Here is a 115343-nt window from a genome sequence, read left to right on the forward strand (position 1 = left end):
AGGACTTGCACCTCTGTCGTTTTCTAAAAGTGCCAATTCGTGCCAGAATTCTCTTCCAAAAACAACAGGATGCCCTGGGTTTCCTTGGTGTAGCGGCTGTACGATACTCTCTGGAGTGGCCATTTTTGTTAATACATTGCATGTTTCTTCGCTTACCCACGGGAGGTCGGCTAGCCATACTGCAGCAGCATGATAATGATGCAAGCTTTCATCGCTGCAGAGTTGTCTAAAAGCATCGCTAATACTGTAACCAAGCCCTAAATGACTGCGCTGACTAACAATAATTTGATTAGTTGGTGTAAGGCCGAGTGACTGGGCGTTATCTTCGGGTTTGATAACAACACGGTTATTAGAAAAAGTTTTCTGAATAGTTCGTAAAGTGGAGCTAAGCAGCGTTTCCCCATTGCCTAACTTGGCGACTCTTTTATCGCTGCCAAAGCGGCTTGATTGGCCTGCCGCCATCACAATGGCTATGATATCGCTACAAGGCATGGCGTTCTTTTCCGCGAGAGAGGCGAGCAATATCGGCCATCACGGCTAGCGCAATTTCAGCCGGTGTTTTGCTACCCAGATTAAGCCCAATGGGCATGGCAATTCTTGCTACTTGGCTTTCCGTCAGGCCGCCAGAACGTAGCAGTCGTTCGGCACGCTGCTGTGATGTCTGCTGAGAGCCCATAACGCCAATGTAAAAGGCTTCCGTTCGGACGGCTTCGATCATCGCTAAATCATCGATACGCGGGTCATGGGTCAAGGCCACAACGGCGGTATTGGCATGGCAACCGCCAGAGGCAATAAACACTGAGGGCAGTACCGCCTGCACCTCCACTCCGGCGACAGCAAAATTTTGCCTAGGCTCGTCTCTGGGGTCGCAGACAATCACTTCAAAACCAAGCGTTTGGGCAAACAGCGCACAGGGCGCAGAGACTGAAGAGATCCCCGCGATAATCAGCCGTAGCGCAGGGCCTATGCGAATATTGACGCTATCTGTATCGAAAGTAACGGTGGGCTCGGTGTTATTCGATGGGTTAAAGCGCTTGCCGCTGCCATCCAGTGTGATACAGCGGGTTAGCGGTTGGCGACCCAGTAGCGTGGCATGCATCACTTCTAGGTGAGTGAGGTTTTCGGTGTTGGGCGCTAGCCGTTCAACCAACACTTCAAGGCGACCACCGCAGGGTAAACGAATATTCGCTGAACCAGCGTCACCGCCATAGCGCACCCGTTGAACCGGTTCGTTAAACTCACCCTTTTGAAGCCTTGCGATAAAGTCTTCTTCGACACAGCCACCTGACAGTGACCCCAGATAGTCGCCTGTCGAACATGCGACCAGCATGGCACCCGGCTCCCGGGGGGCCGAGCCAAAAGTTTTCAGAACTGTGCATAGCCAAACGGTCAGCCCCTGGTTGGCCCATTTCAACGCACGTTCGATAACCTGTAGATCAAGATGGTGCATTAAATCGCCACCTCCATGGGGAGTCGAAGGGCGGCTTTCAGTGCATCGCGAATGGTGTCAGGGGTAAAAGGGGGATGGGTAAAGCGTACCCCCGTGGCATCAAAAAGCGCGTTGGCAATCGCGGGAGCGCCGGGCAGTGAGGCGGACTCCCCAACACCGAGTGGGGGCAGTTCAGGGCGATCAAGCAGCATGACGTCGATGGGAGGCAGCTCCGAGAAACGCAGAATAGGGTAGCCGCCCCACTCTCTGCTGGTTGGTAAACCATCCTCAAAGGTTACCCGCTCCTTTAAAGTGCGGCTGAGCATCTGGATCACATTACCATGCACCTGATGGCGAACGCCGGCGGGGTTCACCATCAGGCCCGCATCCTGACCTACATATAGGTTCTCGACGACAACCCGTCCACTCTTCACATTGACTTTAAGCTCAATCACCCAGGCGGCGAGCGCGGCACCAAAGCCGGGAAATTTACTATGTACGTACTGGGCGTAAGCGAATCCTCGGCCGTAGCGCCACTCGCCATCGCTACTCGGATTGGCGTTAGCGGTGCAGGGCTTCCAGTTCGCACGTTCGGCTAGCGCTTCGACAAGCTCGCAGGCGCGGTTATCTGCTAAGTAGCGTAACCGGTAGGCGACAGGATCTTCACCCGCCAAGTAGGCGAGTTCATCAATATAGCTTTCGTGGGCGAAGGTGCTGGGCAGCGCCGAGACACCACGCAGCCAGGAGGCGCGCATCAGGGTCGGGACGTCGTCGCACACTATTTGGCGATGAGGGTAGCGGTAGGGCGGCACCGACGTTCGATCTCCCATCTCAAAGGGGATATCAATCGGTGAGGCAGCGCCGGTCAGCAGCAGTGCCAAGGTGGGCGCACTGTTAGAGGGGTAGCGCGTATTAAAGCGATAGCCTGCCGGGCTGCCATCTGCGTTCAAGCCGCCCTGGATGGCCATATACTGAGCAGCCCCTTTAGGCTCCCAGGTGTGCTCCTGCTCACGGGTTAGTTGTACTCGGACAGGACGGCCAACCGCCTGAGAGAGCAGCACTGCATCCGCGCCAACGTCGTCGGCGCAGTTGCGACCATAGCAGCCCGAGGTTTCCATGCGGGTAATGGTGATAACGCCTTCATCCAAACCGGTAAGGCGGGCGAGGTCGGCGCGCAGGCTGTGTGGATTTTGGGTGCCCGACCATACGTGAAGGCCATCTTCATTGGCATCGGCGACAGAGCACGAAGGGCCGATGGAGCCATGCAGCTGGAAAGGCCACACATAGTGACGATTGAGCGGATGTTGTGCGGCGGCCAGAGCGTTATCGAGATCACCCTCTTCGAGGAGTATGCGCTGCTTGCTGGGCAGGTCGAGCAGTGCTTGCTCTATGTTGTCCAACTGAGGCAAGCCTTCGATTGGGCGCCACTGGATCTTTAGCTGCTTGGCTGCGGCAGCAGCCTGATCTTCACGCTCGGCCACCACGCCAACAAAGTCACCGACCACCACGACGCTTATCACACCTGGCAAATGCGCCACAGAGCTTTCATCTACCGCGATTAAACTGTTGCCAATAAAGTCGCCGCTATCATGGCCTACATAAGGCGGACGAATCACTCGCCCATGCAGCATGTTGGGCAGACGTAGGTCGTGGATAAAGGTCAATTGCCCGGTGGCCTTGGCGGGTATATCCACGCGGGAGGTCGATTGGCCGACCAGGGTATAATGGCTGACCGGCTTAAGCGGCACCTCATCGGCAAGCTTTAATGCATGACGGGTGCCCCGCAGCAACTCCCCAAAGCTAACGGATGAGCGGTTATTATCACTTGGCGTAATAGCGCCGTTCTGGCAGCTAAGTAGTGAGCGCTCAGTGTCAAAGTGCTTTGCTGCCAGGGTTAATAGGTACTCCCGCGCCTGTGCGGCAGCTCGGCGTAAAGGCTCGGCAGTGATCTGAATCGATGCACTGGCTATGGTGGGGCCTTGGTTGGGGGCTTCAACGGAGTTGCCCAGCACCATGGTGACGCTGTCGAACGCGACGTTGAGCTCTTCTGCAACAATTTGAGCAAGCGCCGTGCGTATGCCCGTGCCCAGGTCTACGTGGCCGTTGAAAGCCACGATATGACTATCGCTCAGTACGGCAATGAAGATCTCAGGCTCATGGGGGGTGAAGTTTGAGTGTGTACCTGGCTGTCCGGGCGCGGGCTTGGGGGGTGTAACCGGGTCGCGATAGATCACCAGAACATCAGACCCATACAGCAGTGACTCTCTTGTATAGTCTGATTTATCAGCCATGTCTGCCTCCCACGCTCGCGTTTACGATGATCAGTGCGGATGAATTTTAGGTGATGAAAGAGCGATAACTAAGGTAAAATTATAGCGTGTACGCCATAAAAGCATGATGAATTGATCCAGCGCAAGGAGTATTTCATACGTTGATGCATCATTTTGTTAACCAGTGCCATACTCGATACACGACGTCGCCAATAGATTAAGGATATGGAATGACAACGGATAGTGCGTTCAAACACTCGTCTTCCGGCGAGCACTCTACGCCTTCAGAGCAAGGGTATGATTTTTCTGAGCAAGTAGGGCATCTACTGCGTAAAGCCTACCAGCGGCATACGGCTATTTTTCAGCGCTACAGCAGCGATAAACAGCTCACGGCCATTCAATTTGTAACGCTGTGCACGGTGATGGAGCGCGGCCCCAGCTCGTTAACCGATATCGTCAACGCCACGGCGATTGATCCCGCCACTATCCGTGGCGTCATTAAACGTCTTAAAGCGCGGGGGTGGATCTCGCTAACCACCGACCCTAATGATCAACGCAAAGTCATGGTCGTGATCACTGAGGCCGGGGAGACATTAGTCGAGGCTATGGTGCCCAGTGCCAAGCAAATTAGCGATCAGACCATGAAAAATCTCAACCCGGCAGAGCGGGTTGCCTTAATGCATCTGCTGGAAAAAATGAACGCGGACTGATGACTCAACAGAGACGTCCGCTTCACCTGCGTTTTCGGATACTCCTAACGCTTCATTAAGTATCCCAGTGTTTCATCCAGTCCAATCACATCGCCATATTTGCTATCGATATCAAACAGGTTAGCTTCATGGGGCGCGGGGTGACGGTCACCCACGCAGTCACGCACGACCATCACCCGAAAGCCGTGCTGTACTCCATCAACGGCGGTGGCGCGAATGCAGCCACTGGTGGAACAGCCGGTAATGATGAGTGTATCGATACCCATGGCGACCAGTGTGGAGGCAAGCGAAGTTCCAAAGAACGCGCTGGCATACTGCTTGGTCATTACCAGCTCATCTTCACGGGGGGCCACCTCGGGGCAGAACTCGGCGTAAGGGTTGCCCGCCACCATCGCCCGCATGACCGGCGCCTTCTTGACCCAAATGCCACCATCGATTTGATCCGGGGCGTGATACAGGATGTTGGTGTGGATAACAGGCGTGCCAGTGCGCCGTGCGGTATTGAGTAGCGGCGGCATATTGGCCACCGCATCCACCACGCCCTGGGCAAATAGCGGCGAACCCGACGTGGTGTAGCCTTGCATAAAATCAACCACCAGCAGCGCAGGCGTTTTGCCAAAACCGATGCGCCCATCCCACACGCCTCGGTAGTTGTCCGTGGCAGTGTTATCGCTAACGCCATCGCTGTTATCAGTCGTGTGTGGCGACATGGTCGTCTCCTTAATCAGCACTCTATATCGTCAATAAGTACCTGATCTTGTTAGTAAGCCCCTGACAAGAGGGCGCCCGCGCCCGGTACGATGGGCTCAAGGTCGAGTGCCTTGAGCATGGCATAGGTGGTCGCGATAGCTGCGGTAACCACCGGCTTGCCGGTCAGGGCTTCGACCTTGGCGACGGCCGGTAGTGATGGCATTTGCACACAGGCTGACAAGACGATAGCGTCCACGTTACTTAAATCGAGACTGGCGACGATCTCGGGAAGATTAGCGGGGTCGTGGCGAGCGACATCCAGGTTATTGGGGATCTCAAGCGCTCGGTAGTCGAGCACGTCAATGCCTTCCTGACGTATGTAGTCGACCACCATTTCGGTCAGCGGCTTCATGTAGGGGGCCACTACCACCACGCGCTTGGCTTTCATCACACCCAGGGCATCAACCAGAGCACCGGCGCTGGTGACCACCGGCGTGTCGCAACCGTTCTCTTCGGTGCGGCTGCGCAAACGCTTTTGCGACTCTCGGTGGTAGCCGGGCCCCATCGCCATAATGGCAACCAGGCAGGCATACCCCATCACATCCACCGCTGCATCAGAAAGCTCCAGGGCGCAGCGATCCGACTCTGCATCCATGGCAGCCAGTTCGTCCTTGCTGACGTTCTTCATGCGCATGCGGCTGGAGTGAAAGGTAAAGCGTTCCGGGCGGATTAACTGCCGCGCCGTAAGCATGGCGGGTATTTCGGTCTCCATGGTGATATTGGAGCTGGGGACGATCTGGCCGATACGGTAGCTTTTGATCTCGTTCTTTATATAGTTGCTGGTCATGGTATTTGGCCTCTCTTAGAGTTCGCTGCCCAGGAAGTCTTCAAACGCGGCAAAAAAACCGTCGAAGTCATCCCAGGGAATCATGTGACCCGCTTTTTCCGCGGTAGAAATACGAACCGTCGGTAGAAGGGCGCGTATTTCGGCGCGATCTTCATCCTGGATAACCCCGCCCTTGCCTGCACACATCAGCAGCGTGGGCACTTTGATAGCGGGGAAATCCTGGTGGATATCGACGCTGTGGAACTCTTCAAACGCCTGAACGATGGCGGGCTCAAAGCAAGTGTGTAACCACTCGGCGCGTAATCGCAGTTGCTCGTCGCTCCAGGTGGGGCAGTAGTGGCGCATGGTCTCGATATCGGCACCACGTGTGCAGTCGCGAATCGAATCCACGTACCAGGGCAGCTTGCTGGGGTACTCACGGCGTCCTGGCCCTGAAACCGGTGGGTCGATAAGTACCAGTTTGTCGATTCCCTTGGCGCCGCGACTCATGGCGCGTAGCGCAAAGCGCGCACCCATGGAGTGGCCCGCCAGAATGACATTGCTCAGACCCAGCGCATCAATAAAGGCGATCACATCGTCGGCGCAAGTGTCGGTGTCATAATCGAGCTCGGGTCCGGTAGACGACAAGCCGCGTCCACGAACATCCAGCACATAAGTGTCGAAATGCTGGCCGAGCCGCTCGGCCACAAAACGCCAGGTGATGGCTGGGCTGGTAATGCCCGGTATCAGTACCAGCGGTTGGCGCGAAGTCTCGGCGCTGTCGGCAAAGCGCAGGTAGTGCTGACGAATACCATTGGCGTGCACGTTGGCGCCATAGAGATAGGTGCTGTTCATGCTGGGCTCCCTTGACTGGTTGGTTGCTTCAGCGGTACTTCAAAGGGGTCATAGGCGAATACCCAGGCCGGGTCTTCGTCTTCCCGTAACCAGGTATTGTCGTGGGAAACCTGCTGAACCCGCGAGGCGCGTTCAAAACGGTTGGTGCGGTAAAGTTCGAATGCCTGCTGGTAGTGCTCGGCGCCCACTTCCTCCAGGCAGCGTACCAGCATGGCGGCATCCTCGATGGCCATGGCAGCGCCCTGGGCCATATGAGGCTTCATCGGGTGGCAGGCATCGCCCAGCAGCACCAGTCGATTTTCATGCCACAGTGGCAGCGGGTTGCGCTCCAGCAAGGGCCATTTGGTGACGGTTTCAGTGCAGTCAATCAGCGCTTGTACGGTGGGGTGGTAACCCTCGAATGCTTTGCGCATCTCTTCCCGTGAGCTGTCGACGAAGGAAGTGCCGTGGTTCCAATCGGGTTCAGGCACGCCGGTAACGTAGTAATACTCCTTCTCGTCGCCGGTCACGAAGTACACCATCATGTGCCGGTCTTCCGACCACCACTTCACGCAGGCTTCGAAATCCAGGTCGTATGCCTTGAGTTTTTCGGCAGAGATAATTGCCCGGTGGGCAACCCAGCCGCTATAGATCGGAGCCTCTGGGCCCAGCAGCTTCTCGCGCAGGCGAGAATTGACCCCGTCTGCGCCGATCACCAGGTCAGCCTCTTCCGTCGAGCCGTCAGCGAAGGTCATGACGACCTTGCCGCCGCTGTCGTCTACATCGACCAGGCGCTTATCGAAATAGAGGTTGTCCTGGTCGAGCGTGCTGACCATCAATTCGTGCAGGTCACCACGGTGTACGGTGATGTAGGCCGCCCCATAGTTTTCGCGAGCAAACTCGCCTAGCGGGATGCGAGACTGATACTCGCCGGTCATGCCGTTGCGGCTGAACCAGTAATCGGGGTGTGAGCCCATGGCATTGAGCTTCTCTTCAATACCAATGCGGCGCATTACTTTCATCACGTTGGGGCCAAGGTGAATGCCTGCCCCAAGGCGCGCAAACGCTGGTGCCTGTTCGTACACCTTGGTGGGGTAGCCCGCTTTCTGCAGTAGTGCGCCTGCAGCGGCGCCGCCAAGGCCCGCGCCAATAACGGCTATGGTGGGTTTATTGTTCATATCCTGGTTTCCTCGCTGTTTTATTCGCCTATCACTCGTTTCTAAATGCGTTCGTGAATGCTATAAAACAACGTATACACCATTTATTTTTTGGTCAAGAATTAGTTTCGAAATTATTTTTTTACGAAAACAAGGCGGTATTTTTAAATAAATGTATGAATTTAATGGATTTATTGATGTTTTTTTGGTTTTATGCAAAAACTTGAACAACGTGTACATTGAGTGCTATACGTTTATTAGGCTTGTTTTTATAGCGTACGCACCTTTAATGCTCGATGGGTATTAGCTCTGCACTTAGCTGGTGCAAGTCGATTGGCCGTATGTGAAAGGTAGATGAAAATAGGCTGGTTTAAGGTGCTACGAAGCGCGTTTGGCAGGCAGTATTTATTAGTAATATCTAAGTCATATCCAAGCCCTATTCAGAGCAAGAGGGCGGGCTTAACAATAACGATGATGATCCCCTATGACGCTAAAGCTAACTATCAATGGGCAAGAACGCGAGCTGGCCGTGCCGCCGCAGACACCATTGCTCAATGTGTTGCGTAACGACCTGGCGCTCAATGGACCCAAGTATGGCTGTGGTTTGGGCGAGTGCGGGGCATGCAGCGTATTGATTGATGGCATGGCCGCACGCACCTGCGTGCTGCCCGTGTCCGCTGCCGTTGGCCATGAGGTAACCACCCTTGATGGTCTTTCCCAGGGCGGTGAGCTTGACCCTGTACAACAAGCCTTTATCGATGCTCAGGCAGCCCAGTGTGGCTACTGTTTGAACGGCATGATCATCACTATTCGTGCGCTGCTAAATCATAATACCCAACCCTCTACGCAGCAGATTCGCACCGCTTTAGAGCATAACCTCTGCCGATGTGGCACCCATGTTGAAATTCTCCAGGCAGCGGAGCGTGCCGTGGTCATTAACGCGGCCGCGTTGCAGGAGGCTTCTCATGAGTGAAGGGTCGATGCTCCATGGTCAGCAAGAACAGGCCGGCATCCCCGCGCTGCTAGCGCAGGCACGTTTTGGTGTCGTCGTGCGTCCACCTTACTACCGGTGGAATGGTGAGCGTTTTGAGAGTGATCGCTTAGTTGGCGTCGATAGCAGCCGCATTGCCTCACTATCTGGATCTATTGAAGTCGTGGTGGAAGGGAATTTTGTGGGGGTGGTTGCCGATAGTTTGGCCTTGGCGACCGATGCCGCTAAACAACTGAAGGTTGAGTGGCAGGCCGTTCACCAGACGCCCGAAAAAGCGCCTGAAAGCGATCAAGCGCCCTCTGATTCGCCTCTTGTAAAGCCTGGCCAGTCGTACATGCATTCGAACCATGGGTATGGCTGGCCGAGTCGCATGCGCTGGGGCAGTCACCCCAGCTGGGTAATTGCCGATTGTTGCGACCAACAATTGAGTGTGTGGGGGAAAACCGTCACCCCAGCGGCGCTTAAACAGGATCTAAGCCGGTTAACCGCGCTGAATATTAGCCAGATTGAGCTTTATAGCGCCGATGGTAAACACGCATCAAATCAGGCCTCAGGGCTGGGTCGCCATTGCGGTGACGATGCCGCCGTGGATGCGGCGTTGATGTCGCGGGCGGTGGGCGGCCCGGTAGCCGTCTGGCTTGATGCCCGCTACGCCAAAGATGTTCAGGCGTTGGGCCAAGCGCAGCGAATTACCTTAAACGCGGATATTGCCAGTAGTGGTGAGATAGCCCGTTATCACTATCAGCAGGCCAATCTCACTGGTGAGGTGGCTGCCGTAGGGTTGTTGTTAAGTGGTAGGGCCGCGATAACAACGTCTAGCGCTGAGGCCACCGCCGGCGAGCAAGACACAACGCCGTTCTCGCCCTATGTATTTCGCGACCAATACCTTGCCGCACGCTCCCAGTCAGACTCGCTCTCCACCAATTCCACCTTGATGGGTATACAGCAGACGTTCGCTCGAGAATCTTTTTTAGATGAGGTTGCCCGCGAGAGTGACCAAGACCCTGTCGCGCTGCGACTTCGACATCTTGACGATGCGCGTGGTATTGAGCTGATTGAGTCCGTTGCTAAACGGGCCGAGTGGCAAAGGGCGTTCAATCCATCAGCGGACTCTTTACCCCAGGATCTATTGCGCGGGCGGGGTTTTGCCTACTCCCAACTACCTGACCGCGAACAACGCGTGGAATCGGGAGTGCGCTCTGCCTGGATTGCCGATGTGGAGGTCAATCGCGTTACCGGCGATGTTCAGCTTACCCGTTTGGTCGTTGGTCAGGACGTCGGCTCTGATGTGGATACTGATCGCCTTCAGCAAACGCTACAGGCCCGGGTTTTGGGCGAGGCGCGCCCCCTTTTGGGGCAAGCGCCCAGTTTCGACGAGTGGGGTGACGGCAGTCGTGCGCTGACTAAAAGTGAATATTCAGCAGGATTACCAACCACCGCTTCTTCGCCAAGCCCTGTTGAGGGAGGTGTTAATCAAACCGTCGGTGAAGACGTATTAACCGGGGCGGAGCTATCGCCGGGTGTTGCGGTAATAGCCAATGCGCTTTTTGATGCCACCGGCCTGCGTTTTCGCCAACCACCGTTTACCGCCAAGCGCGTGCGCCAGGCACTCGAAGCTTCGTCCACCGAGGAGGCAGGGCGCCCATCTAAATTGAAACCGCCGCGGTCAACGAAACGGCGCTGGTTAGCCGCTGCAGCGTTCACCACCATTGCCGGCACTGCGGCCATGGCTTGGCCGTGGAAAGGAGCCATTGCACCTGTCTCACGGCCAGCCACCAACCTTTATTCTGCCGAGACCATTGAGCGCGGGCGACTCGTTGCGGCTGCAGGCGACTGCGCGGCGTGTCATACCACCGAAGGTGGCGTGACCAATGCAGGTGGGCGTGGGTTTGAGACACCTTTCGGGACGCTCTACAGCACGAACATTACGCCGGATGAGGCGACGGGGATTGGTCAGTGGTCTTACGCAGCCTTTGAGCGCGCCATGCGCCACGGCATTAGCCGCGATGGCAGCCACCTGTATCCCGCGTTCCCCTATACGGCGTTTGCCAAGACCAGTGATGCCGATTTACAGGCGCTTTACGCCTACTTAATGGCTCAGCCCCCCGTGTCGACTGAAAAAAAAGCCAATGCGCTCACTTTCCCCTTCAGTGTGCGTAGCTTAATGGCAGGCTGGAATACGCTTTATCACGACGCAACTCCTTTCCAGCCTGACCCCATGCAGAGCGAACTGTATAACCGGGGCGCCTACCTTGCCGAAGGATTAGGCCACTGCAGCGCTTGCCATAGTCCCCGCAATGCCATGGGCGCTGAGAAAAGCGGCGAGGCGTACTTTGCCGGTGCCTTTGTAGATGGTTGGGAAGCACCACCGCTTAATACGCTGTCGCGTGCGCCCATCCCGTGGAGTGAAACATCGCTTTACGACTATCTGCGCCACGGTGAATCTGAGCTTCACGGCGTTGCCTCTGGCCCTATGGCCCCGGTGGTAGCGGGGCTGGCTGAGCTGCCTGAATACGATGTGCGGGCTATTGCCCACTATGTGGCCGCCCAGATGCAGGCGCCCACAAGTAATAGCGATGCGGCCGTGGCAGACGCTACGCAGCGCGTGACCAGTGCAGCTGTTAGCTCAACAGAAATGGAGGCAGGGGAGCGGCTCTTCGAGGGCGCCTGTGCGGCGTGCCATGTCGATTCTGGCGTTCCTACCTTTTCGAGGGCGGGCACTAATCTGGCGCTGAATACCAATTTACACAGCGATCATCCCGATAACGTTATTCAGTCAATTTTGGGGGGTGTCCACGCCGAACATGTTCCCGGTATTGGTAGCATGCCAGGCTTTGCCGACAGCTTTAGTAATACCCAGGTCGCTGATTTGACGACCTATCTCCGAGCGCGTTTTGCCCCAGAGAAAGCGCCTTGGCAAAAAGTAAAACAACGTATCGCAGATATACGCCAGCCTCACCACAACAACACTCACTCTTCTCCCTGACGTAATAAAACGAGGTGGATTATGAAACGCAGTAAATGGATATGGCTAGTATGGGCAGTGGTCCTGCTGAGCTACCTGGTGCCTTATACCCTCTTGAGCGGTGTCGCGCTTTGGTACGGCAGTTTCCTGTTCTGGATGTTGGCAGGGTTGGCCATCATTGCGCTGAATGTGTTTATCACTAAAGATTTTGAGGAGCACAGCAATGACTGAGTCACTTATCTGGTGGTCCATTGCCATCTACTTATTAATCGCTATTGGCATTGCGATTATGTCTCGCCAAGGCCCTTCCGAAAGTATGTCGGGATACTTCCTGGGTAACCGACAAATGAACGGCTTTGTCTCGGCGCTGAGCTACAGTGCCACTACCTACAGTGCCTTTATGATGGTGGGCTTGGCAGGTCTTACCTATGCCGGCGGCGTTGGCGCGCTCGGTTTTGAAATCATCTATTTCGCCGGTGTCTCTCTGGTGGCTGTTTTCGGTCCCAAATTCTGGGCAGTCGGCAAGAAGTTCGGCTATGTGACGCCCAGCGAGATGCTGGGCCACCGCTACAACAGCAAACATGTGGCCATGGCTGTCTCGATTGCCAGTTGTATCTTCCTGATTCCCTACTCGGCCGTTCAGCTCGCGGGTGTCGGTTACCTGTTGCAGGGGATTACTGATGGCGCGATTACCTTTACTACCGGGGTGGTGCTGGCCACGGTGATCGCCATCTTCTTCTCCTATATCGCGGGGATTCGTTCGGTGATGTGGACCGACTCGCTCCAGGCCATCATGATGATTGTTGCCTCAACCCTGGTGGCCTTCCTGGTGATCCAGGGCTTGGGTGGTTTCGGCGCACTATTCGATACGCTGGCAACGGAACATCCGCAGTCACTCACGGTGCCTGGCCCTGGCCTGTTCAGCTTTGTCACTTTCCTGGGGCTCACCATTCCCTGGTTCTTCTTTAGTATCTCCAACCCACAGGTCAGTCAACGCCTGTTTATGCCCTCCTCGCTGCGCTCCATGCGCCACATGCTGATTGGCTTCCTGGTGTTTGGTTTTATCTACACCATGGTCTCTGTGCTTTGGGGTTTCTCTGCCTTAGCCGCTTTCCCAAGTCTTGCAAGTGCAGATTTAGCCACGCCCACGCTGTTGGCCTCGGAGTTTGTACCGCCAGTGCTTGGCGTCATCGTAATGATCGGCATCATGGCCGCCGCCGTCTCCACCATCGATTCGATCATGCTGACCCTGGCGTCCATGGTCTCCCGCGACGTCTATGCGAACGTTAAACCGAACGTCAGTGAAAAGCGCCAACTGCTGGTGGGCAAGTTCGTGGTGCCGGTGATCGCACTGATGGCGCTGGCCTTTGCCGAGCTGCAGCTTGACCTTATTGCGGTGCTGTCGGTGGCTGCTTCCTCTGGTCTGGTAGCCATGGTGCCCGCCCTTATCGGTGCCTTCTATTGGAAGCGCGGTACTGGCGTCGGTGCACTGGTAAGCGTGGTGGGCACCAGCGCCTTTGTACTGCTGATGTATGCCACTGGTAATTCACTGCTGGGCCTGCCCGCCGGTGTATGGGGCATTGTGGTCGCTAGTGTGCTGTTTGTTGGCGTTAGTTTAGCCACCAAGCCTCATCAAGCCACCACGGATGCTTTCTTTGCGGCTATCTCTGAAGAGCTGAGCAAAAAGCGCAGTACTACCACCGATCAAGCGACGAAAGAGGCGGCTGCCTAATTGACGTTCAGCTTTGACCCGATAACACCATAGAGCGCTTGGTGTGCCCAAAGGCGAGCACGAGCGCTCTCAGCTAACACTTCCCGGTACGTTACAGCTGTGCTTTCGCCTGGGGAGTTAGGAGACTTTATGGATCACGCAAGCTTTGCCGAAATTTGCCTCCATCAGCTAAAAATGTCCGGCGTACATGAAGGCGAAAAACTCGTCGTACTGACCCAGGGCAGCGAACGCCTTGATTATGCGGATGCCTTTATGGCGGCGGGGCAGCGTTTAGGCGCCAATATGTACCATATGCGGTTACCCGCGCCGTTACCTACCGGTGGCTGGGCCGTGGGAACAACGGGGCTTGCTAGCATGCCCGATGCGGTGGAAGCGCTTAAAAACTGCGACATGTTGATCGATTGTATTTTCCTGCTGTTCTCTCCCGAGCAAATGGCGATCCAAGCCGCGGGTACGCGTATATTGACGGCGGTTGAACCGCCAGAATTACTGGCCAGAATGTTGCCCACCAAGGAACTAAGGGAAAAGGTTGAACTGGCCGCCGCGCTGTTGGAAAAAGCCAAAGTGATGCGCATTACCTCGCGCCATGGCACTGATGTCACCTACCAACTGAATACTTATGAGACGGTTGCTGAATATGCCTGTACTGACGAACCGGGGCGTTGGGATCACTGGCCCTCTGGCTTTGTGTTCACCGGCGGTGATGACGATGGTGTTGATGGCACCATTGTGGTGGCGCCGGGCGATATTCTGCTTCCCCAAAACATGTATGTTCGAGAGCCTATTACCTACACCATTGAAAAGGGCTGGATTACCGATATACGTGGTGGGCTCGATGCGGAGCTAGTGAAATCCTATATGGATAGCTTTAACGACCCGCGCGGCATGGGCATGAGCCACGTGGGCTGGGGCATGAACCCGAACGCCAAATGGCACCGCATGGTGCCAGGGGAGTTCCCTGGCGGCATGGGGATGGAGCCGCGTAGCTTCTATGGCAACGTCATGTTCTCCACCGGCCCGAACAGCGAATTGGGCGGGTCTAACGATACTGCCTGCCATCTGGATATTCCCATGCGCAACTGCTCGCTTTTCCTGGACGATGAGCCCATCGTCATTGATGGCGATATCGTCGTTAAAGAGCTGCAGATGGCTAGGGGTTAATACGCTAATAAGTAGTGATACTGATAAAAAGCCAGCGTTAACTATTCACTGAGGTCGGAATCAACCCGTAGCGGGGGTCTTTCGCCATGGATGGCGAAAGTAGCGCCCATGGATGGGTTCACAGCGCCCCCGCGTAGGGTTGTGCAGACCGTTGGGTTGCTTTTGCGGCTACTTCTTCCAAACCATTAACTGCTGACGATAATCTTCCTGCGCCTGACTGGCACTAAAAGGGGTTAACCACACTTCAGTGCCGGGCAAACACTGGGCCAGCGTAGCGCAGGCGACGGGGGTGAGGGCGCCTAGGCGCGGGTAGCCGCCGATTGTCTGGCGGTCGTTCATCAGTACGATAGGCTGGCCGTCCGGTGGTACTTGAACTGCTCCCAGCGGAATGCCTTCGGAAATAATGCCCTTTAGTGAGCCGTGTAGGGCTGGGCCGGTGAGGCGTACGCCCATCCGGTCGGCGCGATTATCCACTGTCCAGGGTTGGTTGAACGCCTGGAAAAGTGCATGGCCACTGAAGGAGGCAATTTGCGAGCCGAGCACGATGGGTAAGCGGCAGCCAGACGCAGGCATGCGCGGGCCCTGGCTTTCAGGAATGCGCCGCACCGCTGGAGCGGTGCCTTTCCAGGTTAACCGGTCGCCCACTTTTAGCGGTTTGCCATCTTCCTGTAAGCCCCCCAATTGCTCGCGGGCAGTGCAGGAGCGGCTGCCCAGCACTTCTGGCGCATTTAGTCCGCCGGGAAAGGCGAGATAGGCGCGCAAACCCTGGCGCGGTTGGCGAAATACCAGGCGCTGGCCCGGCAGTAGCTTGAAACTGGTATTGGGTGCAAGCGGTTTGCCATCCAACTGGGCGTCTAGATCGGCGCCGGTCAACGCCAGGCGCACCTCGTGTTCGGTTTCAAAGCTCAAGCCGCCGCCCATGACGATTTCCAGCGCAGCGCTGTTTAAAGCGTTGCCCAGCAACCAATTGGCCCAGCGAAACGAGATCCAGTCGGCAGCGCCACCCTGAGTAACGCCTAAGTGGCCGACGCCAAACCGCCCGGTATCTTGGATAAGCGCCAGCGGTCCCGCCTGTTTAACCACTAGCCCCTTTTGTGTTTCATTCATGGCAGCGTGACTCATGGGCGCTCCTCCATGGGCGTGGTATCGCCACCATCTGCTTCAAACTCTTCCCGGGAGATCGCTCTAAAGCGCACCTTGTCGCCGGGGCGAAACAGTGGCTCGCCACGTTTGGCGTGCTCGAATAGCGGCACGTTGGTGCGGCCCAGAATATTCCAGCCGCCCGGCGAAAGCAGCGGATAAATCGCGGTTTGGCGATCAGCAATGCCCACGCTACCTGCGGCGACTTTGCGGCGCGGCGTTTTCAAGCGCGGCGTAGCGAGAGATTCGTCTACCAAGCCCATAAAGCCGTAACCGGGGGCAAACCCCAACGCAAATACGCAGTAATCGTGGTTGCAGTGCTGCTCGATAAGCTCGTCGACGCTCAAACCAGCGCGTTTGGCGACCAGTGGTAACTCGGGGCCCACGCTTTCGTCGTACCACACCGGGATATCGTGCAGCTCACCGGCTTGAGTATCCACAGGGGTAAGACCAGAAAGCGCCTTGTGAATAAGTTGAATCGCCTCGCTATGGGTTAACTGCTGGCAGTCGTAATGCAGCAGCAGCGTGGTGTAAGAGGGCACCAGGTCAATTAACATGCTTCCAAAGGCATTACGCAGCGCCTGATCGGCGGCGATTATCCAGGCCATATTGGTTTCGTCGATGGTGTCGAATAATCGCACCATCAGGGCATCCATGGCGGCGGTTTCAATGCGCATTTCAATATTGGGTTTCACACCGGCTCCAGCGCCTGAAAGGCCTCGCGAATAGCGCGTACGGCGGCCACTGACTCGGGGTTGTCGCCATGAACGCAGAGCGTATCGCAGGCTAACTGCAGCGTTGTGCCGTCGAGTGCGGTGAGCGGCTCGCCTTTGGCCAGCTTGATGGCTTGATTGACGATGGTGTTCTGGTCGTGGTGCACAGCGTTAGGCAGCCGTCGTGAGGCCAAGTGGCCGTTACCGTCATAAGCACGGTCGGCAAAGGTTTCGAACCAGAGGGTAATGCCCATTTTGGCGGCCAGCTCGCGATGTGGTTCGGGGTCCGCGGTGGACATAATCATTAGCGGCAGGCTGGCATCATAAGCACGTACCGCGCGCATGACGCCTTCGAGCAGCACCGGGTTGGCGGCCATATCGTTGTACAGCGCACCATGGGGTTTGATGTAGCTCAGTTGGGTGCCTTCCGCTTGGCAGATGCCCGCCAAAGCCCCCACTTGGTAGAGCACCATATCTTCCGCTTCTTCCGGCGAGCAGGCCATTGAGCGGCGGCCAAAGCCCATCAAATCCGGGTAACCCGGGTGCGCGCCAATGCGGGTGCCATTTTGTACCGCTAGCTTGACGGTGCGGCGCATGACATGGGGGTCGGAGGCATGGAAGCCGCAGGCGATGTTGGCGCAGTCGACGAAAGGCATCGCATCGGCATCCAGGCCGAGGTGCCAGTTGCCGAAACTTTCGCCCATATCGCAATTAAGCAAGGGGATGGCCATAGCGACTCCTATGTCGATGCAGTGGGTGCGCTTGATTGGTTAGCGCTGAATTGTAGTCCACCACCAATATATGAACATGGCTTGCCCAGTGCCAATCGTTTTTGACGATACTAACTATCGGGCGCTTCTATCATATTGTTATTTATTGGAAAAAGGGTTGACGCTTGGGCACGATACGCTTATCACATTAGGAGCGGGGCGTGATAATAACGTTGGTGAGATAGCGCTGCTGGGAGTGGCCTTAAAGTTGCATAGTGGTCTTGAAGTTGCGTAGTGGTGGTCAAGTTGCGTAGCTATCAGGTCGTCATGAGCCGTAGCACTCCGCCGGTCTCTTTGCGTATCAGCACAGCAGTGTTTTTACTCCAGTAAGTCATATTTGTAGGCGAGTCACTATGCTCGATTTTAAAGAACTTGAGGCGTTCGTATGGGCAGTGAGGCTCGGCTCCTTCCGTAAGGCGGCGACCCGCCTGCACCTTACTCAGCCCTCTGTTTCTGAGCGTATTTCACGCTTGGAAACCACGGTAGGAGAGTTGCTGCTGGAGCGTGCCGCCAGGCCTATTCAGCCTACTATGCGGGGCCGCGAGTTCTTTGTGCACGCTGAGCGGATGCTGCACCAGCGTGATGAAGCGATGAAGCTTTTCGATGACGAAGAGGCGTTTTCTGCACCATTGCGGCTCGGCACGATTGAAACCATCGCCCATAGCTGGTTTCCCGAATTTATGCGCCGTTTAACCGAGCGGTATCCGCGTTTGACCATTGAACTGACGGTCGATTACTCGCCGGTGCTCAATGAGCGGCTACTGGGCAACGAACTGGATATTGTATTGGCGATGAATGGCTATTCACCGCAAAAGCAGATCGAGTACGAGTCCTTGAGCCCTTATGAAATGGGCATGTTTGTCTCTCCGCGGCACGTCAAGCAACTGGGCGAAAGTGCCGACACTTGGGGCAAGCAGTTGCCGTTTATTTCATTTGGTAAGCAGGCTCGTCCCTATGCAGAGTTAGTGAGTTATTTGGCAGAGCAGGGAATCGCTAATCCTCGTATCCATAGCGTCAGCACACTAATGACCATTGTACGCATGACCACCGAAGGGTTGGGGATTGGCGCGCTGCCTGTCGCCACTGTGCTGGATGAGTGGCAGCGAGGGGAGCTCTACCGTTTCTCGCTACCGGTGCCGTTACCGGCCATGCACTATGATGTGATATGGCGCAACGCTAACCACCCGCGCTTTTGTCGTGGCGTTGCCCGATTGGCTCAGCAGTGTGCCTGCAGCTATGCCCAGGCGCGCCGTGCCGATATGACAACAACACTTTTCTCCGGGCGCTGGGTTACTGCTAGTGCCTCCTCTGGTACCACCGAAGCAACACACTATTAGCACCATACTATTAATAGAAATAAGAGGGTTCTTATGATGCGCAAGACAATAACGACTTCATTGCTCCTGGCGACCGCCTGCGGTTTAACGGTGACGGCTCATGCCGCGGAATGGACCATGGCCACGCCTTACGGTGATGCCAGCTTTCATACCCAAAACAACAAGCAGTTCGCTGAGGACGTGGCCGAAGCTACCGATGGCGAGTTAACCATTACCGTACATAGCGGCGGCTCGTTGGTATCGCATGGTGAAATCAAGCCGTCGGTTCGCCGTGGCACCATTGATGCGGGTGAAGTATTCCTCTCCGTTCTTTCCAACGATGATCCCATTTTCGAAGTGGATACACTGCCTGGTGTGGCCGGCAGCTATGACGACGCCTACGCGCTGTGGGAAGCCACCAAGCCGATGATCACAGAGCTGTTTGCCTATGAAGGGTTGATTCCGCTCTACGCCGTCGCTTGGCCTGCGCAAGGTATCTATACCTCTGAACCTCTTACTGACCCTGAGCAGTTTGAAGGCTTGCGCGTTCGTGCACCTAACATCAATACCCAGCGCTTTGTCGATAATCTGGGCGGTAGCCCCACCGAAACCGAAGAGTCTGATATACCCACTGCGTTTAGCACTGGCCGTGTGGATGCCATGATCACCTCAAGCTCTACCGGTAACTCCATGGCAGCGTGGGATTACGTGACTGATTACACCGACGCTAACCTGTGGCTGCCAAAAAATATCGTCTTCATTAGCCAACGTAGTTTTGATGGCCTGGATGAAGCGACTCAGGACGCTCTGATGGAAGCCGCCGCTGAGGCTGAAAAACGTGGTTGGGAGATGAGCCGCGAAGATAATCAGGCGAGCTTAGAAGCTCTGCAAGAGAACGGTATCTCTGTTTCAGAGCCTAACGAAGCCGTTTCAGAGGCACTCCAGGCAGCCGGTGACAAACTGTTTGAAGATTGGCAGTCCCGTGCTGACGACGAAGCCAAACAGGCGCTGGAATCCTATCGCGAGCAGCGCGACAGCTAAGCGCTATTTAGCCTAAACACGGTTTAAGCTAAGTACTTTTTAACTAGGCTCTATCGTGATGGTTTCCGCAGGGGCGGTGATTTTGGCGCTGCCCCTGCTTTTGCTACGCGCTTTTCCTAAGTACGTTTTATAAGTACGTTTCCCGCGTGCTTCGTGAGGCTGCGAACATGACGTTTAAATTCGACAAGCTCTATCGCCTGGGTGCTTGGGGTGCGGCGGCCTGCATGGTTGCCATTTGCACGCTGATAGCGCTTCAGGTGACCTTCCGCCTGGTAGATGCCCTGCTGGTGCTCGTGGGACTGAGCCGCCTGGGCATGAGTATTACCGGCGTTTCGGAAATCGCTTCTTATCTATTGGTGGGGGCGACCTTTCTGGGGTTGGCCTACACCTTTGTGCATCACGCCCATATTCGCGTGACGCTGTTGATTACCCGGCTACCATCGGCAATTCGTGTGTGGTTTGAAGTGTTTTGCCTCATCATCGCCCTGGCGATCAGCTTAATGCTCAGTTACGGCCTCATTGGGTTGGCGAGGGAGAGCGTGCAATACAACGATGTCTCTTCAGGCTTTGTGTCGATTCCGCTCTGGATCCCCCAGCTTGTGCTCGCGACCAGCGTAGGACTGCTCTGTTTGGCGCTGGCTGAAGCCCTGTTTATGGCGCTACGGATTGCCATTCGCGATCCTGCGAGTTTTCGTGAAGCGTCTGCCCCAGATGAAAGCGAGGGCCACTAAATGGTGACGATAGCTATGTCTTGGTTGAGTACGTCGCCTGTTGTGTTGAGTACGCAGCGGTTAACGGGGCCACTGTTAACACTGCTTCTGCCTTTTAAATTGGAGAGATCCTTGTGCTGCTACTAAGTCTCGCCACCATTTTCACCCTCGTGGTTCTGCTAGGGAGCGGGGTGTGGATTGCCTTTGCGCTAATCGGCACTGCCTGGATAGCGCTAGAGTTCTTCAGCTCTTTCTCGCCAGGCGCTATTTTAGCCTCCGATTTTTGGGGCGCCAGCTACGGTTGGGATCTCACCGCGCTGCCTATGTTTATCTGGATGGGGGAAATTCTGTTTCGCTCCGGGCTTGCGGACAATATGTTTCGTGGCCTGTCGCCCTGGCTGAACCGACTGCCGGGACGTTTACTGCATACCAATATTATTGGCAGCGGCATGTTTGCAGCGGTGTGCGGCTCTTCGGCGGCCACCTGTGCCACGGTGGGCAAAATGACCCTGCCAGAGCTCGAGCGGCGGGGTTACGACAGCAATATGGCGATTGGCACCTTGGCCAGCGCCTCCACTTTGGGACTTTTGATTCCACCCTCCATTGTGCTCATCGTTTACGGTGTGGTCACCGAACAGTCGATCTCCAGGCTGTTTATGGCCGGTATTGGCCCGGGACTGATGATCCTGGCCATGTTTATGAGCTACCTCATTTTGTGGGCGTTGCTCAAGGGCAACCGTGAAGGGCTTACCGGCGAAGATGAATCCGGTATGAGCTTTGCTGAAAAGCTGCGCAATACCTGGTCGCTGGTACCTATTCTGCTGTTGATCGGCGGGATTATCTTTTCGATCTATGGCGGGTTAGCGTCGCCTACTGAGGCCGCGGCAGTCGGTGTGGTATTGTCAATCGTGATTGCGCGCTTTAACGGTCACTTTGATCGCGACATTTTTAAAAGCTCGCTGTTTGCCGCCGTGCGTACCGCCTGCATGATCGCTTTTATTATTGCCGGTGCGTCGTTTTTAACCTCGGCCATGGGCTTTACCCAGGTGCCCATGAAGCTGGCGCAGGCGATTGGTGAGATGGGGCTTTCACCTACCATGCTGCTGATTGCGCTTACCTTGCTGCTGCTGGTGATGGGCTGTTTTCTCGACGGTATCTCGCTGATCCTGCTAGTCACCGCGATTATCATGCCGCTGGTGAGCGCCGCTGGGTTCGACCTGATCTGGTTCGGTATTTATCTGGTCGTGGTGGTCGAGATGTCCCAGATTACCCCACCGGTGGGCTTCAACCTGTTCGTGATTCAGGGGCTAACCGGTAAAGATATTCTGACCATTACCAAAGCCACGTTGCCGTTCTTTCTTCTCATGCTGTTGGCGATTGCCTTAATGCACATCTTTCCGGGTATCGCTCTCTATCTACCTGAGGCAATGACTCGGTGAGGTGCTTATAAAAGAAAGACGGTTAAGCATGAACTAGGGAGCCTCTGATTAACGTAATGAGCGCAGGCCAGACAAGGCAAAAATCAACGAAAAAGCGGAGTTTACGTGGGTGTAAATGAGCATTTTGAGGCGATTTTTAACGCCGTATGGGCAAGCGCAATAGTTAATCAGAGGTCTCCTAGAAAAAACGCTCTGGCCGGAACGCCTGATGGCATGCATGTTCTGGCCAGAGGTTTAAGATTTAGCGCGGGATTGGGGGTTAAGTTTTTTGAAAGCAATGTTTTTGTTGAATCCATCCGGGTCGCTGTACCCTTTACGCAACATCGTTAATGCTTCGTGTTGGGCTTCTCTACGGCTATTGAGTATAAGCGTATGATTTAGCAAGAGCTGCTGAGCATTTTCAAGCAGCTCTTTGGGATCAATAGCCGCGGGGGTGTCAATCATCAGCGTTTTAGCGATCAACTCCATTTTGGGCTGAACTTCTTGTAGAACGCTTTTAAATGAGAGAGAGGGCACATCCGCTTTCGTGCTTATATCGGCTATCAGGGCGGCCAGCTGTTCTTCAGGAGCTTTTGATAGGCAGGCATCCGCCGTGGGGCCGGATAGACGAACACACATATCCATTAAGCTATCGCTTTGATAGCAGGCGTGACTAAAACGTATGGTGTTGACCATCGCCGATGGGAGCCCCCATTTGGCTGCCAGCCATGCCCCAATAACGGTGTGGTCACCACCAAAGTAACGCTGCTCCTCCGCAATAAGCTGGGTATGGGAGATAGCACTATCACTATAGAGTTCGTCTGCTTGCTCGGGGTAAGTCGCACTCAGTGCCAATATGCCAATATCCTGTAGCAGCGCTGCTGTAAACGCATTACCTGCCTGTTTAGGGCACGCTTGTTCAGCAAGTTGGCGCGCTATCAGCGCAGACATGATAGACCGTCGCCAAATATGAGTATGCTGCGGCCCTTTACTGGGGTGCTGAAAAAGGTTAAAGCTCAACACGACCGTTAACGTTGCATCTAGTCCTAGTCGCTGGATAGCCTCCAGGCATGTTTGTGTCGGATTGGCGGAGCGGGTGTGGTGGACGCTATTGGCGAGAGATATTAACCGAGTGGTCAACGCTGGATCGTGTTCAATGGTGTCGGCAACATCGTTGATAGTCGCTTTTGACGATTGCGTTAATCTGAGGATGCGTAATGCGACTGAGGGAAGCGAAGGTAAGCGTTGGCACTTGAGGAAATCGCTGATCAGAAAACCAGGCAGTGCTTCAGTTAGCATTCCATACAGTGCTTCATCCTTGGTCGATGTATTAGTCACGTTATCTCCTGCGCACTTTGTAGCGTAGCCGCCAGCCATTATGAGGCGATACCTAATTTTACCATATATCCAGCTACTGTTGACGTTGTTATAGTTGGAAAAGAGCGGTTTGTGCTTTGTAGGCCGCTATATATACTTTATGAGGTTAGTGGCAGGCGTCCAAGCCGCTTCAGAATTAAAAAAGTGAGTGCAACAATGCACACAAAGAACGACGCGGCCGATATATTCCGCCAATTGGCAGAAGGCGTAGGGCACAGTGGGAGCCCGCGTTTTTATGCAACGTTGGTTGAACGTTTAGCGACGATACTAGGCGTTGATCATGTGTTAGTCGCCGATGTAACTCAATTGCATCGGGCTGAGACGTTGGCCGTTTGGTCAAATGGCAACTTGCTGAGCAATGTTACTTACACGCTGACCGGTACCCCTTGCGAGACTGTGTTAGGACGCGAAACCTGCCTTTATGACCATGATGTTCAGTCACGCTTTCCTGACGATAAACTGCTTTGTGAACTGGGTGCCGAGAGTTATTTGGGGCGGGCGCTCTATGCGGCGGATGGTTCGCTAGTTGGTTTGTTAGCGGTACTCAAAAACGCCCCCATGCAGTTGGACGATCTAGCCAATGAGATATTGCAAATCGCCGCCGCCCAGGCGGGTGCAGAGCTGTGCCGACAAAAAGCAGAGCAGGCATTAAGAAAGAGCGAAGAGGTCGCGCGGGAAAGTGAACGCCGTTTGGATACGCTGCTCAACCATCTGCCGGGCATGGCCTATCGCTGCCTGAATGACCGCAATTGGACTATGCAACTGGTGAGCCAAGGGGCCGAAACGCTGACCGGGTACCGGCCTGACGAATTACAGGGTAATCGGCTGATCAGTTTTGCTGCCCTGATTCATCCTGATGACCAGGACAAGGTCTTCCATGAGGTACAGTCGGCCATTGCCAACAGATGCCCTTACCGTGTGATCTACCAGCTGCGCCATCGCGACGGTGGTTATCGGTGGATGTGGGAGCAAGGCCAGGCCGTCATGGATGAGGCGGGCGAAATCGTATGCTTGGAAGGGTTTATCTCGGATGTGACCGACCAGCAAGAATCGCAGCGGGTGCAAAACGCCGTGGTTCAAGTGGCTTCTACGGTCACGACCCAAGTCGGGGATGGTTATTTTCAGCAGTTGATTGTGACCTTGGTCAAGGTGCTGGAAGCCGATGCAGGCTTTATTGCGTTGCTGCATACTTCACCCCAGGGCGATGAAAATGTCTATGGGCAGGCGACGACTGTCAGCATGGTGGTTGATGGGGCTCAGCGAGAACAGCACACCTTTGCGCTGCGAGGCTCGCCCAGCGAGCAGGTAGTGTTGGAGCGTGAAGCAGTCATGCATGATGGTTCGCCGCTGTTATTACCAGGCACACTGCTACCCACAAGAGCATGGATTGGGCGGCGTTTGGATAATGCCAACGGCGAGGCCATTGGCGTGATGATGGTATTTTATCGACAGCCGCTGACCACCAATGCGTTCGCCACCTCTGTGCTGCAAATTCTTTCGACCGGTGCTGCAGCAGAGCTTGAGCGTCGGCGCGACCATCGGCACATGCACCAGTTAGCCTATACCGACAGTACCACCGGTTTACCTAACCGCGTCCGTTTTATGGAGTTGCTAGCGCAAATGTGGCAAGAAGCCCAGCAAGGCGAACATGGGCTTTCACTGCTGTTATTGGATATCCGCCGTTTTAAAGAGGTCAACGATCTGCACGGTCACCAAGTGGGCGATCAACTGCTGGTGACAGTGGCTGATCGTTTAGCGAAGATCAGCCACTCATACGGCTCGTTGGCGCGTTTGTCAGGGGATGAATTTGCCCTGCTGGTGGCCGATGCCACCCCTCGTGACATTGGCAGCCTTGTGGAGCAGCTTCGCTTAGTGGTTAAGCCGCCGCTTCATCTGGAGCGGCGTGTCTTTCACCTCGATGTCAGCATCGGTTTTGCTCATTATCCGCAGCATGTGAGCGAGGCGGGCGAACTATTTAACGCTGCCAGCATTGCTCTCCACCACGCCAAGCGGCGCGAAAATAGTATCTGCCCCTACTCCCAAACGATGCGCCACGCGCTACATCGACGCCAACAGATGACCGAGCGACTCAGCGCGGCAATTACTGAACACAAGTTAGAACTCTACTTTCAGCCTCAGGTGAACCTTACCAGTGGTCAGTTGACCGGTGCAGAAGCCCTGTGCCGCTGGCACGATGCCGAGTGGGGCTGGGTGAGCCCCGGCGAGTTTATTCCCCTGGCTGAAGAGCGTGGTTTGATTCGTGCCTTGGGAGACTGGGTGCTGGAAGAGTCCGCAAGGCAGCTACTGGCATGGCGTGAACAGCCTGAGGGTGGGCTGCCAGGGAGGCTATCGATCAATATTTCCGCCCAACAGTTTGCCGATCCTGAGCTTACCCACCACATTGCGCAACTCACCGCCGGCGTTTCGTCGAGCGCTATCGCCCTGGAGCTCACTGAAAGTGATTTTATGCGCGACCCAGATCAGGCCGTTGAGATCACCCACGCCATGCGACAAGCGGGCTATGCTCTCTCTATCGATGATTTCGGCACCGGCTATTCTTCGCTTTCCTACCTACGGCGCTTCGCTGCCGACGCACTGAAAATTGATATTTCCTTTGTGCGTGAAATGCTCGAAAACAAAAATGACCGCACCATTGTTCAGGCCATCATCGCCATGGCAAAAGCGCTAGAGATGAAAACCGTGGCGGAAGGCGTTGAAACGCGCGACCAAGCGAATTTGCTTGCCGCAATGGGTTGCAATGAGGCACAAGGGTACTGGTTTGGCCGCCCGCTGCCTGCCGATGAGTTTGCGACGCAGTGGTTAACTACTTAGTCTTCTAGTTTGCTCATCGTCGTCTTCTATTAGCGTCATCGTCCTGTCATCACCTTTGGCATACCCTACGCGCCGCCAACCCGCGATGAAAGGAGTGCTCCCATGCGCCTGGCCCTGTTTGATCTTGACGACACCCTCCTGGACGGAGACTGCAGCGACCGCTGGAATTTATGGATGATAGAGCAAGGCTGGATCAGCGATGCCGAAGCGTTTATGGCGCGGGCGGAGAAAATGCACCAGGCCTATCACGCGGGGAAGCTAAAGCTTGAAGAGTATTTGGCCATGACCCTAGCACCGCTGCGAGGGCGCAGAGTGAGAGATGTGCAAAAAGAGGTCGAGCGCTTTGTTGCCACGCACCTGCAACCGCGTATTTTTGAACAAGCTTGGGCCTGTCTGGAAGCGCACCGCCAGGCAGGCGATACCCTGGTACTGATTTCCGCCTCGTCACGGCATCTGGTCGAGCCGATAGCGACCACTCTGGGTATTGAACACGTGCTGGCGGTAGAGCTAAGCGTGGAGCACGGCATCAATGAAGACGCGCGCTATACCGGCGGCAGCGAGGGTATTTTTTCTTATCGTGGCGGTAAGGTGCTGCGCTTAAAACAGTGGTTGGCCGAGCAGCAGTTCACCCCTAGCCACACTACTTTCTACTCAGACTCCCGCAACGACCTCCCGCTGTTGCAGTACGTGGATTGCCCTGTAGCGGTCAATCCCGATCCAGTGCTCGCTGAGGTGGCTAGCGTTGAAGGTTGGCGGCGCTTAGACTGGCGGGCGCCCTCAAGCGCTTCGTCACCTAATGCTCTGCCAGGAAAATCGGCGCATGTCTGATGCCTACTATCTAAAGTTAACCGAACAGCTTCGTATTTTGATCGACCAAAATGCTGCCCTGTGGGAAGGCAAGCTTCCCGCAGAGCGGTCATTGGCCGAGCGTTTTGCCACCACTCGTGTGACCCTGCGCCAAGCGCTTTCACAGTTGGAAATGGAGGGCTTAATCCACCGCAGCAACCGGCGCGGCTGGTTTATTTCTCCTGCCCGTTTAGTTTACGACCCCACCCGTGACGCGGGCTTTAACGACTATGTACGTGCACAGGGGCGGCAGCCACGCACGGCAGTATTGAAGCTGGAAACCCGTGCCCATCTGCCTGCCGCGCGGGCACTGAATCTGCCGGATGACCAGCCGTTTCAGCATATTCGCCGCCGCCGCTACGTGGATGACCGCGCGGTGCTGGTGGAGTCGCTGTGGGTGGTGCCCGAGCGTGCCCCAGAGTTGCTAGATATCTATAGTGGGCAATCGCTTTGGGGGCTGTTGCGCGAGCGCTGGGGGCACTACCTGGCCAATCGCTCTATTCGCATGGTCTCAGAAGCGCTTTCGCCAATGGATGCCGAAGAGCTATTCGTTGCGCCCGGCACTGCCGGGTTAAATATTAACCGTGCCATTTTAGACGACCAGCAGCGCCCTATTGAGTTTGATGAAGAGCACTGGCTGCACGATTCGCTGTGTATCAGTGTGGAGCTATCCGGTCAGCGCTAGCGGAAACGACCTAGTCGTGGTCATCATCAGTTAAAAAAACGGTCAAACAAGCGTCATCGCAGTGTCATTTAAAGCCTGCAGACTTCTGGTCTATACCAATTAGCCAGGAGCCCACCATCATGATGTCACGCCGTTTATTCCCCTCCACCTTGCTTGCAGGTGCCGCAGCCGTTGCACTTGCTTCAAACGCCCAGGCCACTGAATTAACCGTGTATACCGCCGTTGAGTCAGATGACCTGCAAAAATACGCCGAACGCTTCAGCGCGGCGCACCCGGATATCGAGATTAACTGGGTGCGCGACTCCACCGGCGTGATTACCGCCCGCCTGCTGGCCGAGAAAGACAATCCCCAGGCTGACGTGATCTGGGGCCTGGCCGCTACCAGCCTGCTGGTGTTGGAAGAGGAGGGCATGCTGGAGCGCTACGCTCCCGCTGGCGTTGAGAATCTCGACCCCAAATTTGTCGATGTGGCCTATCGTGATGGTGAAGACCCAGCTTGGGTGGGTATGGACGCCTGGGTCGCTGCTATTTGCTACAACACCATTGAGGGCGAGCGCCAGGGCGTGCCGATGCCGACCTCTTGGGAAGATCTCACCCAGCCAGAGTTTGAAGGCCATGTGATTATGCCTAACCCCAACTCGTCGGGTACCGGCTACCTGGATGTGGCCAGCTGGCTGCAGCTATGGGAAGAGGATCAGGGCTGGGATTATATGGATCGCCTGCATAACAACATTGCCCGTTACACCCATTCTGGCTCTGCTCCCTGCAGCCTGGCGGCCACCGGTGAAACCGTGGTGGGCGTGTCATTTGCTTTCCGCGGTGCGCGCTTGAAGTCCCAGGGTGCGCCTATTGAAGTTATCTTCCCTGAAGAAGGGCTGGGCTGGGATATGGAGGCCGCCGCTATTATGACTGGTACCGACAAGCAGGAAGCCGCGCAAACGCTTATGGATTGGGCAATCTCCCGCGATGCCAACGAACTCTATAACGAAGGCTATGCAGTGGTTGCCTACCCAGGTGTGGCACAGCCGATTGAAAACTACCCCTCCGATATTACTGATCGCATGATCGACGCCGACTTCCAGTGGGCTGCCGTCAATCGCGAACGCGTGCTGGCCGAGTGGCAGCGTCGCTACGATGGTAAAACCGAGCAATAAGCCGCGATCAGTTGCCCCGGCCAGTGTGCCGGGGCATGGAGATGTTATGCACACGACAATGACATCGCTGCTGGCGGCCGACACACCAACGGTGATGACTCCCACTACTCCCCATTTAACCATTGAAGCAGTCACTAAGCGTTTTGGTAGTTTTACCGCGCTGGATGGTATTTCCCTAACCATAAACGAGGGCGAATTTGTCTGCTTTTTGGGCCCCTCCGGATGCGGCAAAACCACCCTGTTACGCACGATTGCAGGGCTGACCCAGCAAACGACGGGCACGCTTATTCAGCGTGACAAGGATATCTCCACGCTGCCCACCCAGGCGCGGGATTTCGGCATTGTGTTCCAGTCCTATGCGCTGTTTCCCAACCTCACGGTGTTCAACAACGTGGCCTATGGGTTGCGCAACCGGCGGGTAGAGCGGTCACGCATCCAAGCACGGGTGGGTGAGCTGCTCGCGCTGGTGAACTTGACGGGCAGCGACAACAAGTACCCGGCGGCGCTTTCCGGCGGGCAGCAACAGCGCGTGGCGCTGGCGCGGGCATTGGCCACCGAGCCTGGCCTGCTGCTGCTGGACGAGCCGCTTTCGGCGTTGGACGCCCGGGTGCGGGGCCACCTGCGCAGCCAGATTAAAGCCCTGCAGGCGCGCCTCGGGGTGACCACCATCATGGTGACCCACGACCAGGAAGAAGCGCTGACCATGGCCGACCGCATCGTGGTGATGAACCACGGCGTGATCGAGCAAGTGGGTACCCCGGCGGAGATCTACCATCAGCCTGCCAGCGCCTTTGTGGCCTCGTTTATCGGCAGCATGAACTTCCTGGAAGTGACCGCTCAGGGCGATAACCAAGCGCTGCTGGGTACCATGCCCTGCGCCTGTCTATCGCATACCTTAAAAGTGGGTCAAGCCGCCCAACTGGCTATTCGGCCCGAAGCAGTGGCACTTAGCCGTCAAGCGGGAGCGCTGAACGGTGAGGTGATCGGCATCGAGTTTTTAGGTCCCTTTCAGAGGGTCACTTTGCGCCTAACGGACGTTGACCAAACGCTAATTGCCGATGTGCCTAGCCGCGATAGTACCGACTTAAACCTTTACCAGGGGCAGGTTCTAGGCATTCACCTGCCCGCCGAAGCCGCCCGTCTTTATCCCGCCGGGAGCAGCCAGCAATGATCGCCGAGAGCTTTGTAAAATCGGCGACCAAGCCGTCGCTAGAGTCGCTGATCCGCTTGTTGGCGTTACTCGCTGGCGTTGCATTGCTGGTGGTGGGGCTGCTGTTCCCACTCGTGACCATGCTGATCAAGAGCCTGCAAGACCGCGCCGGCGACTTTATCGGCCTAGCTAACTTTGCCCACTATTTTCAAACCCCGGCGCTGGTCAATTCGATCGCCAACTCGTTGCGGGTGGCGTTGATGACCACCGGTGTGGTGGTCGGGTTAGCGTTTTTATGCGCCTACGGGATCACCCGAACCTGCATGCCGGGCAAGCGGCTATTTCGCATGTTGGCGATTCTGCCCATTTTGGCGCCATCGCTGCTGCCCGCGATTAGCCTGGTCTATCTGTTTGGCAATCAGGGATTTCTGCGCGATTTACTGGCCGGCCAATCGGTTTATGGACCCATCGGCATTGTCATGGGGATGAGCTTCTGGATATTTCCTCACGCGCTAATGCTGCTGACCACCGCGCTGACCAACAGCGATGCGCGGCTCTACGAAGCGGCCGAAGCGCTGGGTACCCCCAAGTGGCGTACGTTTTTGACTATTACCTTGCCCGGCGTGCGCTACGGGCTGATTTCTTGTCTGTTTGTGGTGTTTACCCTGGCGATTACTGACTTCGGCGTGCCTAAAATTATCGGTGGCCAGTTCAGTGTGCTGGCTACCGACGTCTATCGCCAAGTGGTGGGGCAACAGAACTTTCAGATGGGGGCTGTGGTGAGCGTGATTCTGCTGCTGCCTGCAGTGCTCTCGTTTATCGTTGACCGCTGGATACAGCGGCGCCAAGTGGCGCAACTCTCGGCACGGGCCGTGCCGTGGCAGCCTAGCCCCAGCCCGCTGCGGGATTGGATATTTACACTGCTGTGCTACGCGGTGGCGGGGGCCATTGTGCTGGTGATCGGCACAGCGGTGTATGCGTCGCTGGTGCAGTTCTGGCCCTACAACTTATCGATAACCTTTGAGCATTATACCTTCCAAGGCATGGCCGATGGTGGTTGGGGGGCGTGGTTTAACTCGCTCAAGTTAGCGTTTAGCGTGGCCTTGGTGGGCACGTTAGTGATCTTCTTTAACGCCTGGCTAATCGAAAAGAGTGAAGGCTTTCGCCCGCTGCGCCAAGGGCTGCACTTTATGGCCATGCTGCCCATGGCGGTGCCTGGCATGGTGCTGGGGCTTGCCTATATCTTCTTTTTCAATCAGGCGGGCAACCCGTTTAACTGGCTGTACGGCACTTTGATGATTCTGGTGCTCAACACGTTGGTGCACTTTTATACGGTGTGTCACCTCACCTCGGTAACCGCGCTTAAACAGCTCGACCCTGAGTTTGAAGCCGTCGGGGCCTCACTGAAAGTACCGTTTTGGACAACCTTCTGCCGGGTAACGCTGCCGGTGTCGCTGCCCGCGGTACTGGATATATCGGTTTACCTGTTCGTCAATGCGATGACCACGGTATCGGCAGTTGTGTTCCTCTATAACAGTGACACGCGGCTGGCCTCGGTGGCGGTGCTGCACCTGGATGAAGCCGGTTACTTTGCCAGCGCTGCGGCCATGGCCGTGCTGATTTTCCTCACGTCTCTGGTGGTGAAGCTGCTCCACACCGCACTCACCCATGTTTTATTAAATAACGCCCAGCGCTGGCGCCATGCGTGCTAGCTGACACCTAGACAGCCGCTGTGCTTACTATTAAAGTGTTTTAAAAATCTGGTATATACCAAAATGACCGATAACGTGAGCAAGGACATAAAAGACCCCTATTTACTAACCCCCGGGCCGCTGACTACTTCCCATGCGACCAAAGCCGCCATGCTGCGTGATTGGGGCTCCTGGGATGACGACTTTAACCAAGTGACTGCCGGCATTCGCACCCAGCTGCTTGCCATGGCCGAGGCAGCAAGCGACGAGTACGCCTGCGTGCCTATGCAGGGCAGCGGCACCTTTGCTGTTGAGAGTGCGCTGGCTTGCGCCACTGATCCCAACGGTAAAGTACTGGTGCTGATGAATGGTGCTTACGGCAAGCGAGCCGGCCAACTGCTGGATACTATAGGGCGCGTCTATATCACCTTGGATAAAGGCGACTATCTGCCACCCCAGCCCAATGAGGTGGCGGCGCTGCTGGAGCAATATCCTGATATTACAGCGGTATTTTTAGTGCACTGTGAAACCAGCTCGGGCATTTTGAACCCGTTAGAGGCGATTGCAGAGGTGGTGAACGCTCATGGTAAAACGCTCATCGTCGATGCGATGAGTTCCTTTGGCGGCGTACCCATCAGCCTCGCGAAAACACCCATCGATGTGCTGGTTTCCTCTGCCAACAAGTGCATCGAGGGCGTGCCTGGATTTGGTTTTGTGATTATTCGCAAAGCGCTGCTTGAAGCAGGAAAGGGGCGCGCCCACTCACTGAGCCTGGATCTGCACGACCAGTGGTCGTATATGGAACGCACTGGTCAGTGGCGCTTTACGCCGCCCACTCACACCGTGGTGGCCTTTCAGGCCGCACTTGCCCAGCACCGGGAAGAAGGCGGTGTGCCAGGGCGCTGCGCGCGCTATACCCGCAATCGTGATGCGCTGGTAAAAGGCATGAGAGCGCTAGGCTTCAGCACGCTGTTAGAAGACGAATGGCTATCGCCGATCATCACTACCTTCTTAAGCCCAACCGATCCAGCGTTTGAGTTTAACGCTTTCTACGCGGCGCTAAAGGCGCGCGGGTTTTTGATCTATCCCGGCAAGTTGACTGAAGTGGAGAGTTTTCGTATCGGCTGCATTGGTCAGCTAGGCACCACGGTGATCGCGGAACTGCTAAGCGCCATTCAAAACACACTTGCCGAGATGGGCGTTAGCCTTTTTCCAGGCCTATCTTCACAATCAGGGAGCGCCTAATGCAGTATCAATCTCCCCAATGCTTGCAAGCGGTTATCTGTGACTGGGCAGGCACGCTGGTCGACTTTGGCTCCTTTGCGCCTACCCAGATCTTCGTCGAAGCGTTTGCTGAGCTGGGCGTGGCGATTAGCCTGGAAGAAGCTCGCGGCCCCATGGGTATGGGTAAGTGGGATCATATTCGGACACTCTGCAACCATCCGGACATCGCCGAACGCTTTGTTCAGGCGGTAGGCCACGCGCCTTCTGATGACGATGTAACGGCGCTTTATGAGCGCTTTATGCCGCTGCAGATTGCCAAAATTGCCGACCACTCGGCGGTGATTCCCGGCGCGCTCGACACCTTAACTACGCTGCGCGCCCAGGGGCTGAAAATCGGTTCCTGCTCTGGCTACCCGGCGGTGGTGATGGAAAAAGTCGTCGCTTTGGCTGCGGATAACGGTCTGCAAGTTGATCACGTAGTGGCGACGGATGAGGTGCCCAATGGCCGTCCGTATCCTGCTCAGGCGTTGGCCAATGTGATTGAGTTAGGCATCAGCGATGTGGCTGCCTGTATTAAAGTGGATGACACCACGCCGGGCATTCTTGAAGGGCGCAGCGCGGGGATGTGGACGGTGGCGCTTACCTGCTCGGGCAATGCGCTGGGGCTAACCTATGCGCAATATCAAGCGTTGAGTGATGCCGAGCGCCACGCCGCCCACGAGCGGGTGGCCGCGCAATTTGCCCCCTCAGCACCACACTACTGCATTGAGACCATTGCCGAGCTACCTAGCGTGGTCGATGCCATTAATACACGTCTTCAACAGGGAGAGCGTCCTTGAGTCCAGCCGCGCTTGCTCTGGTGCTGGTCTCGGTATGCATGCACGCCGGATGGAACGTGTTGGGCAAACGCAATGCGCCGTCGTTAGCCTCTTTTACCCTGGCTTACGGCGCGGGTGGTGCGGTGATGCTGCCGCTGGTGTTGATTGGGCCGTCACTCACTGCATTACCAAGTGCATTCTGGGGCTGGTTGGCGCTTTCGGGATTATGCCAAATGCTCTACATGGGCGGCTTAGCCTGGGCCTACGCGAGAGGGGACGTTAGCGTACTCTACCCCATCGCCCGTGCATTGCCGGTAGTGTTAGTGCCGCTGGTATCCATTGTGCTGTTGGGTAGTCGGGTGCTGGATCGCTGGGACGGCCTTGGTATGGTGCTAGTCGTGGCAGGCGCGCTCTGCCTGCCGCTTAGCCATCCGCAGGCGCGCAGGTTATCCACCTACCTCACGCCCGCCATGGGGTTTGCGTTGCTGGCAGCGGCGGGCACCGTTGGCTATTCACTGATCGACAAGCAGGCCCTGGGGCTAATGCAGGGGGCAGGGCATAGCGGGTTAACCGCCGGAGCGGTGTTTATGGTGCTGCAAGCGCTGATGACGCTAAGCTGGTCGGTACCGCTACTGGCGTTGCTACCGGCAGAGCGCCGCCGCCTGCCTGCACTCCGCCAGCAGGGGCTGACCATGCTGGTCGTCACCGGGCTGATGATGACCTGCACCTATGGCTTGGTATTAATCGCCATGGCGCTTACCGACGAGGTGAGTTATGTGGTGGCGCTGCGTCAGCTCTCCATTCCAGTGGGGGTGCTAATGGGTGTGCTATGGCTGAAGGAGCCCGCATCCAGGGCAAAAGCCATCGGTACGCTGGTGATGTTGGCGGGGCTGGTGCTGGTGGCGCTTTAGGCCATTACGCTGGCGGCGCTATTGGCACCGCCAGCGTGAGGTGATCTAGCCAGCCATCGTCGTTGTTTTCGGCTGCCAGCGGATTGTCAGTTCTTCGATGCTACTGGGCATCCCCAGCTGATTCCGCTTGGGGGCTGTCATTTGGTTGATAAGCAGTGGAATATAAGATGGTCAAGATAATGGCAGTGAATATATATATGAACGTGTTTACTAGTGGGGTTATCAAAGCAAAAGATATCAGGCTAAAGAATTGACCGCCAATCAAGCTAGAAAAAAGTCCAATGCAATATTCAAAAATAAATAGCAGAGCGATTAATAAGGCAAGTGAAAAGAATAGCGACCACTGGCAATTTTTAGTCATGCTCAAAGATTCTCTCAACGATATGCTTCTGTCTAGTGCTATGCCTACAAAAATAAGTGACAGCCTTAATGTGAAAAACAGAGTGACCAGGAAGAAAGTTAAGGGGATAATGCCCATCAAGATGTTGTACATGATAAGGGGTAATGAAGCTCCGATAAACATGCTTGGTACTATCCATAAAGCCAAGAATCCAATGCTGTACAAAAGATATTTTATTTCGCGCTTTTTGAATTTCAATTTAAAAGGCTCTGGCTGTTCGTCGAGTAAAATTGTCCGTGTTGTATTTATTGAGATGATCGTCAGAATGGCCATGTCAGCAACAAAGAAAAGTATATATAAAAGTGAGCTGGCACTGCCATATGAAAATCCTGTATAAGCTGATCCGTAGCGCACCAATTGAAGCAAGATATACAAAATTAAAGGCAAGATGACGCCTTTTAATATAGCGATACGATATTGGTTAATAAGATACAGTGAGCCGAGGGTGAATTTTGCAAACATGCAATTTCCTTAGTTTTAGTGTGTTGTCAGGGAGACAGGTCGGTAAATTTTAAAAAAACACCTATAAGAGAGGTGTAAAGTGAGATTGTTGCGTTTCTGTAAATAGATACATAGAAAATTTTGACCACAGAATATTAATTCTCTGCTAGTTGAACTCTTCGAATATTTACTTTGTTGGTGCTAAATTTTATTCGGAAAGTCTTTCTAATTATCCTGTGGCTAAATTCATCCCATTTTGGCGGCTGGGAAAAACTTTAAGACGATGATGCTTCTGCAACGCTATCGCTAAGGAAGACAGCTTTATGTCTTCCCTGACGGATAGTGGATGGGGCAATATCCATTTTTTTAATAATGTGCTAGAGCTTATTCCTCTGTTGAGGGGAATAAATAATACAGCTCCTCAATATTGTTCTCATGAACGATGCGCTCTAAAGAGTAACCTGCCGAATTGGTGTAATGGATGTCTGCGCCATGTTCGATTAACGTCTTTACGCCATCAATATTTTCAGCAATAGCTGCTATTAAGAGAGGGGTGTTATATGGAGCATTGTCATCAACGCTATAATTAGGGTTGAACGTCATTGATAAAAGGTGATTTAGTTTAGATAGCATATCTTCCCTTCTTGCTATCTCGAATAAAAGTTCGCTATTAGCTTGAGTTATATTTTTTTCAGGTATAGATTCCATTAAATCTAATATTTCATCTAAATCATTGCCCCTCTTTAATAAAATATCAAAGAAGGTAGCGCCTTTAGGGCTAACAACAGTAAAGTCGGCGCCATGCTCCAGTAGTAGCTCAACTCCTACCAAGTTGTCATTCACAGAAGCTAATAGAAGTGGCGTATTATATGTTGCTGTTTCCAAACACGGATGCATCTTTGGATTTGGATCCCCTCCATTTTCTAACAGCATAGCCAAAACTTCATTGCTAGACCATTTTGCGGCTGCTTCCACAGGAGTTTCACCCTGAAAGTTAGTAATGTTAGGATCTGCACTCTCCGCTAATAATTTTTCAGCTAAAGCAATATCATTGTAAATTGCTGCCATAAGCAAAAGCCCTGCACCACAAGCATTTGTGATATCAGGGTTAGATTCACTACTAAGCAGCTCGAAAGCTAAAGAGTTATTATCCATTGCCAGTATAGCTTGATTAATCGGTGTGTCAGGATCATTTTCATGCTCGCATGCGCAATCTGCGATTACACTAAAGCTCACCATTGATAATATTAATGTAGCAATGGCGCTAAAGCTTCTCTTGATATTCATTTAATATCCTTATTCTAATTCCAGTTATCAATCTGCCATGTTTGTTTTCCAGCAGTTTCTCTACAACTGTCCATGTTGTCACCAAACCTTGCAGGTATGGTTAATAGCTTTGAATTTGGTATGACTTTGGTGTCTGAAATTAATTCTTGAATCTTATTAGCCCCATCTGCAATCTGTCCTACTGTTTCAATTTCATCTGGAACCTCGCCTCCTCCTAATGCTGTCGAAATAATCGCACAACCAAGGATACCTGATGTTGAATCGTCATGGGTTGCGGTTGAAGGACTCAGACCGCCGCTGTACCTACCTGAATTGTCAAGATATTGACAATGGCCATCTCTATTCACTGCCATTCCTTGTCCTATACAGGCTCGTTCATCTTCCAGATCCAGGCCTGGGGCGCTCATGCTGTACAGGTGGCCGCTGGTTAGCACTACCAGTTAAGATTTTTGTTGGCAATGCTACCGCCTACCGCCAAGGAAAGCAGCTGGATGCCCCTCTTAGCATATGTTGAACAAAGCAAGGTCCATGTTATAGTTACTAGTTGAGTTCAGGCCTTACTGCACCGAGGCAGTTGATGCTAGTATAAAAAAAACTATGATACCGATCACACCAAAAAGTATGTATCCATAAGAAATAAATATGTACAGCCTTACCCAGAATAAAAGCTTTGGGTTAAAATCATCATTCCACCTTTTTGGGGACAGTATGTACTTAGTAAACGTTCTTGACCTCTTTGCAGGGTTTGGTTCGGATTTTACGTTAAAATACATTTCATAGATATTTTTTTCCTTTTTAATTTCTGATTTTAACTTCAGATAAGTTAGTAGGTTTGCAATTCCCACAATGTAAAATATATAAAGCCAAGGCATTAGCTGTTAGCTCCTTAGTCGTTACAGTCTAAAATGTACTGTTCTGCTTGAACCCCAGATACGACAGCAGCACCAAAGCCATAACCTCCCCTAATCCCGCCTGTAACTCCATCAGTACCGGCTGATAGTGAAGTGTCGCCTCCCCATACACCAGTACCAGCAGAAATAGATGTAAACCCTCGCCAATCAGTTCCACGTTGATTCTCAGGTGCACCATAATTTGCACTTCGACCAACAGACCCAACTATGGCTGCTCCACCACCAGCTCCTATTCCCGCAATGGTTGATATACCCTTACTTGATGCTTTCAGTGCTAATTCGGCTGCCAAGCCCTGTCCGCCCGCTACAGAAAGCATAGCTTCATTGTTATCTAAGACGCTTAATGCAGAGCACATTGACTGAGCAGAAGCTGTGCTCCTCTCATCTACATATTGCCCAAACATTCTCGGGACATCTTTGAGCGCTCGCCAAAAAATATGTTCTTCACCTACTCCAGTTTGTTGGTTCTGAGGAGACATACTTCGCCCATAGGCTTGACCTGCTGGAATACTAAGCGGATCTAAATGATGCATATTCGCCCCAAACAACCCCAACGGGTCCGCCATGCTTATTGGGTTAGTGACGTAGCCATACAAGTTCGTGCCGCCATTGAGGCCAATAGGATCCTGGCTAATGTAACGCCCTTGCTGTGGGTCGTAGTAGCGGTGGCGGTTGTAGTAGAAGCCACTTTCTTCGTCGTGCCATTGGCCCTGGAACCGGATCGGCTGGGTGAGGTTGCGCACGGCGCGTTGGTTTTTGACCGCTGCCCAGTCGTCCGGTTCGGCGAGCCAACGGGGCTGGCCGCTGGGGGTGACCAGTTGCATGGGTGTGCCCAGGGCGTCGGTGATGTAGGCGCTAAGCACTTGGCCTTGCTGGGTGTCATCAATACGCAGCATGGGCACAAAACTGCCCGGCTCGTAGACCACCGTGGTGCGCTGGTTCTCGGTTTCTTCCCGCACAATGCGGTCACCGTCCCAGCCGTAGTGAGTGGTGGCGGTGGTGCCGTTGGTGTCACGCACGGTTTTGCTGATGCGGCGGCCCAGGCCGTCGTAGCGGTAGGTGGCTTCGCGGGTCGCTCCCAGTTCGCTAGCGTGGATCAGGTGCACTAAGCGATTGGCGCCGTCGTAGCCCAGGGTTAGGCGTTCGCCGTTGGGCTGTTGGCGTTCGACCAGGTTACCGGCACCGTCGTAGCGGTAGCGGGTACCGTTGAGTTGAGTGAGGCGGTTATCCGGCAGGGCCTGCTGGTCGTCTTGAGGCACTAACCGATTACCCGCCGCGTCTACTGAGTAGCGGTGGGCGGCTAGCATTTGGTCGATGGTGTGAGCCATGGTGCTAGGGTGATTTGGCTTTTAGGCAGATTACCGTCTGGTAAGGTGAAAGGAAGGCTTCCCAGACGGTCAAGCTACAGTGATTCGTGCTGCTATTATTTATTGCTTAGTCTCAGGAGCGACTTATCGGCGATTCTTTTTATCCCTTTTTACATCCTTTTCTTTTTGATATTTATCTAGGTAGTCACCGAAGCCTTGTATGAGAAGTATGAATGTGGTGCCAATCGCTATTACGCCAGAGATCCTTAACACCCACATCAGTAGCTCCCACTTCTCCACTACGAAACTCTTATCAGATCCAAGCGCGAGTATGGCGCCACTCGCAAAAAAAATCATAAAAGATGAGAGTCGGATTTTATTGATTAACTTCATATCATTTCTCCCTATCTCCCTTTCTTAAAACTGTCGTGGTTGTTTTACAGTGCTGAATCCCACCTGCTAGGCCAAAACTAGGGCCAAGCCAACCGCTTGCTCCAGCTAAAGCCCCTCCACCAACATCAATAGATGCACCGCCTCCTTTAATAACAGCACCGCGCACAAAAGGCCCCCAAGTTTCTGAAACGCCATCTTCAAGGGGAGCGGAGCCAACACTCGCATTTCCTCCAACGCCTGCCCCTCTAAACATACCTAGGCCATACTGTTGGCATTCAGTCATGACCCAGGCAGCGTTACCAACATTGTCGAACTTTAAGCCCGTCGACACTGTTTGGCCGAATACACCGCCGAATGTTTCTACAGAAGCGTTTCCTTCACCGGTTATAACAATATTTTCTGCAGCCCTACTCACAGTGTTGGATTGGCTATAAGGCCCGCCTCCCAGGCCATAGACTCCACTGAGCCCTTGTGGGTCTACTTCGATGCTTGGTGCAACCGAATATTGATACATGTTTACCCCGCCTCTTAACCCAATCGGATCCTGACTAATATACCTGCCCTGCTGCGGGTCGTAATAACGGTGGCGGTTGTAGTAGAGGCCGCTCTCTTCATCGTGCCATTGACCCTGGAACCGGATCGGTTGGGTGAGGTTGCGCACGGCGCGTTGGTTTTTGACCGCTGCCCAGTCGTCGGGTTCGGCGAGCCAGCGGGGTTGGCCGTTGGGGGTGACCAGCTGCATCGGGGTACCCAGTGCATCGGTGATGTAGGCGCTGAGCACTTGGCCTTGTTCAGTATCATCAACACGCAGCATGGGCACAAAACTACCCGGTTCATACACCATCGTGGTGCGCTGGTTATCCGTTTCTTCCCGCACGATGCGATCACCGTCCCAGCCGTAGTGGGTGGTGGCGGTGGTGCCGTTGGGGTGGCGTACGGTTTTGCTGATGCGTCTTCCCAGGCCGTCGTAGCGGTAGGTGGCTTCGCGGGTCGCCCCCAGCTCGCTGGCGTGGATTAGGTGCACTAAACGGTTGGCGCCGTCATAGCCCAGGGTTAAACGTTCGCCGTTGGGCTGTTGGCGTTCGATCAGGTTGCCTGCACCATCATAGCGGTAGCGGGTGCCGTTGAGCTGAGTGAGGCGGTTATCAGTCAGTCCTTGCTGCTTGTCTACCCCCTGCTCTAGCCGATTACCCGCCGCGTCCACAGAGTAGCGGTGGGCGTGGTCGCCGTGTTGGCTGCCGATCAAGCGTCCGGCGGCGTCGTAACTGTAAGCAATCACCTTGGAGGCTTGGTCGCCTTCTATATTGCGGAAACTCATCCGCCCCAGGGCGTCGTACTGGTACTGCTGTTCGTTGGCGGCGCTGTTGGCACCGCGCAGGGTAAGGTGGTCTAACTGACCGAGATGGGTATAACCGCGTTCTAAAATTAGCGGCTGTGATTGCTCACTACCGCTGAGGCGGCGCTGGGTCTCCCGGTGCAAAGCATCGGGTTCCAGGGCGATCTCAAGATCCAGGCCGGGGGCGCTCATGCCGTGCAGGTGGCCGCTGCCATAGGTATGCCAGTTTAGTGCGGGGAGATCCCCAAACTGGCTGGCCTGGGGCGCGCCGGTAGCCGTGAGGCTGTGCTGGTGCTGCCACTGCCAGCCGCTATCGGCATGTTGCTGCTGTTCGCCGATTAAGCGTTGGGCGTGGTCGTAGTTAAAACTGACCTCACCGTGGTCGTTGGTGACGCTGAGTAGCTGGCCATTCGTACCCCACTGGTACTGCTCCGTGCTGGCCGGGGCGTGCTCGGTCGCGGGTAGATGGCGGGCGGTGAGGCGACCGGCTTGGTCATAGTCGTAGCGGGTAACCAGCGGCTGGCCGTCGGGGCCAGGGCGGTTGGCTTCGACACGTTCGATCAAGCGCCCGGCGTCATCGTAGCGATACTGCTGCTCCCGGCCATCGGGGCCGGTCTCGCTGGCGAGGCGATCCATCTCGTCGTAAGTAAAGCGGTACACCGCGCCGTTGCCCAGGGTCAGCTCGCTTAAGCGGCCCACGTCATCATAGGCGGTGAACTGCTGGCTGCCGTCGGCCTCGATGCGCTGCACCGGGCGGCCGTGGTCATCAAAGAAGAACTGCTGCCTAAACCCTTGCGGGCCTTCCAGCTCCACCAGCCGCCCAAGAGCATCCACATGGTGGTGCCAGTGGGTGCCGTCCGGCAGTTGCGTGGCGAGTCGCCGACCCATCTCGTCGTGCTGGGTGCGGGTGGTCTCGCCCAAGGCGTTGGTGACACTGGCCAGATAGCCGTGGCGGTCATAGGCGTATTCGATGCGCTGCTGGGAGCAGTCGATTTGGGCGGTGACCTGGCCCAGGGCGTTCCACTCGCGCTGGTGGGTCGCCCCACCCGCATCGGTAATAGTTGTGGGGCGATCAGGCAAAGCATCGTGTTCGTAGGCGAAGGCGGTAGTGCCTTCCGGCCCGGTGACTTCCACTGGAAGCCCCTGTTCGTTGCGCGTTATTTGCCACGTTTGATCCTCAGGCCCTTCGATACTCACCGGCTGGCCCAGGGGATCGCGCTCAATCGCCCAGCGGGTGCCGTCCGGGCCGGTCTGTGCAATCACTTGCCCATGCTCATCCCGTTCGATCAGCGTCTCGTGACCCAGCGGATCCACCGTCGCTACCTTGAGACCCGCCCGGTCGTAGCGGAACTCGATGCGCGAGCCGTCGGCGCGGGTGTGGGCCGTCCAGCGGCGACCGGGGCCGCTGCCCACAAAGTGGTAGCGCTCCTCCCGGCCCAGGCTGTCGGTGACCAGGGTATGATCCACCTGGTAGCTATAAGAGCGTGCCAGGCCACCGGCTTCCTGCTGGCCGACCACCCGGCCATCCGGGGCGTGGCGATCCCAGGTGTAGTGGGCTTCCATGCCCCCGGGCACCCGGTGGGCGGTCAGCATGTGATCTTGCCACTCAAACTCGCGCACCACTTCGCCGTGGCGGTGGCGCACCGCAATCAAATCACCCACGGGGCTAAACGAGTAGCGCACCAACCAGTCGTCCTGGGCGCTGCCATCGTGTGCTTGCACCAGCTTGACGCCGGTTAGGCGCTGCCCGGCATCGTCGGGCTGGGCAGGAAGCAGGCTGTCGTAAACGAATTGATAGCGACGCTGGGCGCTGTCGATCACCGTGACCAGCAGACCACCTTCCCAGTGGTACTGGGTGGCATAGCCGTTGCGATCGCGCTCTTCGATTAAGGGCCAGCGAGCAGCGTTATCGCTTGAGCTATTACCCGAAGCCGCATCCGTGGTGGACGCCATGTTTGCTGGCTGGGCAGAAGTTGGGCTGGCAAACACATAGTAAAGCCCGCTGGCATCGCTTAACACGATACGCTCCGGGTCATTTCGCAGCGTCTCATCCAACGCTTGCCAGCGGGGCGCATCACTGTCTTGATTAGGCATATCATCCGGAGCACTGGAGCTAGTGCTCCCCCCACGGCGTATCCACAGCTGTTCGGTGGGCGAGAAGCGCGCCTGGCCGGGGGCCAGTGCGCCAAAGGTAATTTGACGCCCCTGGGCATCGTGGACAATACAGGCATCATCGTTCTGGGTAATGGCCAGGGACTCGCCGGGGAGCGACCAGCCCTGACCGAGTACCCCAATCCGCCCGTTGCTGGAGAGATAACCCCGGCTAAATACAAACGGCCGTGGCGCGGGTAGCGCAAAATCGGTCTCGGCGGGCAGCAGCTTGGCGCCCAGCAGCGGGTTCACTGGGCTACCCACCGCGGGTTGGCAGGCACTGCAGTCGTCGGCCAGGCCATCGGTGATATCGATATCGTCTAACGCTAGCGGGGTCGCGGTGGCAATCTCACTGCTCAGCAGCGGTGCCTGGTGCGGCTCGAGGGTGACGTCCTCGCTCTCCTCGGGCTCGGCTTCCCCGGGTAAGCGGGGCAGCACAATGGCGTGGCCCTGGCCGCGCCCGGGGCTACCGCCGGAGTTGATCTTGACCTGGGGGCCGACAATGGTCACGCCGCCGGGGTCGAGCTTGATAAAGCTACCCCCGGCTTTAAGGGTGATCTCACTACCCGCTTCCAACACGATCTGGCTGCCCGCCTTGTGGTGCAGCTCGCGGCCGGTCTCCACCAGTTGCGCCTCGCCGTAGACCTCATGGCGGGTTTGATCGACCTGGAGGTGGTCATCGCCCTTGATCTGGGTGTAGCGCTTGCCGTGTACGGTGAGGTGGTCGTCGTTATGGATTTCGCTCAAGCGGTTGCGGTGCAGCTTGAGGTGGCTGTCCCGACGGATCTCCTCGGTGCGGTCGTTAAGGGTCAGCAGCTCCAGGTCTTTCTGGGCATGCAGCCAGATCTGCTCTTCGCCGGTGGCGTCCTCAAAGCGCAGTTCGTTAAAGCCTTCCGACTTATGGCTCTGGGTGCGGATCACCGTGCGGGTCTTGTTGGCCGGCAGTGGATAGGGCGGGGTATTCACCGCGTGGTAGGTGCGCCCGGTGACCAGCGGCTGATCGGGGTCGCCCTCTAAAAACGAGACAATGACCTCGTGGCCGATTCGGGGGATCGCCATACTGCCGTAGCCACCGCCTGCCCAACCCTGAGCCACCCGTACCCAACAGCTGGCGGTCTCGTTGGGTTCGGCGTAGCGATCCCAGGGGAACTGCACCTTGACCCGGCCGTGTTCGTCGCAGTAGATCTCTTCGCCTTCGGGGCCGACCACAAAGGCCACCTGGGGCCCATCGACCCGCGGTTTGGGATTGGGCATCGGGCGGAAAGTCTGATCCTTCGGCATGATCACCACGTCATTGTGGTAGCGGGTCATCAGCTCGCCTGACTGGGCACTGCTCCCGTTATTTCCCCGGGCCATACCGTCCTCTTCCAGGGCCTGGGGCTGCTCGCCGTGGTGAACCACCGAGACCACCTGCCATGCTTGGTTAAGGCTATCGATATCGTGGTCGGTGAGGGTAAAGCAGACGCCGGGGGCGAGCTCAGGCAGATCACTCTCCGCTTCAGCGGTGGTGGCGTCGGCGCGCAGGGACTCTAAGCGGTGGCGGGTAAAGGGCTTACCGGACGCGTCCTTCTTATAGCGGCCGGGGTAGTCAAAGTGCTCGTAATCCTCCCGCTGGGCGTGTTCGCCCAAGTTGGGAGCGAGGTGCTCGTGGATCTGCGCATAGGGCGGGTTTTTAAAGGTGTAGTCCTTGAGCATCGCCGAAGCAGGGCGCACCCGGTTGGCCTGACGCAATTTACGCAGGTGGCGTCGGGGCGGCGTGCCCCCGGCGCGACTGTGGTAGGTGCGCTCGCCCACGCTGGGCAGCACCACCGTGGCATCGGCAAACACCAGCTGGTGTTTACCACCTTCGGCATTTTCAAATTCATGAAAATAGAAGCAGCCCTCTTCGGCGGCTAAACGCTCGATAAAGGCCAGGTCGGTCTCGCGGTACTGAACCAGAAATTCACGATCAAGGGGCGTGCGGGTGGTGGCAAAGCCGATATCGTTGAGGCTGCGTTCGCTGGCGAGGGTGGTGATGGCGTCAAAAGGCGAGGTGTCCTGAAAGATCCGCGAGTTATGGCGCAGCGATAACCGCCATAGCGCCGGACGAATCTCTACCCGGTAGAAGCTGCGCCGGTGTCCCCTGTCGCCGCGGTGAAGCTCAGCGACCATGCCATGGACACGACGTAGCGGCTCGCCGTCCTGCCAAATGGTCAGGGTGGCGTTTTGATCCAAACAGTCGCTGGGCGACAGGTCGTGGGTGCGGCTGGCAAACTCAACCGAGAGCGCAAACGGCTCAGACAGCGCCTCGCGATGGGTGAAGCGCACCACGGCGGTGTCAGCGGCCCCGGGTAGGGTCAGGGTAAACTGTAGGCCTGTGCCGTCTGCCATCACGCCGCTCCTTGGATCATTACCAGTAAATGAGAAACGGTCAGGATAGCGAGCCGGGGCCAGAGAGCAAGGGCTGGAGGGCAAGTGACAGGGATCTCTTACACGTTTGTAAGAGATCTCTTACAAAAATTTAAGCGATGTCTTACAGCTTAAACGCTTAAAGGATGATCGTATGAAAAATGAGCTGCACTCCGTACTGAATACCACCCTATTTCAGCGCCTGCCAAATCAGATTAAAACCGACTAAAAACATGGCAAAAATCACCAGCCGGTAAAACAGCGTTTCGTTGACCCGGCTTTGCAGCCAGAGGCCGTTGCGCACGCCGATCCAGGCGATGGGCACCAGCAGCAGCGATGCCCAGGCGCTGGTGACGTTGATTTCGCCAAGCCACATATAGGGCACTAGCTTGATCACGTTGACTACGGCAAAGGTCACCGCACAGGTGGCAATAAAGGTCTCTTTCGATAGTTTGCGCGGCAGTAGGTAAACGTTTAGCGGCGGCGCGCCCGCATGAGCCATAAAGCTGGTAAAGCCGCAAACGCTTGCCGCTGGCAAAGCCCAACGGGGGGAGATCGGTTTCTTGGCAACGGGCTTGAGCAACATGTAAGCGGCGAACAGCAGGGTGATCACGCCGAGAGTCAGGCGTAAGCCCTGTTCACTCAAACTGCCAAACAGCAGCGTCCCTACCGTCACGCCGATAAACAGCCCCGGCACAAAGCGCCAGACCTCAGTGGCGTCCTGCTTGCCCCACCATGCTTTCACCGCAAACACGTCCATCACCAGCAGTAGCGGCAGTAGTAAGCCCGCTGCCTGGGCGGGGCTGATCGCCAGCGCCATGAGCGGCACTGAGAGCGTACCAAAGCCACCCGCAAAGCCACCTTTTGAAACGCCGGTCAGGTAAACGGAAAATGCAATTAACAACCAGGCGATGACGGAGTAGTCGGGGAGCATAGGGCCTCTATGGTCTTTTATTAAAGGTAATGCACAAAAAAGCCCCACATCAGCGGGGCTAGTTAGCATAGCATTAGAAAAACGTTAGCGGGCGAAGAGTCGATCTATTCAGCGTTCATCAGCCATTCGTGATCCGGGTCGTTATGGAATTTCCATGCCCGCTTGGGCCCCGCCATCACATTTAAGTAGTAGAGCGAGTAGCCATGGGATGCGCCCACGGGGTGGTAGCCTTTGGGTACCAACACGCAGCAGCCGTTCTCCACCGCCATCGTCTCGTCTAGGCTGCGGTCATCGGTGTAAACGCGCTGGAAGGCGAACCCTTGTTCAGGATTAATGCGGTGGTAGTAGGTCTCTTCCAGGTATGATTCGTGGGGTAAATTATCCACATCGTGTTTATGCGGCGGGTAGCTCGACCAATTGCCCGCGGGTGTGAATACTTCGACGACCAGCAGGCTATCGGCGGGTTCGGTTTCCGGCAGAATATCGTGTACGTGGCGGGTGTTGGTGCCCTGGCCTCGGGTGCTCTGCTTGATGCTGTCCGGGGCGATGAGCCTTGGGGCGTGATTGCCATGCCCTGGGGCGGCGCACACGGCTAGCTCTAAGTCCGTTGTCGCTTCCACCGCGTAGCTAACATGGTCAGGCAGGTAAACCGCATAGGGCGGAATCTGCTCAAAAATATCCATGCGCTGGCCAATATCTTCAAAGCGGTGCTCGCCGCAGACCACATTGGCGCGACCGGTGAGCAGCACCAGGCAGACTTCCTGATCATCGCTGCTGGCCTCCAGGCGTTGGCCCTTGGCGAGTTTATGCACCCGAAAGCCAACGTGCTTCCAGCCAGCGGAGGCCGGGGTAACCTCGATGATAGTGCCCTGCTCATCAGGGGGGGTGGGGCGAACGAGTAGCGATGACATGCCTGCACTCCTCTTTTAGGGTAATCCACTGCGGATGATGTTGCCGGAATGACACTGCTCAAAAGCATCCGGCGCGGGTCTTAGTGACAATACTCAAGAGTTTAGTATCTATGGAATTAAAATTCCATATATGCCGAGTATTAGAATTTTTATTTTTATATGGTGAGGTAAATCATTAGCCATTCAGTCATCAGGGTAAAAAGTAAAAAGCGCCCAATAGCTGGGCGCAAAGATCAAAACAGAGCGAACGTTCGAACCGGTTAGAAGAAGTATTTCAAGCGGATTCGGGCACCATAGCGATCAGTATCGCTGCTATTCATATCATTCTCATGGTCAACGTAGCTGTAGTAAGCCCCGATATAAGTATCGAAGTCATTCAACCCCAGCACATTAGCAAATCGGTAGGACGTATAAACCGTATTCGACTCATTCCGCCCTTCGGGGGTTAACATATCTTGGTCGACGTCGATGTTGGGATTCACTTCATCAATCTGGTTGCGTGCATAAATATATCCCAGACCAATATTGTTCCAGATGGTATTTACCCCAATGGAACTATTGCTCTCTTCGTGAGCCTCTAGGTGAGCCAAACTGAAATTGACGATTAAATCACCTCCATTGTAAGAGGCTGTGGCGCCGTAACCCGTCCGGTCGCCAATATCGGCTCCCCGCTCGTCAACTACCGAGTCGCTGACCACATTGGTCTCCATACCCAGCGCAAATGACCAGTCACCAGGCTGCCAAGCAATTACCGGGCGAACGATAGCGGCACTCTTAGTATCATCATCAATGCGGTAGCCATGGTACGTATCGCCATCAAAAAGGCCCGACCGATCGCCCATCAGTGTGGCGACTTCAGCATAGAAGTCATTACCAAAACGATGGCTGAGCGCAATCTGCCCTGAATCACCACGCCCTCGCCCTTCACGAGCCTGATAGACATAGCTCTGGCCGTCACTGTAGAGGCTATCCGAAGTCGTTCCGCTGTACTGAATAAAAATATCATGCCCCAGCGGGAATAAATTAAAGGCTTCGAAACGACCCACTTTAACCTCGGTTCCTCGCTCACTACCTACCGCCAGCCAAGCATCATCCAAACCAGCATTACCACTGGTACCCCAGAGCGGCTGTAACTTGAACCGCGCAAAGTTTCCTTGATGATGGCGCTCACCACTAATATCTAACAGTATCCGCCCGTCTTGGTTGAAGCGATCATCGCGACCAAGGGACTCGCCTGATTGGCCTCGAAAAAGAGAAACGCCCCCTTCATGCTCGTTATAGGCATTAATATCTAGCTCTACATCGCCCCCAAAACTTAGCGAGCCTCGCTCATCTTCATAAGTTAAAGCTGCCATCGTCGATGTGGCCATTCCCATTGAGATAGCCGCTATTAGCAAGAGTTTTTTGTATTGGGCTACTGGCATGTTAAGTCTTCCTTTTTATGGTTGTTGTATTTCATGTTTACCATTAATAATGTGCTGAAATTCTTGAATAACGCTGATGCAAGGATGAGATGGGGCATCTTTGATACCCCTTAAATGCAATGGAAGGCTGCTCTCAGGCGGTTTTTAGACGACGACGTTGGCGATATTGGTCGATGACCACGGCTGCAATGATGATGGCGCCCTTGACGATGTCCTGGTAGTAAGCGTCGACTCCCAAAAAGGTGAAGCCACTGAGCATTACCCCAAGAATCAGTGCACCTATCACCGTGCCAGCAATGCGCCCGACACCCCCCGCTAGACTCGTCCCTCCGATCACGGCTGCGGCAATGGCATCTAGCTCGTACATCAGGCCCATACCCGCTTGTCCTGTACCCGCACGAGCAGATGCCACGACACCGGCCAAGCCCGCCAGAAGGCCAGCAATGGCATAGACCATAATGAGGTGCCTACGAACATTGATGCCAGAGACGCGAGCCGCCTGGGGGTTGGCGCCAATGGCGTAAGTGTATTTGCCATAGCGGGTGTACTTCAGCGCGATATGGAAGAGCACTGCTACCGCCAGGAAAATGATCACAGGGTTGGCCCCTGAACCAATCCAGGTGAATTGATCGGTAAGCATGCTCACCGGCTGGCCATCGGTATAAGCGCGAGCCATACCCCGCGCACTCACCATCATGCCCAAGGTGGCGATGAAGGGGGGAATCATGGCAAAAGCTATTAAGGCGCCATTGATCAAGCCTGCCAGGGCGCCGATCAAGAGCCCGGCCAATAAGGGTAATACCCAGGGTAGATCGGTGAGTGCCGGGTAGACAGCGCGGAGATAGTCTGACTGTTGAGCAAAACTGGCGGTTACCATCGCCGTTAGGGCGAGTACTGACCCCGATGAGAGGTCGATGCCGCCGGTGATAATCACTTGGGTAACACCGATGGCGATGATGCCGATAATCGACATCTGTAGAATCATGATTAGTAAGCGTTGCGGATTCATCAAGAAGGAGTCACCGCGCACGATCCACCCCAGAACCTCGAAAAGAAGTGCGATGCCGACCAACACTAAGAAGATGCTCACCTCGGTAGGAATCTTCTTTTTACGCTTCTTGACCACCTCCAGTTGATCGGTGGTTTCAACTGTATTGTTCATTGTTTTCTACCTCATTAATGCCCGTAACCGGGAAGGTCAGTCCTCGATAACCGGCATTTCCACCGGTGATGAGGCAAGCTCCATGATGTTGACTTGATTAGCTTCACTTCTATTTAGAAACCCAGTCACTCTGCCTTGATGCATCACCATGATTCGGTCACTCATACCCAGCACCTCCGGCAGTTCGGAAGAGATCATGATGACTGCTACGCCTTGCTTGACCAGTTCGGTGATGAGCTTGTGAATTTCAGCCTTGGCTCCTACGTCGATACCACGAGTAGGTTCGTCGAGAATGAGGATACGTGGCTTAGTCAAAAGCCAGCGGCCAATCAGCACTTTCTGCTGGTTGCCTCCAGAGAGATTGCCGATACGCTCTTCCATAGAAGGAGTTTTGACTCGCAAGCGCTTCTTCATCGAGTCGCACTCTTGATCAAGTCGGTTCTGTTCGACGAAAGTGCCGCGTGTATAGCCATCACGTAGCACGGCCATTTCCATGTTCTCTTCGACTGAAAGACCCAGAAATAAACCGGTCTCTTTCCGGTCTTCGGTAAGTAGTGCCAAGCCTCGCAGCATTGCTTGGTGCGGCGAGCTAATGATTTCTTCTTTGCCATCAATGTAGATACTGCCTGATGTGGGCGGTGTCACACCGAACAGCGTCTCGGCAATATTGGTACGCCCCGAACCGACCAAGCCCGCCAGGCCGAGTATCTCGCCAGCGCGCACCTCAAAGCTTACGTCCTGGAAGACGCCATCCAAACAGAGGCTGTCGACCGACAGCACCACCTCGCCGATGGGAACCTCTTCCTTAGGGAACATCTGAGTTACCTCGCGACCCACCATGAGCTTGATAATCTCGTTGGAGGTCATGTCGCGGGCGGCGGCGGAGTGGATGAATTGGCCATCGCGGAAAACCGAAATATCGTCAGCGATCTCGAACACTTCATCCATCTTGTGAGTGATGTAGATAATGCCTTTTCCCTGCGCCCGCAGGTCAGAAATGATTCTGAATAGGTGCTCCACTTCGCGGTCAGCTAGTGAGGAGGTCGGTTCGTCCATGATGAGTACGTCGGATTCGTATGAGACAGCCTTGGCAATCTCAATCATCTGGCGGCCAGCGACGGTGAGCTTTCGCACCTCCATTTCTGGATCCATGTCGATGCCCAGACGCTCAAAAAGCGCCTCTGTCATCTGGTTCATTTTGTCGTGGTTAATCATGCCAAACGCATTGAGAGGCTCACGACGAATCCAAATGTTTTCGGCGATGGTCATAAATGGCATCAGGTTAAGTTCCTGATGGATCATGGCAATCCCGGCTTCCAGTGCGTCCAACGGGCCCTGTAGTGCCAACGGCTGGCCTTTTAAGCGAACTTCGCCTTGGTCGGGAATATAGACGCCGGCGATGATCTTCATCAGGGTCGACTTGCCTGCGCCATTTTCACCCATTAGGGCATGAACGGTACCCGGACGAACTTTCAGCTGGACGTTATCCAGTGCTACTACCCCGGGAAATGCCTTGCGGACATCGGCTACTTCAAGAATGAATTCGGCGCTATCGGGAGTCAGGTCTTCTGCGGTCATTGACGCCATGCTGGTTTCTCCTGAAACATCAAAGCTGGCTCGCCGTTAGGCGAGCCGAACGCCTTATTGATTGGCAAGAAATTCTTCAAGCGTCTCGGGGGTGACCAGTTGGAAAGGCACCATCGTGGTTTTCTCGACTTCATTACCTTCGGCTAGCTCAATGGCTGCCTTCACCGCACCGCCGCCCTGGCCGACCGGATCCTGGAAGACGGTGACGGCCAGTTCCCCGCTCTGCATGGACTCAATTGCATCGCGAGTCGCATCGATACCGCCGACGATGATTTCTTCAGGACTGATGCCCAGTTGGCGCATAGCGTTGAGGGCACCGATGGCCATTTCGTCATTATTGGCGGCAATGGCATTGATCTCTTGGCCACCCACTACCCAGTTGGTCATCAGGTCAATGGCTTTCGTGCGCTGATAATCGGCGGGTTGCTCGGCGATGATCTCGATGCCGGGGTACTCTGCTGCGACTTCCTTGACCCCTTCGGTACGTTGGTGAGTGGCACCTGAAGAAAGCTCTCCCAGCATGATGGCAACGTTGCCTTCTCCATTGAGTTGTTCGGCCAGCGCTCTCATCTGCATCTCTCCGGACACCTTCTGATCCGAACCGACAAAAACGACACCGTCGTTATCTAAGTCATTACCTTCTGGTTCACGGTTTACATACACTAATGGAATGCTCTGCAGTACGGCTTCTCCAGTCATACGCGATGTGGCTGCAGTATCGACGGGGTTAATAATGATGGCATCCACTCCTTGGGCGGCAAGGCTTTGTACTTGGCTAAGTTGACGGCCAATATCGCCTTGAGCATCTAAAAATTGAATCTCGTAACCCTGGGCTTCGGCTTCCGATGCCATCGCTTGTCGCATGGAGGTTAGAAAATTGTCATCGAACCAGGCGACGGAGACGCCGATAGATTGAGCCATAGCAGTGGTGCAAGTGGCTGCGAGAGCGGCGCCAAGTAGAAGGCGTTTCATAGGTATTCTCCTGAGTATTATTCTTGTGGTTTTGATCACCATTTCGGATGTGGCAATTAAGAGTGCGCATATCCTATGTATGGAATTTAGATTCTATTTGCGCCAAAAGCAAAATTTTAATTCCATACTTTGGTATAAATGGAATATTTGTTTCTTTCGCCAGGAGAGTGGTCGATTTCTAGAAAAGCTAAATATTTCCGCTGTGTAGCCGTGGTGCAAAAGCCAAGGAAGGGAGGGCTTCAAGGAGGACTGATAGGCCTGCTGCATCTGGCTAAGCAGGCACTCTTCAAGTGGGAGAGAGGGGAGTGATCGGTATCGATAGCAGCAGCGATTAAGGCTGGTCAGGTTGATTGCGGCTTTTTTGCAGATCCAACGCTTTGTCCTGGCGAACGCCGAGTGAAATAGCAAGTGTCTGAGTAAGACAAAGCGAAGCGGTCAGTCCTCGAAAACTCTTTACTTCCGCTTCGTGCACTATCAGTGCTACGTCAGACAAGCGCACTAGTGGGCTGAGACTTGAGTCTGTCAAAACCACCAGTGGGATGCCTCTTCGATGAGCCTCCTCCGCGACATCGCGGGATTCTTGAGCGTAAGGGGCGAAGCTGATAACCAGTAGCGCGTCATGAGTACCCACCGCTTTTACCTGCTCGCTGTACATACCGCCAAGGCCGTTCATAAGAAAGGCGGGTTTCTCTATATGGTGAAGGGCATAGGTCATGTAGCTAGCGACCACAAAGCTGCGGCGTGCGCCCATTACATGAACGGCGTTAGCCTTTTCAAAAATATCCAACGCGCTCTCCAAGTGATCCGGATTAATCCGATCAGGAAGCTGTTGAAGTGCTTCTTGGTTGGCACTGGCAAATTCCCATAACAGTTGCGTGCTGTCCGGTGTTTCACCTGTGGCTGTGCGTACTGCACGGATGCGTTCGTTGTAATTGGGTAATTCATCAAACAGACGGGCACGAAAAAGCTGCTGCATCTCGGAGAAGCCTGAAAACCCAAAGCTATTAGAGAAGCGAATGAGGGTTGAGGGCGTGACGCCCGCTTGTTGGGCTAGCTGAGCAACGGTCGCAAAGGCCACTTCTTGAGGATGATCCAATAGAAACCGTGCTGTTTGCTGCAAACGACGGCTTAGAGTGGGGTAATCAGCGGTGATCCGCTCTTCTAGTGTTGTAAAACTTTGTGGTACTTGGCTCATAGGGCGCCTGCTAGTCACATTTAATGTTGTCATCGTATAAGTGATTCATAGCGTAGTTAAATGGGAATATAAATTCTATAAATGCTTTTCGATAGCACCAAGTAAATCATCACAAATTCATATAAGAGAATTTTTGAGCTTAACGGTACTGCTTTGGTCGAATGTGTCGTCTAGGATTAGCGTAATAAAAACAATAAATTATTGATTTCATTACTAACGACTTGAGTTGATGCCAAACAATAAAAAGAATCGAATATTCTGTATGTTGCCTGTTTGGAATGTATGTTCTATCCTCGTTTTAACGTTGGTCATCATTGCTTGGCTAGCCCTACAGCTTAGCTCGTTTTTGTCCTATTTAAGAAAAACAACCAAACCATTCTATTGGAGATTTTCATGGCGCAACACTCTATTAAATTCGCGCTGAATCATATGGTTAACCCGCGCTGGACGCCTCAGCAGCTTATCGAAGCCGCCGCTGAAATGGGCGTAGGTGCAGTAGAATTGCGCAACGACGTGGGTGGCAACAGTATCGTTGATCTTGATACTGCAAGCAGTGCTGGTCAGCGAGCACGAGAATTAGGCATTGAGGTTTTGAGCATTAACGCGCTTTACCCCTTCAATATTTGGAATGAAGAGCGGGAGAGGCAGGCAGAAAAGCTGGCTCAGTGGGTTCATGCGGCGGGTGGGCGAGGGCTTGTACTCTGCCCGCTAGTAGACGCCGAGAACCGAGCCAGTGCCGAAGAGCGTAAGGCTGGCCTGGAGCAAGCGCTAACGGCGTTGGATAAAGTATTGGGTCGTTACGACCTACAGGGGTTTGTTGAGCCCCTTGGATTCCCCGTCTCCTCGTTGCGGGCTAAAGGCGAAGCGGTAGAGGTCATCCATGCACTTAACCTGTCATCGCGTTTTTCACTAGTACACGACACTTTCCATCATCAAGGCGCCAGTGAGTCTGATGTTTTTGCTGATATGACTGGGTTGGTACATATCTCTGGACTTGAAGATCCCGATGTCACCTTTGAAGGCATGTTAGATGAGCATCGCGTGCTAGTAAGCACTCAAGATCGTCTCGATAACGTAGGACAACTTAAGCGTTTGTTAAGCGGTGGCTACAACGGGTATGTCTCTTTTGAGCCTTTTGCCGCATCGGTACATCAACAGAAAGATCCAGTGGCAGCACTGCGAGACAGTATGGCATTTATTCAGCATCAGCTGGGCTAGCGCTGGCTCTGTTATCGCGCTGCAAGCGCAATAATAAAGACAAGGAGAATTTAATGAAAATCGCCCTCGATCCGCACATGCATCGGCACCTCTCACTGCCAGAAATTTGTCGGCTCACTAAAGAGCTTGGTTACGACTATATAGAACTGTCTCCCCGCCCCGATTTCATGGTGTGGTGGACCCGGCCACGTGCTTATCCTGATGCTATTAGGTCATTTAAAAAAGCCATGAAAGAGCATGATGTTGGCCTTGCCACCATGCAGCCGATGTATCGATGGTCTAGCCCCTATCGCGATGAATGGGAAATGGCCATGGATAACTGGAAAAGAATTATCGAAGTGGCGGTAGAGCTTGATAATCCACTGCTGATTTCCGAATTTGGGCGCGGCGGTTCAGTGGAGCGTTCTCAGGCAGACCGAGCAGGGCTCCATACTCCGGAAGCGTGCGAAAACGCCTTTTGGCGCTCGATGGATGTATTGGTACCTATTCTTGAGCGCGAAGGATTAACGCTGAGCATTGAGCCTCATCCTGAAGACTGGATTGAGACAATGGAGCCGGCGGTGGAAATCATTAAAACCATTAACTCACCTGCTATTAAAAGCTCCTATATTGCCCCCCATAGCTTTTTTTACGGTGACGACTTGGCGACCACCATCCGTGCCACCAAGGGTGAGTTAGTTCACGCCCGTGTCGCTGATACGTTTAACCACAAAGCTTCTTCGGAGTTGCGCTATATCGTTAACCCCCCTGGTTCTACTGCCCGAGTCCATCAGCACCTGGATATGGGGGAGGGAGAAATAGACTGGGACGTTTTCTTCAAAACCCTGCATGAAATTGGCTTTGATGGTGTGCTCTCCAGCTGTGTATTCGGTTGGGAAGAGCGAGCTGAAGCCTCCAATCGTTTTATGCGTGGTGAGATTCAACGCTACGTCGACAAATACTGGAAATAATAAGGAAAACAATTATGTCCGTAAAAATAGGAATTATCGGCACCGGCATGATCGGTGAAGAACATGCCCGTCGTATTACCCAACAGTTGACCGGCGGCCAGATTGTCGCGGTCACTGACGTTAACCTTGATCAGGCCAGAGCAGTGGTGGAACGGTTGGGCGTCGAGGCGCAGGTTTATGAAGATGGTCAGGCGCTGATTAGCGCCGAAAATGTTGATGCGGTGATGGTTACTTCATGGGGCCCTACCCACGAAGAGTATGTGTTGGCCGCTATTAAAGCCGGTAAGCCGGTCTTTTGCGAGAAACCTTTGGCGACCACCGCTGAGGGCTGTCGAAATATCATTGATGCGGAAATAAAGGCCGATAAGCGACTTGTTCAGGTCGGGTTTATGCGCCGCTACGACAGCGGCTATCAGATGATGAAAGCGGCGATCGATGGTAACCGACTGGGTGAGCCGTTGATTGTACATGCGGCCCACCGCAACCCGGAAGTGCCTGAGCGCTACGTTACGCCCATGGCGATTCACGACACGCTGATTCATGAGTTGGATACCTTCCGTTGGCTGTTGGACGACGACTACAAAAGCGCACAGGTGCTCTTCCCTCGCAAGACACGCCATGCCCACAGCAAAGTGAAAGACCCGCAGATTGTACTGCTTGAAACCGTGAAAGGCGTGCGGATTGATGTTGAAGTATTTGTTAACTGTAAGTACGGCTATGACATTCAGTGTGATGTTGTAGGTGAAGAGGGTATTGCTCGACTGCCAGAACCTCAATCACTGCAGCTTCGCCAGGCTGGCCAGCGCTCCAATGAGATTCTCATGGATTGGAAAAAACGTTTCGGTGAGGCATTTGATGTCGAGCTGCAAGCCTTCATTGATGGCGTAGCCACTGGTGAATTGAAGGGGCCCTCATCCTGGGACGGCTATGCGGCCGCCATCGCCGGCGATGTGTGTGTGAAAGCACAGGAAAGCGGCGGTATCGAACAAATTGAGATGCCAGAGCGACCGGCGTTCTACGCCTAACGGTTCAAACTCCTCATACACGGCTCCGCTGCTCTGCACGGAGCCATTTTTTTTGAGACGTCATATTTTGTCGAATGTACAACCAAAGCATTACGGATTGTGCGTTTCAAATATTGATTATTTGGAATATAAATTCTATATTGAGTCGAACACACGCTAATAACAATGCCTATTCCTGAAAATCCACGGCAACGCTGCTTCTCTTTACAAGTGACGCTGGGTTAGGGACTGGCTACACGTAGGATGTGATGCCATGAATAAGACCAAGACACTGGATCTAATCTGCCTCGGTCGAGCGGCTGTTGACTTATACGGCAACCAAGTGGGTAGCCGTTTGGAGGATATGAGCAGCTTTGCCAAGTACCTGGGGGGCTCTTCGGGCAATATCGCCTATGGAACGGCTCGCATGGGGCTGAAAACAGCGATGCTGACCCGCGTGGGTGATGAACATATGGGTCGCTTCGTACGCGAAGAGCTGGCCCGCGCTGGTGTTGATACCAGCCACGTGGTCACGGATAAAGAGCGGCTAACGGGAATGGTGGTGCTCGGCATTAAAGATCGCGATACGTTTCCGCTGATCTTCTATCGCAATGACTGTGCCGATATGGCCGTCGACAGTAGTGACTTCGAGCCCGAATTTATAGCCTCTAGTAACGCCCTGCTGATTACTGGTACTCACTTTTCTACAGAACAAACCTACAAAACCAGCAAAACGGCGATTGAGTACGCCAAAGCGGCAGGTACAAAGGTAATCCTGGATATCGACTATCGCCCAGTGCTGTGGGGGTTAACCACGCTGGGTGATGGTGAAACCCGGTTCGTTTCCGATGAAGGCGTTAGCCGCCATTTACAGACGATTCTGCCTGACCTCGATTTAGTGGTAGGCACCGAAGAAGAGGTGCATATCGCGGGTAACAGTACCGATACTCTTACCGCACTGAAGCGTATTCGCGAACTCACGGATGCCACCATCGTGCTCAAACTGGGGGCTCAGGGGTGTACGGTGCTCGACGGGGTTATCCCCGATAGCGAAGAAGACTTCGTGGTGCACACTGGGGTGCGCGTCGATGTACTGAATGTATTGGGTGCAGGCGATGCCTTTATGAGCGGCTTCTTGCGAGGCTGGCTGCGCAATGAACCTCATGAACGCAGCTGCGCATATGCCAACGCTTGTGGTGCTCTGGTGGTCTCCCGCCACGGCTGCGCGCCAGCGATCCCCAGTGCCGAAGAGCTTGACGATTACCTCTCCAGAGCGGAGTCCATTGCCCGTCCAGACCTGGATACCCGGCTTAATTACCTGCACCGTGTGACCACTCAACGCAATCCACAGCAGTGGGATGATCTCTGCATCATGGCGTTTGATCACCGCAAACAGCTCTTTGATATGGCCCGTGAAGAAGGGGCTGAGGTCGCCAGGATTCCCTATCTGAAGCAACTGCTTGTGAAAGCGACAGAGCGCGGTAGCGAGCAATTGGGCAACAGCCACGTGGGGGTATTGATTGACGATACCTACGGCCAGGATGCGCTTAACGATGTTACCGGGCGAGGCTGGTGGATCGCCCGGCCGGTGGAGCTGCCTAGCTCCCGGCCCATAGAGCTGGAAGGCGGGCGCAGTATCGGCTCACGCCTTCAGCAATGGCCGAAGGAACATATCGTCAAGTGCCTTGTTTTCTACCACCCGGAAGATCAAGTGGCCCTGCGGCAAGTCCAGGAAAGGCAAGTGATAGAGCTTTATCGCGCCTGTGCCGAGTCGGGCAATGAATTATTGCTGGAAATTATCCCGCCGCGTGACCTGGCGGCTGATGACGATATGTTCATCAATGCGATGCAGCGTTTTTACAATCTGGGCGTGCAGCCCGATTGGTGGAAACTCCCGCCGCAAACGCCAGACAGCTGGCAGCGTATTGGCAGGTTACTCAAAGCCCGTGCCCCTCACTGCCGCGGTGTTGTGATGCTGGGCTTGGATGCGCCGTTGGATGAGCTTAAAAAAGGGTTAATGGATAGTGCTGGCGTCGATGTGTGTAAAGGCTTTGCCGTTGGTCGCACCATCTTTGGTGAGCCAAGCCGCCGCTGGCTACGTGGCGATTATAACGATGAGCAGCTGATTGAAGCGGTGCTGGCCAATTATATGACCCTGGTTGATGCCTGGCAGATGCGCCAGCGCGCAGCCTAGCGTCCAGTATATGACAAGTGCATTCCAGTTTATGACAAGAGTGACAAGGCTATGAACACGATTCGACTCACCATGGCGCAAGCGGTCGTGCGCTATATGCTGGCCCAGAAAGTAGACATTGAGGGCGAGATTAAACCGCTCTTTCCGGGAGTTTGGGCCATTTTTGGTCACGGCAACGTCGCCGGGCTAGGCGAGGCGCTGTATCAAGCGCGCGAGCATCTGCCCACCTATCGCGCCCACAATGAGCAGGGCATGGCCCATGCCGCCATTGCTTATACCAAAACACTCAATCGTCAGCAGGTAATGGCCTGCACCGCCTCGGCGGGCCCAGGTGCGACGAACATGGTGACGGCTGCCGCAGTAGCGCATGTGAACCGCCTGCCGGTGCTATTTCTGCCTGGGGATACGTTTGCCACGCGCATGCCTGACCCTGTCCTTCAGCAGGTGGAAAACTTCCATGATCACACACTGACCTCTAATGATTGCTTCAAACCGGTCAGCCGATTTTTTGACCGCATTACGCGTCCCGAGCAACTGCTCACCTCGCTGCCCCAGGCGGTGCGGGTGCTAACGGATCCGGTTGAGTGTGGGCCAGTCACGCTAGCGTTGCCTCAGGATATCCAAACGTTCGCCTTTGATTATCCCGAGCACTTCTTTGCCGAGAAGGTGCATCGGCAGCGTCGCCAGTCAGCAGATCGCCATGAGTTGGAGAGTGCGGTTCAGCTTATCCGCCAGGCTAAAAAGCCGCTGGTGGTGGCAGGGGGCGGTGTGCACTACTCAGGGGCTATAACCGCCCTTGATGCGTGGGTTTCTCGCTACCAGCTGCCTGTAGGAGAGACCCAGGCGGGCAAAGGGGCACTACCGTGGGATCACACCCAGAATGTAGGCACGATTGGTGTCACCGGCGGCGCGGCTGCCAACGCCTTGGCGGCCGAGGCGGATCTGATTATTGCCGTCGGTACCCGGCTGGGGGATTTCGCCTCTGGCTCGCGCGCCATGATCAACCCGAATGCCAAGCTGCTGAGCATCAATGTGGCCTCTTTCGATGCGGTTAAGCACAAGGGGCAGGCGCTGGTAGGCGATGCCAAGCTGACCCTTGAGGAGCTGATCACTGAGCTCGAGGGTTGGCAGCCAGAGGAGAGCTGGGTTGAGCAAGCTGCTGGACTTCGCACTGATTGGAACCAGACCGTCGATAAGGTGACCGCCGACCGCGGCAACAACTTGCCCTACGACGCAGAAGTGGTTGGTGCAGTTAACCGCGCGGCGGGCGAGCGCGACATCGTGGTGTGTGCGGCAGGTGGCTTGCCGGGTGAGCTGCAAAAACTCTGGCGTACGCGGTTTGATCGCGGCTATCACATGGAGTACGGCTACTCCTGCATGGGATACGAGTTAGCCGGTGGCGTCGGCGTCAAGATGGCCAAGCCCGACTCTGAAGTGTTTGTGATGGTGGGCGATGGCTCTTACCTGATGCTCAATTCAGAAATTGCCACCTCGGTCATGTTGGGTCACAAGATCGTCGCTGTAGTTCTCGATAACCGTGGCTATGGATGCATCCACCGCCTGCAGCAGTTCTGCGGCGGGCCCGGCTTTAACAACATGCTGGAGGACTGCTTGAGCGTTGATGAAGGTGCCCCCAAGACCGACTTTGCAGCGCATGCGGCCGCATTGGGTGCACTCAGCGAGCAGGTCGGCAATATTCAGGAATTAGAACAAGCGCTTGAGCGTGCCAAGGCTGCTGACCGTAGTTACGTGATTGCTATCGATACCGATGGCTCGACCGATACCCAAGACGGTGGTGCCTGGTGGGACGTGGCGGTGCCAGAGGTTTCCGAACGCGCCGAAGTGAATACGGCCCGCGAACGCTATGAGGCGTACAAAGCGCGCCAATTCCAGAATCTTTAAGGCGCTGCCCTCTGCTTATTTGGAAGAACGACCCACTTTTAATAACGACGCATTCTAAATGTGAATAACAACAGTAACGGAGACCGCCATGAGCGTAAGACTCGGTATTAACCCACTTACCTGGACTAACGATGATATGCCCGCATTAGGCGGTGATACACCGTTGGATACCTGCCTTGCCGAAGGTAAGCAGGCAGGTTTTTCGGGCTTCGAGCTAGGCCATAAGTTCCCCCGGGTGCCAGAAAAGCTTGGGCCCATTCTTGAGAAGCACGGCCTCTCGTTAGTCTCAGGCTGGTACAGCAGCGAATTATTGACCCGCAGTGCCGAGGACGAGATTGAAGCACTCAAGCCGCACCTGCACCTGCTCAAATCGCTGGGCGCCAACGTCATGGTGTTCTGTGAAGTGACCCACTGCGTGCACGGCGAGCGTGACACGCCTCTTTCTCACTCGCCGCGCATGAGTGAGGAGGGTTGGAAGACATTTATTCCACGACTTAATCAGGTAGCTAATTACTGCCTGGAGCAAGGGGTGCAAATCGCCTACCACTACCACTTGGGCACAGTGATTGAAACGCCTGATGAGATTGATCGGCTGATGGCCGAAGCCGCTCCTTCGGTTGGGCTGCTGCTGGATACCGGGCACCTGGTGGCAGCGGGCGGCGACCCGGTGGCGTTGCAGAAAAAGTACGCAGATCGCATCAATCATGTGCACTGCAAAGATATCCGCAAAGACGTACTGGCGGACGTGCGTAATCGGGATCTCAGTTTTCTCGACGGCGTGCTGAACGGCATGTTCACCGTGCCGGGCGATGGTTATATCGACTACACCACCTTATTTGAAGGGCTCCGGGAGAGTGACTATTCGGGCTGGATGGTGGTAGAGGCGGAGCAGGATCCTGCCGTGGCCCACCCGCTTACCTACGCCTGTTTAGGGCATGACAATTTACGCCGTTTCTGCGCCGAAGCGCGTTTAACCGTGGATGCGTAAACCGAACACCAAGAGGAGTTGAGCGATGAGTATCTTAGGTAATTTTATCAATGGTCAGGCGGTTACGAGCCAAAGCGGCCGCACCGCGCCTGTCTATAATCCTGCCACTGGCGAGCAGAGCCTGCAGGTGGCGCTCTCTTCTGCGCAGGAGACCCAGGAAGCCGTGCGCGTTGCCGATGAGGCCTTTGCCACTTGGTCGAAAATTTCTCCGCTTAAGCGCTCGCGTATTCTGTTTAAATTCAAGGCGCTGGTGGAGGAGCACACCGACGAGCTGGCGCGGCTGATTTCCCGAGAGCATGGCAAGGTGTTTTCTGACGCCAAAGGTGAAGTGACCCGTGGCCTGGAAGTGGTCGAGTTTGCCTGTGGCATTCCGCACCTGCAAAAGGGCGAGCACTCCATGAACGTCGGCACCGGCGTTGATAGCTACTCCATGATGCAGTCGCTCGGCGTGTGCGCCGGTATTTCGCCGTTCAACTTCCCGGCAATGGTGCCCATGTGGATGTTCCCCATTGCGCTGGCCTGTGGCAATACCTTTGTCATGAAACCGTCGGAGAAGGATCCCTCCACGCCGATGCGCTTAGCTGAGCTACTGAAAGAGGCGGGCTTACCGGATGGCGTCTTCAACGTCGTCAATGGCGATAAAGAGTCAGTGGATGTACTGCTGACCGATGAGCGTGTTCAAGCCGTCAGCTTTGTGGGGTCTACCCCGATTGCCGAGTACATCTACGCCACGGCATCAAAACATGGCAAGCGTGTTCAGGCGCTGGGCGGTGCCAAGAATCACATGGTGATCATGCCGGATGCCGATCTTGATCAAGCCGTTAGTGCACTGATGGGTGCCGCCTACGGCTCCGCAGGCGAGCGTTGCATGGCCATTTCGGTGGCGGTGCCCGTGGGTGAAGAGACCGCCCAGAAGCTGCGCGAGAAGCTTGAGGCTGAACTCGCGAACCTGCGCGTCGGGCCTGGCCTGGTCGATGGCCCCGATAACGATATGGGCCCACTGGTGACTCGCGATCACCTGGAAAAGGTCAAAGGCTATATCCAAACTGGCGTGGACGAAGGCGCAGAGCTGGTGGTAGATGGCCGCAAAACGGCGGTGGACGGCGCCGGTGATGGTTTCTTTATTGGCGGCACGCTGTTTGATTACGTCAAGCCCGGTATGCGCATTCACTCTGAAGAGATCTTCGGCCCGGTGCTGGCGATTGCCCGCGCGGCAAGTTTCGATGAAGCGGTCAGCATGGTTAACGCACATGAGTATGGCAACGGCACAGCGATCTTTACCCGTGATGGGGATGCCGCGCGCCAATACTGCGAGCAGATTCAGGTTGGCATGGTCGGCGTCAACGTCCCTATTCCCGTGCCCATGGCGTTTCACAGCTTTGGCGGTTGGAAACGCTCACTGTTTGGCCCGCTGCATATGCACGGCCCGGATGGCGTGCGTTTCTACACACGCATGAAAACCATTACCCAACGCTGGCCCAGCGGTATCCGTGAAGAGACCAATCACTTCACGATGCCCACGCTTTAAGCACCAATAAAGCCTGAGGTTATTCTGACAGCACCGGCGGCTTGGGCGCCGGTGTCTTCAAATGAACCGAGCCTGCTCACCCCCCTAAGCCAACCTTCCTCGGCGGCACTTGTTTGCTCGACCAGTTCCCAACGGAATAGAGAGACGCATACCGTGCGTGCCGTCGACAATTAAAGCACTCAAACAACAACGATAAGAGATCAACATGGCCAATACGATAGCTGACCTACTGGCACCCCATCAGCTGCGGTTAGGCATTAACCCGCTAAGTTGGACAAACGACGTGATCACCGAGTTTGGTGACGATACCCCTGTCGAGACATTCCTGCACGAGGCCGCTGCCTGCGGTTACCAAGGGGTCGAAATGGGCCGCAAGTTCCCCCGCGACCCATCAGTGCTCAAACCGTTATTGGCGGAGCACGACCTGGCTCTGGCGAGCGGTTGGTACTCTGGGTTTCTAGCCGAGCGCGATGTGGAGTCTGAACTGGCGGCGGTGGCCGAGCATGCAGAATTGCTGGCTGCCTGCGGTGCCCAGGTGATGGTGTATGGCGAGTGTGGCTTGATGCCGGGGGATGCGCCACTCGAGGCACCGCTGTCGAAGACGCCGAGCGTAGCAAAAGACGATTGGTCGGCCTATGGCGAGCGGCTGACGCGCTTTGCCGAGGCGCTTAAAGCGCGCCATGGCATTGCGCTGAGTTATCACGCCCATCTGATGATGGTGGTGGAAAATGAAGCCGAGATTGATGCGCTAATGGCTCATACGGGCGAGGCAGTGGGGTTGCTGTTCGATGCAGGCCATGTGGTGGCCGGGGGTGGTGATATGGCAAGTCTGCTGGCACGCCATGGCGAGCGTATCAATCATCTGCACTGCAAAGACATCCGGGGAGATGTCATGGCCCGAGTGCGCCGCGAGGACATCAGCTTCAATCAAGGCGTGCGCGATGGCATGTTCACCGTGCCGGGTGATGGCTACCTGGATTTTTCGCCCCTGATTGAGTTTGCCACCCACGCTGATTATCAAGGCTGGCTGATCGTGGAGGCTGAGCAAGACCCGCGTAAAGCACCCCCAAAAGAGATGGCCGGTATTGCTTATCGCCATATGGCACAGCTGTTTGAAAACCGCTGACTCAGTGCATCACCCCCTCTTAGCGGAGTGCTAAAAGCGGCGCTCACGACTACCTTCAGGAGACTTTATCATGGCTAAGACGCTCAATATTGGCTTGATCGGCAGCGGTTTTATGGGCCAAGCGCATGCAGACGCCTATCACCGCGCAAGGATGCTCTACCGTGACCTACCATTAACGCCGCGACTATACGCGATTGCTGACCAAGGGGCCGACGTGGCTGAAGCCGCGCGGGAACGCCTCGGTTTCGAAAAAAGTTACGGCGATTGGCGCCAGCTCATTGATGACCCCCATGTGGATGTGGTCGATATTACCTCCCCCAACGCGCTGCACCATGAAATGGCGCTGGCCGCTATCGCTGCAGGCAAGCATGTCTACTGTGAGAAACCGCTCGCCATGAGTGATGACCAGGCTCGCGAAATGCACGAGGCGGCCGAGCGGGCGGGGGTGAAAACCATGGTGGCCTTTAACAACATCAAAACACCGGCAGCGCTTCTGGCCAAGCAGTTGATTGACGCCGGTGAGATTGGCCGACCTATTCGGTTCAGAGGGACGTTTGATCAGGGCTTCTTTAATGATCCGGATCTGCCCTGGTCGTGGCGCTGCTCTCGTGAAGGCGCGGGAACCGGGGCGCTAGGGGATCTGGGCGCGCATATTATTAGCGTGGCACAGTTTTTAATGGGCGACCTGGAAGAGGTTAACTGCCAGACGCAGACGCAAATTACCGAACGCCCAGTGCCCTCCAGCGATGCCGGTTATGCCAGCAAGGTCGATAAAGACGCAGAAATGCGTCGTGTGGAAAACGATGATCAGACCCAGGCGCTGGTTAAATTTACCTCCGGCGCGGCCGGGGTGATTGAAAGTTCACGCCTCGCGGCTGGCCGAGTGTTTGGCGTGTATTGGGAGATTTCCGGTACCGAGGGCACTCTGTATATGGACGGTGAGAGGTTTAACGAGCTGCAGGTATACCGTTTGAACGACGATAAGCGTGACCGCGGTTTCAAAACCTTGCTGGCCGGCTCCCAGGTGCCGCAGTACCGCGCCTTCTTTGGCTTTGATTTCGCCGGTGGCGGGCTAGGTTTTTTCGACGCCAAGGTGATTGAGGTGCACGACCTGATCGAGGGCATCGCTAACCAGGACGACTGCTTTCCCAACTTTGCCTTTGGCCGCGCCAACCAGCGCATCATCACCGCTATGGATGAATCCGCCCATAGCCGTCAGTGGGTACGCATCTAAACCTGGCAGACGCCCTGGAGATAAGGAGAGCAACATGGCATCAACAAGAATACGCATTGGCATGGTCGGCGGTGGCCCTGGCGCGGGTATTGCTAAAGCGCACCGAATGGGCATGCGGCTGGACAACCGTTATGACTTGGTGGCCGGCGCTTTCTCACGCTCACTGAAGAAGTCTCACCAGGGCGCGGCAGAGTTGGGGATCGATTCTGCCCGTGTCTATGAAGATTATGCGCAGATGGCGGAGAAGGAGAGCGCTCGGGAAGAAGGCATTGAGGCAGTGGTGATTGTCACGCCCAACGATAGTCACTACCCGGTGGCCAGCGCCTTCCTGGAAGCAGGCATTCATGTGATTTGCGATAAACCCATGACGGGTGATCTGGATGAGGCAGAACGCCTGCACGCCCTGGCCGAATCGCGCGGGCTGGTTTTCGCGTTAACCCACAATTACAGCGCCTACGCCATGGTGCGCGAAGCGGCGCATCTGGTACGAGAAGGGGCGCTTGGCGAGTTGCGTATTGCCATGGTGGAGCACGCCTCCGGCTGGGCATGCGCAAAAGTAGAGGACGATGCAAGTAATAAGCAGGCCGCGTGGCGTCTCGACCCGGCTCAGTCCGGCACGGCCAGCCTGATTTCTGATCTGGGTACCCATGCCCACCAACTGCTGCGGTTTGTCAGCGGTCAGGAAGTAACCGAGGTGTCTGCAGAACTTAGCACCTGCGTGCCGGGGCGGCGGGTCTTCGACGATGCACAGATCCAGGTACGTCTGGCCAATGGAGCACGTGGGTCACTGTGGGTCAGCATGGCCGCCACGGGGCACGAGCACGGCTTACGCTTCCGCCTGTTTGGCGATAAGGCGTCCCTGGAGTGGTGTCAGATGGATCCGCACTACCTTACCTTGAAATACCCCGATGGCCGGCGCGAAACCCGTGTGCAGGGACATGATAGCCAGAGCGATGACCAAGCCCGGTTGACGCGGATAGGGCTGGGCCACCCTGAAGGGTTTATCGAGTCCTTTGCCAATCTTTATAGCGACATTGCCGATGTTATCGAGCGATATTGCGATACCGGCCAGGCCGCCTGTCCATCACGACCGTTGCCGAACAGTCGTGATGGACTATTGGGCGTACGCTTTGTTAAGGCCGTTGACGCCTCTCACAACACACAAGGCCAGTGGGTCACTATCGCGCTCTAGGCTTGCAAAACCTGGGTATTGAAAGCCTGAGCTTTGAAAATTAAGAGGTACATTTATGCAACGCTTTGCTCTTATTGGTGCTGGGTTTATCGGCTCGCTGCATGCTCGCAACCTGTTTCGCCACCCTAAGGTATCGCTTGATGTTGTGGCCGATATTGATTTGGCTAAAGCCCAGGCGCTGGCAGCTGAGTATGGCGCAAACGCCATCGCGATCGAAGACGTGTTCACCACCGATATTGATGCTGTACTGATCGCCTCATCGACCCCAACCCATGCCGACTTTGTCGAGCAGGCAGCCCGCGCGGGCAAAGCAATCTATTGTGAAAAGCCTATCGACCTGGATACTCGCAGAGCCGAGCAAGCGGTCGTTGCGGTTCGTGAGGCGGGCGTGCCGCTGATGATCGGCTTCAACCGCCGTTTTGACGCCAGCCATGCTTCTCTTAAGGAAGTGGTGGTAAGAGGCGAGCTGGGCAAGATCGAGCTGGTACAGATGACCTGTCGCTCCCAGGAAACCCCACCGATGGCCTATATTGAGGCGTCTGGCGGGCAGATGCGTGATCAGACCATCCACTTTTTCGACTTGCTCTGCTGGCTCACCGAGGATTTGCCGGTAGAGGTGCATGTGATGGGGGATGCGCTTTCTGATCCGCGCATAGGGGAAGCCGGTGATGTGGATACCTCCATTGCCACACTGCGCATGGCCTCCGGTGCTCTAGTGCAGATCGATTGCACGCGGCGCACCGGCTATGGCTATGACGAGCACGTAGAGCTGTTTGGTGCTGAGGGGATGGCCGAATCGCGGCGTCAGCCTCATCGCCATCTTTCAATCTATAAAGGGGATAAGAAGACCAGTGATGGTCTGCATGCTGACTGGCTCAAGCGCATAGAACCTACGTTCTACGAAGCGCTAGACACCTTTGTACGAAGGCTCAATGGCGAACGGGTTGATTACCCAAATGCCGATGCAGCACTGCGTGCCCAGCGTATTGCTGATGCCGCCACGAAGTCGCTACAGAGCCGTATGCCGGTCACATTGACGTGGGATTAGGCATTAAAGGTCGACCAAAGTATGGAATTAAATGTTTGCTATTAAAAATTATAGAATATAAATTCCATTCAGTCTGATTGTTTATGCTTTAAAACATTCAGTGCTTATAGCCCCAACAACAGGAGATGCGCATGAGCACCCCAACCCCCGCGCTGTCGACGGCGGCAAGTGAGAGCGCTCCCTCATCAACATCACAACCGACTGGAGAATTTGAGCATCAGCGAATTCCCGCAAGCCATCAATTAAGCGGCAAGTACTTTCTGGGGGCTTACGCAGGCGAACACGTAGCGGGCACCGAGTTTGTCATCGGCGCCTCGTTAGTTGCGCTGGGGGTTAGTACCAGCGATTTACTTTGGGGCCTGCTCATTGGCAACTTATTTGCCGTGCTTTCTTGGGCTTTGGTGTGTAGCCCGGTGGCCGTTCGCTCGCGCATGACCATTTACTGGTATCTAGAGCGGTTGGCAGGTAAGCGCTTTTCGCTTATTTATAATCTTCTTAATGGTTTGATTTTTGCCGTGGTGTCGGGGGCGATGATTACGGTATCGGCGTCTGCCTTCCGAGTGGTGACGACCATACCGCCGCAAACGGCATGGTATCCCCAGAGCATTAGCTTCGTAGCGCTGGTGCTGTTTGTGGGCGCTATTACCGTGTGGATGACCCTCAAGGGGTTCAAGCTAATCGCTAATTTTTCAACCGTCTGCTCTCCCTGGATGGCAACCATGTTTTTAGCCAGTGGGGTGGTGACGATTCCCGTTCTGCTACACATGGGAGAGCTAGACGGTTTGACCACCCTGGCAGGTGTTGTTGATACTTTTGTTTGGACGGGAGAGACGCCTGAGGGAGCCCCTGGTATATCGGTCTGGGTGATTGCGGCCTGGGCCTGGGGCGCTAACCTGCCGATGCACTTGGGGATGAGTGATATGTCTATCCTGCGTTTTGCCCGCAAATCCTCGTATGGCTACTTCTCCGCCGCCGGTATGTATATTGGTCACTATATGGCGTGGGTATGTGCAGGTTTAATGGGGGCAACAGCGGCGCTTCTGGCAGGCTCTCAGCTTACCCAAATGGATCCCGGTGGTGTCTCTTTTAGGATTCTTGGTGCCATGGGGTTAATTGCGGTAGTGATCGCAGGTTGGACCACGTCGATCCCAAGTCTCTACCGTGCGGGGCTCGCTTTTCAGGCGGTTTTTACTCAGCATTCCCGCGTACGGGTTACCGCTATTACAGGTGTGGCAACCACACTAATTGCCTGCTTCCCCTTTGTGTTTACTCAGTGGCTCAATGTGCTCTCTTACTTCATCATGCTGATTGCCCCGGTGGGTGCCATCATTGCGGCGGAGCACTTTTTACTGCCCCGAATGAAGATCCGCCCGTTCTGGCGTGAACATCTGGGGTTTGCCAACAATCGGCCAGCGTTTATGGCCTGGGGCATGGGTATTCTGGTTGGGGTGGCACTTTTGTTTGAAGGCTCGCTACACCTTTTTACGCTCTTTATCCCCGTGTGGCTGACAAGCTTTATTGCCTATCCATTGCTGTGCCGTTTTCAGGGAGATATTGCGAAAGAGGAGATCGATTTCTATCAGGCGGCATATGGATCACGTAATCCACCTGAGCAACCGGGCGCAGATACGCCGGAACGCTTTCCAGTGCAGAGGCGCAATCCTTGGTACCTTATAGCGGTGGCGTGTTTAGTGGCTATTTTGGGTATAGCGGGCTGGTCTTGGTTCCAGGGTGTGGATGCCACAGCGCACTTAGACACTTTCCAAGTACTCATTGTGGTACCAACCGTACTCTACTTTATTGCTGCGACCCTGTGGATGAAAAAAAGGCGAGCGCCTCGAACTCGGTAGAGGGACGAAGTGATACGACGCCCTAGGGTGATAAGCAGAGCGCCGCGTTATGTGGCGCTCTACATCAGTCCCGATACAGGGTCACAGAATAATCAGCGTCGCGAGCCCCAGAAAGGATAAAAAGCCAACCACATCGGTAACGGTCGTCAAAATAACCGCGCCGGATAACGCAGGGTCGATCTGGAGCTTTTTCAATACCATGGGAATTAATACGCCGGATAAGTTGGCGAGACTCATATTGATAAAAATGGCCAGGGTGATCACCAGCGTGATCATGGCGTCGCCAAACCAGATATGGGAAATCAAGCCGACCACTAATGCCCACACCAAACCGTTACTCATACCCACCCACATCTCTTTGTTATACAGCCAGCGAACGTTGTTGCCCGCCAGTTGGCCCAGCGCCAGGCCGCGTATAACCACGGTGAGGGTTTGACTACCCGCAATACCCCCCATGCTCGCCACCACCGGCATCAAAATAGCCAGCGCCACGATTTGATCTAAGGCCGCTTCAAATTGCCCGATAACGAAGGCGGCTAAAAAAGCCGTTAACAGATTAATACCCAGCCAAATGCCGCGACTCTTTGCACTGCGTAAAACGGGCGTGAAGACTTCCTCTTCGTTACTGACGCCGGACATATGCTTTAACGTCATGTCAGCGTCGTCTTGGGTGATTTCAAGTACGTCGGCGGCGTTTAGCTGACCTACAAGTAACCCATCGCTATCGCACACGGGCACAAAGTGTAGCTCTTTAGAGCGCAATAACGCCGCTGCATCACTGACTTTCATTTGATCATTTAGGGTAAAAAAGTCATCCATGTAATCATCAACCATCGCATCTTGTGGTTGCTTGATTAAATCAATCAGGGTCAAAGTGCCGAGTAAGCGTTTGTCTTTATCCGTAATCATGATCTGTTGCGACTCATCGTCGAGCAGATGGTGGATGCGGATATAGCGCTGTACGGCCTCTAACGACACGCCCTGTTTTACATTGACCGTCTCGGGATCCATGTAACGGCCAACAACGTCATCTTCATAGGCGTGAAGATTCTCAACCTGGGCGCGGATTTCTTGCTCTAAGCTAGCGTAAACGCTGGTTTTTATGGCTTCATCGGCAACATCTAAAACTTCAGCAACTTCTTGAGCATCCAAGCCTTTAACAATTTGCTCTACATCGCTGGCCGATAAGTCTTCGATGTAGTCAGCGCGGATGTCTTCGTCAACTTCAGCAAGAACCTCGCCGATTAAATCGTCGGGAACATACTCCCAAAGGAAATCTCGCGTTTTGGCCGGGAAGGACTCCAGTGTGCGCGCAATGTCTAAAATGTCGAGTTCAGAGAAATACGCTTTTAGTGCCGCTGTGTCTTGATCATCTAGCAGGTTTTGAAGGTAGAGTAACTGTTCTTCGGAATTGGTGTACTTTTCATCATCGCGCATAGAGTCCGTCCTTGTTGGAAGCTAAGTGTTAAAGAAGTGCAAACTCCTGGCGGCTCGCTTTATGAATGTTATAGACAGGTATAGTTGAACGCCACGCGAACACCATAAGCCATGCGCTGCTGGGCAGAAACGGGCGGTACGTCGGTGCCAATCATCTCATCATCGGCGTCGGCCCAGGTCAGCGTGCCGTGGGTGAACCCCAACGGCGCCAGCGTGCGGCCAATCCACTGCGTACCGGTAAAGCGTTGCGTCTCGCCATTCTGGTCAGTAAGCACGCTGGTGGCGTTACCCTGATGCAGGCGCACGATGTACCAGCCCCTATCGAGTCCGTGTACTTCTACATCGGGCAGCGGTGCGGAACATTGCGCCAGTTCTTCAAGGGTGAGGTGAGCGGGCAGCGTTGAAGACATGGCGTATCCTCATGAGTGAGCATCTTATACGCCAAGACTAAAGGGTGTGCTTTATTTGTACAGCAGTAACCGTCTGATCGACGTTATTTAGACGCTAGATCAGACGGTTCGGGGCAGGTGTTTTACTTCTTATCCATTTCTAAACAGGAAACTATAGGCATTTAACGCAGGTACACCGCCCAGGTGGGCGTAGAGCACCTTGGAGCCTGGCGGAAATTCACCGTTGCGCACCATATCGATCATGCCGTGCATGGATTTGCCTTCGTAGACCGGATCGGTGAGCACACCTTCAAGCCGAGCGCATAGGCGAATGGCTTCCAGCGTGCCTTCGTTGGGCAGGCCGTACTCGGGGCCGCCGTAGCGGGTATCCAAAATAACATCGTCATCGCTAATACCGCCTTCCAGTTCCACCAGCTCAGCCGTATTGCGCGCAATGCGCAGGATCTGTTCACGGGTTTGCTCAGGCTTGGCAGAGGCATCAATGCCAATCACTCGCTGGGCACGGCCATCGGCGGCAAACCCCACCACCATGCCCGCCTGGGTGCTGCCGGTAACCGAGCACACCACGATATAGTCAAACGTGAAGCCCAGCTCTTTCTCCTGCTGGCGCACCTCTTCAGCAAAGCCTACAAAGCCTAAGCCGCCGTAAGGGTGCTCGGAGCAACCAGCGGGAATCGGGAATGGCTTACCACCGCGCTGGCGAACATCTTCCATGGCCTGCTCCCAGCTGGGGCGAATGCCGATATCGAACCCGGCGTCATCCAAGCGTACATCGGCACCCATGATGCGCGACATCTCGATATTGCCCACACGGTCATACACCGCGTCGGAGTAGTTGACCCAGTTCTCCTGTACCAGCACACACTGCATGCCCAAATGAGCGGCAACGGCGGCGACTTGGCGGGTCTGGTTGGATTGAATACCGCCAATAGATACCAGCGTATCGCAGCCCTGTTCCAGCGCTTCAGGAATCAGATACTCAAGCTTGCGGGTCTTGTTACCCCCAAAGGCCAAACCGCTGTTGCAGTCTTCACGCTTGGCGTAGAGCTCTACTTCACCGCCTAAATGTTCGCTTAGCCGCTTGAGCGGCGTAATGGGAGAGGGGCCAAAGGTGAGTGGGTAACGTGGGAAGCGTTCGAGGTTCATAGCAATCTCCAGCTTTAAAACATTGGGTGCGATATAGGGCGGCTAAGGTTGTTGTGAACAATTGGCGTGCTCTCTGCTATTTATAGTAAGTGTTAGCTATGATTTTTGTGTTGCAAATTTGGCTGGTTTAAAGCAATAAAGGTTTCTAAAACATGTTTTATATGGGTTTGAATAGTGTCTATAGATGAATAAGGTAAATAATAGTGTGTGCAAAAACCTCCCGTTCACGCCCTGAGCCTGATGATCAGGCCGCTGAACTAGATCGAACAGATCGGCGTATCCTTAAACTACTTCAGGAAGATGCCACGCTCTCCAATGTGGCACTGGCGGAGCAGGTGAACTTGAGCCCGGCGGCGTGTTTACGCAGGGTGGAAAGGCTCAAGCGGGATGGGGTCATCAGCCGAGTGGTGGCGCATTTAGACCCAGAGCAGCTTCAGGCAGGTATGGTGGTGTTGATTGGCGTGGTGCTGGATCGCTCGACGCCGGAATCCTTCGCCGCCTTTGAAGAGGCGGCCCAGAAGGTTTCTGGCTGTATGGAGTGCCACGTGGTCACCGGGGAGTTTGATTACTTTATGCTAGTGCGCACCCGGGACAGCCAAAGCTTTAACAGGCTGCACGCTGAACAACTACTCTACCTACCCGGCGTGCGCCAGATCCGCTCGTTTATGGGGCTGCGACAGGTGGTCTCTACCCATAAAGTGCTGGTTTAGTCGTGCGTTAAGGCGACGAGGAGGGCTCTGGCCGGGTGGCCAGCCAAACGGCAATCAGCATTAGTAGAGCGATCACGCCCCAGCGTGTCCAGCCGGGGCCGAGCGACCAAGCCGTGATCAGTGCACTCAATGCGATCATGCTAACAGCCGCCAACTTAGCGCGCCGGGGTATGGCGCGTTCTTGTTCCCAGGTAACCAGTAGTGGCCCGACATAGTGGCGGGAGCGAATCCATGCCTCAAAACGCGGTGAGCCTTTGGAGGCACAGTAAACAGCCATTAGCATAAACACGGTGGTCGGCAGCAGGGGTAGAAAAATGCCTAACACACCGATGCTAAAACTCATCCCTGCCAGCATTACCCACATGAGGCTGATCAGTCTCATTCTTGCTCCCCAATTGGCACGGTGATGCCTATATTGCCCTTTACGTATGGATAAGTATGGACTTATATGAGGGCTTTGCCACTCGACTCGTTGGCTGCTGAAAGCCGTCTTAAGGCGCCAGGGCGAGCAGGGGCTTGCCATGGGGGCCGCCCTCAATGTGCTGCAACTCGGCCGCGTAAATCTTCGCGATGGTTGCGGGGTTGAGTACTTGGTTGGGTAGACCATGGTCAATACGCTGCCCTTGATGTAGCAACCATACCCGGTCAGCGTAGGTGCTGGCGAGATTAAGGTCGTGGAGCACGCAAACAATGGCCATGTGGTGCTGCGTGGCCCAACCGCGCAGTTGGCGCATCAGGCGCTGCTGCTGGCCGATATCCAAGGCGCTGGTAGGCTCATCCAGAAGTAAAATACCGCCATCCTTGGCGGTGGGAGAACACCTTGAGAGTAGCTGGCAGGCGCCTCTCGCGATCATCACCCGCTGGCGTTCGCCGCCGGACAGCGAGAGTACGCTGCGCTTGGCGAGGCGGGTTAGATCCAGATCATCCAGTAGCGCCGCTACTAGTGATTTAGCCGGGTTACTGCCTAGACTCAACAGCTCGTCGGTTTGCCAGTCAAAGCCGGGTAACTCCTGCTGGGCGACCAACGCTCGGCGATTGGCAAGTTCGGCGATGGGCCATTCGCGCAAGGGTGTGCCATCCAGATGTAGTTCGCCCTGTTCGGCTGGGCGAAAGCCTGAAAGCATGCTGAGCAATGTGCTCTTGCCCGCGCCGTTGGGGCCGACAATGGCTAGCAGCTCGCCGGGTCGAATCGTGCCATCTAGTGGGGCGATAGCGGGGGTGGTGGTTAAACCAGCCTGATGGAGAGTTAGCATGCTCGGTTCCTGCGCATCAGTAGGTACAGGAAGTAGGGGCCGCCAAGCAGACTGGTTAGCAGCCCAACGGGGATTTCCGCCGGGGCAGCGACGGTGCGGGCTAGCGTATCAGCAACGACCAGAAGCAGCGCGCCGCCGAGCATTGAGGCGGGCAGCAGCAGCCGATGGCCAGGCCCTAACCAAAGCCGTAGGCAGTGGGGTACCAGCAGGCCCAAAAAGCCAATTACTCCGGTGAGCGCTACACACAAACCTACGCCCAGCGAGGTCGCGACCACCACCCGGCGTTTTAAGCGGCTTGCATCCAGCCCCGCCGCATGGGCGGTCGCTTCGCCTAGCTGGAGCAGGTCAAGTTCACGAGCGCTACGCATTAACAGCCACAGGGCAACGGCAATGAGTACCAGGGCGAGCGCCGTGGTGCGCCACAGGGCGTTAGTCAGCGTGCCCATGCCCCATAAACTAAGCTGGCGAAGCTGCTCATCGCTGGCGATAAAGGCTAAAACCCCACCGCTAGCCCCGGCGAGAGTATTGATGGCCAAACCAGCCAGCAACAGGGTCATCACAGCGGCACTGCCGCCGCCTTGACGCTTGGCGATGCCAAAGACAATCAAACAGACGCATAAGGCGCCCAGAAAGCCTGCCGCAAACTGACCGTAAAGGCTGCCTGCGCCGCTGTTTTGAAACAGCACAATCCACACAGCTACGAAAAGCCCGGCACCACTGGCAAGGCCGAGCAGGGTGGGGTCGGCCAGCGGGTTACGAAACAGCCCTTGCATGGCGGCGCCGCTACCGGCAAGCATTGCACCCACTGCCACGCCCAGCAGTAAGCGCGGCAGGCGCAGTTGCCACCACACCTGCACGCTGAGCGGATCGGCTTGGCCGCGGAGTACTTCCCACGGGGAGATGCCCAGCGCACCAGAGGCGGCCGCCCAACCTAAGACCAGCAGTAGCGTAGCGGTTAATCCGATGAGCACGCGGGTAGTGCGACTAACCGGCAGCCGCACCCGGAAACGGTCAGTGTTAAGAATGGCTATCATGGGCTTAGCTGGGCGCTAGTTGGTGCATTCAATAGCGCTTCAACGTCCTGGCGCAGGGTGAGTAGCTTATCGGGCGTGCGCGGGCCAAAGCCAAGCAAGGCTTGGTCATCAATGACAATCAGCTGTTGCTCTCGGCCTGCGGGGGTTAACGCCATACCGGGTAACTGCCATAGCGCGGCTGCGCTACCCATTGCCGCCAGGCCACGCTCGGAGACAACCACAATCTCCGGCGCTTGCCGGGCCAGGGCTTCGGCACCCACGCTGTGATAGCCCTGCATCGCGGCGAAGGCATTGGTCAGGCCCACCGCTTCGAGCGCGCTATGCGCTGCGGTATCTCTGCCCGCCGCCCGAGGTGTTAAGCCGCTATGCTGCATGATAAACATAGCGCTGGTCGGGGGTAGGGTAGGCAGGTTGGCTAGTCGGTCAAGTTTCTCATCCAAAGCGTCTGCCAATGCCCCTGCTGCGTCACTGCGATCAGTTAATTGGCCGACGGCACGGACTTTATCGGCAATGGCATCAAGGGTTGGCGGGGCGTTAATAGTGGCGACGTCGATCCCCACCGCCTCAAGCTGCGCCAGCACTTCCTTGGGGCCTGCATGTCCTGCTGCTAACACTTGGTTAGGTTTAACCGACAGGACGCTTTCAGCGGAGAGCTGGCGTAGGTAACCCACCGAGGGCAGCTCCGCCATGGCGGGTGGATGCACGACCGTGTCATCCCGAGCGATAACGTTGATATCGGCATCCAGGGCGGCCAGGGTTTCGGCGATATCGCCGCCCAGCACCACCCAGCGCTCGCTGGCCAATGCGGCCCCGGTGGTTAGCCACCCCATCAGCAGTAGTGCCAGTGAGCGGCGCATTAGGCGTTTTGCGTTCATGCCACCGCCTCTTGGCGACCGAGTTCATCCAGCAATTGCCGCCACTCGCGACGCTCCGCGCGGCCTTCCTGGCGCTGTGCGTAAAGTTGCAGCACTAGCGAGCCTTCGGCATCAAAGGCTTCAATGCTGGTCACGCCGCCGTCGCGATTGGGTTTGCTGACTTGCCACACTTGGTCAATCGCGGTGTCATCAAGGTGCAGGGTGAACTGCTCGCCAAATAGATTCAGCCAGCCACGAGCCCGTTGCGGGGTGGGCAGGGTGCCGGTGCGAATCTGCACGCAGCCGGGGCTGGCGACAAACAGCATCAACGGCAGCGCGCGTTGGCTTGCATGCTGCAGCACTGCTTCCAGGGCATTGAGGGGCAGCGCGCGGGTATAGCGGCCTTCCATTAACTGGTTGGCCTCAATACGCTCCAGATGATGGCGCTGGAGGAGGGCAAAGAACTGGTGCACATCGCGCATCGCGCCCCACTCGCTGGCCAGGGTCGGCGCTTCAGGCAGCGGGCGCTTTAGGCGAGGCATGCTCTGGGTAAACGCCGGCGTATCCCGAGTGCCCAAGGCCGCTAAGGCACCCCAGGGGCGCGGTAGTGGGTTCTCCAGGGCAAAGCATTTGTGAACGGCGCAGCCATGCTGGTTGAATATTTGCAGGCTCCAGCGCCACTGCGCTTCTTCCGCGCTGGTGGCCGGCATAGGATTACGAATCAGGCAGGGCCAGTGCCAGTTCGTGTAAAGCAGTCGTAAATCCAGGCCGCCAGGATCGAGCAACAGGCCAGTATGCTCCCCGCCGCTAAGCTCAGGGTAGTTGCCGGTTTGCTCTAGCACGGCCAGCCGGGAGCGGGTCAACGCCTTAACCCGCCCCAACTGGGGCAGGTAAGCGGCGATATCGCTGGGCGAGAGCGGCAGCGTCCATACGTCGCGCCCTAAACGAGCGGCCTGCAGCTCGCCTTCACTGATCGATAAGCGTTCGGCAATCTCAATCGCAGGTAGCCGCGGCTGCGCGGCGCGCGCCGCGTCAAAGGCTTCGATAATCGCGATCTGTTGGGATGTAATCATGACGCACCTCTATCGGGTTGACTGCGTGGATTTACCACTGCCAGTTGAGGGTGGCGAACAGGCTGCGCCCATCGCCCAGGCTGCCGTCGGGGCGGTACCACACCTTGTCGCCAATATTGGCAAGGCGCAGCGAGGTATCCACGGCCGGGGTGATTTGCCAAGCGAGATGCACATCGTGCAACCCATAGCCGGGCAGGCGCTCGTCATCGCCCTGCTTATCGAAAGATTGGGCAAAACGCGCTTGCCAGCCCAGGCGGATATCGCTGTTATACAGAACCACCTCGCTTCCCAGGGTGGCTTCCAACGGTGTTTGACTGCCTAGGGGCTCGCCAGAATCGCGGTCTTTACCGGAGACTTCCGAAAGGCCCACAAAGCTTGTGAGAAGCGGGAAGGCGCTGGGCTGCCAAGTCACTCGAGCGTCATAGCCCCATAGCTGGGCGCGCTGAACGTTCACCGCCTGGGTGGTGCCCGCCATGATGTCGACGTGGGTGTCGATAAAATCGTCGGCGCGGGTGTCGAAGTAGCTGGCACGAACCTGCCAGTCGCCCTGATGCCAAACCACGCCGCTTTCCCAGGTGTGGCTAGATTCAGGCGAGAGACTAGGGTTGGGAATCCAGTAATTGTCCGGTGTGCAGAAGGCTGGCCCGGCGCAGAAACCGGCAAAGTGGCGCTCGTTGGCGTAAAGCTCGGAAAGACTCGGGGCACGGAAGGCCTCAGCGTAGCCCGAAAACAGCATCAAAGCGTCATCAGGCCGCCAGGCAAGACGAAAACGTGGCGACACTTGGTCGTGGACGCTATCGGCATTGTTTTGTCCGCTGGCGTCGTAGCGGTCGTAGCGAGCGCCCAGGCCAATATCAAACTGCCCGGCGCCGCCATCGGCCAGATAGCGTCCAGCGGTAAGCGTGGTGTCGAGATAGGCTGCCTGGGTGTCGATGTCGGCTTTAGGAAAGCCATTCGCTTCGCCATCTGGCCGTTGGCGGGCCTGCTCCAATTCGGCGCCGAACACCAGCGTTTGCGAAAGCCAGCCGTGATCCATGGTGTGGAAGCCGTCGCTCTGAAGACCGGCCCGCTCTAGGGTACGGTTGGCCTGGGGCTCGTCGATATCCTGCTGGCTAAAGGTAAGCTGCGAGGTGACTTCGGTGGCAGCGCTGGGCTGCCAGCGGTGGCCCAACTGGACGTTGTTGCTTTCCACATCGCGATCGCGCAGCGGATTGCTGGCATCGGTTGAAAGCTGCTGTGGGTTGGCGGGCTGGGTGGCGCGTTCGTCGTAGTGCTGCCAGCTGATAAATAGCCGCTGGTCGTCGCTTGGCTCCCAACCGCCTTTTAGCAGCAGGCTATTGAGGGCGGCATCCTCTTCGGCTTCATCGCCCCCCGCGCGGCGAATATCGCCGGATTCACTGCGGCCGATTGAAAACAGGCCATCCACCTGGCCGTTGGCGGTATTGCGGCGGCCGAAGCCAGTCAGGCTCCCCCGCATTTCGTCGCTGGCCGTCGCACCGCCTACGGAAAGGCGTACGCCGCTATTTTCGCCGGGGGCAAGCAGGTCGTTGGCATTCACACTGGTGAAGCTGACGACACCGCCCATGGCATTGCTGCCGTAAAGGCTGGAGAGCGCACCGCGCGCTATCTGTACTTCTTGAATCAAGCCAGGGTCGAGAAAGAAGTTACCGATGTGGCCGGTGGAGATATCCTGACGAACACCATCCAAACGCACCAGCACCCCTTTGCTGCCAAAGCCGCGCATACTTAAGGTTTGGCCATTTCGGCGCCCTTGGCCAGCCACATGCAGGCCGGGTTGGCGGCTAAGCACGTCTTCAACCCGGCTGGCGGTGGCCAGCACAGCATCATCGCGATCAATAATATCGATAATCAGCGGCGCCCGGGAAAGGTCAGTAGGCGCCCGGGTGCCGGTGACCGTCACTGGGTTAAGCCCGGCGTCGTCCGCTTGGGCGGCTAGCAGTGGAAGCAGCGTTAAAAAGAGGCCACCAAAAGCGCGTGTGTGGTTCATAAGCCAGAGATTTCCAACAGGGATAAGTGGAAGAGGTCGCTGGCTGGGTGCGATGGGCTACCTGGCTGGCTTTGCCGTATAAATCTTTAAATTAATCAGGGGCTAAAATATTAAGAGCTTTATGCGTTAAGGATTAACTTGCCGCTTTTAGTACGGCGCAACACATAGCGGCGCTGTTCATGGTGAATAACCAATTGGCCTGAGTTACCAAGTAATTCTTTGCTATTCACCTCGTGGGCCACCTCGCGGGTCGTCGAGGCCGACGTATCTCCCTGGCCAGTGCCCTTAGCGGGTAACTGCATGAGAGAGTAACTCCTGTGTTAATGATAACTATTAGCGTTAATTTAGCAGAGTTGCAGACATCCCTCAATAGGGTTTGGGGAGTAAAAGTGGCTAGCATTCGACCGTTCTTCATCTAAATGCAGGCGCTCCGTCATCGTGCTGTCATTAAGCTTCTTTAGTGTCTCCTAACGTTCAATCGTTGGCTTACAAACGATCAGGGGGAGACCAAAATGAGTAAAGAGATCGAAGATCATCGCCTGTTTAACCACAGCGGCAATCAACCTTTTGCGGAAGTATTGGCGCGCCATGTATCCCGGCGCGATGTGATGCGCGGTGGTTTGAGCATGGCGGCTGCCTCGATGCTTAGTTTTGGCGGTGCTGCGCAAGCGCTTGCCTCAAGCAGCAACCAAAAGACACCCCTGACGCTGGCGTTTGAGGCGGTTAAAGGGTCACGCACCGATGCCGTTGTGGTGCCGGAAGGTTATGTTGCCCAAGTCTTGGTGCCGTGGGGCACGCCGCTGAACCAAAATGTTACCTGGCAGCCCGAACAGCCGATGACCGCTGAGCGTCAGGCGGAGAGTGTGGGTATGCACCATGACGGCATGGCCGGTTTTGCCCTGGATACCGACAACGCCTCGCGTCGTTTTGTGCTGGCGCTCAACAATGAGTATATCGATCAAGCCGCGCTATGGGCGCCCCAAGGTGGCCCCACTAATGCTGATGAGGGCCAGCGGCCAGCAGAGGAGTCGCGCACCGAAATCAACGCTCACGGTGTCACCCTTGTTGAGGTCGAAAAGAACGCCAGCGGCCAATGGGCGCACGTGCCGGGATCGCGCTATAACCGGCGCCTCACCAGTGCGACGACGATGGAGCTTTCCGGGCCAGTGGCGGGCAGTGACTACGTCAAAACCCGCTTTTCGCCTGAAGGCACCCAAACCCGTGGTACAAACAATAACTGTGGTAACGGGGTAACGCCCTGGGGCACCTATATTGCCTGTGAAGAGAACTGGCCCGATATCTTTGTGAACCGCGGTGAACGCTTCCAGGACGATGCCCGGATTGGTATTCCCACCGATAAAAGCCGCTATGGTTGGGATACTTCGGCAGGTGATGCCTCTGAACAGAATGACGAATTTGCTCGCTTCGATATTACCCTGCGCGGCGAGCGTGCCGAAGACGATTACCGCAACGAAGCACGCACCTTCGGCTACCAGGTGGAAGTCGATCCCTATAGTGATGCATTGGCGGTTAAGCGTACGGCGCTTGGGCGTTTCCGCCATGAAGGGTGTTGGTTAGGCAAGCTGGAAGCCGGCCAGCCGGTGGTCTATTACTCTGGCCATGATTCTCGCAACGAGTACGTATATAAATATGTTTCGGATGCTGCCTGGGATCCCACCGATGCCAACCGCCCAGGTGAAGAGTACGATCGTCTTGCCATTGGCAACAAATACCTGAATAACGGCACCCTCTATGTGGCCCGTTTCCACGCCGATGGCAGCGGTGAGTGGCTGCCGCTAACGCCTAGCACCCAAACGCGCGATGGTCGTACACTAGCGGCGGCGTTGGGGCTAGCTAACGACGATGCGGCAGGTATCATCATCAACACCTGCGATGCAGCGGATTTGTTGGGCGCCACGCCGATGGATCGCCCGGAGTGGGCCTCTGTTGATCCCGCCTCGGGCGAGGTGTATCTCACCCTGACCAATAACTCACAGCGCATCGGTGAAGATACACAGCCAACCTACACCAACAACGGTGACGGCTTGGAACAGGTAGGCGTTGGTTATGACTTAGCGCCTACCAATGCCGCCAACCCTCGCGCTAATAACGAAGCTGGGCATATTATCCGCTGGCGCGAAAGCCGGCTCCCGAATGCCTTCACTTGGGAGGTGTTTGTGTTTGGCGCGGCAGCTGACGATGCCGATAATCACTCGGGCCTGACCGAAATGAATCAGTTTGCCAGCCCCGATGGGCTCTGGTTCGACGAGCGCGACGATGGTCAGGGTATCCTCTGGATCCAGACCGATAATGGTTATGATGGGGTCACCGAGTACACCAACGACCAACTGCTTGCCGTGGTACCTAATGGGCTAGACGACATCCAGGGAACCGGCCCGGTGGTTAACAGCAGCAACCAGCAGCAGCTTAAGCGCTTTGCGGTAGGGCCGAACGGCTGTGAAGTGACGGGTATTTTTGCCACGCCGGATAAAACCGCGCTGTTTATTAACATTCAGCACCCGGGTAACTGGCCCGCGGATGGTAGTGAGCTAGTGCAAGACGCCACTGTTGCAGCCAGCGGCCAAGTACGCCCTCGGGCGTCAACCGTTGTTATTCAAAAACGTGATGGCGGGCCGATAGGAGTTTAAAAGCAGGCGTTGAGCAAAAAGCTTAGTAACTATATGAGATGCTTAAAACGCTATTAAGGGCTTCATTAAAAGCTTCGAACCTGGGAGAGGTTCGAAGCTTTTTTGATTCTAGGCCTGCTGAACTTGCCGCTTTTTCTGCCGGGCTTCTAGCGCGTGAATGGCATCGACCTTCAATGGGAGCTGGTTGGCCCAGAGAATATCTTCTCGACAATGGCCAATATCCAACAGTACGTGGTCATCGTAGGCTAGTAGCGGCAGTATATGGCGGCGGAAAAGCCAACGCCGCCGGTAACGCCACCAGGCCATATCGAGCGTACGAATTAACCTCATCGACGGCATGGCAGGCATGTAAAAATGCAGTGCTGGTGGCTTGGGCGGCGGCGCCAGTTGGCGAGCTTTTTCCCAGGCGTTATGGGCATGTTGGGCTGGGCATTCACACTTCATCGCGCACCTCCTTTTATTCACAACGGCTGTACAGTCAATGACGCCAGGGCGCTAACTGGGCAGCTGTGATCAGTGATTAATAAGTGGGAGGGTCGCGACCTCTGGTTATCAGCTTGGTACTTTGCCTTGGATCAATCAAACGAAAAGATCTACACTGAGTGTTAAGTTTTTCTGAAAGGTGGGCGGAATGAATCAACTATCGACCATGGCTCCCAGCCGGGTTGCCTTACCGCTACTGGATAGCGAGGTGCTGCGCACCTTTGTGACAATTGCGGAGAGCGGCAGCTTCACCCGCGCCGCCCAGCAGCTGTTTCGCACTCCTTCAGCGCTAAGTATGCAGATCAAACGTCTGGAAGAGACGCTCGGGCAAACGCTGTTTGTGCGCGAGGCGCGGTACGTACGCCTGACTGCCGAGGGGGAAGTGCTGCTGGGCTATGGTCGACGGCTGCTTAAGCTCAATGCCGAAGCCGTCACACAGTTTTTAGCCCCCACCATAGAAGGGCGCGTGGGACTGGGGATAACGGATGATGTCGTCGGGCGTATCCTGCCCACTGTGTTGGCTCAGTTTGCCCGCTCGCACCCGGCGGTGCAGGTTGATGTCGAGGTGGGACGCAGCAAAGACCTGCTCGCCAGGTTGGACGAGGGCGAGCTTGATCTTGCCCTGGTGATGGCTGGAGGGCCTGGTCAGGCGACGCGGGGAGAGATCGTCCACAGCGAACCGCTAGTGTGGGCGGGCCGTGAGGATGGCGTTGCCGTGCAGCGAACGCCACTGCCTGTGACCCTGGCCCAGCAGGGGTGTGCGTGGCGCAGAATTACCCTTAATGCCCTTGATCAAGCGGGGATTGCTTACCGAATCGCTTACTCCTGCGACCACTGTGCCGGGCAGGAAGCTGCTATGCTGGCTGATCTGGCCGTGACGGCTTTTCCAAAAAGCTTGATTCGACCACCGCTCAAGCGTCTCCACAACGAGTCACTGCCACCGCTAGGGGATTATCAAGTAGCGCTGGTGAAGCGTGCAGGTAGTGGTGATGCCAGCGAAGTGTTGGCCGAACGCGTGGTGGAGGCGTTTCGTGAGGGGTGAGTGGTAATGAATTATCATTAGCTTTTGAGCGGTAATGATTTTTTAGCATGATGGTGCTGAAGATTACATGACCACACTCTTGCTTAGTGAGGCCATGTAATAGGGTAACGAAAGTGGTTAGGCAACCTGACTTTCAAACTCGTTAGGAATCAAAAAACCGCGCAGAATTTTCTCCATTCGTTTGCGTGCATCAGCATGCTCAAGGTCAAGAAAATGCCCTGCATTGGGCACGACTTCGAACTCGCATTTCGGCATATAGTCGTCGGCAATCAGAATGTCTTCCGGCGTTGTGTACTCATCCAGTTTGCCATTCACGAACAGCGTCGGTATCTCAATATTACCCAGGAGCTGTTCATAGTCGGTGTCGTTCATGGAGAGTATTTGTTCGATATGAAAGCAGACCTGTTGAAGCTCTTGATCATCTAACCGTGAGAGATGCCGGTAATTAATATATTTTAGTAAGCGGGGTAAGTATTTTCCCACTTCTTCATTAAGCAGGTTAGCCGCGGTTTTAACATCGCCAATTTGAATATAATGGCGAGCACCATTGATATAGCGCAGCATGCCGTCGTTAAGCTGAGTTGAAAATGAGGCTAGCACCGCTCTTTTAATGGAGGTGGGGGATTGCGCCAATGCCATCATAGCGGCATAGCCTCCCCAAGAAACGGAAAGTAACGACGTTGGTTGGTAACGTTCAATCAGAGCTAGGAGGATATTGACTTCATTCTCCTTGGTAATGATGCCACCCACAGGGTTATGTAGTTTTGACTGGCCAGCAAAAGGCAAGTCAAACAGGATAACGTTTAATCCATCACTCAAGTATTTGACACAATTGGTAAAGGAGGCCGTGGTGGCTAGCGCGCCGTTGACCATAATAATACTTTCAGTATTTTGTGGCTGTTGATAGATTTCTACATGCACGCAATGATTGCCTATCTTAACGAGCTCAGTGTTGGCTTTCATGATGTTTTCCTTGCAGTAATTGGGTCAGTTAATGCGAGTCTAGTGCGTGCATGTCTGCGTAATGGGTTCTGAACCTAATAAGTTCATTAGCTGTCACAAGTGTGCAAGTTTTTTAGTATTTCTTTATTTGTGTTTACCTGATTGTTGAAGGTATAGGCGACTGCGTATGTAGGATATTGCTGACAGCATTTGTAAGAGATTCGCTATGCTTATGTAAGAAATGTCTTATAAGTAATTTTTTAATGCACAGTTGTTAATTAATGTGTGGTCAAGTGAGATTGGATTAATTAACATTGTTAAATATGACTGATGGTTTTACGGCGATGAACGATAAGTTCAGCAAAAAGGTGAAAGAGTAAATAGGTGAGGGTAACGGGAAAAGGGGGCGGGGAAATAGAAGAAAGAGGCAACCCCTCACCTATCTCCAGTGAGGGGCATAACGACTTAAATAGCGATTTGATCAGTACGCGACGCAGAAACGTTGGTTGGTGTTATGTGGGTTTTCCAGCTCATCAATCATGGCGATGGCATAATCCTGCACGGAAATACGACTATTACCTTTGCTATCGGTGAGTAGCGTATCGCCGCCAAGCCGGAAACTACCCGTGCGCTCGCCGGGGAAAATCTCGGCGGCGGGAGAGAGAAACGTCCACGCTTGCGCCGTTTGCCCGCGCAGCGTTTCAAGGGCCGTTTGCGCCCCTTCCGCCGTGGCCCGGTACTCTACTGGAAACCCCGGTGCATCTAACAAAAGCTTACCCGGCGCTACCTCGAGCGTCGCCGCGCCACCCACTATCAGTAACCTAGGCACGGAAGCTTGTTGAGTGGCTGACAAAATCGAGTGAAAGCCTTTGAGGTAATAGCCGTAAACATCCTCTTGGGCATGGCCACTAAAGGCGCTGATAACAGCTTCAAAACCGCGGAGCTGCTCGGTAAGTGCCTCGGTATTTAACACATCGCTTTTAACGGTAGTGACATTCTCCTGCGCTGCCACCCGTTCAGGGCGAGTCACTAACGCCGTCACGTGATGGCCGCGGGAGAGCGCTTCGGTTAATAGGGCAGATCCAATGAATCCGCTAGCGCCAATCAATGCAATCTTCATAACAGTTCTCCTTAAGTAGGTTGTCGCTGCATTGTCGGACGCTTTATTGATTTGAAAAATAGCGATTAACGTAATTTACTGTTATCGATTTCATAACAGTAGGGCGATAAATGACCACCGCCAACGAGTTCGATTTAAACGGTTTGCCGATCTTTGTCGCTCTGGTGGAAGCCGGCAGCTTTACCAAAGCAGCGGAGCGGCTAGGCTGCACGAAAACCCGTGTCAGCCTGCAAATTCGGCAGCTGGAAACGCGCCTGGGTGTCACGCTGTTCCTCCGCACCACGCGGCGGGTTCAGCTCACTCAAGCCGGAGAGGCGCTCTACCATCAGTGCCACCCGCTGTTAATAGATCTACAGGGGGCGCTTGCCAGTGCTGTGAGCGACACCCAACAGCTGCACGGCGAGTTGCGTATCACGGCGCCCGAAGATTACGCCGCCGGGGTGTTGAGCGACGCGGTAGTGGCGTTTAGCCGCTTGCACCCTGCGCTGCATATAGAACTACGTAGCGGCGACCAAGTAAGCGATATGGTGCAGGACGGCATCGATTTAGCGTTTCGTCTAGGCTGGCTAAAAGACTCCACGCTACGCGCCCGTCGAATAGGCACTTTTCAACAGCATGTGGTGGCTGCTCCTGATTATCTGAAACGCTACGGCACGCCTTCACACCCCAAGGCGCTGGAAGACCATGCATGGATCGCCTTTACACCGTTAAAAGCACCGTTAACTTGGGCTTTCCAGCGACGCGATGAGCGGTATGAGGTGCAAATGAGCGCAGGGTTGGCAGCCAACTCAACGGTGAGCTTAGTCGCACTGATGGTCGCTGGCGGCGGTCTCTCCGTATTGCCGGATATGACCGCGGCGCCAGAGATCGCGGCTGGGCGTTTAGTGCGTGTGCTTGAAGAGTGGACACTGCCGGAAGGCGGCGCCTATGCAGTCTATCCGCCAGGGCGGCACATAACCGCCAAAGCGCGCGCATTTATGACCTTTTTTGGCGCCTGGTTACAAGAAGAGCCTTAACGGGGTGCTGCATTTAATTCGCTGTCACTGTCATAAGTTAGGTTGGTTTCCCAGCTTTCGCTGCTAACGGCTATCGCTGCATGAATACCGGCGGTATCGCCTGCTTTGAAGGCCGCATAGATAGCTTTATGGTCCTTCAAGGCGGTTTCCGGTAGTGAGCGCATAGAGGTTTCCAGTGCGGCTTCGATCAGTTGCAGCAAGGTTTCGCCGACGCGGATGGTCATGGGGTTATGGGTGCTGTGCAGAATGGCGCGATGGAAGGCAATATCGTGCTTGGAGGTTTGAGCACCCGCGCGGATGGCTTCTTCCATGGCGTCGATACTCTGCTGAATACGTTGATGATCCTCTGCCGTTGCCCCGCTCATTGCTTGAAGCGTGTAAGCCGGTTCGAACATACGGCGAAACTCCAGTACATCCCGCGTCATGCCTCGCGCCAGGATCATCCCGAACGCCATCGGGTCGACGAGCGGCGTGCCTGGCTCGCGGCGAATCATGGTGCCTTGACCCCGTTTGACCTCAACGATCCCTATCGCTTGCAGCATCTTGATGGCTTCACGCACGCTGGATTTACCAATGCCCAGGGTGTGAGTGAGCTCCGTTTCCGAGGGCAGGTAATCCCCTGGCTTGAGGTCGCCTCGTATAAGAGCGCTTTTAATACGCTCTAGCAGTTGCAGCGCAACTGAACTGCGATCCATTGAATCTCCAAAAGAGGTTGTACGGGTCGAGCTAATCTCGGGCTGGCGTTTAAAACTCATGAGGGCCTCGCGTGGCTCATCGGTGTTTCCTGCATTTTATCAATGCCCTAAGCCTAGCGGCTTAAGACAGCCGATTGCATATATTTAAAAGACATATTCTTATCTTCCATTGTTTTATGTGACTGCCTTGCTAATGGTTTGTTCTTTAGTCTAGTCTGAAATCAGACATCTGATGTCTGTTGTTTGTGACGCAAAGCATAAAAGATGAGAACCTGAATGACCAAAAAGCACATCGTGGTATTGACCACGGGCGGCACTATTGCCAGCAAGCCCAGTGATTCAGGCCGAAGCCAGTCAGGGGAGCTAAGCGGCGAGCAGCTGCTGGATCAGGTAGCGCTGCCGCAGGGTGTCGACGTCACGTTAGAGGTGATGTCGATCCTGCAGAAACCCAGTAATGCCGTCACTCTCGCCGATCTTGCTGAACTCCATTGCCAGGGGCGGAGAGCATTGTCGCGAGCCGATGTGGACGGTCTGGTGATTACCCACGGTACCGATACCTTGGAAGAGACCGCTTACTTTTTATCGCTCACGCTGCCAGCGGATAAACCTTGTGTGATCACCGGTTCCCAGCGGGCGCCTCACCAGTTAGGTACCGACGCCTTTAAAAATATCTGCGATGCCATCGTGGCGGCGGTTAGCCCCCAACTGAGTCAGCTTGGCTGTGTCGTGGTGTTCAACGAGTCGCTGTTTGCTGCGCGCTATGCCCGCAAGGTGAGCAGTTTCCAGTTGCATGGATTTGACGCCCCCGGCGCTGGTTCTCTGGGGTATATCGACGGGCAAAGGCTCAAGCTTTATCACACGGGAACGGCGATAGCGCCCCCCATTGAAGGGTGGGATACCCCGCTGCCGCGTGTCGACCTGCTGCCCGCCTATCTGGATGCTTCGCCCACGCTGTTGAAAGCCTGCGTAGAGAGTGGCGCGAAGGGGGTGGTGATTGATGGCTTAGGCCGGGGCCACGTGCCACCTGGCTGGATGAACGAAATACGAGCATTGGTTAGCGCAGGTGTCCTTGTAGCGGTCGTGAGTAGTTGCGCTCAAGGGCCGGTGAACACCAGTTATGAGTTTAGCGGCAGCCTGGCTGATTTGGTCTCGGCTGGGGTGATCGCGCTCAACGATATCAGTGCACGCAAGGCAAGGCTTGCACTTGCCTTGCTGCTGAGTAGTACCCCGCGCGAAGCGCTGGGGGATGCGATGGAACGCTTAATGGCGTGAGCGGCCTTTTAACCTTGCTCAACTGCAATAACAGGAAACTAAAAAGCAATTCCCCATAACTAAATAAGGTGCTGGACATGAAACTAACGCTGACAAAAGCCACTCTCTCCGCTGCTATTGCTGTTGCTTCTCTAAGCGCGGCTCAGCTTCATGCGGCCGACTATACCTTCAGCTTCGCACACGTGTTGATTGAAGAAACGCCGAACGGCCAGGCGGCGCTGCGCTTTAAAGAGGAGGTAGAGGAGAAGTCCGATGGTCGTATCGAGATTAACGTGCTGCCGGCCGCTCAGGTAGGTGGCGACGTTGAAATCATTGAGCAGATTCAGATGGGCCTGGTCGATATCGGTATCCCGCCAACGGCCACCCTGGGCAACTTTGAGCCGCGCATGCAGATTTTGGATCTGCCGTTCTTGATTGCCGATTACGACACCATGGTGGAAACCCTGGATGGTGAAGTGGGTCGCGAAATCCTCGATACCCTGAATGGCCATAACATGTACGGCGTCAATTTCTGGGGAGCGGGTTTCCGCCATATCACCAACAATGATCGCCCGATCGAAACCCCCGAGGATATGGACAGTATCCGCATGCGCACCATGCAGGCGCCGATCATCATCTCCACCTATGAAAACCTGGGCGCTAATGCCACCGCAATGGCCTTCACCGAGGTTTACAACGGCCTGCAGCAAGGCGTGGTGTCGGGGCAGGAAAACCCACTGGCCAACATCTATACCATGCGTTTCCATGAGGTGCAGGACTATCTCTCGCTGACCAATCACGCTTACCACGCCTATGCGGCGGTAATGAACCAGGACTCCTGGGACTCGCTGCCGGAAGATCTGCAGGCGGTGATGCTGGAAGCCTTCGATAACGGCCGAGACGCGTCCCGTGCGCTAACGCTGCAGGACGAAGAGACCATCATGAAAGAGATCAAAGACGAAATTGCGATCAACGAACTCACCCCAGAGCAGCGTGACGCCTTTATTGAAGCCAGCATGCCGGTGCACGAAGAGTATGAAGATATCGTCACCACGGAGTTGCTGCATAAGGTCTATGACGCTGTGGGTATCGAGTATTGATCCACCTGGTCGGCTAAGACCTGGCTCCTCTCTTCTTACCCCTGTCAGGGTGTGGATATCTCATGTTCGAAGCGCTCAATAAATGTCTTGATCGCTTGGAAAGTGTGGCGATGGTCGTTTTCATGTCGATTGCGACCATCCTCACTACCATCCAAGTCGTGTATCGCTACGGCTTTAGCGGTTCGCTATTTTGGGCTGAAGAAGTCGTTATTTACTCCATTATCTGTATGAGTTTTATAGGTGCCAGTATGGGGGTGCGCCATGGCACGCATATTTCGGTGGATGTGCTGAATGCCATTGCCTCGCCCGCTGTGAACCGCTGGCTGCACATGATCGCAGCACTGATCGGTATCGTGTTCGCTGGCTTCATGACCTATTACGGCTTTGTTCTCTATTTCAGCACGTTGGATCGCGGACAGTTAACCGCTGCACTTCGCCTGCCGATGGCATGGTTCTATCTGCCGATTGGCGTTTCCGGTGTACTGCTGATTCTGCGTTATCTATGGGTAATCAATGAAGTCTGGAAAAAGCCTCCGGTGAGTCTCTCCGAAGAGCTTGTGGCTGAGTCGGATAAGCTCATTTAACCCTGGAGGGCGACCATGATTACTGCATTATTACCGATCTTTTTTGCCGTTCTACTGCTTGGGCTGCCCATCTTTGCTTCCTTGGCATTGGCGGTGTTTCTTGCCATTGAATTCTTTGGCGCTACCAATCCGGTAATCGTGCCGATGCGCATGTTTACCGGCATGAACAACTTCTCGCTGATGGCGATTCCGTTCTTTATCCTGGCGGCGGAGCTGATGCGGATTGGCGGGCTTTCCGACCGGTTGATCAATCTTGCCAAGGCGTTGGTAGGGTGGGTGCCAGGGGGCTTGGCAGCGGCCACGGTGCTGTCATGTCTCTTCTTCGGGGCCATTTCCGGTTCAAGCCCCGCCACGGTGGTGGCGATTGGCTCGATCATGTTCCCGGCACTTGTCGCTGCTGGCTACGATAAGCGCTTTGCGATTGGGTTGATCGCCACCGCCGGTACCTTGGGGCCGATCGTGCCGCCGAGTATTGCGCTGATTATCTATGGCTCAGTGACCGGTACTTCAGTGGGGCGGCTGTTTGCAGCGGGCCTGCTGCCTGCCATTGTGATTGCTTCGATTCTCATCGCCTACTGCATCGTCTTTAGCAGCATCAAAGGCTATGAGCGCGCCCCTTTCCCCTCGCTGAGGCAAATCTTGGTAGCCTTTAAAGATGCTGCCTGGGGCCTTGGCCTGCCGGTGATTCTGCTGGGGGGCATCTACAGTGGCGTCTTTACCCCGACCGAATCGGCGGCGGTCGCCTGCGTATATGGCCTGTTTGTCGGCATGGTGGTTTATCGCACCATTAACGTAACGGAACTGGTGGGAACACTAAGAAGCTCTGGATTGATTTCCGCGACGCTGCTGCTGATTACCGCAGGTGCCTCTGCTTTCTCTTGGCTGCTCGCCATTACCGGTACGCCTAGCCAACTGGCAGGTGAGGTGCTGTCGTGGACAGACGATCCGTTTCAGGTCATGGCGCTGTTTAATGTCGTGATGATCGTTGCTGGCTTCTTCCTCGATAGCGCCTCGGCCATCATTGTGCTCTCGCCACTGCTGCAACCGATTGCGGCCCAGGTAGGCGTGGACCCGGTGCATTTTGGGGTGATCACGCTGATCAACTTCTCGGTGGGGATGATTACGCCGCCGGTAGGGTTGAACCTGTTTGTCGCCATGGCGATCTCCAAGATGTCGCTGCAGGAAGTGTTCAAGGCCTGTTTGCCGCTGATTGGCTTGATGCTGTTAGCGCTGATCATCATCACCTATATACCGTGGCTGAGTACCTGGCTGCCCTCGTTAATCTATTAACAGCTGGTTTAATGAAGCTAAACAATAAGGACAACGAACCATGAGCAAAACGATTGAACAAGCGGTGGCGGAGCAGGGCCTTACGTTACCGGCGATTCCAAGGCCGCGTGGCATGTTTCTGCCCTGGTCTCAGTTGGGTAGCCAGCTGTTTTTAGCTGGGCAGATTTGTGAGCGTGGGGGTGATGTTCTCTATCCCGGCAAGGTAGGGACTGAGTTCGATCTTGAAACCGGCAAGCTGGCGGCCCAGGCGTGTGCCTTGAATCTACTGGCCTCGCTCAGCGATGCCGTTGATGGCGATTTTCCCCGCGTGGTGCGATGCGTGCGCATGAATGGGTTCGTCAATGTGGCGCCGGGCTTTCATGATGTGCCGTTGGTCATTAACGGCGCGTCTGAGCTTTTTGTCGCGCTGTTTGGCGATGCGGGGCGTCATGCTAGAACCGCCATTGGGGTAGCGACACTACCCGGCAATGCGGCGGTGGAAGTCGAAGCGATTTTTGAAGTGCGTTAAGCACCCACAGAGGTACGTAAAGCATGCAGGATTCACCCATTTTTCTACCGTTGCGTGAGCAGCGCGAGCGGCTGCGGGCGGGCACGCTGACCGCTACCGCGCTGGCCGAAGCGGCAATCGCTGCTTATCAGCAGCGCGGCAAACACGACCACGCCTACCTCACCTGGAACGGCGAGCAGGCACTGGCAATGGCAAAAGCTGCCGATGCGGTGCTCGCCCAGGGTGGTGATGCGGGGGCGCTAATGGGCATGACGGTATCGATCAAGGATATCTACGCCGTGACTGGGCTACCCACCTATGCGGGCTCTTCTCAACGCCTGCCGAAGCGCTGGGAGCGTCCCGGCCCGGTGGTGAGCACACTATTGAAACAGCTGCCTTCTGTGATGGGTAAAACCCACTCCGTTGAGTTTGCCTTTGGCGGCTTGGGCACCAATGCCCATTGGGGAGCACCACGCAACCCCTGGGATGCACATCAGCACCGCACGCCTGGCGGCTCAAGCTCCGGGGCGGGTGTTTCACTGGTGGGCGGTACGGCAAGTTTGGCATTAGGCACCGATACCGCCGGTTCAGTGCGTATTCCTGCCTCAATGACCGGCGTAGTCGGCCTGAAAACCACCGCCGGGCGCTGGTCGACCGAGCAGATCGTACCGCTTTCAAGCACGCTGGATACCCCAGGGTTACTGGCGCGTCGGGTAGATGACCTTGCCTTTGCGTTCGATGCGTTGGATGGCGGCCTTAGCGGTCAGGATGATCGAATGCCAGCAACACCGACGCTTGCCGGGTTGACCTTTGGAGTACCAGAAACGTTTTTCTGGGACGACTGCAGTCCAGGTATCGCAGAAACCGTACGTGCTGCCATTAAGCAGCTGGAAGCCGCCGGGGCGCGAATAGTGACCCTCGAGTTGCCCGGCATCGACGAAGCGTACGAACTCTTCAAGCTGGGCGGTGTGGCTGCACTGGAATTGGCAGCGTTTCTAAACACCGAGCTACCCGAGATGATTGACTCCCTGGATCCTAACGTCGCCGCCCGCGTTAAAGCGGCAGATGACATGCCTGCCTGGGAGTATGTGCGTCGTCGCACGGTGCTGGACTCGCTTGCCGCCTCTGCTGCCGCTCGCATGGCCGATGTAGATGCAGTCCTTACTCCCACGGTGGCGATTACCCCGCCCACTATCGAGAGTCTTCAGCCCGAAGGTGCCTATCCCAAAGCCAACATGCATGCCCTGCGCAACACGGTGATCGCTAATTTCCTAGGCCTGTGTGCCTTAACGCTGCCGGTTGGGAAAGACGCCGCAGGTATGCCTGTTGGCCTACAAGTGCTGGCGGGGCCTTGGCAAGACGCCAGCCTGCTGGCAATCGGTCAGGCGATTGAAAACGAGCTGGGATCAGGCTTGGAAATTCTTGGTCAACCGCCAGCGATATGAGCGCTGAGACGGCCTAAGTACTCCCGCCGGTTTGGAGCGTAAAGCCCACATCGTGCTGGCGGCGGTAGACGTTTTTACCGCTTAGACGCCGGATGAGTTCTTTGGCGGCTAAGCGGCCCATCTCTTCTCTGGGTGAAAGAATGGTAGTGAGCTGAGGAGTTACGTGCTGACCAAGGGGCAGGCCGTTAAACCCGGCAATGGCGATATCCCCTGGCACGCTTAGCCCTTGACGTTGAGCCGCCAGCAGGGCGCCTGCCGCCAAGTCGTCGTTGGCAAAGTGAATGGCTTGGGTATGAGGGTATTGCGCGAGCACTTGGGCCAGTCCTTCAGCGCCCGCCTGTAGGCTGCCCAGGGTATCTAGTTCCAGTAGTGGGGCGTCGATCCCTTTCTCCTTTAGTACCGCTTTATGGCCTTCGTAACGCATGCTGGCGCGATAATCCTGCGAGAGCCGGGCGCCTACATAAACAATCTGGCGGTAGCCTTTTTCGATAAGATGGCCGGCCATGCAGCGGCCTGCCGCCACGTGATCCAGACCAACGTTAAGATCCATGCCTTTGCCCAGCTCCATCACCTCCATAATGGGGTGATCCCAGTTCGCCAGCAACGTATGACACGCCTTGTTATGGCGCAGCCCAGCGGTGACCAGTGCAGAGCATGACCAGCCCAGAAAAGTGCGCACCAATTGATACTCGCGGTCTAGATCGTAGTCGGTGTTACCCAGCAGTATCTGGTAGCCCTCGGCTTCCAGCGTTTCCTGCAGCCCCTTGATGACCTCCACAAACACGCTATTGATCAGTGACGGCACGATCACGGCAATCAGCCGTGATCGGGATGAAGCCAGACTACCGGCTACCAAGTTGGGCACGTAGCCCAATTGCTCTACGGCTTGTAGAACACTCTGGCGTGCACTATCGCTGACCTTATCAGGGTTGTTCAGTGCTCGAGATGCGGTAATCGGTGATACCCCTGCCGCTTGCGCCACTTGGCTGAGCGTGACTTGGTCGGAGCTTCGGCGCTGCCTGGCAGGGCTGGGAGAGGCAGCGTTGGGCGAGTCTTTAGACATTGGTCGCACGTCCCTGATTTTCAGCTTGTCGTAACGCCAACAATAATCTAAAACGAATGGTAGCGCTATCATGACAGCGCTACCATTTAGCTTCTAATTACACTGCGACGAGAGCAACAAACACAACAACGATCTCAGCAACAGTCTCAACAGCCGTCTCAACCACTGTCTCAACAACAAAGAGGTGCCGTTAGGTGAGCCAACACGATAAGCAATCACTTCAAGTAGGTCTTATTGGCCTGGGCGCCATGGGCATGGGTACGGCCACCGCTTTGCTCAAGCAGGGATTTAATGTGACCGGGTGTGATATTTCCGCTGGGGCACGCGATGCCTTCGCGGCAGCAGGGGGGCAAAGCGTAACCACTCCTGCCGAGCTGGCTCACTGCCATATCGTGTTGGTGGTTGTCGTTAACGGGGCGCAGGTTGAGCAAGTGCTGTTCGGTGAACAGAGTGTGGTAAGCCACTTGGCCCGGGGCAGTCTGATCATACAGTGCGCCACGGTGGCGCCCAGCCAGGCCAAACAGCTTGGTGAGCGTGTGGCGGCAGAGGGTTTGCTGCTGCTGGATGCGCCGATTAGCGGCGGTGCTGCTAAAGCCAAAAGTGGTGAACTATCGGTAATGGCATCCGGGGCAACGGAGGCATTTACCTACGCCGAAGCAGTGCTAAACGCTATGGCTGCCAAGGTTTATCGCCTTGGCGATGCGCCTGGCGTTGGCTCAAGTATGAAACTGGTCAATCAACTGCTGGCAGGTGTGCATATCGCCACCGCCGCTGAGGCCATGGCGCTGGGCATTCGCATGGGGCTCGACCCAGAGGTGATATATGACGTCATTACCCACTCGGCGGGCAACTCCTGGATGTTCGAAAACCGCGTGCCGCATATCCTGAGTGGTGACTACACGCCGCTTTCGGCGGTGGATATCTTCGTCAAAGATCTCAACATTGTGCATCAAACCGGCCGCGAGCTGGCATTGGCAACACCGGTAGCGTCCAGCGCTCTGCAGCAGTTTACCGCTGCCAGCGGTGCAGGTTTTGGTCGCGAAGATGACTCGGCAGTGATTAAAGTCTACCAGCGGTTATCGGGCATCGCGTTGCCAGAAGCTGCCAACGACGCCCAGGGAGCCTAATAAAATGGGGATGGGAGCGAACATCGTACTGGGCGCTATTGCCGATGACTTCACTGGAGCGACCGACCTTGCCAATAACCTGGTGCGCGGCGGTATGCGCTGCCTGCAGGTGATTGGCGTGCCCCAGCAAGAAATCGACCTCGCTGATATCGATGCAGTGGTCGTGGCGCTGAAATCGCGTTCCTGCCCAGTAGACGAAGCCGTGGCGGACTCACTGGCTGCCCTTGAGTGGCTTCGCCAGCAGGGCGCCCGGCAGCTGTTCTTCAAGTACTGCTCCACCTTTGACTCCACCGACCAGGGCAATATCGGCCCGGTGGCGGATGCGCTGCTGGAAGCCCTGGACGCGTACCAAACAGTGATGGTGCCCGCCTTCCCGGTTAACGGCCGTACGGTCTACCAAGGCCATCTGTTTGTGGGCGACCGCTTGCTCAACGACAGCGGTATGCAGCACCACCCACTGAACCCCATGCAGGACGCGGATCTCGTGCGAGTACTCGCCCGCCAAACGCCGCACCCGGTGGGCTTAGCCAACCGCGCGGTGCTGGTTCAAGGCGCAGAGGCGACCCGCACTCACTTAACGATGCTGGCAGATCAGGGGGTTCGCCATGTGATCTGTGATTCCCTGGATGAGCAGGATCTGGATGTACTTGCCGAAGCTACGGTTGCGATGCCCTTGGTCACCGGCGGTTCAGGGCTAGGGCAGGCGTTGCCCGCCCAGTATCGTGCACAGGGCTGGCTGGGCACGATCAGTGAGCCGGGGCGTTTATCGCCTGCCTCGGGCGGTGCACTGGTGCTCTCCGGCAGCTGTTCCCGTGCCACGCTGGCACAAGTAGCGGATTTTCTGGCCAAGCACCCTGATGGCGGCTTCGCCCTTGATCCCTTGGCGTTGGCTGAAGGAGGACAACAGCAGGAAGAGGCGCTGGCCTTTGCCCGCAAGCGCTTATCTCAAGAGGCGCCGGTACTGCTCTATGCCTCGGCTGATACTGAAAAGGTTAACGCCGCCCAGCAAGCTCTTGGCGTTGCGCATGCGGGTGCGCTGGTGGAAAAAGCATTGAGCCAACTGGCAGTGACGCTGGTTAACGAAGGCGTGGGCCGGTTGCTGGTCGCCGGGGGCGAAACCTCCGGCGCGGTGGTCTCGGCGCTGGGCATTGCCACCCTGCGCATCGGCGAGCAGATCGACCCCGGCGTACCCTGGACCCAAGCCCCTCTAGCCGGTCGCAATGCGCCGCTGTCGCTGGCGCTGAAATCTGGCAACTTTGGTGGCGTCGACTTTTTTACTCGGGCGTTTGAGGTGCTGGTATGAGCATCCACTTGCATCGCCATCCCCAGAACAGTTTACGTGAGCAGATCAGCACTCTGGGGAAATCGCTGTTTGACCGCGGCCTGACCATGGGCTCTAGCGGTAATATCAGCGTGCGCCTGGACGATGGCGGCTGGCTGATGACACCCACTAACGCATGCTTGGGGCGGCTGGATCCTGCGCGAATCTCTCATTTGGACAGTAACGGCCAACTGATGAGTGGCGACTCGCCCACCAAAGAGCAGTTTTTGCATATGGCGATGTATGAGGAGCGCCCGCAATCCGGCGCGATTGTGCACCTGCACTCCACTCACTCGGTGGCGGTCTCTTGCCTGCCGGGCGTAGATCCCTGCGACTGCATACCACCACTCACTGCCTACTACGTGATGCGGGTGGGGAAACTGCCGCTGGTGCCGTATCACATTCCTGGCGACCCCAAACTGGGCGATGCAGTGCGGGGGTTAGCGGGCAAACACAGCGCGGTATTGCTGGCTAACCACGGCCCGGTGGTGGCGGGTAAAAACCTCGAGGCAGCGATCTACGCCACCGAAGAATTGGAAGAAACCGCCAAGCTCTACCTGCTGCTACGGGGTGAAAACCCGCGAGGGCTAACGCCGGAACAGGTGGCGGAGCTGGAAGCGCGCTTTCCACGGGATTAACGACGTACTTAACAACAAGAGCACCACGATGATTCGATTAGCCGCCAACCTCAGCATGCTGTTTAACGAGCACGCCTTTATGGATCGCTTTGCCGCTGCTGCGAAGGCGGGCTTTAAAGGCGTTGAGTACCTGTTCCCGTACGCCTATGCCGCCGATGAGTTAAGAGATGCGCTGAACAAGCACCAACTGGAGCAAGTGCTGTTTAATCTGCCGCCAGGCGATTGGGATGCAGGTGAGCGGGGCTTGGCGAGCCTGCCGGGTCGAGAAGGGGAGTTCCGTGACTCGGTGATTGAAGGGCTACGTTACGCCGAGGCGCTCAACTGCCCTCGGGTGCATGCCATGGCGGGGCTGCTCCCGGAAGATGCCGATGCCGCGACCCAGGCTGAACACCACGCCACCTATATCCGCAATCTGCATTTTGCTACGGAAGAGGCGGCGAAAGTTGGCCGAGAGATACTGATCGAGCCGATTAATACGCGCGATATGCCCGGCTTTTTTCTCTCTCGCCAGGCCCAGGCCATGACGGTATTGGAAGAAGTAGGGGCAGAAAATCTAAAGCTACAGTTTGATCTCTACCACTGCCAAATTATGGACGGCGACCTGATTCGCCACCTTGAACGCCAGTTCAGTGCCGTCGGGCATATTCAAGTCGCAGGCGTACCCGGGCGCCACGAGCCGGATGTGGGGGAGGTGCACTATCCCGCCATCTTCGAGCGCTTAAGTGCGCTGGGCTATAGCGGCTGGATTGGCTGCGAGTATCGGCCTAAGGTCGACACTCGCGCGGGGCTGGGGTGGGGCGAGGCGTGGGGCCTAATCACACACTGATCGACACTCACTAATCTGCCCCAACTGAATGAACAATAACAACACTACAACAGGATCCTCACGATGCATATTGCCATTACCGGTGCTGCTGGGTTTCTCGGCCAGCGTTTAGTCAAGCAATTGCTTGAACGTGGTGAGCTTCGCCAGCAGCCTATTACGCGCTTGACACTGATTGACCAGATCGAAGCGCCGCAGCCTGCAGCGGGAAGTGTTGCTGTGACATCAGTGGCGCTGGATATTACCCAACCCGGCGCACTGGATAGCGTGTTAGAGCAGCGACCTGATGTGATCTACCACCTGGCGGCGGTCGTAAGCTCCGCCGCAGAAGCCGATTTGGAACTCGGTATGCGGGTTAACTTCGATGCCACACGGGCGCTGCTGGAAGGCTGCCGGGAGGAGCTATCCGATACTCGCTTGATTATGGCCAGCTCCGTGGCGGCCTACGGCGGTGAGTTGCCGGAGGTACTGGATGATATGACGGCACTCCATCCGCAAAACTCCTACGGTGCACAAAAAGCCATGTGCGAGCTGCTCATCAACGATTACAGCCGCCGAGGGCTCATTGATGGTTTAGTGCTGCGCCTACCGACGATTGTGATTCGACCCGGCCGCCCTAATGCTGCGGCCTCCAGCTTTGCTTCCAGCATCCTACGTGAGCCGCTCAAGGGCGAAGAGGCGGTTTGCCCGGTGCCTACCGAGCTGCCGATGTTTGTGATGTCACCGGGCAAAGTGGTGGCGGCGCTGATTCATGGTGCGGAAGTGCCGAGCGAAGCCCTGGCCTCTTTTCGCGCCTTTATGCTACCCGGCATTACCGTCACGGTAGCCGATATGCTGGCAGCACTGCGCGATGTGGCCGGCGAGAAAGCGCTTTCGCTGGTACGCCATGAGCCTGACCCGCGCATTGAAGCCATTGTGGCGAGCTGGCCTGCGCGTTTTGAAACCGCGAAAGCCAAGCAGCTTGGTTTTGTGGGCGACGACAACTTTAAACAGATTATTGATGCGTTCGTTACTGAACCGTCGTGAGTTCCGGCCTGCCACCCGAGGTAGGCAAAAGCCTGGGGCGACGCTACCAATAGCGTGTGTCGCTCCACACTCCACCCTCACAACAACATAAAGAGGGCACTTCAATGACTAAGCAACACTCTACAAAGACACCCACAATTACACGCCATGCCCTGGTGGCGGCGATTAGCGGTATTGCTACCGTTGGCATTTCACTACAAGCCCATGCGGCGACGGAAGTGAACCTGGGGCACACCCTTTCTGATAGCTCCCACTACTCAGTGGGTGCCGATGCCTTTAAAGAGGCGCTGGAGCGTTTGTCTGATGGCGAGTTTACGGTGACCGAGCACACTTCGGGGTCGCTGGGCGGCGAGCGGGAGATGATCGAAGGGTTGCAAATCGGCACCGTCGATGTGGTGATTACCTCCACTGGTCCACTAGGTAACTTCGTTCCCGAAACCTATGTGCTCGACCTGCCGTTCCTGTTCGAAAACTACGACCAGGCGCGCTGCGTGCTGGATAGTGAGCTTGGCGACGAACTACTGGAAAAAATGGCTGATCACGATTTGATCGGCCTGGCTTGGACAGAGAATGGCTTCCGCCATCTGACCAATAGCCAGCGAGAAATCGCCACACCCGCAGATGCCGAGGGCCTGCGCGTGCGCACCATGGAGAACGCAGTGCATCAGGAAGCATTCCGCCAAATGGGCGCTCGGCCAACGCCGATGGCCTTCCCGGAGCTGTTTACCGCGCTCCAGCAGGGCACCGTCGATGGCCAGGAGAACCCTATTACCGTCATCGTGGCGACCAACTTCTGGGAAGTGCAGGATTACCTCTCGCTAACCGGACACGTCTATTCGCCGGCCATCGTACTGGGGTCGCCAATTCTGATGGATGGTTTAAGCGATGAAGAGCGTGGTTGGTTTAGGGAAGCTGCTGTCGCATCTGCTGAAGCGACCCGTGAAGAGGTCTCGCGGCTAGAGCGTGAAGGTGTGGCGCTGCTGGAAGAGAACGGTATGACGGTAAAAACCGATATCGATGTTGCTCCTTTCCAGGAAGCGGTACAGCCCGCCTATGAGATATTTACCTCTGAGTACGGCACGGAAATGCTGGATCGTGTTCAGGAAAAAGCCAGCAGTTGCTGAGCGCTTCTCCCTCCTCGGCCTCCGGAAACGCCGGAGGCCGCTTTGGCATGGTGATCTCTTATGCTAGCGGTATTTCTTCGTTTTGAGCATCAGTTAACCCGGCTTGCCATGCTGATCGCAGTGGCGATGCTGGCGATATCGGTGACCCTCAGCTTTTATCAGGTGCTCACCCGCTTTGTGTTTAACGCCCCTTCTACCTGGACGGAAGTCGCCTCCCGCGCTGCCATGATCTGGTGCGTATTTATGGCCGCTGCCGCCACCTTTCGGGGCGGTTACATGATGGCGGTGGAGGTCGTTTATAAAGTGGTACCTGCGCGTTTTCTCACTCTTTTAGAGGTGCTCATTGTGGTGTGCTGCCTGCTGGTGCTTGGGGTGCTGATCCATTACGGCATCCAAATGACGATGCGGGTGAGCAATCAAACCATGTCGGGAATGAATATTTCGATGTCGTGGGCCTATGCGGCGATTCCCACGGGTTCAAGTTTTGCCATTGTGGCTGTTGCGGCTCGGCTTTTAGCGCAGCTCAGTGGACGTGAAAAGGTAGGGCCGGAGAATAGCGAAATTACCCCTGAAAAGGCGTTGGTTGAAGATGGCCATCTCCCTAAAGGAGGGGCGCAGTCATGAATATGGTTATTGGCCTGTCGCTGATCATTCTATTCACCTTCGGCGTGCCGATCGCGATTTCGATTATCCTGGCGTCAATTATCGGCATCGAATTCTTTACTCGCCTGCCGCTGCTGTTGGTGCCGCAGCAGATGTTTATCGGCATCGATAAATTCCCGCTGATGGCGATCCCGTTTTTTATTCTTGCCGGGAATTTGATGGCCGCAGGGGGCATTTCCCAGCGCTTGGTGGACTTAGCCAAATCTATTGTGGGGAAGGTGCAGGGTGGCTTGGCGATGTCCTGTGTGCTGACCTGCATGATGTTTGCGGCGGTGTCAGGCTCCAGTGTGGCCACCACCTTTGCGATTGGCGCCATCTTGATTCCGGCGATGGTAAAACATGGCTACCCTAAGCCCTTGGCTGCCTCCATTCAGGCGTCATCCGCTGAGCTGGGCGTGCTTATACCCCCGTCGATTCCTCTCATTCTTTATGGCGTGAGCACCGATACGTCCATTGGTCAGCTGTTCCTCGCCGGCATTGGCCCCGGCATATTGATTGGCAGCGCGCTGATACTCTTTCTCTACCTGTTCTGCAAAGTCCGCGGTTACGGCAAGGACGACTATAAAGACAGTACCGGCTTTATGATCTCGGTAAAGCGTGCCTGGGTGGCGATGCTGATGCCGGTGGTCGTGATTGGCGGTATCTATGGCGGGATATTTACCCCGACTGAAGCCTCCGCCGTGGCGGTGTTTTTTGCCCTGATCGTTGGCGGTTTCTACTACCGTGAACTGAAGGTCGATGACCTGTGGCCGATTATGCGCCAGAGCGTTGTCTCAACAGCTGCCGTCATGCTGATTATTGCCGCCGCCTCGCTCTTCAGCTTTCTGCTAAGCCGAACGGGGCTACCTGCACAAATCGCTACCCTGGTCACCAATACCATTAATGATCCGATGATGTTTCTGCTGGTGGTCAATGCACTGCTGCTGGTGGTCGGTATGTTTATTGAAACCTCCGCCGCCATTCTGGTGCTGGCGCCGATTTTGACCCCGATTGCCATTCAGTTCGGTATCCACCCCGTCCATTTTGGATTGGTGATGGTGGTTAATCTGGCGCTTGGCATGATTACGCCGCCGCTAGGCGTAAACCTTTTTGCTGCTTGTGCGGTTGCCAAAATCTCGATCGATCAAATGCTGCCCTGGCTGGTGCGCTTTGTGCTGGTGGTATTGGCCTGCCTAATGGCGATTACCTATATGCCGTGGATTTCCATGGGGCTGGTGACTGCTTTTTACGGTTAACCCCGCCGTTTTTAACGGCAATAGAACAATCATAATAAGAGGAGTGCGATATGCCAGATGCATTAACGTTGCCACCGCAGCAGGCGCTGGTAGCTGGAGAGTGGGTGAACACCACCTCAACGTTACAGGTGGAAGCTCCGGCCAGTGGCGAACCGCTGACCCGTATCGCCCGTTGCCAAGTAGACGAGGTAGAGGCGGCGGTACAAGCCGCGCGGCGGGCCTTTTCTGGCCAGCTAGGCGAGTGGGCCCGGTGGTCTGCAAGGCAGCGCAGCGAATGGTTGCTACGCTTTGCAAATATTATCGAGGCGCATCACGAGCAACTGGCACAGCTTGAGTGTGCTGATACCGGGAAGCCTATGACTCAAGCCAGAGGCGATATTGGTGCCTGCGCACGCTACTTTCGCTTCTATGGCGGTGCGGCGGACAAGCTTCACGGTGAAACCATCCCCTTTGAGACCGACTTCGCGGTCATGACCCTGCGTGAGCCCTACGGCGTGTGTGCGCAAATTATTCCCTGGAACTACCCATCGCAGATCTTCGGGCGCTGCGTAGCGGCGGCGCTGGCCGCGGGTAATACCGTTGTGCTCAAGCCCGCGGAGGATGCCTGTTTAAGCGTACTGCGTTTAGCGCAACTGGCAGTGGATCATGGCCTTCCGGCGGGTGCACTCAACGTGGTGCCAGGGCTTGGTGCTGAAGCGGGCGCTGCCCTTGCTGCCCACCCAAACATTGATCATCTCTCCTTTACCGGCTCGCCAGAGACCGGCACCCATGTCGCCCAGGCGGCCGCGCAGCACCATGTACCCGTCACCCTGGAACTTGGCGGTAAGTCTCCCCAATTAGTGTTTGCTGATGCGGATCTTGATGCCGCGCTTCCTGCGGTGGTGCGCGGCATTATTCAGAATGCCGGGCAGACCTGCTCCGCAGGCAGCCGTTTGCTGGTGCAGCGGGAGATCGCTGAGAGCGTGGTTGCTAATCTCTGTGAGCGCTTCTCTGCTTTGCGCTGTGATGCCGGCGAAGCGGACGCTGACTGCGGCCCACTGATCAATGCGCGTCAAAAAGCCAAGCTGGAAGCGCGCTTGGCGGCCGCCGAAGCCGACGGTATTCGCGTGGCAGCAAAAGGTCAGTTAGCCGCAAGCGCGCCAAGCGGCGGCCACTTCGTAGTGCCTCAACTACTCACCGATATTCCCGAAGGGCATGAAGTGCTTCAAGAAGAGCTGTTTGGCCCAGTGCTGGTGGTGCAGGTGTTTGAGGACGAAGCGGAAGCTCTGGCGCTGGCTAATGCCACCGATTTTGGACTCTGTGCCGGTATTTGGACGCGCGATGGTGGCCGTCAGCTCCGTTTGGCCAAAGGGATTCGTAGCGGCCAGGTATTCATCAACAACTACGGGGCCGCCGGTGGTGTAGAGCTACCATTTGGTGGTGTTGGCCGTTCCGGGCACGGTCGGGAAAAAGGCTTTGAGGGCCTGCGAAGCTACACTCAGATTAAAACTATCGCGATTAAACATTAACGGACGAACCAGCTTTAAGGTGATAACAATGACATCAGTCAGCCAAGTAGGAGTAGGCATCGTCGGCGTGGGCCTGATGGGCCATGGGATTGCGAGTAGCCTGCTACGCGCAGGCCATCAGGTCAGTTTTCTGAACCACTCCGGTAACCAGCCAGTAGATGATCTATTGGCAGCCGGTGCCATCGCGTTGAATACAGGACGAGAGGTGGCCCAGAGTGCTGAGGTGGTGATTTTATGCGTCACCGGCTCGCCTCAAGTAGAAGCCGTGTTGTTTGAACCCGACGGCGTATTAGCGGGGTTAAAGCCCGGTTGTGTCGTGGTGGATTGCTCCACTGCGCTGCCCAGTTCAACAGAAAAGGTCGCTGCCAGAGTCACAGAGGCTGGCGGGCGCTTTATGGATGCCGCCATGACGCGCACCCCCAAAGAAGCGGCTGAAGGGCGGCTCAACTTGATTGTCGGTGCGCCGAAGGCACTGTTCGATGAAACGCTGCCTCTGCTGCAGGGCTTTGCCGAAAATATTGCCCATGCGGGCGATGTGGGCGCGGGGCATACCCTTAAACTGCTGCATAATTTTGTTTCGCTTGGGTTTTCTGCAGTATTGGCGGAGGCCACTGTCGCTTCACGTAAAGCAGGCATCAGCGATACCGCCTTGCTTGAAGTGCTTGGCGCAGGCGGCGGCGGAGGGGTAGTACTCGAGCGGCTGCGCCCCTATATCGCTGACAATGACCCTTCAGGCTTTAAGTTTAGCGTCGCCAATGCCAGCAAGGATCTTGGTTATTACCACACGATGACCGAAGACCTTGCCGTGGAGGGTGGTATCGCTGAAGCAGTCCGCAACCTGTATAAATCGGTAGAGGATCAAAGCCTGCCAATACCCGCACTAATCGGTGTGCTTGAGCAGCGTTAAGGTAGAGGGTGACTCAACCGTTATTATCTCTACAGGGCTTCCCATACGCCGCCAAAAACACATCCACGGCGCTACTGACCTGATGATGCAGCTCTTCATCGCTGGGGAGGTGGCGAACGCCCATGCGGACTTCTGTGACCAACATGCCTTGCCACATACTGCACAGGTGGCTGGCGGCAAGCGTGGGTGTGCCAAGCGTTAAATGCCCGGTTTGGGCTAGTCCCTCCAATTTCTCCTGCAGCCACTGCTTAGTGGCCCAAGGGCCTGCCTCAAAAAAAGCCTGTAGCAGCTCAGGGTGCTGCTCTCCCTGAGTGTTCATCACCCGCTCAACCGCCAAGACATGGGGTTCCAACAAAAAGTGCACTAAGCTCATGCCGACTTCGATCAATGATTGGCGAACCCCCTCGTGGGTGTCGGGCAGTTTATCTAATCCCCTGCGGATGATTTCGGTTTCGCGACGTATCACACTGCCAAACAGTGCCTCTTTGGTCACAAAGTGGCCGTAGACTGTGACTTTGGAAACCCCCGCTTCCCGGGCAACGGCTTCCATCGTTACCCCCTCTAAACCGTGGCGAAAAAACAGACACGTCGCCGCATCCATCATGGCATCCCGTTTAGCCATATCCTTGGGTCGTCCAGCGCGGCGCTTTGGTTCAGGCGATGTATGTTGGGGCTCTGTCATTCGGTGCAATCCGGGCTATTGAGTAAATAAATATTGAACGTGAGCGTACAAATATTATAGTGAACGGTATCGTTCAAGAATAAACCATTTCGAGGCCAACATGGGCACTCCTCTAAAAACTTCCTGGAACCACCGGTTTCGCGGCACGCTGGCGGCGCTGTTGATGGTAGGTGGCACACTGGCGACGGTGTTTTCTCTCTCCAGTCAGCACAGCAGTGCTCAGCAGACCCGCCAGCAAGGCGCTGATAACGCCCTGTTACAGGTGTCGACCAAGGCCCTGGAGCAAGCCGAGCAACTGCAACGCGATGTGCGCTTAACCGGACGTGTGGTGGCGCGCCAGTCGGTATCGCTGGCGTTCGAACCCGCGGGGCGGGTCAGTGCTGTGTCAGCAGACAGAGGCTATGCTGTTGAACAGGGGGATGTGCTTGCCACGCTGGATACCCGTCGATTGGAAAGCCGCTTAGCAGAGGTAGCTGCACGCAGTGAAGAAGCCCGTGCCAGCCTCGCCCTGGCTCAGCGCCAGGAGGAGCGTGAAGCGCAGCTAAACCAGAATAACTTTGCCAGCCGCACGGCGCTGGATCAGGCCCGGACAGATCGACTGACCCTCCAGGCTCGCCTGGCGGCGCTGGCAGCCGAGCGCGATAGCCTTACCACCGATTTGGATGACAGCACGTTAAAAGCGCCCTTCGGCGGACGAGTGATCGAGCGCCATGTCAGTGTCGGCAGCTTGGTGAGTAGCGGCACTACCGCTTTCGATCTTATCGATGTCGAGCAGTTAGAAGCGCATCTTGGCCTACCCGCAGCGCTGGCCGCGACGTTTACGCCAGGTGAAGCCGTTGAGCTGATGGTGAATGGTGAGGAAGTCAGCGGTAAGGTACGTGCTCGGCTCCCCCAGGTTGATAGCGACAGTCGCACCCAGACGCTGGTGGTGTCGCTGGAAACCCCAGATCACGCCGTGCCCGGCGATCTGGCAGAGCTGCGCTACAAGATCACAGAGCCCGCAAACGGATACTGGGTGCCGTTGGATTCCCTGCAAGCCGCCGACCGTGGCCTGTGGAACGTATTGGTGGCCGAGCCGTTAGAGAACGATCACTACCGTGTGGCCCAGGCCAGCGTGGAGCTATTGCATAGCGAAGGAGACCAGGCCTTTGTACGCGGCACGCTGGCGTCGGGCATGCGGCTGATTACCGGTGGCACCCACCGTGTAACGCCAGGTCAGCAGGTCACGCTAAGCGAGGAAGTGGCCTATGAAGCGCCTTGAGTGGTTATTTAACCGTCGACTGTTAGCGCTAGCCCTGGGCCTTCTCGTTGTCGCCGGGCTGTCGGCCATTCAAACGCTGCCACGCGCGGAAGACCCCCATTTGGTGGCGCGCATGGCCACCGTGCTTGCGCCTTTTCCTGGCGCCACCCCCGAGCAGGTCGAAGCTTTAGTGGCGCGTCCCATTGAGGATGAGCTACGCACCATCGCTGAGATTAACGTGCTGGAATCCACCTCACGCCAGGGCATTGCGGTGATTGAGGATGCCGTGACCAATGTAACGCCGGTGTGGAGCCGCGTGCGCGACAAGCTGGCCGATGTCGCCCCTACACTGCCTGACGGCGTGCAAACGCCGGAACTGCTGGATGATCGGGGCTACGCATTTAGCATCGTGGCCGCATTGCGCTGGACACTGGATACCCCGCCCAATCCCCAACTGATGGAGCGCTACGCCGAGCGTTTGGAAGCAGCGTTTAGAAACGTCCCTGGCACGGAGTATACCCACCGCTTTGGCGTGGCGGGGGAGCAGGTAGAGGTGAGGGTTAACCCGCTTGAACTGAACGCCTTGGGGCTCTCCGTCGGGCAATTAGCGGCCACTATTGAGGCAAGCGATGGACGACGTACCGCAGGTGAAGTGGTCACCGACGGCCACCGGCTGACGGTGGGGCTAAGCGGTGAGTTTGATGCGCTCGATAGGCTACGCCAGATAGAAGTGACGACTCGGCAGGGGCACACCGTAAGACTTGGCGAGTTGGCTGAGCTACTCCGGGGCGTGCAAGACCCGCCCGCCGCAGTGGCACTGCTTAACGGCGAACGAGCGGTGTATGTCGGCGCACGTATGGCTCCCGGCCAGCGAATCGATAACTGGGTGGAAAAAGCACAAGAGCAGTTGGCGGTGTTCGCCGATGAATTGCCTGTCGGCATCGCGGTTGAAGAGGTTTTCGAACAGGCCAGTTACACCAACCAGCGCTTAAGTGACGTGGCTGGCAGTCTGCTGATGGGGCTAGCGCTGGTGGTGGCGATCCTGTTCATCACTATGGGCTGGCGCTCGGCGGTGACGGTGGGGTTGGCGATCCCCGCCACGGCTCTGCTCACCCTGGCGTTCTTCAAGCCGCTGGGTATCGATATTCACCAGATGAGCATTACCGGCATTATCGTGGCGCTGGGGCTAATGGTCGACAATGCCATTGTGATGACCAACGCCCTGCGCGAGCGTTTTTTGAAAGGTGATTCAGCGCTTGCGGCTACCCGGGACACGCTGCGCCACTTAGCGGTGCCGCTGCTGGCCAGCACCTTAACCACCATATTGGCGTTTATGCCGATTGTGTTGATGCCTGGCCCAGCGGGGGAATTCGTAGGGCCCCTGGCCATGGCGGTGATGGTCGCGCTGGTAAGTTCTTATCTGGTTTCGTTGCTGCTGGTGCCTGCGCTGTCACCCATGCTGTTAGCCAGGGTCGCTGATAAACCTCCAGCGCCTCGAAATAACGGCGTCAGTGGGATGCTCAAGCGCGGCTTCCGCCGTACGGTACGCAGCGCGCTGCGTCACCCCTGGGCCGCCATGATCATCACCCTGTGTGTGCCCGTGGGTGGCATGGCGTTGATGCCCACGCTGGACGTGGCGTTTTTTCCTCCCGCAGACCGCGACCAGTTTCACATCGAGGTGCGCCTGCCCCCCGCCAGCAGTATGGCCAACACCGAAGCACTGGCCCATGAAGTCGATGCCATGATTCGTGAGCTGCCGGGCATCACCCGCGTCTCGGCGTTTGTCGGTGAAAGCGCGCCAATGATGTACTACAACGTGCTTACCAATGAGGATAACAACCCGGCATTTTTGCACCTGATTGTGGACACAGCGTCTTTACAAATCACTAATGAACGGGTGCCCGCCTTACAGCAGGCGCTTGATCGGCGCTTCCCCCAGGCCCAAAGCGTAGTGCGCAAGTATGAGCAGGGGCCGCCGTTTAAAGCCCCGATTGAGCTACGTGTCTATGGTGATGATCTAGCAGTGCTGTCATCGCTGGGACTTGAGCTAGCGGGCCTAATGCACCAACTGCCTCAGGTGACCCATGTGCGCGCTGGCATGAAGCGTGATTTGCCCAGGTTAACCCTGGATATCGACCACACCGCACTGAGTGATGCGGGGCTAACGCCGCAGCGGCTAGCGGAACAAGTGGGGGCCGCGCTCTCGGGGCAATCGGCAGGCATGCTGCTGGAGGACACCCAGCAACTGCCTGTGCGGGTGCGCTACGCCGATGAGTGGCGCACTAACGCCGAACAGCTGGCGGCGCTGCGCCTGGTCAGCGATCAAGTAGCTGATGGACTGCCACTGGCGGTGGTGGCAGAGGTGTCACTCACGCCTGCCTGGAGCGTGATTACCCGCCGTAACGCTGAACGGATGCAGTTGGTACAAGGGTACCTGGTGGCCGACGCTCTTCCGGCGGTCTCCATGGCTCAGTTGGATGCCAAGCTTCAGGCAGCGTTGGCGTCGGGGGCGTTTCAATTGCCCCCTGGTTACCGAATCGAAACCGGTGGTGAAGCCGCCGAGCGAGATGATGCCGTGGGCAAGTTGCTTGCCTCGGTGGTGCTGCTGGTCATAGCCATGGTGGCCACCGTGGTATTGGCATTTAACTCCTTTCGGCGGGCCGCCATCGTGTTTATTGCCGGCGCCCAGGCGATGGGCATGGGCATTGTGGCGCTGCTACTAAGCGGGCATGCGTTTGGGTTTGTGATTATCGTCGGCATTATGGGGCTGGTAGGGGTAGCGATTAATGCCACTATTATCATTATTGCTGCCTTTGATGACGATGAAGCCGCCCGCCGAGGCGATATCGATGCCATGCTGGCGGTGATCAGTGGCCCCACCAGTCGGCATATCGTTTCGACCACGGTCACTACCTTTGCAGGCTTAATTCCGCTGATGTTGGCTACCGGTGGGCTATGGCCACCATTCGCGCAAACCGTTGGTTTTGGACTGCTCTTAGCGACGCTAGTGTCGTTTTTCTTTACCCCTGCGCTTTATCGGCTGTGGGTATCGAGATCGGCTGACGTTGAGCCTCATGACCGCACGACTATTTTACAAGGATGAGTAAAATAGAATGTATCAACAATCGGTCAAAAGCGTAATGAAACGAGTGGATAACGCCCTTTATCTAGTCAAAGAGAAAGGGCGTTATCGCATTTCAACGGGTGGCCTATTAAAACCGGCGCAGCAGGCTTAAGCCGGGTCGCGATCAACCGCAAACGCTGACCATGCCTGACGAACGGTCATAATTTCCAAGCGATTGATGTTGATATGGGCGGGCAGCGTGGCCAAGTAGTAAAGCTGCTCGGCGATATCTTCTGCTTGAAGTGGCGTCGTACCCCGGTAAAGTGCATCCGAAGCGGCCTGGTCGCCTTTAGTTCTGACCAGCGTGAACTCGGTTTCTGCCATGCCGGGCGCCAGGTCAGTGACTCGCACGCCAGTACCTAACAGATCGCAGCGTAGGTTGTAGCTGAACTGCTGAACAAAGGCTTTCGACGCGCCATACACATGCCCGCCTGGATAGGGCCACTGTCCCGCTACGGAACCGAGATTGAGAATACTCGCGCCTTTACCGGTTTTCAGCAGCAGCGGCAGCGCCGCGTGTGTCACATTGACCAACCCCGTGATATTGGTGTCGATCATGGTGTGCCAATCCTCCAGCGCCACCTTTTGCGCCGGTTCCGGTGCCAGGGCTAACCCCGCATTATTGATTAAACACGTCAGCGGCAGAAACGTTTCCGGTAAGTTGCTAATGGCGTCAGTCACCGCGTCACTATCGCGGACATCCAGCGCCAGCGTTAGCACGGGAACCTGCTTGGAAAGCTCCTCTTCAAGTGCTTTGAGGCGCTCTACGCGTCGCCCGGTTAAAATCAATGACCAGCCCGCTTTGGCAAAGCGCTGGGCAGCCGCTTTACCAAACCCTGACGTCGCTCCGGTAATAAGTACGCTAGGCATTGCAATCTCTCCACGTTATTTAAATGATTAAAAGGCGATGGGGCGAGTTCTGACATCACTGTAAGCAACGCTGGTTCAAGCCTTTAGAGCCAGTTCGTGCCCGTTACTGTGACATCACTCGTCTGTCCCTCTGGTATGTAACGACTGGCCCTACAGCCTAAACGGTTGACTCACTAGGCTGGCAAGCACGCTATTTCTTAACGGATTACTTAAGGTGCTTGCTATGAATACCAATATTGCCGCTTCACATCCACCCGAAAGCGGTGTGGATAATACTTATGTACACACCTTAGATCGCCAGTATGTGTTCCACTCCTGGGCACAGCAAGGCAGTTTAGACCCCATGGTGATTGCAGGGGCTGAAGGGTGTCGCGTATGGGACTATGTGGGGCGCTCGTATCTGGATTTTAGTAGCCAGTTAGTCAATACCAATATCGGCCATCAGCACCCCAAAGTGGTGAGCGCGATTCAAGCCCAGGCCGCGAGCCTGTGTACCATTGCCCCCGCCCATGCCAACTTGGCTAGGGGCGAAGCGGCCAAGCGCATTATCGCCAAAGCGCCCGCTGGGTTTAGTAAGGTGTTTTTCACCAATGCGGGCGCGGATGCCAATGAAAATGCCATTCGTATGGCGCGTCTTTATACCGGGCGAAGCAAAATACTATCCGCCTACCGCTCCTATCACGGCAACACCGGTTCAGCGATTGCTGCCACCGGTGATTGGCGGCGGGTGCCCAATGAGTATGCCAGCGGCCATGTGCACTTCTTCAACCCTTACCTCTATCGCAGTGAGTTTTGGGCGCGCAATGAAGAGGAGGAGTGTGAGCGGGCGTTGCAACACCTGCGCCGGGTAATTGAGTGCGAAGGTGCTAATGCGGTCGCGGCCATCCTGCTGGAAACCATTCCCGGTACGGCTGGCGTACTGTTACCTCCGAAGGCGTATCTTCAGGGCGTTAGAAAACTCGCCGATGAGTTCGGTATTGTACTGATTCTAGATGAAGTGATGGCTGGCTTTGGTCGCACAGGGCGCTGGTTCGCTTTTGAACATTACGACATGGCGCCGGACTTAATCGTCTTCGCCAAAGGGGTGAACTCGGGCTATGTGCCTGCCGGGGGCGTGATTATCTCTGAATCCATCTCACGCTATTTCGATGACCACTTCTTTGTCGGCGGTCTGACGTATTCCGGCCACCCGCTGGCAATGGCGGCGATAGTCGCGACCCTGGATGCGATGGAAGCAGAGGGCGTGGTTAAAAACGCTGACGCGGTGGGTAATGGCCCGTTAGCCGCAGGGTTGCAACAGCTTGCCGAGCGATACGCCATCATTGGAGATTGGCGGGGCGTTGGAGTGTTTCACGCTTTAGAGCTCGTCAGCGACCCGGTTTACAAAACACCACTGCCAGGGGCGGAAGTGTTGCAACTCAAGCAGCAATTAATGGAAAACGGACTGCTGGTCTTTACCGTTGAGAACCGCATCCATGTGGTTCCGCCGTGTATCGTAACGGCCGCTGAAGTAGAGGAGGGTTTAGCCATCTTGGATCGCGTGTTGAAAAACTGTACGGCATCACGCTAGATTGGTTTTTAAATGCCCGTTTTAAGTGCCCGTTGTTAAAGTACTCAGGGCGTTATCGTAGGCGAGGCCCAGGCGCTGTATGCCTGGGTCGATACGCTCCCTCTCGATGGCGCCAAACCCTAGCCGGAAAAAGCGCCGCGGCGGGGCGGCATCGAAGAAGTGCTGGAAGCCGGGTTCAATGAGCACACCCCGCTGGGCGGCATGCCAGGCTAGCCGCTGAGTGTCGATGCCCGCATCCGCTTCCATCCAGAAGGCGCTGGAACGACTGCTGCTGTGGCTGAGGCAGCCGGGCAATGCCTGATCAATAGCGAGCCGCATCGTGTCGCGCCGCCGGTCGATCTCCTCCACATGCAGTTTGAGGTAGCGCTCGTAATAGCCTTGAGAAATAAACTGTGCCAGCTGGTGCTGTAACGCGGCGGGTGGGTGACGGTACATCATACGGCGCAGCGCTCGCAGCTCGTCGATCACCTCGGCATCGGCCACGACATAACCCATGCGCAGACCAGGCGAGAGCGCCTTGGATAAGCTGCCCATGTAGATAATTCGGGCGCTCTGCGCGCTGGCTTTGAGGGCTGGCAGTGCGAACTGGTCGCCATGAATCTCGGCGTCGTAGTCATCCTCAATCACGATTTGGTCGTGATGGGGTAGCTGGGCCAGTAGAGCTTCGCGCCTCTCGCGGCTCATGGTCACACCTGTGGGCACCTGATGACTGGGCATGACGTACAGATAGTCACACTGCTGAGACCCCTCAAGACGCATGCCTTCCGTATCCACGGTTTGCAACTGCAGGCAGGCACCGCGCTGGGCAAACACATTCATTGCTTCGCGGTAACCGGGAGATTCTAGCGCCACGCGAGTGCCCCGATGGCAGAGCAGTTGCGCGATCAGATAGAGTGCATTTTGCGTTCCCATGGTGATCAGAATCTCTTCTGAGCGAGCAAAAATTCCCCGGCGCGGCAAAATACGTTTGCGCAATTGCTCAATCAGGAGCGGGTCGTCCTGGTCAATACGATCGCGCAGCCAGGGTTTATCGCGTTGCGAACTCAATAAGCGCCGAGAAACATCTCGCCACTGGGCTAACGGAAAAAGTCGCGTATCTAACTGGCCGTAAATAAACGGGTAGGCATATTCCGACCAATTACCGGGTTTGAGAATGCCTTGGTAGTTAGTAGGGCGCTGAGCAATGCGTTTGTGCCAGTTTGGTGCGCTTATTGTGCCGTTATTGGTTTCGGTTAACGCTGTTAGTGATGAATTAAGCGTTGATTGAGGGTCGTTATAATCAGGGTGTAAATAGTAGCCGCTACGGGGGCGACTTATTAAATAGCCATCCTCGACCAGCTTTTCGTAAACAATCGCCACCGTATTACGCGAAATACCCAGCTGTTGCGAAAGCTTGCGGCAGGAGGGCAGCGCATCCTCGCTGGGTAAACTGCCCATACGAATCGCTTCTAACAGCGTTTTGCGTAATTGTTCTTGCAGGCAGGCGCCAGCGTTAGGGTCGACCTCAAGACACAGCGATGTCATGCACATCTCCTCTTCAAAACCCTGGCCGTCTAGCCCATTCACTCAAGCATCTCTCCTTAAACAAAAGCATCTTTCGTGCCAGTTCTGTTGTCGGCAGCGGCTATCGGTAACTGTCCTTTTAATTTGCGCTAACTGGCTCTAATCGCAGAGAGGATAAAAATCTAGGGTGAAGTCAGCTTCTGCATATCGCCCAACTGTTTGCAGACCCACTGCAAACGCAAAGGCGAGCGATGTTTTGACTGCTTTTTCTAAAACCTATTTTTTAAAAGCGTATTTTTGAAAACCTAGGGGATATCAGACGATGAAAAAAATAGCTGCCTTAGCCTCCGCAATAAGCATCGGCGCGCTTGCTTTAAGTGCGTCACTGACCGTTTCCGCTGCGGATTTAGATGAAATAGAGAGCCGTGGCTATATGAGCGTGGCCACCGAAGATAACTACGCGCCGTTTAACTTTATGAGTGGCAGCGACCCCGATGGCTTTATCAAAGATATATTGATTGAACTGGAGGAGTACGCTGACTTCGAGATCCGCCAGGATATTTTGCCTTGGACGGGGCTTTTGGCCTCGGTTTCATCGGGCCAATACGACATGGCACTTACCGGCGCGTCGGTGACCGACGAACGCCTGCGGGTGTTTAACTACGCGCCGCCGTTTGCATCGGCACAGCACTTTTACATTAAGCGGGCAGGTGATGACCGTATCAACAGCATTGAAGACTTAAGTGGTATGACGCTGGGTGTTCAGGCGGGCAGTGCACTGCTATCGCGCCTGCCAGAGTTGGAGGTCATGCTGGAAGAGAGTGGTGGCGAGCTGGGCGACGTAATGCAGTATGAGGCCTATCCAGAAATCTACGCTGACCTGGCCAACGGTCGTGTCGATTACGTGATTAACTCCATCGTGCCGGTTAATGACCTGATCAGTGAACGCCCTGACGTATTTGAAGCCGGTCAAGCGGTCTCCGGTCCTGGCTATGTTGCCTGGCCGATGCCTAAAGACAGCCCACAACTGCTGGCCTATATCACCGACTTTATGAGCCACCTGCGTGATTCTGGCCGCCTGGCCGAGCTGCAGGAAAAGTGGTTTGGCGAGTCCTTTGATGACCTGCCGACAACCCCTATCACCTCAGTGGAAGAGTTCCACGAAATGGCCGGTATGTAAGCCATCACATTCGCCTGCCGCCCAGCCTGGGCGGCGGTTTTCTTATCGCGAATTAGGGGGTGAGCATGGACAGTAGCGCATGGGGGCTTCTCATCCAGGGCGCCTGGACAACGCTTT

General features: G+C 55.7%; 97 protein-coding genes and 2 pseudogenes (2 of these 99 running past the window's edge). 56 read left to right on the forward strand and 43 right to left on the reverse strand.

The genetic code is table 11. The features are described from left to right. The 3 genes in view from AC4EYZ_RS14790 to AC4EYZ_RS14800 are tightly spaced (each overlapping or abutting the next) and all read right to left on the reverse strand, a layout consistent with a single transcriptional unit that may run on beyond the window. Positions 1-492, reverse strand: partial view of a nucleotidyltransferase family protein gene (locus AC4EYZ_RS14790; RefSeq protein ID WP_159177545.1) — the 5' portion only. It extends 174 nt beyond the left edge of the window; only the first 492 of its 666 coding nucleotides appear in the window; the start codon lies at positions 490-492; the stop codon falls past the left edge of the window. After that, entirely contained in the window at positions 482-1450 is a 969-nt protein-coding gene (locus AC4EYZ_RS14795) for an XdhC family protein (RefSeq protein WP_027957176.1), read from the reverse strand. The genes AC4EYZ_RS14790 and AC4EYZ_RS14795 overlap by 11 nt, the downstream gene beginning before the upstream one ends. Then, positions 1450-3720: a xanthine dehydrogenase family protein molybdopterin-binding subunit gene (locus tag AC4EYZ_RS14800; protein WP_474192620.1), complete on the reverse strand. Its 2271-nt coding sequence runs from the start codon at positions 3718-3720 to the stop codon at positions 1450-1452. Before AC4EYZ_RS14800 ends, AC4EYZ_RS14795 begins: the two co-directional genes overlap by 1 nt. A gap of 209 nt (positions 3721-3929) precedes the next feature. Between AC4EYZ_RS14800 and AC4EYZ_RS14805 the strand changes: the two genes are divergently transcribed. After that, positions 3930-4409 carry a MarR family winged helix-turn-helix transcriptional regulator gene (locus tag AC4EYZ_RS14805; protein WP_022521534.1) on the forward strand — a complete coding sequence of 160 codons (480 nt, stop codon included), beginning with the start codon at positions 3930-3932 and terminating at the stop codon, positions 4407-4409. 44 nt (positions 4410-4453) lie between these two features. Here AC4EYZ_RS14805 and AC4EYZ_RS14810 read toward each other — a convergent pair whose 3' ends face one another. Genes AC4EYZ_RS14810 through AC4EYZ_RS14825 form a run of 4 tightly spaced genes read right to left on the reverse strand, consistent with a single transcriptional unit; the run spans position 4454 to position 7937 of the window. After that, positions 4454-5119, reverse strand: coding sequence for an N-carbamoylsarcosine amidohydrolase (locus AC4EYZ_RS14810; RefSeq protein WP_022521535.1), 666 nt, complete (start codon positions 5117-5119; stop codon positions 4454-4456). A 50-nt stretch (positions 5120-5169) separates the two neighbouring features. Beyond that, a complete protein-coding gene (locus AC4EYZ_RS14815) occupies positions 5170-5919 on the reverse strand; it encodes a maleate cis-trans isomerase family protein (protein WP_445533562.1) in 750 nt (249 codons plus the stop codon). Between the two features lie 42 nt (positions 5920-5961). Then, entirely contained in the window at positions 5962-6780 is an 819-nt protein-coding gene (locus tag AC4EYZ_RS14820; RefSeq protein WP_230804385.1) for an alpha/beta fold hydrolase, read from the reverse strand. Next, on the reverse strand, positions 6777-7937 hold the full coding sequence (locus AC4EYZ_RS14825; protein WP_278369284.1) for an FAD-dependent monooxygenase: 1161 nt from the start codon (positions 7935-7937) through the stop codon (positions 6777-6779). Before AC4EYZ_RS14825 ends, AC4EYZ_RS14820 begins: the two co-directional genes overlap by 4 nt. A 463-nt stretch (positions 7938-8400) precedes the next feature. Here AC4EYZ_RS14825 and AC4EYZ_RS14830 point away from each other — a divergent pair, with 463 nt between their 5' ends. The 5 genes from AC4EYZ_RS14830 to AC4EYZ_RS14850 all read left to right on the forward strand — a co-directional run bounded on the left by AC4EYZ_RS14830 (position 8401) and on the right by AC4EYZ_RS14850 (position 14765). Further along, on the forward strand, positions 8401-8889 hold the full coding sequence (locus AC4EYZ_RS14830) for a (2Fe-2S)-binding protein (RefSeq protein WP_022521538.1): 489 nt from the start codon (positions 8401-8403) through the stop codon (positions 8887-8889). After that, entirely contained in the window at positions 8882-11893 is a 3012-nt protein-coding gene (locus AC4EYZ_RS14835) for a c-type cytochrome (protein ID WP_490203849.1), read from the forward strand. The genes AC4EYZ_RS14830 and AC4EYZ_RS14835 overlap by 8 nt, the downstream gene beginning before the upstream one ends. A gap of 21 nt (positions 11894-11914) precedes the next feature. Beyond that, positions 11915-12103 (forward strand): hypothetical protein, encoded by a 189-nt coding sequence (locus tag AC4EYZ_RS14840; RefSeq protein WP_022521540.1) that lies wholly within the window; start codon positions 11915-11917, stop codon positions 12101-12103. After that, complete coding sequence (locus AC4EYZ_RS14845; protein ID WP_022521541.1) at positions 12096-13604, forward strand: sodium:solute symporter family protein; 1509 nt, start codon at positions 12096-12098, stop codon at positions 13602-13604. The genes AC4EYZ_RS14840 and AC4EYZ_RS14845 overlap by 8 nt, the downstream gene beginning before the upstream one ends. 129 nt (positions 13605-13733) lie before the next feature. Then, positions 13734-14765 (forward strand): 2,5-dihydroxypyridine 5,6-dioxygenase NicX family protein, encoded by a 1032-nt coding sequence (locus AC4EYZ_RS14850; RefSeq protein WP_474191257.1) that lies wholly within the window; start codon positions 13734-13736, stop codon positions 14763-14765. A 168-nt stretch (positions 14766-14933) separates the two neighbouring features. Here the strand turns inward: AC4EYZ_RS14850 and AC4EYZ_RS14855 are convergent, their stop codons facing one another. Genes AC4EYZ_RS14855 through AC4EYZ_RS14865 form a run of 3 tightly spaced genes read right to left on the reverse strand, consistent with a single transcriptional unit; the run spans position 14934 to position 17349 of the window. Then, positions 14934-15887: a 5-oxoprolinase subunit C family protein gene (locus AC4EYZ_RS14855; RefSeq protein ID WP_474191256.1), complete on the reverse strand. Its 954-nt coding sequence runs from the start codon at positions 15885-15887 to the stop codon at positions 14934-14936. Continuing rightward, positions 15884-16588 carry a 5-oxoprolinase subunit PxpB gene (gene pxpB / locus AC4EYZ_RS14860; protein ID WP_138801207.1) on the reverse strand — a complete coding sequence of 235 codons (705 nt, stop codon included), beginning with the start codon at positions 16586-16588 and terminating at the stop codon, positions 15884-15886. Before pxpB ends, AC4EYZ_RS14855 begins: the two co-directional genes overlap by 4 nt. An 8-nt stretch (positions 16589-16596) precedes the next feature. Beyond that, entirely contained in the window at positions 16597-17349 is a 753-nt protein-coding gene (locus AC4EYZ_RS14865) for a 5-oxoprolinase subunit PxpA (RefSeq protein ID WP_414119951.1), read from the reverse strand. Between the two features lie 392 nt (positions 17350-17741). Between AC4EYZ_RS14865 and AC4EYZ_RS14870 the strand changes: the two genes are divergently transcribed. From AC4EYZ_RS14870 to AC4EYZ_RS14885, 4 genes are all read left to right on the forward strand, one after another. Next, positions 17742-18725, forward strand: coding sequence for a LysR family transcriptional regulator (locus tag AC4EYZ_RS14870; protein ID WP_278369289.1), 984 nt, complete (start codon positions 17742-17744; stop codon positions 18723-18725). Positions 18726-18761: 36 nt separating this feature from the next. Further along, positions 18762-19745, forward strand: coding sequence for a TRAP transporter substrate-binding protein (locus AC4EYZ_RS14875; RefSeq protein ID WP_027957166.1), 984 nt, complete (start codon positions 18762-18764; stop codon positions 19743-19745). Positions 19746-19912: 167 nt separating this feature from the next. Next, complete coding sequence (locus tag AC4EYZ_RS14880; protein WP_022521547.1) at positions 19913-20476, forward strand: TRAP transporter small permease; 564 nt, start codon at positions 19913-19915, stop codon at positions 20474-20476. 113 nt (positions 20477-20589) lie between these two features. Next, positions 20590-21894, forward strand: a complete 1305-nt coding sequence (locus AC4EYZ_RS14885; RefSeq protein ID WP_009286009.1) for a TRAP transporter large permease — start codon at positions 20590-20592, stop codon at positions 21892-21894. Positions 21895-22128: 234 nt separating this feature from the next. On the opposite strand, the gene AC4EYZ_RS14890 is transcribed toward AC4EYZ_RS14885, so the two are convergent. After that, positions 22129-23211: an HDOD domain-containing protein gene (locus tag AC4EYZ_RS14890; protein ID WP_022521548.1), complete on the reverse strand. Its 1083-nt coding sequence runs from the start codon at positions 23209-23211 to the stop codon at positions 22129-22131. A gap of 195 nt (positions 23212-23406) precedes the next feature. Between AC4EYZ_RS14890 and AC4EYZ_RS14895 the strand changes: the two genes are divergently transcribed. The 9 genes from AC4EYZ_RS14895 (at position 23407) to AC4EYZ_RS14935 (ending at position 34561) form a co-directional block, all read left to right on the forward strand. After that, positions 23407-26082 carry a bifunctional diguanylate cyclase/phosphodiesterase gene (locus AC4EYZ_RS14895; protein ID WP_490203850.1) on the forward strand — a complete coding sequence of 892 codons (2676 nt, stop codon included), beginning with the start codon at positions 23407-23409 and terminating at the stop codon, positions 26080-26082. Positions 26083-26184: 102 nt separating this feature from the next. Beyond that, a complete protein-coding gene (locus AC4EYZ_RS14900) occupies positions 26185-26910 on the forward strand; it encodes an HAD family hydrolase (RefSeq protein ID WP_022521550.1) in 726 nt (241 codons plus the stop codon). Then, on the forward strand, positions 26903-27613 hold the full coding sequence (locus AC4EYZ_RS14905) for a UTRA domain-containing protein (RefSeq protein ID WP_141440532.1): 711 nt from the start codon (positions 26903-26905) through the stop codon (positions 27611-27613). The genes AC4EYZ_RS14900 and AC4EYZ_RS14905 overlap by 8 nt, the downstream gene beginning before the upstream one ends. Positions 27614-27732: 119 nt before the next feature. Continuing rightward, complete coding sequence (locus AC4EYZ_RS14910) at positions 27733-28767, forward strand: putative 2-aminoethylphosphonate ABC transporter substrate-binding protein (protein ID WP_138801138.1); 1035 nt, start codon at positions 27733-27735, stop codon at positions 28765-28767. A gap of 46 nt (positions 28768-28813) precedes the next feature. Next, a complete protein-coding gene (locus tag AC4EYZ_RS14915; RefSeq protein WP_474191251.1) occupies positions 28814-29938 on the forward strand; it encodes a putative 2-aminoethylphosphonate ABC transporter ATP-binding protein in 1125 nt (374 codons plus the stop codon). Further along, complete coding sequence (locus AC4EYZ_RS14920; RefSeq protein WP_027957160.1) at positions 29935-31629, forward strand: putative 2-aminoethylphosphonate ABC transporter permease subunit; 1695 nt, start codon at positions 29935-29937, stop codon at positions 31627-31629. Before AC4EYZ_RS14915 ends, AC4EYZ_RS14920 begins: the two co-directional genes overlap by 4 nt. A gap of 63 nt (positions 31630-31692) precedes the next feature. Next, complete coding sequence (locus tag AC4EYZ_RS14925; RefSeq protein WP_190374458.1) at positions 31693-32853, forward strand: 2-aminoethylphosphonate--pyruvate transaminase; 1161 nt, start codon at positions 31693-31695, stop codon at positions 32851-32853. Further along, complete coding sequence (gene phnX, locus AC4EYZ_RS14930) at positions 32853-33671, forward strand: phosphonoacetaldehyde hydrolase (protein WP_474191250.1); 819 nt, start codon at positions 32853-32855, stop codon at positions 33669-33671. Before AC4EYZ_RS14925 ends, phnX begins: the two co-directional genes overlap by 1 nt. Then, entirely contained in the window at positions 33668-34561 is an 894-nt protein-coding gene (locus AC4EYZ_RS14935; RefSeq protein ID WP_474191249.1) for an EamA family transporter, read from the forward strand. The genes phnX and AC4EYZ_RS14935 overlap by 4 nt, the downstream gene beginning before the upstream one ends. Before the next feature lie 100 nt (positions 34562-34661). Here the strand turns inward: AC4EYZ_RS14935 and AC4EYZ_RS14940 are convergent, their stop codons facing one another. The 14 genes and pseudogenes from AC4EYZ_RS14940 to AC4EYZ_RS15005 all read right to left on the reverse strand — a co-directional run bounded on the left by AC4EYZ_RS14940 (position 34662) and on the right by AC4EYZ_RS15005 (position 53360). Next, positions 34662-35423 carry a hypothetical protein gene (locus AC4EYZ_RS14940; protein ID WP_474191248.1) on the reverse strand — a complete coding sequence of 254 codons (762 nt, stop codon included), beginning with the start codon at positions 35421-35423 and terminating at the stop codon, positions 34662-34664. 363 nt (positions 35424-35786) lie between these two features. Then, complete coding sequence (locus AC4EYZ_RS14945) at positions 35787-36689, reverse strand: ankyrin repeat domain-containing protein (RefSeq protein WP_474191247.1); 903 nt, start codon at positions 36687-36689, stop codon at positions 35787-35789. A gap of 14 nt (positions 36690-36703) precedes the next feature. Next, positions 36704-37042 (reverse strand): hypothetical protein, encoded by a 339-nt coding sequence (locus tag AC4EYZ_RS14950; protein ID WP_190374463.1) that lies wholly within the window; start codon positions 37040-37042, stop codon positions 36704-36706. A gap of 533 nt (positions 37043-37575) precedes the next feature. After that, a complete protein-coding gene (locus AC4EYZ_RS14955; protein ID WP_490203851.1) occupies positions 37576-38928 on the reverse strand; it encodes an RHS repeat-associated core domain-containing protein in 1353 nt (450 codons plus the stop codon). A gap of 123 nt (positions 38929-39051) precedes the next feature. Then, entirely contained in the window at positions 39052-39300 is a 249-nt protein-coding gene (locus AC4EYZ_RS14960) for a hypothetical protein (protein ID WP_190374465.1), read from the reverse strand. A 1-nt stretch (position 39301) separates the two neighbouring features. After that, positions 39302-43051 carry an RHS repeat-associated core domain-containing protein gene (locus tag AC4EYZ_RS14965; protein ID WP_490204287.1) on the reverse strand — a complete coding sequence of 1250 codons (3750 nt, stop codon included), beginning with the start codon at positions 43049-43051 and terminating at the stop codon, positions 39302-39304. Positions 43052-43138: 87 nt separating this feature from the next. Beyond that, positions 43139-45157, reverse strand: a pseudogene (locus tag AC4EYZ_RS14970) (type VI secretion system Vgr family protein); the annotation flags it as partial. A 208-nt stretch (positions 45158-45365) separates the two neighbouring features. After that, positions 45366-46109, reverse strand: a complete 744-nt coding sequence (locus AC4EYZ_RS14975; RefSeq protein ID WP_474191394.1) for a sulfite exporter TauE/SafE family protein — start codon at positions 46107-46109, stop codon at positions 45366-45368. Positions 46110-46213: 104 nt separating this feature from the next. Further along, positions 46214-47020 (reverse strand): 5-deoxy-glucuronate isomerase, encoded by an 807-nt coding sequence (iolB, locus tag AC4EYZ_RS14980; RefSeq protein ID WP_474191395.1) that lies wholly within the window; start codon positions 47018-47020, stop codon positions 46214-46216. A 260-nt stretch (positions 47021-47280) separates the two neighbouring features. Then, positions 47281-48444: a carbohydrate porin gene (locus tag AC4EYZ_RS14985; RefSeq protein ID WP_474191396.1), complete on the reverse strand. Its 1164-nt coding sequence runs from the start codon at positions 48442-48444 to the stop codon at positions 47281-47283. A 133-nt stretch (positions 48445-48577) separates the two neighbouring features. Beyond that, positions 48578-49606, reverse strand: coding sequence for an ABC transporter permease (locus AC4EYZ_RS14990; RefSeq protein WP_474191397.1), 1029 nt, complete (start codon positions 49604-49606; stop codon positions 48578-48580). Positions 49607-49642: 36 nt separating this feature from the next. Further along, positions 49643-51193, reverse strand: a complete 1551-nt coding sequence (locus AC4EYZ_RS14995; RefSeq protein WP_474191398.1) for a sugar ABC transporter ATP-binding protein — start codon at positions 51191-51193, stop codon at positions 49643-49645. Between the two features lie 54 nt (positions 51194-51247). After that, positions 51248-52165 carry a sugar ABC transporter substrate-binding protein gene (locus tag AC4EYZ_RS15000; RefSeq protein ID WP_474191399.1) on the reverse strand — a complete coding sequence of 306 codons (918 nt, stop codon included), beginning with the start codon at positions 52163-52165 and terminating at the stop codon, positions 51248-51250. 331 nt (positions 52166-52496) lie between these two features. Continuing rightward, positions 52497-53360 (reverse strand): MurR/RpiR family transcriptional regulator, encoded by an 864-nt coding sequence (locus AC4EYZ_RS15005; protein WP_022521573.1) that lies wholly within the window; start codon positions 53358-53360, stop codon positions 52497-52499. Between the two features lie 393 nt (positions 53361-53753). Between AC4EYZ_RS15005 and AC4EYZ_RS15010 the strand changes: the two genes are divergently transcribed. From AC4EYZ_RS15010 to AC4EYZ_RS15065, 12 genes are all read left to right on the forward strand, one after another. After that, positions 53754-54578 (forward strand): TIM barrel protein, encoded by an 825-nt coding sequence (locus AC4EYZ_RS15010; RefSeq protein ID WP_474191400.1) that lies wholly within the window; start codon positions 53754-53756, stop codon positions 54576-54578. A gap of 53 nt (positions 54579-54631) precedes the next feature. After that, positions 54632-55528, forward strand: coding sequence for a sugar phosphate isomerase/epimerase family protein (locus AC4EYZ_RS15015; RefSeq protein ID WP_083007373.1), 897 nt, complete (start codon positions 54632-54634; stop codon positions 55526-55528). Between the two features lie 14 nt (positions 55529-55542). Continuing rightward, on the forward strand, positions 55543-56553 hold the full coding sequence (gene iolG / locus AC4EYZ_RS15020; RefSeq protein ID WP_474191401.1) for a bifunctional inositol 2-dehydrogenase/D-chiro-inositol 1-dehydrogenase: 1011 nt from the start codon (positions 55543-55545) through the stop codon (positions 56551-56553). A gap of 253 nt (positions 56554-56806) precedes the next feature. Then, a complete protein-coding gene (locus AC4EYZ_RS15025) occupies positions 56807-58726 on the forward strand; it encodes a bifunctional 5-dehydro-2-deoxygluconokinase/5-dehydro-2-deoxyphosphogluconate aldolase (protein ID WP_474191402.1) in 1920 nt (639 codons plus the stop codon). Positions 58727-58777: 51 nt separating this feature from the next. After that, the gene (iolD, locus tag AC4EYZ_RS15030) at positions 58778-60628 is read left to right on the forward strand and encodes a 3D-(3,5/4)-trihydroxycyclohexane-1,2-dione acylhydrolase (decyclizing) (RefSeq protein WP_474191403.1); all 1851 of its coding nucleotides are present in this window, start codon (positions 58778-58780) and stop codon (positions 60626-60628) included. 88 nt (positions 60629-60716) lie between these two features. After that, a complete protein-coding gene (gene iolE, locus AC4EYZ_RS15035) occupies positions 60717-61616 on the forward strand; it encodes a myo-inosose-2 dehydratase (RefSeq protein WP_474191404.1) in 900 nt (299 codons plus the stop codon). Positions 61617-61641: 25 nt separating this feature from the next. Further along, positions 61642-63144 (forward strand): CoA-acylating methylmalonate-semialdehyde dehydrogenase, encoded by a 1503-nt coding sequence (locus AC4EYZ_RS15040; RefSeq protein WP_474191405.1) that lies wholly within the window; start codon positions 61642-61644, stop codon positions 63142-63144. A 205-nt stretch (positions 63145-63349) separates the two neighbouring features. Further along, positions 63350-64270 (forward strand): myo-inosose-2 dehydratase, encoded by a 921-nt coding sequence (gene iolE / locus AC4EYZ_RS15045; protein ID WP_474191406.1) that lies wholly within the window; start codon positions 63350-63352, stop codon positions 64268-64270. Between the two features lie 70 nt (positions 64271-64340). Beyond that, a complete protein-coding gene (locus tag AC4EYZ_RS15050) occupies positions 64341-65504 on the forward strand; it encodes a Gfo/Idh/MocA family protein (protein WP_474191407.1) in 1164 nt (387 codons plus the stop codon). 34 nt (positions 65505-65538) lie between these two features. After that, entirely contained in the window at positions 65539-66696 is a 1158-nt protein-coding gene (locus AC4EYZ_RS15055) for a Gfo/Idh/MocA family protein (RefSeq protein ID WP_490203852.1), read from the forward strand. Positions 66697-66751: 55 nt separating this feature from the next. Then, on the forward strand, positions 66752-67744 hold the full coding sequence (locus AC4EYZ_RS15060; RefSeq protein ID WP_474191409.1) for a Gfo/Idh/MocA family protein: 993 nt from the start codon (positions 66752-66754) through the stop codon (positions 67742-67744). A 131-nt stretch (positions 67745-67875) separates the two neighbouring features. Next, positions 67876-69594, forward strand: coding sequence for a purine-cytosine permease family protein (locus AC4EYZ_RS15065; protein WP_490203853.1), 1719 nt, complete (start codon positions 67876-67878; stop codon positions 69592-69594). An 81-nt stretch (positions 69595-69675) separates the two neighbouring features. Here the strand turns inward: AC4EYZ_RS15065 and mgtE are convergent, their stop codons facing one another. From mgtE to AC4EYZ_RS15080, 3 genes are all read right to left on the reverse strand, one after another. Next, the gene (mgtE, locus tag AC4EYZ_RS15070) at positions 69676-71031 is read right to left on the reverse strand and encodes a magnesium transporter (protein ID WP_474192345.1); all 1356 of its coding nucleotides are present in this window, start codon (positions 71029-71031) and stop codon (positions 69676-69678) included. 68 nt (positions 71032-71099) lie between these two features. Next, positions 71100-71441, reverse strand: a complete 342-nt coding sequence (locus AC4EYZ_RS15075; protein ID WP_342569066.1) for a DUF6482 family protein — start codon at positions 71439-71441, stop codon at positions 71100-71102. Between the two features lie 129 nt (positions 71442-71570). After that, a complete protein-coding gene (locus AC4EYZ_RS15080) occupies positions 71571-72587 on the reverse strand; it encodes a 1-aminocyclopropane-1-carboxylate deaminase (RefSeq protein ID WP_009285987.1) in 1017 nt (338 codons plus the stop codon). Between the two features lie 203 nt (positions 72588-72790). Here AC4EYZ_RS15080 and AC4EYZ_RS15085 point away from each other — a divergent pair, with 203 nt between their 5' ends. After that, entirely contained in the window at positions 72791-73297 is a 507-nt protein-coding gene (locus AC4EYZ_RS15085) for an Lrp/AsnC family transcriptional regulator (protein ID WP_223288501.1), read from the forward strand. A gap of 7 nt (positions 73298-73304) precedes the next feature. On the opposite strand, the gene AC4EYZ_RS15090 is transcribed toward AC4EYZ_RS15085, so the two are convergent. From AC4EYZ_RS15090 to hemP, 7 genes and pseudogenes are all read right to left on the reverse strand, one after another. Continuing rightward, on the reverse strand, positions 73305-73679 hold the full coding sequence (locus AC4EYZ_RS15090) for a YbaN family protein (protein WP_474192346.1): 375 nt from the start codon (positions 73677-73679) through the stop codon (positions 73305-73307). Between the two features lie 109 nt (positions 73680-73788). Then, a pseudogene (locus AC4EYZ_RS15095) lies at positions 73789-74490 on the reverse strand (ATP-binding cassette domain-containing protein); the annotation flags it as partial. Between the two features lie 53 nt (positions 74491-74543). Continuing rightward, a complete protein-coding gene (locus tag AC4EYZ_RS15100) occupies positions 74544-75584 on the reverse strand; it encodes a FecCD family ABC transporter permease (protein ID WP_474192347.1) in 1041 nt (346 codons plus the stop codon). Further along, the gene (locus AC4EYZ_RS15105; protein WP_490203854.1) at positions 75581-76459 is read right to left on the reverse strand and encodes a heme/hemin ABC transporter substrate-binding protein; all 879 of its coding nucleotides are present in this window, start codon (positions 76457-76459) and stop codon (positions 75581-75583) included. Before AC4EYZ_RS15105 ends, AC4EYZ_RS15100 begins: the two co-directional genes overlap by 4 nt. Further along, the gene (locus AC4EYZ_RS15110) at positions 76456-77511 is read right to left on the reverse strand and encodes a ChuX/HutX family heme-like substrate-binding protein (protein WP_490203855.1); all 1056 of its coding nucleotides are present in this window, start codon (positions 77509-77511) and stop codon (positions 76456-76458) included. The genes AC4EYZ_RS15105 and AC4EYZ_RS15110 overlap by 4 nt, the downstream gene beginning before the upstream one ends. Before the next feature lie 31 nt (positions 77512-77542). After that, the gene (locus tag AC4EYZ_RS15115; protein WP_474192917.1) at positions 77543-79519 is read right to left on the reverse strand and encodes a TonB-dependent receptor domain-containing protein; all 1977 of its coding nucleotides are present in this window, start codon (positions 79517-79519) and stop codon (positions 77543-77545) included. Between the two features lie 119 nt (positions 79520-79638). Beyond that, positions 79639-79821 carry a hemin uptake protein HemP gene (gene hemP / locus AC4EYZ_RS15120; protein WP_474192918.1) on the reverse strand — a complete coding sequence of 61 codons (183 nt, stop codon included), beginning with the start codon at positions 79819-79821 and terminating at the stop codon, positions 79639-79641. A gap of 210 nt (positions 79822-80031) precedes the next feature. Between hemP and AC4EYZ_RS15125 the strand changes: the two genes are divergently transcribed. Then, positions 80032-82167: a PhoX family protein gene (locus AC4EYZ_RS15125; RefSeq protein ID WP_490203856.1), complete on the forward strand. Its 2136-nt coding sequence runs from the start codon at positions 80032-80034 to the stop codon at positions 82165-82167. Between the two features lie 108 nt (positions 82168-82275). Here the strand turns inward: AC4EYZ_RS15125 and AC4EYZ_RS15130 are convergent, their stop codons facing one another. Next, a complete protein-coding gene (locus AC4EYZ_RS15130) occupies positions 82276-82611 on the reverse strand; it encodes a hypothetical protein (RefSeq protein ID WP_041158748.1) in 336 nt (111 codons plus the stop codon). 187 nt (positions 82612-82798) lie between these two features. Here AC4EYZ_RS15130 and AC4EYZ_RS15135 point away from each other — a divergent pair, with 187 nt between their 5' ends. Further along, positions 82799-83692, forward strand: a complete 894-nt coding sequence (locus AC4EYZ_RS15135; protein WP_089691856.1) for a LysR substrate-binding domain-containing protein — start codon at positions 82799-82801, stop codon at positions 83690-83692. Positions 83693-83809: 117 nt separating this feature from the next. Here the strand turns inward: AC4EYZ_RS15135 and AC4EYZ_RS15140 are convergent, their stop codons facing one another. Both AC4EYZ_RS15140 and AC4EYZ_RS15145 read right to left on the reverse strand, forming a co-directional pair. Further along, positions 83810-84655 (reverse strand): alpha/beta fold hydrolase, encoded by an 846-nt coding sequence (locus AC4EYZ_RS15140; RefSeq protein WP_089691852.1) that lies wholly within the window; start codon positions 84653-84655, stop codon positions 83810-83812. Positions 84656-85115: 460 nt separating this feature from the next. Further along, the gene (locus tag AC4EYZ_RS15145; RefSeq protein WP_474191878.1) at positions 85116-85754 is read right to left on the reverse strand and encodes an NAD(P)-dependent oxidoreductase; all 639 of its coding nucleotides are present in this window, start codon (positions 85752-85754) and stop codon (positions 85116-85118) included. A 110-nt stretch (positions 85755-85864) separates the two neighbouring features. Between AC4EYZ_RS15145 and AC4EYZ_RS15150 the strand changes: the two genes are divergently transcribed. After that, the gene (locus tag AC4EYZ_RS15150; RefSeq protein ID WP_474191877.1) at positions 85865-86770 is read left to right on the forward strand and encodes a LysR family transcriptional regulator; all 906 of its coding nucleotides are present in this window, start codon (positions 85865-85867) and stop codon (positions 86768-86770) included. Here AC4EYZ_RS15150 and AC4EYZ_RS15155 read toward each other — a convergent pair. Beyond that, on the reverse strand, positions 86767-87465 hold the full coding sequence (locus tag AC4EYZ_RS15155; RefSeq protein WP_223828087.1) for a FadR/GntR family transcriptional regulator: 699 nt from the start codon (positions 87463-87465) through the stop codon (positions 86767-86769). The genes AC4EYZ_RS15150 and AC4EYZ_RS15155 overlap by 4 nt on opposite strands. A gap of 276 nt (positions 87466-87741) precedes the next feature. Between AC4EYZ_RS15155 and AC4EYZ_RS15160 the strand changes: the two genes are divergently transcribed. From AC4EYZ_RS15160 to AC4EYZ_RS15185, 6 genes are all read left to right on the forward strand, one after another. Then, on the forward strand, positions 87742-88737 hold the full coding sequence (locus AC4EYZ_RS15160; protein WP_474191876.1) for an asparaginase: 996 nt from the start codon (positions 87742-87744) through the stop codon (positions 88735-88737). A 77-nt stretch (positions 88738-88814) separates the two neighbouring features. Beyond that, complete coding sequence (locus tag AC4EYZ_RS15165; RefSeq protein WP_138799256.1) at positions 88815-89816, forward strand: TRAP transporter substrate-binding protein; 1002 nt, start codon at positions 88815-88817, stop codon at positions 89814-89816. Positions 89817-89878: 62 nt separating this feature from the next. Next, a complete protein-coding gene (locus AC4EYZ_RS15170; protein ID WP_022521622.1) occupies positions 89879-90400 on the forward strand; it encodes a TRAP transporter small permease in 522 nt (173 codons plus the stop codon). A 15-nt stretch (positions 90401-90415) separates the two neighbouring features. Then, positions 90416-91690 (forward strand): TRAP transporter large permease, encoded by a 1275-nt coding sequence (locus AC4EYZ_RS15175; protein WP_009285971.1) that lies wholly within the window; start codon positions 90416-90418, stop codon positions 91688-91690. A gap of 40 nt (positions 91691-91730) precedes the next feature. Further along, complete coding sequence (locus AC4EYZ_RS15180) at positions 91731-92198, forward strand: RidA family protein (RefSeq protein WP_474191875.1); 468 nt, start codon at positions 91731-91733, stop codon at positions 92196-92198. A 23-nt stretch (positions 92199-92221) separates the two neighbouring features. Further along, positions 92222-93622: an amidase gene (locus AC4EYZ_RS15185; RefSeq protein WP_474191874.1), complete on the forward strand. Its 1401-nt coding sequence runs from the start codon at positions 92222-92224 to the stop codon at positions 93620-93622. Between the two features lie 13 nt (positions 93623-93635). Here the strand turns inward: AC4EYZ_RS15185 and AC4EYZ_RS15190 are convergent, their stop codons facing one another. Next, positions 93636-94685: a LacI family DNA-binding transcriptional regulator gene (locus AC4EYZ_RS15190; RefSeq protein ID WP_474191873.1), complete on the reverse strand. Its 1050-nt coding sequence runs from the start codon at positions 94683-94685 to the stop codon at positions 93636-93638. A 194-nt stretch (positions 94686-94879) separates the two neighbouring features. Here AC4EYZ_RS15190 and ltnD point away from each other — a divergent pair, with 194 nt between their 5' ends. The 10 genes from ltnD to AC4EYZ_RS15240 all read left to right on the forward strand — a co-directional run bounded on the left by ltnD (position 94880) and on the right by AC4EYZ_RS15240 (position 105057). Further along, on the forward strand, positions 94880-95812 hold the full coding sequence (ltnD, locus tag AC4EYZ_RS15195) for an L-threonate dehydrogenase (RefSeq protein WP_159177481.1): 933 nt from the start codon (positions 94880-94882) through the stop codon (positions 95810-95812). A gap of 4 nt (positions 95813-95816) precedes the next feature. Continuing rightward, positions 95817-97115, forward strand: coding sequence for a 3-oxo-tetronate kinase (otnK, locus tag AC4EYZ_RS15200; RefSeq protein ID WP_159177480.1), 1299 nt, complete (start codon positions 95817-95819; stop codon positions 97113-97115). Beyond that, entirely contained in the window at positions 97112-97771 is a 660-nt protein-coding gene (otnC, locus tag AC4EYZ_RS15205) for a 3-oxo-tetronate 4-phosphate decarboxylase (protein WP_022521629.1), read from the forward strand. Before otnK ends, otnC begins: the two co-directional genes overlap by 4 nt. A gap of 28 nt (positions 97772-97799) precedes the next feature. Further along, positions 97800-98597 carry a 2-oxo-tetronate isomerase gene (gene otnI / locus AC4EYZ_RS15210; RefSeq protein WP_490203857.1) on the forward strand — a complete coding sequence of 266 codons (798 nt, stop codon included), beginning with the start codon at positions 97800-97802 and terminating at the stop codon, positions 98595-98597. Between the two features lie 63 nt (positions 98598-98660). Continuing rightward, on the forward strand, positions 98661-99620 hold the full coding sequence (denD, locus tag AC4EYZ_RS15215; protein WP_490203858.1) for a D-erythronate dehydrogenase: 960 nt from the start codon (positions 98661-98663) through the stop codon (positions 99618-99620). Positions 99621-99724: 104 nt separating this feature from the next. Continuing rightward, the gene (locus tag AC4EYZ_RS15220; protein ID WP_474193278.1) at positions 99725-100744 is read left to right on the forward strand and encodes a TRAP transporter substrate-binding protein; all 1020 of its coding nucleotides are present in this window, start codon (positions 99725-99727) and stop codon (positions 100742-100744) included. Positions 100745-100804: 60 nt separating this feature from the next. Continuing rightward, the gene (locus AC4EYZ_RS15225; protein WP_386080540.1) at positions 100805-101368 is read left to right on the forward strand and encodes a TRAP transporter small permease; all 564 of its coding nucleotides are present in this window, start codon (positions 100805-100807) and stop codon (positions 101366-101368) included. Continuing rightward, a complete protein-coding gene (locus AC4EYZ_RS15230) occupies positions 101365-102642 on the forward strand; it encodes a TRAP transporter large permease (RefSeq protein WP_490203859.1) in 1278 nt (425 codons plus the stop codon). Before AC4EYZ_RS15225 ends, AC4EYZ_RS15230 begins: the two co-directional genes overlap by 4 nt. A 50-nt stretch (positions 102643-102692) precedes the next feature. Continuing rightward, the gene (locus AC4EYZ_RS15235; RefSeq protein WP_490203860.1) at positions 102693-104150 is read left to right on the forward strand and encodes an aldehyde dehydrogenase family protein; all 1458 of its coding nucleotides are present in this window, start codon (positions 102693-102695) and stop codon (positions 104148-104150) included. Positions 104151-104178: 28 nt separating this feature from the next. Then, complete coding sequence (locus AC4EYZ_RS15240; protein WP_230803354.1) at positions 104179-105057, forward strand: NAD(P)-dependent oxidoreductase; 879 nt, start codon at positions 104179-104181, stop codon at positions 105055-105057. A gap of 13 nt (positions 105058-105070) precedes the next feature. Here AC4EYZ_RS15240 and AC4EYZ_RS15245 read toward each other — a convergent pair whose 3' ends face one another. Continuing rightward, positions 105071-105739 carry a TetR/AcrR family transcriptional regulator gene (locus AC4EYZ_RS15245; protein WP_027957111.1) on the reverse strand — a complete coding sequence of 223 codons (669 nt, stop codon included), beginning with the start codon at positions 105737-105739 and terminating at the stop codon, positions 105071-105073. A gap of 100 nt (positions 105740-105839) precedes the next feature. Between AC4EYZ_RS15245 and AC4EYZ_RS15250 the strand changes: the two genes are divergently transcribed. Then, positions 105840-107000 (forward strand): efflux RND transporter periplasmic adaptor subunit, encoded by a 1161-nt coding sequence (locus AC4EYZ_RS15250; protein ID WP_490203861.1) that lies wholly within the window; start codon positions 105840-105842, stop codon positions 106998-107000. Continuing rightward, complete coding sequence (locus AC4EYZ_RS15255) at positions 106987-110082, forward strand: efflux RND transporter permease subunit (protein ID WP_490203862.1); 3096 nt, start codon at positions 106987-106989, stop codon at positions 110080-110082. The genes AC4EYZ_RS15250 and AC4EYZ_RS15255 overlap by 14 nt, the downstream gene beginning before the upstream one ends. 129 nt (positions 110083-110211) lie before the next feature. On the opposite strand, the gene AC4EYZ_RS15260 is transcribed toward AC4EYZ_RS15255, so the two are convergent. Further along, a complete protein-coding gene (locus tag AC4EYZ_RS15260) occupies positions 110212-110973 on the reverse strand; it encodes an SDR family NAD(P)-dependent oxidoreductase (protein WP_022521639.1) in 762 nt (253 codons plus the stop codon). 223 nt (positions 110974-111196) lie between these two features. Here AC4EYZ_RS15260 and AC4EYZ_RS15265 point away from each other — a divergent pair, with 223 nt between their 5' ends. Continuing rightward, positions 111197-112543 (forward strand): aspartate aminotransferase family protein, encoded by a 1347-nt coding sequence (locus AC4EYZ_RS15265; RefSeq protein WP_230803356.1) that lies wholly within the window; start codon positions 111197-111199, stop codon positions 112541-112543. A gap of 21 nt (positions 112544-112564) precedes the next feature. On the opposite strand, the gene pdxR is transcribed toward AC4EYZ_RS15265, so the two are convergent. After that, complete coding sequence (pdxR, locus tag AC4EYZ_RS15270) at positions 112565-114067, reverse strand: MocR-like pyridoxine biosynthesis transcription factor PdxR (RefSeq protein ID WP_039857911.1); 1503 nt, start codon at positions 114065-114067, stop codon at positions 112565-112567. Between the two features lie 301 nt (positions 114068-114368). On the opposite strand from pdxR, the gene AC4EYZ_RS15275 reads away from it, so the two are divergent. Both AC4EYZ_RS15275 and AC4EYZ_RS15280 read left to right on the forward strand, forming a co-directional pair. Next, positions 114369-115226: a transporter substrate-binding domain-containing protein gene (locus AC4EYZ_RS15275; RefSeq protein ID WP_009285958.1), complete on the forward strand. Its 858-nt coding sequence runs from the start codon at positions 114369-114371 to the stop codon at positions 115224-115226. Positions 115227-115291: 65 nt separating this feature from the next. Next, on the forward strand, positions 115292-115343 hold the 5' end (the start) of the coding sequence (locus AC4EYZ_RS15280) for an amino acid ABC transporter permease (RefSeq protein WP_022521643.1). Its footprint extends 590 nt past the window's final position; the window shows 52 of its 642 coding nt (coding positions 1-52); it begins with the start codon at positions 115292-115294; its stop codon lies off the right edge, out of view.

This window comes from Vreelandella sp. 162(4c) (genome assembly GCF_058152265.1).

Excerpts from the sequence above, each read along its gene's own strand:
- iolG (WP_474191401.1), top strand. The coding sequence starts at position 55,543 with ATGTCCGTAAAAATAGGAATTATCGGCACCGGCATGATCGGTGAAGAA.
- AC4EYZ_RS14895 (WP_490203850.1), top strand. The coding sequence starts at position 23,407 with ATGCACACAAAGAACGACGCGGCCGATATATTCCGCCAATTGGCAGAA.
- AC4EYZ_RS15255 (WP_490203862.1), top strand. The coding sequence starts at position 106,987 with ATGAAGCGCCTTGAGTGGTTATTTAACCGTCGACTGTTAGCGCTAGCC.
- phnX (WP_474191250.1), top strand. The coding sequence starts at position 32,853 with ATGCAGTATCAATCTCCCCAATGCTTGCAAGCGGTTATCTGTGACTGG.
- AC4EYZ_RS14870 (WP_278369289.1), top strand. The coding sequence starts at position 17,742 with ATGCTCGATTTTAAAGAACTTGAGGCGTTCGTATGGGCAGTGAGGCTC.
- AC4EYZ_RS14950 (WP_190374463.1), bottom strand. The coding sequence starts at position 37,042 with ATGGCAGTGAATAGAGATGGCCATTGTCAATATCTTGACAATTCAGGT.
- AC4EYZ_RS15005 (WP_022521573.1), bottom strand. The coding sequence starts at position 53,360 with ATGAGCCAAGTACCACAAAGTTTTACAACACTAGAAGAGCGGATCACC.
- AC4EYZ_RS14795 (WP_027957176.1), bottom strand. The coding sequence starts at position 1,450 with ATGCACCATCTTGATCTACAGGTTATCGAACGTGCGTTGAAATGGGCC.
- AC4EYZ_RS15180 (WP_474191875.1), top strand. The coding sequence starts at position 91,731 with ATGAGCAAAACGATTGAACAAGCGGTGGCGGAGCAGGGCCTTACGTTA.
- AC4EYZ_RS15065 (WP_490203853.1), top strand. The coding sequence starts at position 67,876 with ATGAGCACCCCAACCCCCGCGCTGTCGACGGCGGCAAGTGAGAGCGCT.
- AC4EYZ_RS14915 (WP_474191251.1), top strand. The coding sequence starts at position 28,814 with ATGCACACGACAATGACATCGCTGCTGGCGGCCGACACACCAACGGTG.
- AC4EYZ_RS15140 (WP_089691852.1), bottom strand. The coding sequence starts at position 84,655 with ATGAAAGCCAACACTGAGCTCGTTAAGATAGGCAATCATTGCGTGCAT.
- AC4EYZ_RS15115 (WP_474192917.1), bottom strand. The coding sequence starts at position 79,519 with ATGAACCACACACGCGCTTTTGGTGGCCTCTTTTTAACGCTGCTTCCA.
- AC4EYZ_RS14940 (WP_474191248.1), bottom strand. The coding sequence starts at position 35,423 with ATGTTTGCAAAATTCACCCTCGGCTCACTGTATCTTATTAACCAATAT.
- AC4EYZ_RS15040 (WP_474191405.1), top strand. The coding sequence starts at position 61,642 with ATGAGTATCTTAGGTAATTTTATCAATGGTCAGGCGGTTACGAGCCAA.
- AC4EYZ_RS15225 (WP_386080540.1), top strand. The coding sequence starts at position 100,805 with ATGCTAGCGGTATTTCTTCGTTTTGAGCATCAGTTAACCCGGCTTGCC.
- AC4EYZ_RS14825 (WP_278369284.1), bottom strand. The coding sequence starts at position 7,937 with ATGAACAATAAACCCACCATAGCCGTTATTGGCGCGGGCCTTGGCGGC.
- AC4EYZ_RS14840 (WP_022521540.1), top strand. The coding sequence starts at position 11,915 with ATGAAACGCAGTAAATGGATATGGCTAGTATGGGCAGTGGTCCTGCTG.
- AC4EYZ_RS15000 (WP_474191399.1), bottom strand. The coding sequence starts at position 52,165 with ATGAAACGCCTTCTACTTGGCGCCGCTCTCGCAGCCACTTGCACCACT.
- AC4EYZ_RS15250 (WP_490203861.1), top strand. The coding sequence starts at position 105,840 with ATGGGCACTCCTCTAAAAACTTCCTGGAACCACCGGTTTCGCGGCACG.
- AC4EYZ_RS15105 (WP_490203854.1), bottom strand. The coding sequence starts at position 76,459 with ATGAACGCAAAACGCCTAATGCGCCGCTCACTGGCACTACTGCTGATG.
- AC4EYZ_RS15275 (WP_009285958.1), top strand. The coding sequence starts at position 114,369 with ATGAAAAAAATAGCTGCCTTAGCCTCCGCAATAAGCATCGGCGCGCTT.
- AC4EYZ_RS15260 (WP_022521639.1), bottom strand. The coding sequence starts at position 110,973 with ATGCCTAGCGTACTTATTACCGGAGCGACGTCAGGGTTTGGTAAAGCG.
- AC4EYZ_RS15240 (WP_230803354.1), top strand. The coding sequence starts at position 104,179 with ATGACATCAGTCAGCCAAGTAGGAGTAGGCATCGTCGGCGTGGGCCTG.
- AC4EYZ_RS14945 (WP_474191247.1), bottom strand. The coding sequence starts at position 36,689 with ATGAATATCAAGAGAAGCTTTAGCGCCATTGCTACATTAATATTATCA.
- AC4EYZ_RS15100 (WP_474192347.1), bottom strand. The coding sequence starts at position 75,584 with ATGATAGCCATTCTTAACACTGACCGTTTCCGGGTGCGGCTGCCGGTT.
- AC4EYZ_RS14810 (WP_022521535.1), bottom strand. The coding sequence starts at position 5,119 with ATGTCGCCACACACGACTGATAACAGCGATGGCGTTAGCGATAACACT.
- mgtE (WP_474192345.1), bottom strand. The coding sequence starts at position 71,031 with ATGCGCGATGATGAAAAGTACACCAATTCCGAAGAACAGTTACTCTAC.
- AC4EYZ_RS14875 (WP_027957166.1), top strand. The coding sequence starts at position 18,762 with ATGCGCAAGACAATAACGACTTCATTGCTCCTGGCGACCGCCTGCGGT.
- hemP (WP_474192918.1), bottom strand. The coding sequence starts at position 79,821 with ATGCAGTTACCCGCTAAGGGCACTGGCCAGGGAGATACGTCGGCCTCG.
- AC4EYZ_RS15075 (WP_342569066.1), bottom strand. The coding sequence starts at position 71,441 with ATGTCTTCAACGCTGCCCGCTCACCTCACCCTTGAAGAACTGGCGCAA.
- AC4EYZ_RS14920 (WP_027957160.1), top strand. The coding sequence starts at position 29,935 with ATGATCGCCGAGAGCTTTGTAAAATCGGCGACCAAGCCGTCGCTAGAG.
- AC4EYZ_RS15025 (WP_474191402.1), top strand. The coding sequence starts at position 56,807 with ATGAATAAGACCAAGACACTGGATCTAATCTGCCTCGGTCGAGCGGCT.
- AC4EYZ_RS14820 (WP_230804385.1), bottom strand. The coding sequence starts at position 6,780 with ATGAACAGCACCTATCTCTATGGCGCCAACGTGCACGCCAATGGTATT.
- AC4EYZ_RS15055 (WP_490203852.1), top strand. The coding sequence starts at position 65,539 with ATGGCATCAACAAGAATACGCATTGGCATGGTCGGCGGTGGCCCTGGC.
- AC4EYZ_RS15060 (WP_474191409.1), top strand. The coding sequence starts at position 66,752 with ATGCAACGCTTTGCTCTTATTGGTGCTGGGTTTATCGGCTCGCTGCAT.
- pdxR (WP_039857911.1), bottom strand. The coding sequence starts at position 114,067 with ATGACATCGCTGTGTCTTGAGGTCGACCCTAACGCTGGCGCCTGCCTG.
- AC4EYZ_RS15190 (WP_474191873.1), bottom strand. The coding sequence starts at position 94,685 with ATGTCTAAAGACTCGCCCAACGCTGCCTCTCCCAGCCCTGCCAGGCAG.
- AC4EYZ_RS15110 (WP_490203855.1), bottom strand. The coding sequence starts at position 77,511 with ATGATTACATCCCAACAGATCGCGATTATCGAAGCCTTTGACGCGGCG.
- AC4EYZ_RS14880 (WP_022521547.1), top strand. The coding sequence starts at position 19,913 with ATGACGTTTAAATTCGACAAGCTCTATCGCCTGGGTGCTTGGGGTGCG.
- AC4EYZ_RS15155 (WP_223828087.1), bottom strand. The coding sequence starts at position 87,465 with ATGGATCGCAGTTCAGTTGCGCTGCAACTGCTAGAGCGTATTAAAAGC.
- AC4EYZ_RS15010 (WP_474191400.1), top strand. The coding sequence starts at position 53,754 with ATGGCGCAACACTCTATTAAATTCGCGCTGAATCATATGGTTAACCCG.
- AC4EYZ_RS15165 (WP_138799256.1), top strand. The coding sequence starts at position 88,815 with ATGAAACTAACGCTGACAAAAGCCACTCTCTCCGCTGCTATTGCTGTT.
- AC4EYZ_RS14845 (WP_022521541.1), top strand. The coding sequence starts at position 12,096 with ATGACTGAGTCACTTATCTGGTGGTCCATTGCCATCTACTTATTAATC.
- AC4EYZ_RS14925 (WP_190374458.1), top strand. The coding sequence starts at position 31,693 with ATGACCGATAACGTGAGCAAGGACATAAAAGACCCCTATTTACTAACC.
- AC4EYZ_RS14805 (WP_022521534.1), top strand. The coding sequence starts at position 3,930 with ATGACAACGGATAGTGCGTTCAAACACTCGTCTTCCGGCGAGCACTCT.
- AC4EYZ_RS14835 (WP_490203849.1), top strand. The coding sequence starts at position 8,882 with ATGAGTGAAGGGTCGATGCTCCATGGTCAGCAAGAACAGGCCGGCATC.
- AC4EYZ_RS14990 (WP_474191397.1), bottom strand. The coding sequence starts at position 49,606 with ATGAACAATACAGTTGAAACCACCGATCAACTGGAGGTGGTCAAGAAG.
- AC4EYZ_RS14800 (WP_474192620.1), bottom strand. The coding sequence starts at position 3,720 with ATGGCTGATAAATCAGACTATACAAGAGAGTCACTGCTGTATGGGTCT.
- AC4EYZ_RS14830 (WP_022521538.1), top strand. The coding sequence starts at position 8,401 with ATGACGCTAAAGCTAACTATCAATGGGCAAGAACGCGAGCTGGCCGTG.
- AC4EYZ_RS15145 (WP_474191878.1), bottom strand. The coding sequence starts at position 85,754 with ATGAAGATTGCATTGATTGGCGCTAGCGGATTCATTGGATCTGCCCTA.
- AC4EYZ_RS14985 (WP_474191396.1), bottom strand. The coding sequence starts at position 48,444 with ATGCCAGTAGCCCAATACAAAAAACTCTTGCTAATAGCGGCTATCTCA.
- AC4EYZ_RS14900 (WP_022521550.1), top strand. The coding sequence starts at position 26,185 with ATGCGCCTGGCCCTGTTTGATCTTGACGACACCCTCCTGGACGGAGAC.
- AC4EYZ_RS15135 (WP_089691856.1), top strand. The coding sequence starts at position 82,799 with ATGAATCAACTATCGACCATGGCTCCCAGCCGGGTTGCCTTACCGCTA.
- AC4EYZ_RS15175 (WP_009285971.1), top strand. The coding sequence starts at position 90,416 with ATGATTACTGCATTATTACCGATCTTTTTTGCCGTTCTACTGCTTGGG.
- AC4EYZ_RS15245 (WP_027957111.1), bottom strand. The coding sequence starts at position 105,739 with ATGACAGAGCCCCAACATACATCGCCTGAACCAAAGCGCCGCGCTGGA.
- AC4EYZ_RS14855 (WP_474191256.1), bottom strand. The coding sequence starts at position 15,887 with ATGAGTCACGCTGCCATGAATGAAACACAAAAGGGGCTAGTGGTTAAA.
- AC4EYZ_RS15150 (WP_474191877.1), top strand. The coding sequence starts at position 85,865 with ATGACCACCGCCAACGAGTTCGATTTAAACGGTTTGCCGATCTTTGTC.
- AC4EYZ_RS15130 (WP_041158748.1), bottom strand. The coding sequence starts at position 82,611 with ATGAAGTGTGAATGCCCAGCCCAACATGCCCATAACGCCTGGGAAAAA.
- denD (WP_490203858.1), top strand. The coding sequence starts at position 98,661 with ATGCATATTGCCATTACCGGTGCTGCTGGGTTTCTCGGCCAGCGTTTA.
- AC4EYZ_RS15160 (WP_474191876.1), top strand. The coding sequence starts at position 87,742 with ATGACCAAAAAGCACATCGTGGTATTGACCACGGGCGGCACTATTGCC.
- AC4EYZ_RS14955 (WP_490203851.1), bottom strand. The coding sequence starts at position 38,928 with ATGGCTCACACCATCGACCAAATGCTAGCCGCCCACCGCTACTCAGTA.
- AC4EYZ_RS15125 (WP_490203856.1), top strand. The coding sequence starts at position 80,032 with ATGAGTAAAGAGATCGAAGATCATCGCCTGTTTAACCACAGCGGCAAT.
- AC4EYZ_RS15185 (WP_474191874.1), top strand. The coding sequence starts at position 92,222 with ATGCAGGATTCACCCATTTTTCTACCGTTGCGTGAGCAGCGCGAGCGG.
- iolD (WP_474191403.1), top strand. The coding sequence starts at position 58,778 with ATGAACACGATTCGACTCACCATGGCGCAAGCGGTCGTGCGCTATATG.
- AC4EYZ_RS14910 (WP_138801138.1), top strand. The coding sequence starts at position 27,733 with ATGATGTCACGCCGTTTATTCCCCTCCACCTTGCTTGCAGGTGCCGCA.
- iolB (WP_474191395.1), bottom strand. The coding sequence starts at position 47,020 with ATGTCATCGCTACTCGTTCGCCCCACCCCCCCTGATGAGCAGGGCACT.
- otnI (WP_490203857.1), top strand. The coding sequence starts at position 97,800 with ATGATTCGATTAGCCGCCAACCTCAGCATGCTGTTTAACGAGCACGCC.
- AC4EYZ_RS15220 (WP_474193278.1), top strand. The coding sequence starts at position 99,725 with ATGACTAAGCAACACTCTACAAAGACACCCACAATTACACGCCATGCC.
- AC4EYZ_RS15230 (WP_490203859.1), top strand. The coding sequence starts at position 101,365 with ATGAATATGGTTATTGGCCTGTCGCTGATCATTCTATTCACCTTCGGC.
- AC4EYZ_RS15090 (WP_474192346.1), bottom strand. The coding sequence starts at position 73,679 with ATGAGACTGATCAGCCTCATGTGGGTAATGCTGGCAGGGATGAGTTTT.
- otnC (WP_022521629.1), top strand. The coding sequence starts at position 97,112 with ATGAGCATCCACTTGCATCGCCATCCCCAGAACAGTTTACGTGAGCAG.
- AC4EYZ_RS14905 (WP_141440532.1), top strand. The coding sequence starts at position 26,903 with ATGTCTGATGCCTACTATCTAAAGTTAACCGAACAGCTTCGTATTTTG.
- AC4EYZ_RS15235 (WP_490203860.1), top strand. The coding sequence starts at position 102,693 with ATGCCAGATGCATTAACGTTGCCACCGCAGCAGGCGCTGGTAGCTGGA.
- iolE (WP_474191406.1), top strand. The coding sequence starts at position 63,350 with ATGGCCAATACGATAGCTGACCTACTGGCACCCCATCAGCTGCGGTTA.
- AC4EYZ_RS14960 (WP_190374465.1), bottom strand. The coding sequence starts at position 39,300 with ATGAAGTTAATCAATAAAATCCGACTCTCATCTTTTATGATTTTTTTT.
- AC4EYZ_RS15170 (WP_022521622.1), top strand. The coding sequence starts at position 89,879 with ATGTTCGAAGCGCTCAATAAATGTCTTGATCGCTTGGAAAGTGTGGCG.
- AC4EYZ_RS14975 (WP_474191394.1), bottom strand. The coding sequence starts at position 46,109 with ATGCTCCCCGACTACTCCGTCATCGCCTGGTTGTTAATTGCATTTTCC.
- AC4EYZ_RS15080 (WP_009285987.1), bottom strand. The coding sequence starts at position 72,587 with ATGAACCTCGAACGCTTCCCACGTTACCCACTCACCTTTGGCCCCTCT.
- iolE (WP_474191404.1), top strand. The coding sequence starts at position 60,717 with ATGAGCGTAAGACTCGGTATTAACCCACTTACCTGGACTAACGATGAT.
- AC4EYZ_RS15265 (WP_230803356.1), top strand. The coding sequence starts at position 111,197 with ATGAATACCAATATTGCCGCTTCACATCCACCCGAAAGCGGTGTGGAT.
- otnK (WP_159177480.1), top strand. The coding sequence starts at position 95,817 with ATGGGGATGGGAGCGAACATCGTACTGGGCGCTATTGCCGATGACTTC.
- AC4EYZ_RS14850 (WP_474191257.1), top strand. The coding sequence starts at position 13,734 with ATGGATCACGCAAGCTTTGCCGAAATTTGCCTCCATCAGCTAAAAATG.
- AC4EYZ_RS15050 (WP_474191407.1), top strand. The coding sequence starts at position 64,341 with ATGGCTAAGACGCTCAATATTGGCTTGATCGGCAGCGGTTTTATGGGC.
- AC4EYZ_RS15015 (WP_083007373.1), top strand. The coding sequence starts at position 54,632 with ATGAAAATCGCCCTCGATCCGCACATGCATCGGCACCTCTCACTGCCA.
- AC4EYZ_RS14865 (WP_414119951.1), bottom strand. The coding sequence starts at position 17,349 with ATGGCCATCCCCTTGCTTAATTGCGATATGGGCGAAAGTTTCGGCAAC.
- AC4EYZ_RS14995 (WP_474191398.1), bottom strand. The coding sequence starts at position 51,193 with ATGGCGTCAATGACCGCAGAAGACCTGACTCCCGATAGCGCCGAATTC.